The sequence below is a fragment of the Parviterribacter kavangonensis genome (assembly GCF_056863335.1).
In genome coordinates this window covers 1-111,635 of record NZ_JBXPJA010000002.1, presented here as the reverse complement: position 1 = coordinate 111,635, position 111,635 = coordinate 1, and the positions used below count along the sequence as shown (strand labels likewise).

The following is a 111,635-nucleotide window of genomic DNA, read 5'->3' as shown; positions in this document are numbered from 1 at the left end:
TGAGGATCCGGATCGGGGCGTCGGTCCGGTTGGCGAACGTGTGGAGCACGCCGGGCGGCACGAGCACGAACGTCCCCGCCTCGACCACGACCTCCTGATCGCCGAGCAGGAACGTCAGCCCGTCGTCGAGCACGTAGAACGCGTCGTCCTCCGTCTCGTGCACGTGCAGCTCCGGCCCCTCGCGGTGCGGCGCCATCGTGATGACCGACAGGTTGAACCGCGGCGTGTCCTCGCTCAGCGCGAGGAACTCGACGTTCCCGGTCCGCGTCCCGGTGCCGGGCGCGACCACGACCGCGCCGTGGAGATGAGCCATCGCGCGACCCTAGTCGCTCGCCCACTTCAGCGCTCTCGCTTCGAGCGCGGCCATGAAGTCGTGCTTGCCGGCGATGTAGGCGAGCCGGTCTCCCGGGTGCCATCGGGCCAGGTCGCGCTTCAGGGCCTCGTAGCGCTTCGCCTCGTCGGGGTGCGCGCGAAGGAAGTCGCGAACGGCGAGGTGGCGGCGCTCCTGCTCGCTCGCTCGCTCGCACACGTGGAGGTGGTGGGTTCGCGGGCGGTCGTGCGGCTTCGCGAAGAGGAGGTAGTCCGGCGAGTCCGGGTCTTGGACGAACAGGTAGCCGAGCTGCTCGAGCGGACCGGCGTACGGCTCGCGCGGATGGAGCTTCTCGACCGAGAGCTGCAGGTCGATGATCGGCTTCGCCGCGAGGCCCGGGACGGCGGTCGAGCCGACGTGGTCGACGCGTCGCGCGACGCCGCCGAGCGCCTTCGCGATGCGGGCGATCTCGGCCTGCGCCTGCTGGGACCACGACGGGTCGTGGTCGACGATCACGATCGCCGGGTCGGAGCGGTCGTCGAGCGAGGGGTGTCGCACTCAGCCCTCCGACACCACGAGCCGCGCGGCCATCGCCGGCCGGCGCGGCAGGAGCGCGGGCGTGGCGAGCAGGAGGACGCCGGCGGCGGCGATCGCCGCGCGGGGGCTCGTGACCGTCGCGAGGACGCCCCAGATCGCAGTCAGCGCCGCGACCGTCGCGTTGTTCGACACCGACCACGCGGTGAGCGTTCTTGCGACCCGGTCGTGCGGGAGCTGCTCGAGCCGATGGGTCGTGAAGATCGGGTTGAAGACGCCGACGCTCGTCACCAGGCCGAACTGGACCACGATCACGAGCACGAGACCGGGCGCGCCGGCGACGACGAACGCGAGCCCGATCGACCAGCACGCCCGCAGCGTTCCCGCCGTGCGGATGATCGCCTCGGCGCCGAACCTGCTCTCGATCTGCCGCGCGGCCCGCGCGCCGATCAGGCCGCCGACGCACGGGAGGCCGAACGCGAGCCCGTACTGCCACGGCTCGAAGTTCAGCTCGCCGAGCATGAGCACCGCCATGAGCGGCGCCGTGGCGAGGACGAGGGCGTTCACCGCGACGGTGTTGAAGAGCAGCGGCCGGAGCGTCGGGTGGGCGAAGATGAACCGCCAGCCGGCCAGGAGGTCGCCCGCGCGGCCCGGCGCGCCCGCCTTCGCGATCTGCGGCTCGTCGCTTCCGATCGCCCGGATCCCCAGCGCCGAGAGGACGAAGCTCGCCGCGTTCGCGATGACGGTCGTCACGGGCCCGAGCAGCCCGATGGCGAGGCCGCCGAGCGGCGGGCCTGCGATCGTCGCCGTCCACGTCGTCTGCTCGAACCGCGCGTTCGCGATGAGCAGGTCCTCGCGCCGTACGAGCGCCTTCACGCACGCGCCGCTCGCACTGCGGAACGCGATGTCCGCCGCGCCCACCACGACCGCGACGACGAGCAGCTGCACGAACGTCAGCCCGTCGAGCGCGTAGGCCACGGGAACGCTCACCAGCGCGCCGAAGCGCACGAGGTCCATGCCGACCATCACCCGCCGCTTGCGCCGCACCTCGACCCACGGCCCGAGCGGCACGGCCACCAGCGCGGCCACCGCCAGCCCGGCCGCGGCCAGCACCGACACCTGCGCGGGCGAGGCGTCCAGCACGAGCACTGCGATCAACGGGAACGCGTCGAACGCCAGCCACGTCCCGAAGGTGCTGACCGCGAAGGCGGCCCACAGCCACCCGAAGTCCCGTCCGAGCCCGCCTTCCGTCTTGACCGCGCCGTTCGACAAGGGGCGACATGCTGGCCGCCTGCTCGGTCGTCACCTGCCCGGCCGCCCCGACGCGGTCTTCGCGCCCGCGTCACGCGCGGCGTTCGCAGGCACCGCCTGACGCTCGGCGTCGGCCAGAGCAGTCGCCGCGGCTCCCGGGGACGGCGTGGTTGGGAGGGCGGGCGGGCCGTTGCCGGCGCGGTCTCTCGGAGACCTCCGGCGGTTGGAGAAGGCCCGGACGCCGTCCCGGACGGCCGACGACCGGCGCGGGGAGCGGCGCCGGTCGTCGGGTCCTGCGGGGTGGTCAGAACGACGTCTGCTCGGCCGTGTCGGAGCTCGAGCCGGTGTCGGGCGCCGGGGCGGCGGAGCCGCTGCCGGAGCCGCCGCTGCCGCCGTTCTCCTTCGGGCAGTCGCGCCCGCCGGGGCCGCCGCGGGCGCCGTCGCCGTCCCGGTCCTGCTCCTGCGATGGCGGGGTGCCGTAGCCCTGGATCTGCTGCGTCTGCGTCGACGTCGACGATCCGGAGCCGTCCGCGGCGAACGCGTTCGAGACGAGCGCGCCGCCGGGGATGGCCAGCGCCGCCGCCGCGAGGCCCGCGGCGATCGTGCGACCGCCGCGAGCCCCGTTCGGGCGATCCGGCGAGACCTGCTGATCCTGCTCGTCCATCTGGGTCCTCCAGGGGTGGTTGGTTGACGAGCTCCAGCGTGCGGATCGGCGTGTCATCTCGGCGTAACGCTCAGGCCAGGACGGCGCGCCGGCGCATCCCGGTGCCGAGGCCGGCGAGCAGCACGACGAGCCCCGCGCCCGCGAAGGCGACGGAGACCTCGCGCTGCTCCTTGCGCGTGCCGATGCGCGACCCGAGCTTCTCGTACACCGAGTCGAGCTCGTCCGCGTCGTCGACGGCGTACGCCGTCCCGCCGGAGATCCGCGCGATCTCGCTGAGCGTCTCCGGGTCGGGCGGCACCGAGATCGGCTCGCCGTTCGGCCCCTGCACGATCCCGTCGGCGGTCCCGAGGGCGACGGTGTAGATCGGCACGCCGAGCTTCTTCGCCCGCTGCGCCGCCTGCGCCGGATCGGACCCGGCGGTCGTCTTGCCGTCCGACAGCAGCAGGATCGCCGCCGGCGCGGTCGAGCCGTCGGACGCCTTGCGCGCCTCCAGCCGGTCGAGCGCCGCGTCGAGCGCATCGCCCGTCGCCGTCCCGCCGTCGGCCTGCAGCGCGGACACCGCCGCCGAGATCGAGTCGTGATCGGCGGTCGGCTCGAGCAGCGTCCGGATCGTGTCCGAGTAGCCGGCGAAGCCGACGAGCAGCTCGTCGGGCACCTCGTCGAGGAACTTCGAGGCCGCGTTCTGCGCGGCCGCCAGCCGCGATGGCGACACGTCGTTCGCCAGCATCGACCCCGACTCGTCGGTGACGAGCATGACCGAGGCCTTCTCGACCGGCACCGCGACCGTCCGCTCGGGCTTGGCGAACGCCAGCGCCAGCAGAGCCGCCGACGCGGCGAGCAGCAGCGGAGCGACCCGCCGCGACCACGAGGAGCCCGCCGAGCGAACGGCGCCCGCGACCGCGGAGACCCCCGGATGGCGCACGGCGAACCGGCGGCGACGACGGCGCTCGGCCGCCCACAGCACCCCGACGAGGGGGAGCGCGAGCAACAGCAGCAGCGCGCTCGGCTGGGCGAAGCTCATCGCAGCGTCCTCCCGAGCTCACGCAGCCAGTCGCCGTCGGTGTCGAGCGTGACGTGCACCGCGCCGGCGGACCGCAGCGACGCGGCGACCGCCGAACGGCGCTCGGCGTCGGCCCCCGCGATCGCCGCGCGCACGGCGGGGGAGCTCGTGTCGATCCACAGCTCCTCCCCCGTCTCGCAGTCGACGAACGGCACGTCGCCCACGTCCGGCAGATCCGCCTCGCGGCGATCCGTCACCTCGACGGCGAGCACGGTGTGCAGCGCGGCGGCGTGCTTGACGGCCGCCTCCCAGCCGCGCTCGCGGAAGTCGGAGACGACCACGAGGACGCCGGGCGTGCGCGCCACCCGCAGCACGCGGTCGAGCGCGCCCGCCACGGACGTCGAGGCGGCCCCGTCGCCGAGCACGCCCGCGCCGGCCAGCCGCCGCGCGGCCGCCAGCGCGCCCCGGCCCGACTGCGCGGGCAGCGTGCGGGGGTCCGACGGCCCGGCCATCGTGAACGCGAGCCGGCCGCCATGCCGGATCGCCACGTTCCCGACCGCCGCGACGACGCCCTCGGCGACGTCGCTCTTCAGCCGGTCACCAGTTCCGAACCCCATCGACGCCGACACGTCGAGCACGAGCCACGTCGTCACCGACCGCTCCGGCACGTGCAGCCGCACGTGCGGCACCGACGTTCGGGCGCTCGCTGCCGGATCGATCCAGCGCACGTCGTCGCCCGGCTCGTAGGGACGCAGCTGGGCGAGCTCCGTCCCGTGGCCGAGGCCGGGCGCGCGGTGCTCGCCGGGCAGCAGGCCGCCGGCCCGCCGCAACGCCGTCAGCCGCAGGCGCGCGAGCGTCTCCGGCACCAGGCGCCCCGGGCCCTGCCGGCCGGGCGCGGGAGCGAGCGTGCTCACGCGACCTCCGCCAGCAGCTGCTCGGTCCGCGGCTGCACGGCCTCGAACACCCGCGCGAGCAGGTCGTCGGCGCGGACGCCGTCGAGCAGCGCGTCGTAGGACAGCACGAGCCGGTGCCGCAGCACGTCGTAGGCGAGGTCGAGCACGTCCTGCTCCGTCGCATGGCCCCGCCCGCGCAGCAGCGCCAGGGCCTGCGCGGACCGCACGAGCGCGATCGACGCGCGCGGCGAGGCGCCGAACCGGATGAACGGCGCGACGTCGTCCAGCCCGTACTTCGCGGGGTCGCGCGTCGCGTCCACCAGGTGCACCGCGTACGTGGCGACGAGCCGGTCGACGTGGACGTCCTGCGCCGCCTCCCGGTAGCGCAGCAGGTCGTCCATGTGCAGCACCTCGCGGACGGCGCGGACACCGGCCGCGTGCGCCCGCACGACGGACACCTCGTCCTCGATCGCCGGGTAGTCGACGACGAGCTTGAACATGAACCGGTCGATCTGCGCCTCGGGCAGCGCGTACGTGCCCTCGGACTCGATCGGGTTCTGGGTGGCGAGCACGAGGAACGGCTCGGGAACGCGGTAGGTCTTCGCCCCGATCGTCACCTGGTGCTCCTGCATGACCTCGAGCAGCGCCGACTGCACCTTCGCGGGCGCGCGGTTGATCTCGTCGGCGAGCAGCAGGTTGGCGAACACCGGCCCGAGCTCCGTCTGGAACTCGCCCGAGTCCGGGCGCCAGATCCGCGTGCCGACGAGGTCGGCGGGCACGAGGTCGGGGGTGAACTGCACGCGGCTGAACGTCCCGCCGAGCGCGTCGGCGAGCGTGCGCACCGTCAGGGTCTTGGCGAGGCCCGGCACGCCCTCGAGCAGGATGTGGCCGCCCGCGAGCAGCGCGACGAGCACGCGCTCGAGCATCGCGTCCTGGCCAACGACGACGCGCTTGCACTCCCACAGCGCGGCATGCAGGCCGCGCCGGGCGTCGGCCGCGACGTCGGTCTCGGCTTCGACGGTCGGGTCGGGGTAGAGCGAGGTGGTGGTCGGCTGGCGAAGATGGCTCATGGCGGCGACGCTACGGCCGCCCCCGTCACCTTCAGGTAACCGTCAGGCCGACGCGCACGTCCAGGCCGCCGGCCGCCGGCGCGTCGAGCGTCAGCTCCCCGCCGTGCGCCTCGGTGACGGCGCGCACGATGGAGAGCCCGAGGCCCGTGCCCTTCGCGCGGCTGCGCCCGAGGCGCTCGAACGGCTCGGTCAGCCGGGCGAGCTCGTCCTCCCCGATGACGTCACCGTCGTTGCGCACGCGCAGCTCGACCTGGTCGCCGTCGCGTTCGAGCGCGACGTGCACGACGCCCGCCCGTCGCCCGTGGCGCACGGCGTTCTCCAGCAGGTTCATCACGAGCCGCTCGAGCAGCGCCGGGTCGCCGCGCACCTCGGCGGCGTCGAGCCGCTCGACCCGGAGATGCGTTGACGCCGCCGCGGCCTGCGCCGACAGCGCGTCGCGCGCGACCAGCACCGACTCGTGCAGCGGCACCTCGACGTCGCGCCGCAGCCCGTTCGTCGACGCGGCGAGCGCGAGCAGCCCGGCGAGCAGCCGGTCGGTCCGGTCGGTCGCGTCGACGACGCCGCGCGCCATCTCGCGCATGTCCTCGAGCGTCGCGTTCGGGTCCTCGAGCGCGACCTCCGCCTCGGCGCGGATCGCCGTCAGCGGCGTGCGCAGCTCGTGCGACGCATTCGCGACGAAGCGCCGCTGGCTCTCCACCGACGCCGCCACGCGGTCGAGCATCTCGTCGAACGCGGCCGCCAGGTCGCGCAGCTCGTCGGGCGGTCCGTCGAGGCGCACGCGCGCGTCGAGCCGCTCGTCGGTGATCCGCCGCGCCGTCGACGCGATGCTCCGCAGCGGCGCGAGCGCGTGCCCCGCGACGAGCCACCCGATCCCGAGCGAACCGAGTGCCGCGCCGCCGATCGCCAGGCCGTACTGCCCGGCCAGCGCCGCGAGCGCGTGGTCGGCGTACTCGTCGGGAACGGTGCGGTGCAGGTGCTCCGCGAGCACCCACCAGCTCACGCCCAGCACCACGGTCAGGGCCGCGGCGAGGAGGCCGACGTACGTGAGCGTCAACCGCAGCCGGATCGGCAGCGCGGGCATCAGATCCGGTAGCCGGCGCCCGGCACCGTCTCGATGACCGGCGGGTCGCCGAGCTTGCGCCGCAGCTTCATGACGGTCATGCGGACGATGTTCGTGAACGGGTCGATGTTCTCATCCCATACGCGGACGAGCAGGTCCTCGGCGCTGAGCACGGCGCCGTCGGCGCGCAGCAGCTCCTCCAGCACGCCGAGCTCCTTCGGGGAGAGCTGCAGGTCGCGGCCGGCGCGCGTGGCGGCGCGGCGGGCCGGGTCGAGCTCGAGGTCGCCGTGCCGGAGCACCGCGGGGCGCGCGGTGCCGGTGCGGCGCGCGAGCGCGTTGACGCGCGCGACCAGCTCCGCGAAGCGGAACGGCTTGGCGAGGTAGTCGTCGGCGCCGAGCGCGAGCCCGCTGACGAGGTCGTCGGTCGTGCGCGCGGCGGTGAGCATGAGGATCTTCAGCTCGGGCTGCTCGGCGTTCAGCGTGCGGCAGACGTCGTCGCCGTGGACGGCCGGGAGGTCGCGGTCGAGCAGCACGACGTCGTACGCGTGCACGCGCGCGCTGAACAGCGCGGCCTCGCCATCGGGCGCCACGTCGACCGCGGCGCCGTGGCGGCGCAGCCCCTTGGCGATCGCCGCGGCGACGCGCGGCTCGTCCTCGGCCAGCAGCAGCCGCATCTAGAGCTGCCGATCCCGCGTCCAGTGGCCGGGGCAGTCGTGGCGATCCACCACGCGGACGGTCTTGGTCTGCGGCTGCGTCGCCGCCTGCAACGTCGCGTCGACGTCGGCGACGCCGCCGAGGGACCAGCCGAACGCGCCGGCGCCGGCGATGACCGTCGCCAGCGCCAGTCCGCGTTGCACCGAAGCGGGAAGCCGCATGGCAACCAGGACACCGTGCCGCCCTCAACGTGGTGTAAGCGCTTCCTTCGGGGTTCCTGAGAGCGCTCAGACCGGGCGGCCGAACCACCGCGTCGACATCCCGGCGCCGAGCATGACCAGCAGGAACGCGCCGCCGGCGAACATCGCGGTGACCTCCTGCTTGCGCGGCTCGGTCGCGAGCTGCGATCCGAGGCGCTCGTAGATCTGCTTCAGCTCGCCCGCGTCCTGCACCGCGAACGCCTTGCCGCCGGTGATCGACGCGACCTGCTTCATCGTCCCGGGATCCGGCGGGACCTCGCGCGTGACGCCCTTCGTCTCGATCGTGCCGCTCGCGGTGCCCAGGGAGACGGTGTAGACCGGCACCTTCGCCGCCTTCGCCTCGCGCGCGACCTCGAGTACCTCGCGGCCGCGGACGCTCTTGCCGTCCGACAGCAGGACGATCGCCGCGGGCGCCTTGGCCGACTTGCCCGTGCGCGCGGACCGGATGAGCTTCAGCGCCTGCTCGAGCGCGTCGCCCGTCGCCGTCGTGCCCGCCGCCTTGACCGTCCGCAGCGCGTTCAGCACCGCCTCGTGGTCGCGCGTCGGGGACTGGAGCACCGTCGGCTCGTGGTTGAACGCGATCGCTCCCACGCGCAGGTCCTTCGGCACCGCCTCGACGAAGCTCTCGGCCGCCTTGCGCGCGGCCTCCAGCCGCGACGGCGCGACGTCGGTGGCGAGCATCGAGCCGGAGCGGTCGGTCGCGACGACGACGCTGGCCTGCTCGACCGGCACGTCGACCGTCGCCTGCGGCCGCGCCATCGCGACGAGCAGCGCGGTGATCGCGACGCCGTGCAGCGCGACCGGGGCATGCCGCCGCCAGCCCGCCCGCCGCGGGAGGACGTTGGCGAGCAGGGCGGAGGAGGCGAAGGAGGAGCGCCGGCGGGCGGCGCGGCGCTCGTGCAGGACGTAGAGCGCCACGCCGGCCGGCACCAGGAGCAGCAGCGCGAGCAGCCACGGTGTCTGGAAGGTCATGCCACGACGGTCGCACCCGCCGCGTCACCTTCCCGTCACCGCGCCCGGGAGTCCCCGGGCGCGCGGTCTCAGAGCGCTCCCGGGAACCCACGACGCCGCCCCCGGGTGCTGCGCCGATCTTGCTCTCAACGGCAACGTCCAACCCGAGAGGTCCTCCATGCCCAAGCTGTCCCGCAACCACTTCACCGTCGTCGCCGCGACCGCGGCCGCCGCGATCGCCGGCACCGCCGTCGCCGGCGCGGCCGACAAGCCGTCGACGTCCTCGTCGGGCACGACGGCGCAGCGTGCCGCCGGTGGTCCCGGCGCCGGCGAGAAGCCGCTGACCGGAACGACGAAGACCAAGGTCCAGGAGGCTGCACTCGCGAAGGTGAGCGGCACGGTGCTCCGTGTCGAGAGCGACAACGGCGGCGTCTACGAGGCCCACATCCGCGAGGCCGACGGCACCGAGGTCGAGGTCAAGGTCAACAAGTCCTTCGAAGTCACCGCGGTGAACGAGCAGGACGGCCGCGGCGGTCCGGGCGGTCGCGGCGGCCACGGTCCGATGGACCTGTCGGCCGTCGCGAAGAAGCTCGGCGTGACCGAGACCAAGCTGCAGTCCGCCGTCGACGCGGCCCGCGGCACGACCGATCCGAAGGACCGCGGCGATCGCGGCGATCTCGCCGCCGACCTCGCGAAGGCACTGGGCGCGTCGACCGCGAAGGTCCAGAGCATCCTCGACGCCAACCGCCCGCAGCCCGGCCGGGGCGGCCGCGGCGGTCACGGCCCCGGCGGCGGCCCGCTCAACGACACGGCGCTCATCAGCGCCCTGGCGAAGGGTCTCTCCCAGTCCGAGGCCGACGTGACGGCCGCCCTGACGAAGCTCCGGCAGCAGCACGAGGCCGACCACACCGCGCGCGAGACGGCGTTCTTCGGCGCCGTCGCGAAGGAGCTCGGCAAGAGCGCCGCCGACGTCAAGGCGGCGTTCGACGCCGCGCGCCCGACGCGCTAGATCCCCCGGGCCCACCCCGCCCGCCGCCGGTTTCGGAGATGAAGCCGGCGGCCCGCCCGGTTGAGCGGCCAAACTGCCGGTCATGCGGTTCACGGCGGAGGTATGGCGCCATCCGGGCGACGCGGGTTGGCACTTCGTGACCGTCCCGGCCGAGCTCGCGGACGAGCTGCGCGCGCGGACGGCCGGGGCGGTGCGGCCGTTCGGGATGGTCCGGGTCGTCGCGACGATCGGCGGGAGCCGCTGGAGCACGTCGCTCTTCTACGACCGCAAGCATGAGTCGTACCTGCTGCCGGTGAGGGCGGCGGTGCGGGCGCGCGAAGGCCTCGGCGATGGCGCCGAGGCCGAGGTGCAACTCGCGGCCGACGCCCTGTGAGGACCGTGAGGAACCCGGGCAGGACCACGCCATGGACGTCAGCAAGGTCCTCGCCGTTGGCCTCGCCGCCAACCGGATCGTCTACGGAGCCGGCAACCTCGTCCGGCCCGAGCAGGCGCGCTGGAGCTGGATCGGCCGCGCCGCGAAGAAGCCCGGCGCCCGGGTGATGATCAGGTCGCAGGGCGCGCGCGACCTCGCGCTCGGCGCCGGGGCGGTCCAGGCCGCCGCGCGCGGCGAGGCGGCCGAGCTGCGCGCGTGGATGCTCGCGCACGTCGTCGCCGACGCGACCGACTTCGCCGCGACGCTCGCCGCCCGCGACGACCTCCCCAAGCGCAGGGCACGGTTCGCCATCACGGTGGCCGCCGCGTCGACGGCGATCGGCGCCGCCGCGGCGGCGACTAGTCGCGCGCCACGCGCCGGAGGAACGGCACTAGGCGCTTGAGGAAGTCGTTGCGCGCCGGCGCCGCGGAGTTCGGGTCGTTGTGCGCGTAGGTGGTGTGGCGGTCGACGAGCACCAGCCGGCCCGGCGAGATGCCGGACTGGGCGGCGAGGGCGCGTGTGGCGTCGAGGACCCGCGTGCCGCCGAGCGACGCGCCGAAGGCGAGCATCCGGAGGTTCTTCGGCAGGTCGGCGCCATGGGTGGCGCGCACGCCCAGCACGTTCTGCGCGTCGTTGGCGTTGCCGTTCGCGACCGCTCCCGCGTCGTAGGTCAGGCGCTGCGGGTGGTACCAGGCGGTGCCGTCGAGGCCCTTCAGGCCCCACCCGGAGAACATCGTCGCGAAGCGCTGCAGCGGCGTGAGCTCACCTGCGTCCGTCCAGTCGCGCGGATCGCCGGACGCGCGCAGCTTGCCGAGGTGCGCCTGGGCGGCGGCCAGCGACGACGGCGACGTCGCCGTGTCCAGCGCGAACCCGTACTGGCCCGCGTTGGTGACGGGCACCGGCGGCACGAGGTTCGCGGGCAGCAGGCCCGACGTCTGCCCGAGCGACCGCGCATGCGGCGAGAGCTTCACTCCCAGCGAACCCGTCGAGTTGAACAGGCCGGTGAACGGTGCGGGGATGCCGCCGAAGGACAGCCACGGCGAACCGCCCTCGAGATCGGCCAACCGCTGGCGCGCGTCGTCGGCGGTGATCGGCTCGATGCGGCTCGCGCCGTCGATGAACACGAGCCCCGAGAGCCCCCGGGCGCCCGGCCGGCCGCCGAAGTCCCACGTCCCGTACGCGGTCGTGATCGTCCCGCCGAGCGAGTGCCCGCCAACGACGACCTTCCCGCCGAGCCGCTTCGCGCGCGCGACGACCCGGTGCAGGTCGCCGACCTCGACCGCCATCCCCCACTTCTTCGCGTACGCGACCTCGGCGTCCGGGATCAGCCGCACGTGCTTCGTGACGGACTTGTCGCCGATCCACCCGAGGTAGTAGTCGAACAGCTTCTGCGCGCCCGCCTTGCGCGCCTTCGCCTGGTTGAGCACCGAGTGGTCCTCGAGCAGGTTCTCGCGCCGCTCGACCGACCACACCTGCCAGGAGGGATCGCGCGCGACGACCGCCTTCGCAAGCGGCGCGAAGTACGCGGCGCTCGCCGACGTGCCGGGGTTCAGCACGAGCACGTTGCGCGCCCGCGCGGAGCCCACCTTCAGGATGCCGACGCGGTCGAGCTTCGCGGGCGTGCCCGCGGACGGAACGCCGGCGATCCGCTCGAAGCGGACGGCGGACGAGGCGGACGGGACGCAGGCGAGCAGCACCGCGACGGCGAGGATGGGAGCAGCGAGACGGGGGGACACGCGGCGGCACGGTAGCGGGAGGAAGACCCCCCGCGATGGCGCGAGGACCGGACGTAGGGTCAGCGGGAACCCAACAGGAGGGAGCGCCATGAGCGTGGTGGTTCGGCACCAGCCGATGGGCCTGACCCGCCAGCAGTACGACGAGGTGAGCCGCCGCATGGAGGGCGCCGGCGATTGGCCGCCCGCCGGCATGGACATGCACGTCATGTTCGGCAAGGAGGGCGAGCTGCGCGTGAGCGAGATCTGGGACTCCGAGGACCAGTTCCGCTCCTTCGCCGAGCGGCTCTACCCGGTGCTCGACGAGGTCGGCATCAAGCACGGCGACCCCGAGGTCTTCGAGGTCCACGAGCTCAACAAGCGGCCGGAGACGGCGACCGCGTAGGACCGCGCATGCATGGGGTCTGACCCCACCTATGCGCCCTCCCAATCACCGCGCGCACCCGGCTTGCCGGGCGCGCGCGGCAGTCCTACGGTCGGGTGGTGACGCTCTCCGCGAGCCCCGGCGCCTCGCCGCCCGGCATCGACACCGTCCGGGTGACGCAGTGGCTCGGCGAGACGCTCGGCCTCGTCCCGCCGCTCGAGTGGACCGTCGCCGGCCGCGGCCGGTCGAACCTCACCTACGTCGTCACCGACGCCGCCGGCCGCGACCTCGTCCTGCGCCGCCCGCCGCTGGGCGCGCTGTCGGAGTCCGCGCACGACGTCGCGCGCGAGCACCGGCTGCTCGAGGCGCTGCACGCGCTCGGCCAGCCCGTCCCGCGACCGCGAGCCCTCTGCACGGACACGGCGGTCACCGGCGCGCCGTTCCTCGTCATGGAGCGCATCGCCGGCACCGTGCCCGACTCGCCCGAGACGGCGGAGCGGGCCTTCACCGAGGAGGCCCGCACGAGAGCCGGCCTCGACTTCGCCCGGACCCTGGCGGGGCTGCACGCCGTCGACCCGGTCGTCGCCGGTCTGAGCGATCTCGGCCGCGGAGGGCATGACTTCGCCGCCCGCCAGGTCCGCCGCTGGACGCGGCAGTGGGGCGCGATGGGCGTGCGCGACGAACGCGTCGACGGCCTCGCCGTCCGCCTCGCGGGGGCGATCCCGCCGCAGGACGAGGTCACGATCGTCCACGGCGACTTCACGATCTGGAACGTGGTCCTCGCGCCCGACGGCTCCATCGCCGCGGTCCTCGACTGGGAGCTCGCGACGCTCGGCGATCCGATCGCGGACCTCGCGTGGATGCTCATGTGGTGGGCCGAGACCGAGGACGAGGTGATGCCCGGCGCCGAGCCCGTCTCGCTCGCCCGCGGCTTCCCGCCCCGCAGCCGTCTCGTCGACGCCTACGTCGAACGAACCGGCCGCAGCACCGAGCACCTCCCGTTCTGGAGCGTCCTCAGCCGCTGGAAGCTCGCGGTCATCGTCGAGGGCGTCCACCAGCGCTGGCGAGCGAACCCCGCGAACGGCGGCCGCGAGGCGCACACGCTCGATGGAGCCCGCGACCGCGTCGTCGACGCCGCGCTCGAGGCGGCGCAGCGCGCCGGCCTCTGAGCGTGCCGGCCTAGGACCGCTCCCCCTGCTTGTCGCGCGCGCGGCCGAGGACCTCGCGTGCCATGCGCAGGGCGGGCTCGTCGACCATCGAGCCCTCGAACGCGATCGCGCCGCGACCCTCCTCCGCCGCCTTCTCGGCCGCGGCGATGATGCGCTGCGCGCGGTCGATCTCCTCCTCGCTCGCGCCGAACACCTCGTTGGCGATCGCGACCTGCGCGGGGTGGAGACAGAGCTTGCCGTCGTAGCCGAGGTCCCGCCCCCGCTCGGCGTCGGCGCGGAACGCGTTGGGGTCCCGCACGTCGGGCGTGACGATGTCGATGGCCTTGACGCCGTGGAGCCGCGCGTACAGGGCGACTCGCGACCGGGCGTAGAGCACCTCGTCGCCGCCCGCGGTCCGGCGGCCGCCCATGTCCGCGATGTAGTCCTCCGCACCGAAGTACGCCACCGCCACGCCGCTGGCGAGGATCTCGTCCACCCGGACGACGCCGCGCACCGACTCGATCCCGGCGAAGATGTCCAGCCCGGCGAGCCCGGCCACCGACAGCCAGTGGCGGACGGTGTCGACCTCGTCCGCCGACTCGACCTTCGGGACGACGACGCCGGTCAGGTTCCCGCTCAGCCCCGCCGCGATGTCCTTGGCGACCCACGGCGAGCCGACCTGGTTGACGCGCACGAACACGCCGAGCGACCGATGCGATCGCGCGAGCTCGCCGGCGAGGGTGTACGCCGCCGTGCGGGCCTCGGCCTTGTGGCTCGGCGGCACCGCATCCTCGAGGTCGACGACGACGGCGTCGGGCCCCGACCGCGGCATCTTGGTCACGAGGTCGGGCCGCGTGGCCCCGGCGAAGAGGACGCTACGCATCACCCGGGCGCCGGTGCATGAGCGCGGCGCGCTCGCACACGGCGACGAGGTCGCCGTGCTGGTTGAACCCGCGGTGCTCGAAGCGCGCGATGCCCGCAGCGGGCCGCGACCGCGACGCGCGCGCCTCCAGCACGGTCGTCTCCGCCCGCAGCGTGTCGCCGTGGAACAGCGGCTTCGGGAAGTCGACGCGGCCGAAGCCGAGGTTCGCGACGGTCGTGCCGAGCGTCATCTCGTACACCGTCAGCCCGACGAGGACGCCGAGCGTGAAGAGGCTGTTCACGAGCCGCTCGCCGAACTCCGTGCGCGACGCGAAGTCCGCATCCAGGTGCAGAGGCTGCGGGTTCATCGTCAGCGCCGAGAAGAACGTGTTGTCGGCCTCGGTCAGCGTCCGCGTCACCGCATGCCGGACGACCATGCCCTCGTCGAGCTCCTCGAACCACTTGCCCGAGACGGCCCGCGCCTCGGTCATACCGGGAAGGCCCCGTGGTGGCGGCCCGCGGGCCGGCGCTCCCAGCCCTGGCAGTCGGCCAAGCGGCGCTCCAGCTCGCCGCGCAGTTCCTCGGGCTCGATGACCGCGTCGATGAGCAGCTCGCTCGCCAGCCGCACGGCGTCGAGCTCGGCGTCGATCGCGTCGCGGCGCTCACGGACGAACGCCTCGCGCTCCTCCGGGTCCTCGATGCGCTCGATGTGGTTGGCCCACACCGCGTTGACCGCCGCCTCGCCGGCCATCGCGCCGATCTGCGCCCCGTCCAGCGCGATCGTCGCGCGCGGCTCGAAGCCCGGGCACGACATGGCGTAGTAGCCGGCGGCGAAGGCCTTGCGGACCACGACGCAGAATCTTGGCACCTCTGCGCTCGCCATGGCGGCCACCATCTTCGCGCCGTGGCGGATGATGCCGCGACGCTCGACGGCGGAGCCGATCATGAAGCCGGGCACGTCGCAGAGGAAGAGCAGCGGCACGTTGAACGCGTCGCACAGCGAGATGAACCGCGCGGCCTTGTCGGCCGAGTCGACGTCGATGACGCCCGACTTGACACGCGGCTGGTTCGCGACGATGCCGACGCTGCGGCCGTCGAGGCGCGCGAAGCCGACGACGATCTCCGCCGCCCACCGCTCCTTGATCTCGCAGAAGCTGCCGCCGTCGACCACGCGCTCGACGACGCGCTTGATGTCGTACGCCGACCGCAGGCTCGGGGGCAGCACGTCCTCCCAGCCCCGCTCGGCGGGCGCGACCGCGACCACGTCGGCGGGGCGCTCGCGGTACGAGCGCGGCAGGTAGGAGAAGACGCGCTTGGCGCTCGCGATCGCCGTCGCGTCGTCGGGGCACAGCTCGTCGCCGCAGCCGGAGATCTCGGTGTGCATCCGCGCGCCGCCCATCTCCTCGAGCGTCACCTTCTCGCCGATCGCCTTCTCGGCGATCCGCGGCGACGCGAGGTACATCGACGCGTTGCCGTCGACCATCGCGACCCAGTCGCAGAACGCCGGCATGTACGCGCCGCCGGCGGCCGACGGCCCGAACAGGCAGCACAGCTGCGGCACCCGGCCCGACAGCCGCACCTGCAGGTGGAAGATGCGCGCGGCGCCGCGCGGGCCGGGGTGGAACCCGAGCTGGTCGGTGAGCCGCCCGCCCGCCGAGTCGACGAGGTAGAAGACCGGCAGCAGGTCGCGGTCGGCGCGCTCGAGGATGCGGATCTGCTTCTCGACCGTCCGCCGCCCCCACGAGCCGGCCTTCACCGTCGGGTCGTGCGCGATGACCGCGACCGGCCGGCCGCCCACCGTCGCCGACCCCGTGATGACCGCGTCGGCCGGCAGCCGCTCGTCGCACGCGGTGGCGAGCAACCCGTCCTCGACGAAGGAGCCGGCGTCGACGAGCAGCGCGATGCGCTCGCGCACCGGGAGCTTCGTCCCGAGACGGGAGCGGTCGCCGCCGGCGAGGGCGGCGGCGACCTCCTCGGACAGCGACGATCTCCCCGGGGCGATCGTCACGTGCCGTCCCCGTCCCCCACGTCCTCCGGGTCGATCTCCGGGAGCCGCCCCTGCAGCCGGAGGACCAGCAGCGCGAGCTGCGCGCGCAGCTGCGCCTGCGGGTCGTGCATGACCGGCAGCCCGGTCAGCTCCTCCACCCGCGACAGGCGGTAGCGGATCGTGTTCTCGTGCAGCCGGAACGCCTCGGCCGTCCGCCGCACGCTCGCCATGCCCTCGAAGAACACGCGCAGCGTCACGAGCAGGTCGGCCCGCGACGGGTCGCGGATCATCCGCCCGAAGGTGTCCTCGGCGAACTGCGCCACGAGCCGAGCGTCCGCCGTCGCGAGGAACAGCAGCGCGTGGCCGAGCTCGCCGGCGCCGACGATCGCCGGGCCGCCGGATGGCGAGAAGCGCCGCAGGCACTCGACGACCTGGCAGGCCTTCTCGAACGCCGTGCGGTAGCCCTCCGCGCCGGCACGGACGTGGGAGACGCCGGCGACGAGGTGCTCCGCGCCCGCCAACCCGGACAGGAGCTCCTCGAGCGCCGCCCGGCGACCTGCCACGAACGCCGCCTCGTCGGCGCCGTCCGGGAGGTCGGCCAGGACGACGATCGCCTCGCCGACGGGCACGACGAGGGCGGCGACGCTCTCCACCGCCGTCGCGGTGACGCGCGCGTCGGGACGGTCCTGCGCCGACGGGTCGCGCGGCGCGAGCACCGCGACGACGCGCGGGACGTCGAGCCGGACGCCGAGCGACGCCGCCCGCCGCTGCACGGCGGCGAGGTCCGACCCGCCGGCGAGCACGTCGGCGAAGAGCTCCGAGCTCGCCTGCGCGTCGACCTCGTGGGCGCGGCGCTCGGTGGCGACCTGGATCGCGAGCAGCGTCGCCGCGCGCCGCACGCTCACGACGTCGCCGGACGTGAACCGCCGCCCGTGCTCCATCACGACGAGCCGCCCCCACACGTCGTCGTCGACGACGACCGGCGCGACGACGTGGCGGTGCAGCACGCCGCCCGCGGGCAGCGGTCCGATGACGAACGCGCGGCTGCCGTCGTGCTCGGCGAGCGCGGCGCGCACCGCCGGGTGCCCGGCGACCCCGGGATCGAGCAGTCGCGGCACGACGTGATCGCGCAGGCCGGGCGGCGACGAGCACGCGACGCGGGCACCGTCGGCGTCGAAGACCGCGCACGGCTTGCCGAGCAGCTCGGCCAGCGTCCGCAGCAGCACCGGCAGCGGGTGGCCCTGGCGGACGAGGTCGCCGATGCGCTCGTCGACCGCGGCCGCGCGCCGCAGCGCGGTGAGCTGGCGCTGCGCTGCCTCGGCCTCGGCGCGCAGCTCGGCGCGCTCGCGCGCGTCGGCCACGGCGAGCGCGATGAGCTCGCCGAACGCCATCGCCACCTCGCCGTCTTCCTGCGTGAAGGCGTGCGGCCGGTCGACGTCGTCGAGCGCGATGACCCCGACGACCTCGTCGCCGAGCACCATCGGCACTGCCATGAGCGACCTGATCTTCCAGAACCGCACGGTCGACTTCACGGTGCGCGGGTCGTCGACCGCGCGCGTGACGATCACCGGGCGGCGCGTCTCGACCAGCTCCTGCGTCACGCCGTCCGCCGGCCCGCCGGCGTGCAGGCGGCGCAGGTTCCGGTCGAGCCGCAAGTCCCCGCAGCGCCCCACGCACCCGCGGAACAGCTGCGTCGCATCGTCGCGCAGGTAGATGCTCGACCGCTCGACGCCGACGAGCGCGGCGACCTCGCGGGCGGCGGCGTGCAGCAGCTCGTCGCGCTCGCCCGCGCGGACCAGCGGCGCGGCCGCCTTCGCGAACGACGCGACCGCGCGGACGAGGCCGGCGTTCTCCGGCGCCCGCGCGGGCGCGCGGCCCTCCAGCAGCGCGCTCACAGGCCCATCCGCTTCGCGATGATCTCGAGCTGCACCTCGTCGGTGCCGCCTCCGATGCGCAAGATGCGCGCGTCGCGGTAGTGCATCGCGATCGGCGTCTCCTCGATGAAGCCGTAGCCGCCGAAGATCTGCACCGCCTCGTCGACGACCCGGCCCGCGACCCGCGCCGCGTGCAGCTTCGCCATCGCGACGCTCGTCGCGGCCTCGGGATGGCCCGCGTCGAAGCGCGCCGCCGCTTGGTACGTCAGAAGCCGGGCGGCATCGAGCTCGGTCTGCATCCCCGCCAGCCGGTGACGCAGCACCTGGAACTCCCCGATCCGCTGCCCGAACGCGTGCCGGTCGCGGACGTGCGCCTTCGCGTCGTCGATCGCCTCCTGGCCGAGGCCGAGCGCCATCCCGGCGAGCACGACGCGCTCGACCTGGAAGGCCTCCATGATCTGGTGGAACCCGCGCCCCTCGCTGCCCAGCACGCGGTCGCCGGACACGGCGCAGTCGTCGAAGACGACCTCGCGCGTGTCGGACGCGTGCCAGCCCATCTTCTCCAGCGGTGCGCTGATGCTCATCCCCGGCCGGCCGCGCTCGACGAGGAACGTCGTGATGCCGCGGTGGCGCGAGTCCGGCTCGGTCTTCGCCGCGACGATGATCACGTCGGCCAGGCCGGCGTTCGTGATGAACATCTTCGTGCCGTTCAGGACCCAGCCGCCGTCGACGCGCCGCGCCGTCGCGGCGATGCCAGCCACGTCGGACCCGGCGCCCGGCTCGGTGACGGCGATCGCCGCCACCGCCTGCCCGGCGAGCACCGGGCGCAGCCAGCGCTCCTTCTGCTCGTCGGTGCCGAAGCGCGCGAGGTGCGGCGCGGCCATGTACGAGCTGACGAGCGGGGTGATCGCCAGCCCGCCGCTCGACCGCGCGAGCTCCTCGGACAGGATCGTCAGCGCCAGCACGCCGCCGCCCGTCCCGCCGAGCTCCTCGGGATGCCCGACGCCGAGCAGCCCCGCGTTCGCCATCGCCGGCCACAGCTCGGCGGGGAACGTGCCGGCCGCCTCCGCCTCGCGCACGCGCGGCTTCAGCTCGCGCTGCACGAACGACCGGCACACCGCCTGGAAGTCGCGGTGGTCGTCGTCGAGCTCGAAGCCCGGAGCCACGACCGCCTCAGACTGCAGCGGCACGTGCCGCCTCCCGCACGTCGTCGCGCCGCAGGCCGGCCCCGGCCCCCGCGATCGAGCTGCGCTCCTGCGCGAGCTTGTAGAGCTCGTCGGCGCGCGGGTCGTTCGCGTGGTACTTGACCCAGGCGTCGTCGAGGTAGCGCAGGCGCGGGTCCTCGATCGCCAGGCGTGCCTCGCGCGATGCGCGGTTGAGCTCCTCCAGGGTGAGCTTGCCCTGCGTCGTCTGCCAGCGGCCCGTCTTCTTCGGCAGCGACGACCAGCGCTTGTGCTCCCGGCCGCCGAGCGTCTCCGTGAACTCGTCGTCGGAGAGCACCGAGTACGGGATGCCCATCGACATCTGCGCCGGCTGGTCGGAGTGCAGGCCGAGCGTGTAGTCGTTGACCTGCTGGGACGGCAGCGTCAGCAGCGCGATGAGCTCGGTCAGCGAGTCGCGGCCGTACTCGTCGTTCATGAGCCCCTTGAAGCGCTGCGTCCGCTCGTCCAGCGTCCAGAACTCGTCCTGGTCGTAGATGCCGGCGATCTTCGCGATGTCGCGGACGTTCGCGTAGTACAGGAGCGCGCCGGCGTCGAGGAGCTGGTCGCGCGTGTAGCCCGCGAACACCTCCCACAGCTTCGTCGTCGCCTCGTGGAACTGGTCGCGCAGCTCCTCGAGCTTCGTCGCCAGCTCCTCGGCCGACCCCATCGCGACCGGGATGAACCCGTTCGAGAGGTGGTCCGACGTGTAGAGGCCGGCGCGGATGACGTTCTCGTGGTCGGCGACCGGCTTGGTGTCGTAGTTGCCCCAGTCGTCCATGAGGTAGACGTGGGTGTCGCCGAGCACCATCGGCACCGCGAGGTTCGGGAACTCGATGTCGTCGGCGACGCCGTCGAGCCACGGGTAGTCGCCCTCGCCGATCGACGCGTACTGGCGGACGACCATCTCGCCGTCGTTCGTCTTGTACGGGCCGTCGTGGTGGATCTGGATGCGGCACTCGCAGCTGGCGAGGAACGCGTAGCCCGAGATCGTCGCGTTGAACTGGCCGAGCGCCTTGTGCAGCCGGTCACCGCGCTTCATCGGGATGAGGTCGGCGTCGAACGCCTGGATCGTGCGCTCGCTGCGGATCGGCCCGCGCTGCCCGCCCGACGCCTTCGTCAGGTGGCCGTCCGCCCGGTGGTAGGCGAGCTGGAAGCGCTTGAAGAAGTCCATGACCGCGACGGTGTCGTCGACGCAGTCGGTGGCGCGGAGCATGCCCATGTCGATGAGCAGCTGGCGGCCGAGGAGGTAGAAGTTCGGCAGGCACCAGCCGAGCGACGCGTCCTGCAGCGTCGTGATCGTCTCGCGCGCCCGGTCGCCGATCTCCTCGGCCGGCATGACGGCGTCCACCTTGCGGACGAGGTCCGGGTAGCGGTAGAAGCACTCGAGGTAGCTCAGGACCATGTAGGCCGGGACCGGGAAGAGCTTCGAGCCCTGGGCGGTGCGCGAGCGGCAGAGCCACAGCGACATGTCGCTGCAGTGGCGGATGAGCTGGTTCGTCTCGAGCAGCTGCGCGTACGAGTGCCGGGTCGGCATCAGGGCATCCTCCAGATCTGGGCGCGCTCGTCGCCGGAGAGCGTCGCCGCGGCGGCCATCGCCTCGGGCGTGACCTCGCGGACGGCCTTCGTCGTCTCGATGCGGACGCGGTCGCCGTCGCGCAGGCCCTTGACCTCGGCGGCCATGAGGCACGGGACGCCGAACTCGCGGGAGAGGATCGCGAGGTGGCTGCGGATCGTGCCCTCGAGGCAGATCATCGCCTTGAAGTCCTGCATGATCGGCGCGGTCAGCGTCCCGCCGCTGTCGGCGATGACGGCGATCGTGTTCTCGGGGACGCCGTTCGTGAGCATCTCCATCACCGCCTCGAGCGTCTGGATCTCGCGGGCGACGCCCACGACGTCCTCGCTCGTCCGGTAGACGTTGTCGCCGCTGCCGACGGCCAGCGGCGCGTCGATCGTCTCGGGCCGGTCGCCGTCGTCGCGCTCGACCGTCTTGTACTTGTGCGGCTCCTCAGTCAGCGACGCCTGGGCGCTGAAGTCGAAGCGGTAGCCGGTGTCGAGCATCTGCTGCTCGATCGCCGCGAAGTCCTCGAAGGCCAGGTCGTACTGGGGATCCAGCACGAACTCCTCCCACGGCTTCCCCGATGCCTCGAAGCGTTCCGCGACCCGCGCCCTGATCGCCGCGTGGAACGCGCGGACGGTCGGCGTGGCCGCCTCGACCTCGTACTTGTCCTCCAAGCCCGCGAACGACATCCGCGCGCACCTCCTCACAGAGCAGACCCTCGGTGCGCGACGCTACGACGCGGGGCGATATCCGTCAAGCCGTTCGGTCGAAGATGCGGCCGAACACCCGATGGGCATTGGAGATGTGCCGAGGAAGAAGTTCGACCGGCCGGTCGAAAGTCAGGTCGCGACGCCGTGGATGAGCGCGTCGGCCATGTGCTCGCCGAGCTCGCGCGGCGACAGCGCGCCGCGTGGGTCGAACCACTTGTAGACCCAGTTCGCCGCGCCCAGGATCGTGCTGACGTAGATGCGCGGCGTCGTCTTCAGGCGCAGGTCGCCGGCCTCCACCCCGCGCCGGACGATCCCGATGATCGCGTCCTCGTACTCGCGCCGGACGGTGATGAGCCGCGCGTGCAGCCGCGGCGGCAGTTCCGCCTCCTCTTCGAAGAAGACGTTGAGCAGCGCCTTGTTGTCGCACGTGTAGACGACGCGGTCGACGATCACCTCGCGCAGCGCCTCGAGCGCCCCGATCTGCTGATCGGCGATGCGGCGCACGGCGATGACGTTCTCGCGCAGCACCTCCTCGTACAGCTCGGTGAGGACGTCCTCCTTGCTGCGGACGTAGTGGTACAGCGAGGCCTTGCCCATGCCCGCCTCCGCGGCGATGTCCTGCATCGACGCCGCGCGGTAGCCCTTCGCGGAGAACACGCGCAGCGCCGCTTCCTGGACCGCGCGGCGGCGGGCTTCCTGTCGCAGCGCGACCGACTCCTTCATCGGCGAGCGATCTTACGTCGCTGCGGCCACGGGCTCCGCCGGCGCCGGCGCGTGCCGCTTCGCGAACCCGAACAGCTCGGCCGCGACCTTGCGCATCTGGACCTCCTCGGCGCCCTCGGTGATCCGGTAGCGCCGGTGGTGGCGGTAGATGAACTCGTACGGCAGGTGGCGCGTGTAGCCGAGGCCGCCGTGCACCTGCATCGCGCGGTCGGCCGCCTCGCACGCCAGCCGGTTCGCGCGGAAGTTCGCCATGGACACGAGGTGGGTGACCTCGAGCTGGCTGTGGCGGTCGAGCTCCCACGCCGTGCGGCGCACGAGCCCGCGCACGAGCTCGGCGTCCGTGTGCAGCTCGGTCAGCGGCCACTGGATCGCCTGGTTGACGGCGAGCGGCTTGCCCCACGTGGTGCGCTCGCGCGCGTACGCGACCGCGCCGTCGATGCAGAACTGCGCCGCGCCGACGCTGGCGGCGGCCTGGCGGATGCGGCTCTCGTGGACGAAGCGCTGCGCGACCGCGAGCCCCTCGCCCACCTCGCCGAGCACCGCGCCGGCCGGCACGCGCACGTCGCGGATGCGCACCTCTGCGTGGTCGGTCGGCATGTTCAGCGTGAACCAGAAGAACTCGACGTCGAGGCCGGGCGTCGAGGTCGGCACGAGGAACGCGGTGATCCCCTGCGCCTCGCCGGGCGCGCCGGACGTGCGCGCGAAGACGAGGTCGTGCGTGGCGCTGTGCATCCAGCTGTTGAAGCGCTTGGCGCCGTTGATGACCCAGTCCGATCCGTCGCGCCGCGCGTGCGTCTCCATGTGCGTCGCGTCGGAGCCGTGGTTCGGCTCGGTGAGGCCGAACGCGATCCGCACGTCGCCGGTGATCTCGGCCTCCAGCAGCTCCGCCCGCTGCTCGGGCGTCGCGAAGACGTCGAGCAGCTCGGCGACCATGAGGTTGCCGACGACGGAGAACTCGCACTGCAGGTCGTTGTGGAGGCCGACGCCGCGGTGCGCGAGGTGCTCGCGGATGAGCGCGATCTCGAGGTTCGACGCGCCGGCGCCGCCGCACTCCTCGGGCAGCGCGAGCCGCCAGAACCCGGCGGCGTCCGCCCGGCGGCGCGCCTCCGCCAGCAGCTCCTCGTAGTCGGCCGCCGGGATCCCGCCGCGCTCCATGTCGGTGCGGGCGAACTCGCGCCGGTGGTCGAAGAAGCGGGCGTTGTCGCCCTCCTGCTCGAGCGGGACGATCTGCTCGTCGATGAAGCGGTCGATCGACGCGATGCGATCGGTGATCGACGCGGGGATCGAGAGGTCCACCGCTCAGCGCTCCGACGTCGCGGCCTGGCGCGACAGCTTCGGCACGACGTGCTCGCGGCCGAACTTGTCGTACCAGTCGATCGCATCGGCGTCGGTGACCGCGCCGCGGGCGATGCCCTTCGACGTGCCCTGCAGGACCTGCTTGAGCGGGATCTCGAGCTTCTTGCCCGTCAAGGTCCGCGGGACCGCGGGCGCCTCGACGACCTCGTCGGGCAGGTGGCGCGGCGAGAGGCCGCTGCGGATCGCCTGGCGGATGCGCTCGCGCACGTCGTCCATCGACGCGCCCTCCTCGAGCACCACGAAGAGCGGCATGTAGTAGCCGCCGTCGGGCAGCTCGATGCCGATCACGAGGCTGTCGGCGACGCCGGGCAGCGGGTCGACGATCGCGTAGATGTCGCCCGAGCCCATCCGCACGCCGGCCTTGTTCAGCGTCGCGTCGGAGCGGCCGCTGATGATCGCGCTGCCGCGCTCGGTGAACTCGACCCAGTCGCCGTGCGTCCACACGCCGGGGAAGCGGGCGAAGTACGCGTCGCGGAAGCGCGAGCCGTCCTCGTCGCCCCAGAAGAAGACGGGCATCGACGGCATCGGCTCGCGGATGACGAGCTCGCCCACCTCGCCGACGACGGGGCGGCCCTGCTCGTCGAACGCCTCGGCCCGGACGCCGAGGCACGCGTGCGACAGCTCGCCCCGGTAGACGGGCAGCCACGGCGAGCCGGAGATGATCGACCCGCAGATGTCGGTGCCGCCGGAGCTCGAGTCGAGCCGGACGTCGGGCTTCACGTGGTCGTAGACCCAGCCCCACGTGCTGAACGGCAGCGGCGACCCGGTGGAGATGACGCCGCGCAGGCTCGAGAGGTCGAGGTCTCGGCCGGGCTCGGCGCCGGCCTTCTCGCACGCCGTGAGGTACGCGGCGCCGCTGCCCATCACGTTCGCCCGGGTCGCGGCGACGACGCGCCAGCTGCCCATGACGTCGGGGAACCCGGGGCTGCCGTCGTAGAGCACCGGCACGGCACCGCCGAGCAGGCAGCCCATGAGCCAGTTCCACACCATCCAGCTCGTCGAGCAGAAGAAGTAGACGCGGTCGCCGGGGTGGACGCCCGACCCGAGCGCGACGGCCTTTAGGTGCTCGAGCACGATGCCGCCGTGGGACTGCACGATCCCCTTCGGCGTGCCGGTCGTGCCCGACGAGAAGAGGATCCACAGCGGCGCGTCGAACGGCAGCTGCTCGTACTCGGGGGCGCGCGGCTCGGCGACGGTCGAGGCCCACGGGATCGTGTCCTCGACCGGCTCGAGCTCCTCGAGCACCGGGACGAGGATCGTCGCCTCGATCGTCGGCAGCTGATCGCGCAGCGTGGCCAGCTCGTCGCGGCGGTCGTAGCGCTTGCCGCCGAAGCGGTAGCCGTTGGCCGCGATGAGCACCTTCGGGCCCGCCTGGGCGAAGCGCTCGAGCACGGTCTGCGTGCCGAAGTCCGGCGCCACCGACGTCCAGATCGCGCCGATCGCCGCGGTGGCGAGCAGGCCGACGAGCGCCTCGGGCACGTTCGGCAGGAACGCCGCGACGCGGTCGCCGCGCTGCACGCCGAGGTCGCGGAGCGCCTGCGCGAGCGCGCCGACCTGCCCCTCCAGCTCGTCGGCGCCGATCCCCACCGGGTCGCTGCCCTCGGCGACGAAGATCGCCGCCGGTTGATCGCGCGCCGCGCGGCGCAGCATCTCGTGCGCGTAGTTGAGCTCGGCGCCCTCGAACCAGCGCGCGCCCGGCATGACGCGCTCGGGCAGCACGACCTCGGCGTCCTTCGTGCCGACGTCGTAGTGGTCCCAGATGGCGCCCCAGAACTCCTCGAGCTCGTCGACCGACCACCGCCACAGCGACTCGTAGTCGTCGAAGCTGCGGCCGCGATGCTCGCGCAGCCAAGCGGTGAACGTGCCGAGCGGGGAGCGCTCTCGCTCCTCCGCCGTGGGCTGCCACAGGACGGCGCCCTGCTCCGCGCCTTCGCTCATCTGCCTCGTCCTCGTCGGGGGATGTGCCCGAACGTAGTTCGACCTCCGGAACCGGTCAAACGGCGCGGCTGTGAGGACCACAGACGGCGGGCTCCCGCTCCGGGCGCCCGACCCGCGATGATCGCGACTCGATGGAAGGCCTCGCCGAGCAGGCGCGCCGCGTCCTCGGCGCCACCGCGGTCACCGAGCCGGAGCCGCTGCCCGGCGGCGCGTCGCGCGGCCTGTGGGGGTTCGACGCCACGACGCCCGGCGGGACCGTGCCGCTCGTGCTGCTGAGAACGCACGGCACCGCGGCCCGCGAGCTGCGGGCGCTGCGGGCGGCGCACGCGGCCGGCGTCCCGGTGGCCGAGCCGCTCTGGAGCGACGGCGAGGGGCTCGTCCTGCGGCGCATGCCCGGCGAGGCGATCGCACGGCGGATCCTGCGCGACGACCGGTACGCGCGCGCACGCACGCGCCTGCTCGGCCAGCTTGCCGCTGCCGCCGCGGCGATCCACCGGCTCGACCCCGGCGACGTCGCGCCCGGCTGGGGCGCCGAGGCGGAGCTCGACGCCCTCGAGGCCGAGCTGCACCGCTACGACGAGCCGCACCCGGCGCTCGAGCTGGGGCTGCGCTGGCTGCGCACGCACCTCCCGGAGCCGGCCTCGGCGCCGTCGATCGTGCACGGCGACTTCCGGCTCGGCAACGTGCTCGTCGACGAGGACGGGCTCACGGCCGTGCTCGACTGGGAGCTCGTGCACACCGGCGACCCGGCCGAGGACCTCGGCTGGCTGTGCGTGCGGTCGTGGCGGTTCGGCGCCGACGACAAGCCCGCCGCCGGCCTGGGCAGCCGGCGCGAGCTGCTCGCCGCCTACGAGGCCGCGGGCGGCCAGCGCATCGGCCCCGAGCGGCTGCGGTTCTGGGAGACGCTCGGCAACCTGCGCTGGGGCGTGCTGTGCCTGCGCCAGGCCGACCGGCACCTGTCGGGCGACGTGCGCTCGCTCGAGCTGGCGGCGATCGGGCGACGCACGTGCGAGGCCGAGTGGGACCTGCTGGCGATGATCCCGTGACCCACGACCGCCCCGACGCCCACGAGCTGCTGCGCGAGGTCGAGCACCTCCTGCGCGAGCGCGTCATGCCGGCGCTGCCGGCCGAGGACCGCTTCCTCGTCCGCGTCGCGGCGAACGTCTGCGGCATCGTCGCCAGGGAGGTCGAGGCGTACGCGCCGGACCGGAGCGAGGAGCGAGAGCTGGCCGCCCGGATCCGGTCGGGCGCGTGCGACGACCGGCTGCTCGAGCTGGCGGCGGTGCTGCGCGAGGACGTCCGCGCGAAGGTCCGCGTCGCCCACCCGGGCTGGGACGCAGTTGCCGACGACGGCCGCGAGCCCGGTTGAAGCCCGCGGCCGCCGCCCCCCGCGGCTGGGTCGCTAGCGGATGGTCCAGCCGCCGTCGACGGCCAGCGTCTGGCCGGTGACGTACGAGCTGCCGCTGCCCGCGAGGAAGAGGACCGCCGTGTCGATCTCGTGCTCGAAGCCCATGCGACCGATCGGCGTGTTGGCTGCGATGTAGCCCATCGCGTCCTCGCTCGTCTGCGCGTGCGAGGTCATCTCGGTCGGGAAGTAGCCCGGCGCGATGGCGTTGACGCGGACGCCGCGCGGCGCCCACTGCGCGCCGAGCTCCCGCGTGAGGTTGATGATGCCGCCCTTGCTCGAGCAGTAGCCCGCGCACGTGAACGGCGTGCCGGCGACGAGGCCGAGGATCGACGCGATGTTCACGATCGAGCCGCCTCGGTGCTCGAACATGCTGCGCGCCGCGCGCTGGCAGAGGTGGAACGTCGCGACGAGGTTCGTCTCGACGGTGTCGCGGAAGTGCTGCAGGTCCTGCTCCTCCGACGGGGCGACGTCGAGCGCGCCCGCGTTGTTGACGAGCAGGTCGACCCCGCCGAACGCCTCGATCGCGCGGTCCATCAGCGCGTCGCGGTCGCGCTCGTCGCTGACGTCGCAGCGCACCGCGATGGCGCGCTCGCCGAGCTCGTTGCACAAGTCGTCGAGCAGGCTCTCGCGCCGGGCCGCGACGGCGACCTCGGCGCCCGCTGCATGCAGGACGCGGGCGATGCGCTTGCCGATGCCGGCGGAAGCGCCGGTGACGACCGCGCGCCGGCCGTCGAGCCGGAACCCGTTCAGCACGTCCTCTGCCGCCAGTGGCGACTCGCCGCACTGGACCAGCGTCGGCAGGGTGGTGTCGGACATCCCTTCTCTCTCCTCCGTAAGGGTGGTTCAGCTCAGCTGCCGGGCCCGTTCCCAGGGCAGCGTCGATCCGTCCTGCCAGCTGTCGGGCAGGATCCCCATGGCGCCGTTGAACCGCTGCCAGCCCATGAAGAAGGCGATCTGCATCCCGAGGTCGAGGATCTGCTCGTCGGTGAAGTGCTCGCGCAGCGCGTCGAACTCGTCCTGGTCGAAGCCGAGGTGGTCGTCGCCGCTGAGGCGGTCGGCGAAGCGCAGCGCCGCCTTCGTCGCCTCGTCGAAGTCCGCGCGCTCGTAGTCGAAGAGGTCCTGGAGGACCTTGTCGCGGCGCTCCTGATCCGCGCGATCGGAGTGCTTCGGCTCGACCGCGCTGCAGTGCAGGCACTCGGTGTTGAACGCGAGGCGCTGGCGGACGGTCTCGAAGAGCTCCGGGTCGATGCTCGAGCCGCCGCCGTACGTGTAGCCGATCCACGCCCAGACGGCGTCCATCAGGCCGGGGCGACGCGCGAGCGTCAGGAACATGTTGTCGTCCTCGTAGGCGTGGGCGTACCACCGCTCGAGGCGCTTGCGCTGCGCGTCGTCGAGGTCGTCGCGGTCGGCTTTCGGCAGGAAGCCGCGGGTGTTCACCAAGGAGGGCCTCCGGGTCGTCGTCGAGTGAACTGAGTTCACTCTACCGGCGCCCGTGGACCCGGTCAACCGGACCGGAGCGAGGTCTATGGTGAGACGCACATGGCCACCGTCAGGACCGCCGCCGACCCCGCTCCGTCGCGCAGCGAGATCAGCCGCGGCAAGCTGCTGCGGGCCGGCGCCGAGGAGCTGGCCGAGCGCCACGGCGCGCTCGAGGTCGACTCGGTCGCGAAGCGCGCCGGGATGTCCGTCGGGCTGATCTACCGCCAGTTCGGCAACCGCGCCGGGCTCATCGCGGCGGTGATGGACGACTTCTACGGGCGCTACCGGGCCGAGGTGCTCGGCATCAACCCGGCGCCCGGCGGGACGTGGGCCGAGCGCGAGCGCCGGCGCACCGCGATCGGCGTCGCGTGGCACTACAACGAGCCGCTGGCGCGCGTCGCGATGTGGGACCTGCACCTCGACGCCGAGGTGGCCGTCCACGAGGCGCGCCAGCTCGACGAGATGATCCATATGTGCGCGGGCCTCGTCGCGCTCGGTCAGAAGCGCGGCGAGCTGCCGACCGACCGCGACCCGGAGCTGTGCGGCGCGATGATCATCGGCGGGATGCGGCGCGTCCTCGCGAACGCGCTGGCCCGCTCGCGGCGCCCGAGCCAGAAGCGGCTTGCGCACGACCTCTGGCTCTTCATAGCGGGCGCCGCGGGGACCGACCCGAACGCCCCCTGACGCTCAGATCGCGGGGAGCGGGCAGGCGACGGTCTCGAGCTGCAGGACGGCGAGCATCCGGCCGAAGCCGATGTACTGGCCCGCCATCATCATGAGCTCGAGGATCTCGCCATCGTCGAAGTGCTCGCGCAGGCGGGCGATGTGCGTGTCGTCGATGTTGTGGTGGTCGATCGCGAGCATCTCGGCGAACGCCACCGCCGCCTTCTCGGCGGGCGAGAACGCGGTCGAGCCGGTGTAGCCGTCGATCGCGAGCGCCTCCTGCTCCTCGACCGTGTCGGCGGCGAGCCGCGCGGCCTTGCAGGTCTGGCAGCCGTTGAGCGTGGCGATGCGAAGACGGACGAGCTCCTTCAGGCGCGGCGACAGGCGCGCGACGGGCGCGGCCTGCTCCGTGTTCGTGTGCCACGGGTAGTAGAAGCCCGTCAGGTACTGCTCGAGCAGGTCGGGGTTCGCGGCGAAGACGCGTGCGACGTGCCGGGTCGACCAGTCGGCCTCGGCGGCCCCCTCGTGGAGGTCGGTCAGGAAGTCGGGCAGGGCCTCGGGCTCGGCGAGCGGCAGACGTGACACGGCAGTGCTCCTTCCATCGATGTGGCGTCGACGGACGCTAGGCACACGACGCGGTGCAACGAACCGGCGCGAAGCGCTTCCTCTGTGACTCCCACAGCGCCTCAGGCGCGCGTCCTCCGGGCGCAGGTCCGGTAGACGCGGGTCTGCACGAAGCGCTTGCCGCTCTTCGTCCGGCCGGAGACTCGGACGACGTACCGGCCCGCCCTCTTGCCGCGCAGGTCGACGCGCGCGGTCAGGCGGCCGCCGCGGCGCTTGGTCCTCACGCGCTTGCCGGCCACCTTCACGGTCGCCTTCTTCACGCGCTTGGGCAGGTGGATCGTGAACGCGCGCTTGGACCCGCACGCCTTCGCGCTCACCGGCAGCTGCAGCGCCCCGGGACACTCGGCGCCGCGCCCGACGACGCCCTGCAGCGGCAGGTCGCGCGAGTTGGCGCCGACGCCGATCCGGTAGCAGCCGGCTGCGACGCGCCAGCCGGACCCGGCCCAGTACGAGAACGCGCGGTCGTCGAGCGTGAACGTCACGCGCTTGCGCTGCCCCGGCGTCAGCTTGACCTTCTCGAAGCCCTTGAGCTGGAACGGCGGCTGGACGGTCTTGTCGTCGGGCTCGGGCATCCCCACGTACAGCTGCGGGACCGCCGATCCGGTCCGCGCGCCGGTGTTCTCGACGACAGCGCTGACGACGACCTTCGAGGCGTCCCTCGACGGCTCGAGCCGCAGGCCGGAGAAGCCGAACGTCGTGTACGCCAGGCCGAAGCCGAACGGGAACGCGACGTCCTTGCGCTTCTCGTCGAACCAGCGGTAGCCGATGAGGACGTCCTCCTTGTAGCGGACGGTCTCGCCGACGCCGGGGTACGCCTCGGGATCGCCGGCGACGGGCTCGTCCGCCTCCGCCACCGGGAACGTGCCGGGCAGGCGCCCGCCGGGCTCCGCCTCGCCGAGCAGCACCCGCGCGATCGCGGTGCCGCCGTTCTGGCCGGGGAACCACGCCTCGACGAGCGAGCGGACCCTGCCGCGCCACGGCGTGAGCGTCGGCCCGCCGCTCTGCAGCACGACCACGGTGTTCGGCTGGGCGGCCGCGACCGCCTCGATGAGCGCGTCGCGATCGACGCCGTCGGTCTGGCCGCAGTTGAGGCCCATGCACGGCTTGTCGGAGCCCTCGGTCATCTTGTCGCCGACGACGACGACGGCGACGTCGGCGCCCTTCGCCGCCTCGACGGCCGCGGCGGTGTCGCTGCCGTCGGCGAAGACGACCCTGTCCTTCCCGAGCGCCGCCTCGAACGCGTCCTTCGGCGTCGTGAGCTTGAACTCGTCGATCGCCGACGACCCTCCGCCGTCCTTGATCGCGTTGGCCTCCGGGCCGATGAGCGCGAGCTTGCCGATCTCGGCCTTGCTCAGCGGCAGCAGCTTCGGGTCGTCGTTCTTCAGCAGCACGATGCCGTTCGTCTCGATGTCGGCGGCCGCGGCGTCATGCGCCGCCTGGTCGATCGACTTGGTGTCGTCCTCGTACGCGTCGCGGTCGAAGAAGCCGAACGCGAAGAGCGTGCGCAGCTGGCGGCGGATGTGCTCGTCGAGCGTGTCCGTCGAGACCTGGTTGCTCGCGAGCGCGGCGTTCACCAGCGGCGGCTGGTAGGCGAGCGCGGGCCAGATGTCGAGGTCGAGGCCGTTGTTGAGCGAGTTGATCGTGCTCTTCGCCGCGCCGTAGTCGGTGAGCACGAAGCCCTTGAACTGCCAGTCGCCCTTGAGGACGTCCTCGAGCAGGTGGCTGTTCTCGCAGGCGTACTGGCCGTTGACGCGCGGATACGCGCACATGACCGACCCGGCGCCGCCCTCCTTGATCGTCGCCTCGAACTGCGGCAGGTAGATCTCGCGCAGCGCGCGCTCGCTGACGATCGCGTTGACCGCGAGGCGGTTGCCCTCCCCCGCGGTGCCGAGCGGGCCCGGCGGCTGCACCGGCGCCGGCGAGCCCTCCTGGTTGTTGACCGCGAAGTGCTTCGCGTTCGCGATGACGCCGACCGACTGCACGCCACGCGCCCAGCCGGCGGCGATCTTGCCGGCGAGGAACGGGTCCTCGCCGAAGTACTCGAACGTGCGCCCGTTGAGCGGCGTGCGCATCATGTTCATCGCCGGCGCGTAGACGACGTCGTTGCCCTTGCGCTTGACCTCGTCGCCGACGACCTCGGCGTGGCGGAACGCGAGCATCGGGTCGAACGACGCGGCGAGCGACATCGGCGACGGCATGCCGGTCGCCTTGCCCTGCCGCGTCCCGACCGGGCCGTCGCTGAAGTAGATCGGCGGCAGGCCGACGCGCTCGACGCCGTTGCTCGTCCCGGTGTGCGTGCCCTCGCGGCCGGCGACGCCGGTCAGCTCGTCGCCCGCCAGCAGCGAGACCTTCTCGTCCTGCGTCAGCGTCTTGAGCAGCAGCTCGGCGCGCGCGTCGGGCGACAGCGCGGTGTCGCACCATGGGCGGGCGGCGACGTCGCCACAGCGGCCGGCGGCATGCGCGCTCGTGCCGGGGACGAGCACGGCGAGGACGACGAGAAGCGCCGGAAGCAGGCGCGGGCGGGACGGCATGACGGGAACGGGACCCCCGGGTCGGTGGACGCACCCGGAGTCTGGAGATCGGCCGCCGCCGCCGTCGAAGTTCGCCCGCGCCCGACCCGCGCGCGGGTAGTGTCCGTCCATGGAGCACGTCCACTCGCAGCACGTCGCCGCGACGCCCGACCAGGTCTTCGCCGCCCTGCGCGATCCGAAGAGCCTCGCCCAGTTCGTGCCGCAGCTGACCAAGGTCGACGCGCACGGCGACAAGGTCGAGGTCGAGGCGCGGTACGGCGGCCACACCCAGCACGGCGAGGCGTCGTTCACCACCGACGAGGCCAACCGCAAGATCGAGTGGGGCACCGACAGCGGCTACAAGGGGTGGCTGCAGGTCGAGCCCGACGACGACGGCGGCGCGATGCTCACCCTCGGCCTGCACACCACGCACGTCGACCACGCCGACCACGACGTCGCGGGGACGCTCGACGCGATGCGGCGGCTCGTCGAGGCCGAGGTCTAGCCGAGCGCGAACGTCGCGACGACCTCGCCGTCCGCGACGACCCAGCGGCCGGCGCCGTCGGCGAGCACGTCGACCGTGCCCGCCCCGGTCGCGCTGCGGTGCTCGACCTCGGCGTCGAGCGGCGTCGCCGCGTCGTGGTCGGTGAGCTCCTCCTCGAGCACGGACCAGTACGCCGCGTTGTTGACGTGCCGGGCGGGATCTAGGTCCGACGCGCGGAACGTGAACGGCCGCCGCGCCGCGCCGTCCGGCGGCGCCGCGGGGTGGTGGAGCTTCGTCCGCGACCTGCGCCCGGCGGCCGACGGCGCGTAGAGGTCGAGGAAGCGCTCGTCCAGCGGCGCGGGCCGCTGCGTCGCCGGGTCGACCGCGATCCACTGCGCGACCGCCTCGACGTGCGCGCCGCGGGCGCCGCGCAGCGACGTGCGCCGCTCGGCGACCGCCCTGCCGAGCCCCGAGCACCACGTCGTCAGCTCGAGCGTCTCGCCGAAGAGAGGGAACCGCTCGGCGCGCAGGCGCAGGCGCCGCACGAACCAAGGCGCGGGCTGCGGCCACCCCGCGTCGACGAGGTCCCAGTACGCCGCGTCCTGCAGCCAGCGCGCGATCGCGTCGAGCCGCACCCGGCCGTTCGGCGCGGCCGCGTCGACGCCCGCCCGCACCGGCTCCGCGTAGGCGCGGCCGACGCCGGGCCACTCGGCGAGGTCGGTGAAGGGCACCGCCCGATCGTAGGGACGGGTGGTTCCTCCAACACCGCCCGGGCTCGGCGCGGAGACCGCGTGCGGCCCGGGAGAAGATCGCGCGATGTCCGAGCTCGCGCATCGCACCGTCCACGCCAACGGCATCCGGCTGCACTACGTGGAGGCCGGGCCCGAGGACGGCCCCTGCGTGATCCTGTGCCACGGCTTCCCGGAGAGCTGGTACTCCTGGCGCCACCAGCTCAAGGCGTTCTCGGAGGCGGGCTACCACGTGGTCGCGCCCGACTTGCGCGGGTTCGGCCGGTCCTCGAAGCCGCTGGACCGCACGAAGTACACGCAGCCGAAGCTCGTCGGCGACATGGTCGGCCTGCTCGCCTCGATGCCGCACGACACGGCGACGATCATCGGCCACGACTGGGGCTCGCCGGTCGCGTGGAACGCGGCGCTGCTGCGGCCCGACCTCTTCACGTCGGTGGCCAGCCTCAGCGTCCCGTACTACGGCGCGCGCACGACGTTCACCGGCGACCACACGATCCTGCCGAGCGTCTCGATGGACCGCGAGACCGGCGAGGCCTTCCACTACCAGCTCTACTTCAACCAGGTCGGCCGGGCCGAAGCCGACATCGAGGAGGACCTCCGCCGCTGGCTCACCGGCTTCTTCTTCTCGCTGTCCGGCGACGCGCCGCCCGAGGAGGTCACGCTCGGCGAGCTCGCCCGCAACGACCGGCTCGACGAGGCGTTCGCGTTCCCGAAGGGCGACTTCCCGTCGTGGATGACCCCGGAGGACCTCGACCACTACGTCGGCGAGTTCGAGCGCTCGGGCTTCGCGGCGGCGCTCAACTACTACCGCGCCGCGGACGCGACCTGGGAGGAGATGCGCGCCTTCGTCGGCGCGAAGATCACCGTCCCCGCGTGCTTCGTCGCCGGCGAGGGCGACGTCGTGATCGTCGCCAACCCCGAGATCTACGAGAACTTCCCGAACGAGGTGCCGGACCTGCGGACGAACCTCCTCCTGCCGGAGTGCGGGCATTGGACCCAGCAGGAGCGCCCGGACGAGGTCAACGAGGCGCTGCTCGCCTTCCTGCGGGACGTCGCCCCCGTGTAGCGCCGGATCGTGGGTTCCGACAACGCGTGCACGCGGCGGCCGCGACGCGCGCGGCGCGGAGTGGCAGCGTGAGCGCCCCGACCGAAGGAGGCAGCTGCATGTACAAGCTCTACGCGCTGTGGTCCGCGCCCAAGCCCGAGGACGAGCAGGCGTTCGAGGACCACTACCTCAACGTGCACGTCCCGCTCGCGTCGAAGGCGCCGAACCTCGAGCGCATCGTCCTGACGAAGACCGGCGGCGACTCGTTCGAGGGCACCGAGGCGCCTTTCTTCCGCATCGCGGAGATGGTCTTCCCGAGCCACGAGGCGCTGCACGAGGCCGAGCAGTCCGAGGAGTGGGCGGCCACCCGCGCGGACGCCGGCGGGATGATCGAGCGCTTCGGCGTGACGCTCGACGTCGCCATGGGCGACGAGGTCGTCGGCGAGATCCCCGCCCGGTCGTAGCCGGCCGATGGCGATCCTCGTCACGGGCGGGTCGAGCGGGCTCGGGCGGGCGATCGCCGAGCGCTTCGCGACGCCGGGCAACGACGTCTTCGTCAACTACCACGCCAACGACGACGCGGCGCAGGAGGCCGCCGCGGCGATCGAGGCGGGCGGCGCGAACGCGCATCTGCTGAAGGTCGACATCACCTCGGCCGACGGCACGCGGGAGCTGATCGAGCAGGTCCGGCAGCACACGGACCGCCTTGACCAGCTGGTGCACGCGGCGGCCAAGACGGTGCAGGGTCCGCTGCTCGAGGCCGACCCGAACGAGCTCGAGGACGCGATCCGGCTGAACGGCACCACGCTCGTGCACCTCGTGCGCGAGGCGCTGCCGCTCATGGGCGAGGGCAGCACGGTGTTCTTCCTGACGAGCCGCGGGGCCCGGCGGGTCATCCCCGGCTACGGCTCGCTCGGCTCGGCGAAGGCGCTGTCGGAGCACCTCGTCCGGTACCTCGCGGTCGAGGTCGCCAAGAAGGGCATCCGCGTCAACTCGGTGGGCCCCGGCGCGGTCGACACGACCGCGCTGCGCGCGATGTTCCCGAACGGCGTGTGGAAGGAGCGGCTCGAGGCGGCCGCCAAGGCGAACCCGACCGGCCGCGGCGTCGAGCTGTCGGACGCGGCCGACGTCGTCGAGGCGCTGTCAAAGCCCGCGTTCTCGATGGTCACCGGCCAGAACATCTCGGTCGACGGCGGGATCTCGCTGCTGTGAGCGTCGCGCCGGCCGCCGATCGCGTTTGCCTCGACCCCGTCCGGGAGACGAAGCCGGCGGCCGAGCGCGACGCCGCGTCGCTCGAGCAGCTCAAGGTGCAGCTCGCGCGCACGTACGAGCGGATCCCGTTCTACCGCCGCCACTGGGACGCCGCGGGCTTCCATCCCGATCAGGTCCGCACGTGGGACGACTTCACGCGCCGCTGCCCTGTGATCACGAAGAAGATGCTCGTCGCCGACCAGGAGGAGCATCCGCCCTACGGCAGCTACCTCGGCATCGACCCGCACGACGTCGCGCGGGTGCACTCGTCGAGCGGGACGTCGGGCATCCCCACCGTCTACGGAGTGGGGCGCGAGGACTGGGAGCGCGCGGCCGACGTGTTCGCGCTGACGCAGTGGGCGATGGGCGTGCGGCCCGACGACCTCGTCCAGTTCGCGTTCCCGTTCAGCCTCTTCTTCGGCGGCTGGGGCGTGCTCTACGGCGCGGAGAAGCTCGGCGCGAGCTGCTTCCCCATCGGCGCCAACGACACGAAGCGCCACGTCGAGCTGCTGTTCCGGCTCGGCAGCACGGTGCTCGAGGCAACGCCCTCGTACGTGCTGCACATGGCGGAGGTCGCGCGGTCGCTCGGCTACGACCCGGCGGCTTCGCCGCTGAAGCGCGTCGTCGTCGGCGGCGAGGCGGGCGGCTCGATCCCGTCGACGCGGCGCAAGCTCCTGGAGGCGTGGGGCCTCGAGACGGTGTGCGACTCGGGCTCGACGTCGGAGATGTTCCCGTTCTGCACGAACACCGAGTGCACCGAGATGACCGGCCCGCACCTGTGGAACGACGAGGTGTGGACGGAGGTCGTCAGCGGCGACGACCTCAACGCGCCGATCCCGGAGGGCGACCGCGGCGCGATCATCTACACGCACCTGCACCGCACCTCCCAGCCGATGATCCGCTTCGCGCCGGGCGACGCCGCGATCATGACCTCCGAGCCCTGCCCGTGCGGGCGCACGTACCCGCGGCTGGCCGAGGGGATCCTGGGACGGCTCGACGACATGCTCGTCGTCCGCGGCGTCAACGTGTACCCGTCCGCGATCGAGCACGCGCTGCGCGAGATCCCCGGGCTGGGCCTCGAGTTCCGCGTCTTCGTCGACCGCCGCGGCGAGATGGACGAGGTGCTCGTCAGCGCGGAGCTGCTCGACGACGCGGTGCCGGACGACGAGCGCGAGGCGATCCGGGCGCGCGCCGCGGAAGCGGTCAGGTACCACTGCCAGGTCCGCCTCGGCGTCGAGCTGGTCGCGCCGGAGACGTACGAGCGCGCGACGCTGAAGGCCAAGCGCGTGGTGGACCGGCGCCTGCCGGCCGCTGATGGCTGAGCCGCTCCCCGATCCGCGCCCCCGCGTCGTCGCGACCGGCGACGGCGAGCACGCGGTCGCCGGCGTGCGCTGCACCGCCTGCCGGTATCCGGTCGCGACGCAGCGGCCGCGTTGCCCCGTGTGCGGGGGCGCGGTGGAGCCGGCGACGTTCGGGCCGGGCGGGACGGTGTGGAGCGCGACGAGCGTGCGCGTGCCGGTCCCGGGCCGCGAGCCGCCCTACGGCCTGGCCTACGTCGACCTCGACGACGGCCCGCGCGTGCTCGTCCACACGGGCGGCGACGCGCCACTGCCGGTCGGCTCGCGGGTCCGCGTGGCGGCTCTCGACGACGGCGGCGACGTGGCGGTGCGGGCGGCATGAGCGGCGGCGCGGCGGTCTACGGCGTCGGCACCTCGCGGTTCGCCAAGCAGCGCGACCGCACGTCGGCCGAGCTCGTGTGGGACGCGGTGCTCGAGGCGTTCCGCGACGCGGAGGTCGAGCACGTCGACGCGGTCTACGTCGGCACGGTGTTCGGCGCGCCCGGCGTCGCGCAGCGGGTGCTGCACACGCTCGGCGTGACGGGCGTGCCGGTCGTGACCGTCGAGAACGCGTGCGCGAGCGGGACGACCGCGCTGCACGAGGCGCGCGCCGCCGTGCTCGCGGGGCGCTACGAGACCGTGCTCGCGCTCGGCGTCGAGCACATGACGAGCGCGTTCGGCGGCGCGATCCATCCCGAGGCGACCGACGCCGAGGGGCGATCCGGCATGGCGCTGCCGAGCCTGTACGCGATGTCCGCCGCGCGGTACCTGCATGACGGCCTCGTGACCGAGCGCCAGCTCGCGCTCGTGTCGGTGAAGAACCACCGGCACGCGCTGGCGAACGACCGCGCGCAGTACAGCGGCGAGCACACGGTCGACGAGGTGCTGGCGTCGCGGATGATCGCCGACCCGCTGACGCTGCTGCAGTGCTGCCCGATCTCCGACGCGGCCGCGGCGGCGGTCGTCGGCCGCGAGCGCGGCGGCGCCCGCGACGTCCCGATCCGCGGGTCGCAGCTGTCTTCGGGCGCGCTGTGGGACCACCGCAGCGACCACGTGTGGGGCTTCGACCTCGTGCGCGACGTCGCGCGCGCGGCGTACGAGGAGGCCGGCCTCGGGATCGAGGACGCCGACCTCGTCGAGGTGCACGACGCGTTCACGATCGGCGAGGTCGTCACGACCGAGGCGCTCGGGATGGCGGACGTCGGCGGCGGGGGCGAGCTCGTCGAGTCGGGCCGCACGGCGCTCGGCGGCGCGCAGCCGGTGAACCCGTCGGGCGGACTGCTGTCGCGCGGTCACCCGCTCGGCGCGACGGGCCTCGCGCAGGTCGCCGAGGCGGTGTGGCAGCTGCGCGGCTACGCCGGCGGCCGGCAGGTCGAGGGCGCGCGCGTCGCGGTCGTCGAGACGATGGGCGGCGGCGTCTCGGGGATCGACGGCAACGGCGCCGTCGTGGCGGTGCTCGGCGGATGATCGCGTCGGACCCCGACCTGCTGTCGCCCGAGACGCTCGCCGACCCGTACCCGGTGCTCGCGGAGCTGCGCGAGCACGCGCCGGTGCACTGGAGCGAGCGCTACCGCGCGTGGCTGCTGACGAGCTTCGAGGACTGCGACGCCGCGCACCGCGACCCGCGCTTCTCGTCCGATCGCGTCGCGCCGGTGCTCGCGCGGCTGGAGGCGAGCGGCGGGCCGGAGCCGCTCATCCGCACGCTGCGCGTGCTCGTCGGCTGGATGGTGTTCAAGGACGGCCCCGAGCACCGGCGGCTGCGCGGCCTCATCAACCGGGCCTTCACCCCGCGCGCAGTCGCGCGCCTGCGCGGGGCGGTCGAGCGGACGACCGACGAGCTGCTCGACGGCGTCCGCGGGACCGGGAAGGCGGACCTCGTCGCCGACCTCGCGTTCCCCCTGCCGGCGATCGTCATCGCCGAGCTGCTCGGCGTGCCGCCGTCGGACCGCGACCGCTTCAAGGCGTGGTCGGAGGACGTCGCGTCGCTCGTGTTCGGCGCCGTCGACGACGAGTCGCGCCACGAGCGCGCGCAGGCCGGAATGGCGGAGCTCGTCGACTACTTCGAGGGGCTCATCGACCACGCCGAGCGGACGGATGGCGACGATCTGCTCACGCACCTCGTGAGCGTGCGCACGCCGGATGGCGACGCGCTGACGCGCGACGAGCTGATCGCGATGTGCACGCTGCTGCTGTTCGGCGGGCACGAGACGACGACGAACCTGCTCTCGAGCGGCATCCTCGCGCTGCTGCGCCACCCCGATCAGGCCGCGCTGCTGGCCGCCGATCCGGACGCCGTCATCCGGCCGGCGGTCGAGGAGCTCATGCGCTTCGACGGGCCCGCGCGCATCAGCGCGCGCGTCATGGCGGCCGACGCCGAGCTGCGCGGCCAGCGGCTGCGCGCGGGCGATCGCGCGTACCTCGTGCTCGCCGCCGCCAACCGCGACCCCGCCAAGTTCGACGACCCCGACGAGCTCGTGCTGACGCGGTCGCCGAACCCGCACATCGGGTTCGGGATCGGGACGCACTACTGCCTCGGCGCGCCGCTCGCCCGTCTGGAAGGGGCGATCGTGTTCCCCCGGGTCCTGGACCAGCTGCGGGACCTGCGTCTCGTCGACGGCGAGGAGCTGCGGTGGAAGCCGACGCTGCTGTCGCGATCGCTCGCCGCGCTCCCGGTTGCGTTCGCATCTACCGCATAGACTGCGTCGGCCGCACGGATGGCGGCACGTCCCACACCGAGAGCCGGAGAGGTCCCGCTTCCATGTCCCTGCCCGTGCGTGCGCTCACGCTCCTCGCATCGCTCATCGCGCTGTGCGCGCTCGTCGCCGCGCCGGCCTCCGCGAGCCGCATCGGCAAGGAGCAGCGCCTCGACGCGCCGGCCTCGGCGTTCAAGCGCGCGGCCGTCGACATCCCGGTCCGCGACCCCGCGCCGCCGCCCGGCGCGCAGGTGCTGACCTACAAGTTCGGCCCGATGAAGATCCGGCCGGGGCAGAACCTCATCGACATCGACGTGCAGCAGGAGCGGCCGAACGTCGACGGCTGGATCGTCGGCTTCCGGCCCGGCCTGGTCGACGCGAAGACCGGCAAGAACCCGCCAGTCTCGGAGGTCCACCTGCACCACGCGGTGTGGCTCGTCGACTTCAAGCCGGTCTTCGCGGCGGGCGAGGAGAAGACGAACTTCAACGCCCCGGACGGCTACGGCTGGCGCTACACGACCAAGCAGACCTGGGTCATCAACCACATGATCCACGACCTCGTCGGCCAGTCGCACGACGTCGTGTTGACGTACACGCTGTGGTTCATCCCGGACACGGCGCCCGAGGCCGCGAACATCCACGAGATCGACACGCAGTGGATGGACGTGCAGGGCATCAAGCCGTACCCGGTGTTCAACGCGATCAAGGGCAGCGGCGGCGCCGACCGGCGGTTCACGTACCCCGACGAGGCGAAGAACCCGTACCCGGACCGCCCGAACCGGCCGCGCAACCAGTGGGTCGCCGACCGTGACGCGACGCTCGTCTCGACCGCTGGCCACCTGCACCCGGGCGGGCTGTGGACCGACCTGAACATCACGCGCGACGGCAAGACCGTGCGCGTGTTCCGGTCGCGCGCGAACTACTACGAGCCGAGCGGCGCGGTGTCGTGGGACGTCGCCATGAGCGCCACCAGTCCGAACTGGCGGGTGCGCATCAAGAAGGGCGACGTGCTCAGCACGAACGCGACGTACGACACGACGAAGGCGTCGTGGTACGAGGTCATGGGGATCATGGTCGTCGGCATCACGAAGGGCGACGAGGGCGGCGTCGACCCGTTCACCGGCCAGGTCGACCAGACCGACTACCTCACGCACGGCCGGCTGCCGGAGAACAAGGACCCGGCCGGCACGCGCAGGGTGAACGCCGCCTACGCGAACTCGATCCGCCTGCGTCCGGGGCCGTTCCTGTCGCGCGTGACGATCCGCAACTTCGTCTACTCCCAGGGCGACCTGACGATGCCCGGCAAGCGCGGCCTGCCGCCGCAGGTCGTGCAGGGCAGGAGCCTGACGTTCGTCAACGCCGACCAGCCGCTGACGATCCGGTTCCACACGGTCACCGCCTGCGCGGCGCCGTGCAACCGCGGCAGCGGCATCTCGTTCCCGCTGGCGAACGGGCGCGGCCTCTTCGACTCGGGCGAGCTCGGCTACGGCCCGACCGCGAACCTCGGCGGTTTCTACCCCGACGCCGACAACGGCATCCCGATGACCGCGGTCGTCGACAAGCCGGCGCCGGACGCGAAGTGCGGGCCGAAGAAGGGCCTCATGGGAGCGATCCGCGCCGGCTGCGTTGGTTCGGCGACCTGGAAGACCCCGAAGAACCTGAACCCCGGCACGTACACGTACTTCTGCCGGGTCCACCCCTTCATGCGCGGGTCGTTCAAGGTCGTGCCGCGCAAGAAGGTCAAGGCGTAGGCGACGGCTGCCCTGTAGCCGGGGAGAGACTTCCCCAACGCAACGCACCGGAACCTGAGAGCGTCGCCGATCACGCGATCCGGTCGTCTCCAGCCCCCAGATAGGAGACGGCAGGACGCATCGCTCGGTTCTCGTCCCCTGTCGAGACCGGGCCGCAGCGGTGGGACTCAGGCGGCGGCGCGTAACAGCGCCGCCGTCGCCGCGGCGGTCAGCACGACCACGAGGAACGGCGCGCGGCGCCAGACGAGGATCGCCGCGACGAGCAGCGCCGGCACGCGGGCGTCGAGCACGATCCGCTGGCCGGTGCCGACGGTCTGCGTGAGGATGAGCGCGGCGAGCAGCGGCACCGCGGCGAGGTCGAGCACCCGGCGCACGCCGGGGCCGAGCTCGCGCCCGCCGATCAGCAGCGGGCCGACCGCCTTGAGCCCGTACGAGATCGCGCACAGCGCCAGCAGCGGCGTCCAGCTCATGCGCGCACGCCCCGCGCGACGAGGACGCCCGGCACGATGCCGGCCAGCGCCGCGATCACCGGGACGCCCGCAGGAGCGAACGGCAGCAGCGCGACGGCGAGCGCTCCGCCGGCGATCGCCGCCACCGGCGCGCCGCGGCGCCGCAGCTGCGGGGCGAGGAGCGCCAGGAACGCCGCCGGGAACATCGCGTCGAGGCCGAGCGCCCGCGGATCGCCGAGGCCGCCGCCGAGCAGCGCGCCCGCGAGCGTGCCGGCGTTCCAGCCGATCCAGACGCTGACTCCGGTGGCGAGGAACGCGCCGCGCGCGGCGGCCGGGTGGTCCTCTGCCCGCGCCATCGCGGTGCTCTCGTCGATGACCAGGTGCGACGCGACCGCGCGGTCGCGCAGCCGGCCCGGCAGGATGGGGACGAGCGAGAGCCCGTACGCGGCGTTGCGCAGCGCGAGCATCACCGCCGGCCCCATCGCCGCGACCGCGCCGCCGCCGCCCGCCAGCACGCCAATGAACGCGAACTGCGACGCGCCGGTGAAGACGAGCATGGACATCACGCACGCCTGCGCGGGGCTGAGCCCCGCAGCGACCGCGAGGACGCCGAACGACACCCCGTAGACGCCGACCGCGATGCCGATCCCGGCGGCGCTGCTCAGCGTCCGGCTCGGGAGGGTGACGGCGGCGGTGGCCATGGCTGGCGAGCCTAGGCGGTCGACCGCGGCATGTTCGTGCAACGTGCTCGGCTGAACGCCGCCGAAGCGGCATGATGTGCCGGTGGAAGCCCTCGACCGCGCAATTCTCCGCCAGCTGCAGGAGCACGGGCGCCTCTCGAACGTCGAGCTGGCCGAGCGCGTGCGCCTCTCGCCTTCGTCCTGCCTGCGCCGCGTCCGCGCGCTCGAGCGGGCCGGCGTGATCCGCGGGTACCACGCCGACATCGACCCCGGCCGCGTCGGGCGCGGGTTCGAGGTGACGGTGCACGTCGAGCTCACGCTCAAGGACCGCGCGACCGTCGAGGCGTTCGAGGACACGGTCGCCGGTTTCGACGAGGTGCTCGAGTGCCGCCGGATGTTCGGCTTGCCCGACTACGTGATCCTCGTCGCCGTCGCCGACCAGGCCGCGTACGAGGCCTTCTACATGAACAAGCTCGCCGAGCTCCCCGGCCTCGCGCGCGTCAACTCCCAGTTCACGATGAAGGTGGTCAAGAGCGGCGGCACGCTCGTGTGACGCGCGGGTGACAACCGGTCCCCGGTGTGGGAGGGTCGCCGAATGCGCAAGATCTCCCTCCTGCTCGCGGCCATCGCCGTCCTCGCCGCGACCGCGGTCCCCGCCTCCGCGGCCAAGCCTCAGCTCGGCACGTCGTGGAGCGGCGGCAACGGCCGCGGCCTTCCGATGGGCTTCACGCTGAACAAGAAGGGCAAGGCAACCGCGGCGTACACCGGCTACACGTGCAAGGGCAAGAGCGGGATCGGCAGCGCCTCGTCGAGCAAGCCGTCCGGCACGCTGACCGCCGACAACAAGCTCACGATCGTCTTCAGGTCGAAGGGCCTGACCGTGACGATGAAGGTCAGCTTCCCGACGAGGAAGTCGGCGAAGGGCACGATCACCTTCAAGAGCTCGACCTGCAAGGCGCCGAAGCTCACCTTCACCGCGAAACCGGGCGTCGAGTCGTAACCGCGGCCAGGCCTTCTCGGTCGCCGCGCGCTCGGACGTCGCGATGAACGGTACGTTCGGCGCCCCCATGATCACCTTCGACGATGAGCTCCGGCGGTCGTTGCGTGCCAATCTCGAGCGGCACGAACGGCGTGAGCACGCGCTCGACGGCCGGCGCCACGCGGCCGTCGCGATCGCGCTCGTCGACAGCGATGCCGAGCGCCACGACGGCGATCCGATCGTCGCCGAGCAGATCGACATGTCCGTCGTCCCCGGCGACGTGCGCGACTCGCGGGGACGGCGGCTGGACGGGCGGATGCTCGGCGTCGCCGGCGGCGCCGCGTTCCTGCTCTGCCGCCGCGCCTCGCGGATGAGCCGCCACGCCGGCCAGTGGGCGCTGCCAGGCGGGCGCGTCGACCCCGGCGAGACCGCCCTCGATGCCGCGCTGCGCGAGCTCGACGAGGAGCTCGGCCTGCGCCTCGGCCCCGACAGCGTCGTCGGCTGGCTCGACGACTACCCGACGCGCTCCGGCTACGTCATCACGCCGGTCGTCGTCTGGGCCGGCGCCGACCCCGGCCTCCACCCCGCTCCCGACGAGGTCCTCGCCGTCTACCGGATCGGCCTCCACGCGCTCCGCGACGCCGAGGCGCGCTTCATCGACATCCCCGAGAGCGACCGCCCCGTCCTCCAGATCCCGCTCGGCAACGACCTCATCCACGCCCCGACCGGCGCGGTGCTCTACCAGCTTCGCCAGGTCGGCCTGCTGGGCAACGCCGGCGAGCGCGTCGACCACCTCGAGCAGCCGGTGTTCGCCTGGCGCTAGAGGCCGGCGAGCCCTAGACGTTCCACTCGATCCAGCCGACGCCGCTGCGGCCGTCCGACGCGCGCAGGCGCGCCCACGCGCGCGGGAACAGCGCGACGCGGCCGTCGTCGGCTTCGAGGCGAAGCGGGCCGTGGGCCACGGGCTCGAACGTCACGTCGACGTCGCCGAAGCGCTGCGTCGTCGGTCCGCCGAGGCCGTCGGGCCGCATCTGCTCCTCGGCCGGCGCGCCGCTCAGCTCGCTGACCTCGCCGTCGGGCGGCTGGACGTAGCCGGTGCCCATCCGCGGCGTGTTCGGGATGCGCAGGTCGACCCCGTGGACGTGGGTGCCGTCGTCGAGGTGCCCGGCGCTCCAGATCCAGTTCATCGACCACCAGTCGCGCACGCCCCACGAGTGGTCGCGTTGGCCGGCGGCACCGCGCAGCTGGAACGTCTCGTCGCCGACGCGCAGCGTCCCGCTCACCTCGCACGGGAGCTCGTACCGCGTCGCGAGGCGGTAGCGGAACGGCCGGCCGGCGGTGGTCCAGACGAGGTCGAGCTCGGCGTCGACGGGCTCGCCGGACTCGCCGCGCAGCAGCGCGGCCGGGTCGCCGAAGCGCTCGCCGCGACCGCGGACGGTGACGCGGTAGCGCTCGAGCGGCGCCTCGCAGACCTGCCTGCTCTCGAAGGCCTCGGTGCGGACGACCAGGTCATCGTCCGGCAGCGGCGCGGCGAAGTCGACGAGCGCGACCGTCGGGCGATCCGGGCCGCAGATCAGCGTGGTGCTCCACGACGTGCCGCGCGCGGGGTCGAGCCCGAGGCGGAAGTACGCGCCGATCCCCTGCTCGGGGTCGGCGACGTCGAAGTACCAGCTCTCGTTCCACAGCGGCTCGCCGCCCGGCTCGTGCGGCGCCTCGTCGGCGGGCTCCGGCGACAGCGCTTCCGGAGCGGACGGCTCGGGCAGCGTCGCGAGCGCGTCGAGGTCGAGCACCTGCTGGCAGTGGCGCGCGAAGACGGTCATGAACATGTCGTCGCCGCGCTCGGTCTGCTGCACGAGCATCGGCGAGACGATCGCCATCATCACCCCGAAGAAGCTTTGGCGGCGCACGCCGTCGAGCAGCTGCTCGCGCGTCATCGGCGCGTCCGGACCGAGCGCCTCGAGGTAGGCATCGAGCAGCTCGTCCGCGTGCGCCCGGCGGTCGTCGACCGTGAGCGCGCAGCCGAGGAAGTAGGCGACGTCCGTGGCGGCCGGGCCCCACCCCACCGTCTGCCAGTCGACGACGGTGAGCGGCCGGTCGGCGCCCTCGCGGCCGAACAGCAGGTTGTCGAGCCGGTAGTCGCCGTGCACGAGCCCCCGCGCGAACGACGGGTCGTCGAGCTGCGCGGCCGCCCAGCCGTCGAACGAGGCGACGAAGCGGTGCGCGACGGCGAGGTGCGCGTCCTCGAGCCGCGCGCGGTAGCGCCCGACGAACCCGGCGAGGAGCTGCTCGACGATGGTCTGGTCGAGCGGCGAGTCGCGGTTGAGCCACGCCGCCGCCTCGAGCCGGTCGTCGCACAGCACCGGGCCGTGCAGCCGCCCCAGCTCGGCCAGCGCCTGGCGCGCCTCCTCGACGGAGCAGCCGGCGACCTCGTCGCCCTGCACCGCCGGGCCGGCGTCGCCGAGGACGAGCGAGAACGCGCCCGTCGCCGGGTCGAACGCCCCGTGATGGCACGGGGCGAGCGGGCCGCCGATCTGCGGGGCCACCTCGAGGTAGAACCGCACCTCGCGCTCGTAGAGCCCGAGCGCCAGCCCGGTCTGCCGGCTCGTCTGGTCCTGCGCGGCGATCTTCAGCACGACGGTCGCCGGCCCGGCCGCGTCGTCGCCGGCGTACGTGATCGCGAGCCGGTGGTTCTCGCTCATCTGGCCGGTGCCGATCTGCTCGGTCCCGATCGATGCGATCCGGCCGCAACCGAGCACGTCCTGCAGCCAGTCCGGAGTGACGTCCTCGGGGCGCTCGATGGGGGTGCTCGTCACCGGCGCGAAGGTACGGGATCTCGGTCCTCGAGGACGTCCGGCCGCAGCAGCTCCACGACGCCGACGACGATGAACGCGACGAGCGCGAGCACGCCGACCGCGAGGAGCACGCCGTCGCCGAGGAACATCAGCGGCGCGCCGACGGCGAACAGCGCCACCGCGAGGGCCGCCCGCGGTCGCGAGCCGGCGACGCGGTGCTGCGGCGGTCGTTCCGCCGCCGCCGACCAAGTCTCATCGAACTCGCCCTTCAGGACGAGCCCGAAGAGCAGCACGAGCGACGGCACGAGCACGGCGAGGCCCACTGCGGTCGAGATCAGCAGCGCCACGAGCGTGGCGTCGCTCGCCGCGGCCTCGCGGACCGTGAGCCCCGGCAGGATGTCCGGCTGCTGGGCGATGCCCCAACCGGCGACGATGGCCGCGACCGCCAGTGCGGCCGAGGCGCGCGCGGGGCCGAAGTGCATCGTGCGGACCAGCGCCAGCGTCGCCGCTCCCCCGAGCGCGGACACGATCACGGCGACGAGGCCCGCGCCGCTCGTCAGGTCGTCGAAGAGCTCGCGCGCATCGGCCCGGACCACAAGCAGGCCGGCGATCGCGAGCGCGCCCGCCACCACGCCCATCAGCAGCGCCCGGCGCCGGAACTCCCGGGCCAGCTCCGCCTCGCCCGACCTGGTCGCGTCGCCGGCGAGGTAGACCGCGGCGAGGTACCCGGAGATCGCCACCGCCAGGGCCCCGACCATGATCGAGAGCGGGTTCAGCCAGCTCGTGACCAGGTCGCCCTCCGCGTTGCCGACCGGGACCCGTCCCGACGCGATCCCGCCGATCGCCGCGCCCAGCGCGAACGGGGTGAGGACCGACGACGCCCCGAAGACGAACCCGATGACGCCCTCCGACTCGCGGCCCGGGGGCGCCCCGCTGCGCAGCGCGTACGTCGTCCCGCGCAGGATGATGCCGATGGCCGCGACGAGCAGCGCGATCGCGAGCGTCGACGCGATCGAGCCGAAGGCGGTCGGATAGGCCGTCCACGTCACGACGAGGACGAAGATGAGCCACACGTGGTTGGCCTCCCACACGGGCGCCATCGCGTGGTAGGTGAAGTCGCGGACCGGCCTCCCCTTCGCCCCCGGCCCGGCCAGCAAGTACCAGAGCCCGGCCCCGAAGTCGGCGCCCGCGAACACGACGTACGCCGCGATCCCGGCGAGGATCAGGATGGCGGGGACGTCAGCGAGGTCCATGGGTCTCCAGGATCGGAGGCGGTTGCGCGGCGGCATCGAGCGGCCGGCTCTGCAGCCGCACGAGGATCCATGCGACGGCGCACGCGACCACGGCGTAGACGACGACCAGCGTCGCGTAGCCGACGGGGATCCCGCCCGCGCCGGTGACGGCGTCGGATGTGCGCATCACGCCGTAGACGACCCACGGCTGGCGGCCGACCTCGGTCGTCACCCAGCCGCAGACGAGCGCCACGACAGACAGCGGCCCGGCGGCCACGATCGCTCGGAGGAACCAGCGCGACTCGACGAACCGGCGCCGCCGGAACCACGTCACGAGATGGACCACGCCGAGCAGCGCGAGCAGCGTCCCGATGCCGACCATCGTCTGGAACGCGATGCGCACCACGTTGACCGGCGGGCGGTCGCGCGCCGCCACGGCGTCGAGGCCGCGGATCGTCGCGTTCGGGTCGTGCTTGGCCAGCAGCGACAGGCCCCTCGGGACCGGGATCCCGTACTTCACCTCGCCGTCCTCGTACCAGCCGAGGACGTGGAGGTCGGCGCCCTTCGTCGTCGCGCCGAGGCCCTCGATCGCCGCGAGCTTCGTCGGCTGATCCTCGGTGACGCGCCGGGCGATCCAGTCGCCGACCAGCAGCTGCACCGGCGCGGCGAGCGCGGCGATGGTCAGGGGGACCGCCAGCGCGATCCGCTCGTACCGCCCGCGCCTGCCCTTCAGCCAGCCCCACGCGTACGCCGACGCCACGAGGAAGCCGGCGACGATGAACCCGGCGATGTACATGTGCGTCAGCTCGGGCCACAGGTGGCCGTTGCCGAAGAGCGCCTTCCACGGATGGACGTCGGTGACCTCGCCGTCGACGAGCCGGAAGCCGCCCGGGTGGTTCATCCACGCGTTGACGGAGATGACGAAGAGCGAGCCGGTCAGCCCCGCCAGCACCACCGGCACCCCGCACAGCAGGTGCTTGCGCGGCGACAGGCGGTCCCAGCTGTAGACGTAGATCGCGATGAAGATCGCCTCGAGGAAGAACGAGAAGCCCTCCAGGCCGAAGGCGAGCCCGAAGACCGAGCCGAACGTCGCCATGAAGTTGGGCCACAGCAGGCCCATCTCGAACGACAGGATCGTCCCGGTCACGACGCCCACGGCGAAGAGCGCGATCATCACCTTCGACCAGCGCTTGGCCAGCACCCGGTAGACCTCGTCGCCGGTGCGCAGGTAGAGCGACTCCACGAGCAGGACCATGCTCGGGAACGCGATCCCGAAGCAGACGAGCGGGATGTGGACCGCGAACGAGAGCGCCTGCATCTGACGCGCCTCGGAGAGGTGCTCCTGCTCGATCGGCGCAAGCGCCGCCCAGAGCGTGCTCACACGGCGATGCTACGTGTCTTCGTAGCGCCTGTCGCGCCGGGATGTCGCTTCCTCGCGCTCCAGCGCGGCCTGATCGCGCCGGGCGGCCGATTGCCGGCGCTGCTCGCCTTGCCGAAGCCGGTGCTGCCGCTCGATCTCGCGCATCTCGGCCGTCCCCTCGCGCTCGTCGGCGTCACGCTCGCGGACGTCGGCGTCCTCCTCGCGCAGGTCCGCGTCCTGCTCGCGTTCGTCCGCGTGCTGATCGCGGGCGTCGGCCGCGCTCTCGCGGCGCGTCATCGTGCTCTCCCGCGCCTCGAGGTCCGACTCCCGCATCTCGGCCGCGATCTCGTGCGACTCGAGGTCGGCCGATCGCTCGTCGTGCTCGCTGCGTCCCGGCGCGAGCCTCGTGCCCGCCGCCCCCTCGCCCGGCCGCTCGGCTGCGATCAGGTCCGCCCACCTGCGCTCGATCACCGCGCCGGCACGCTCGTGCACTGCCGCATCGCGGTGCAGGCCGGCGCGGTCCGCGTTGCCGAGCTCCTGCCAGAACGCCGCCGCGTCGTCGTGCGTTACCGCTGCCCTGTCGTGACGGGCCGCTGCCTCCTCATGACGACTGACCGATCCGGCCATCCGTGAAGCATCTCGCATCTCGGCGCGCAGTTCGACTTGACGCGCGCTTGACCGCCGATCACGTCTTGGGAGAGGATCGACGCAGGCCATGCCATGACGTCTCGAAGGAGGGACTGCGCCATGGACGAACGCAAGCTGAAGGGCATCCCGCTGTTCGCCGACCTCGGTGGCAAGGATCTCCGCCGGCTGTCGTCGGTCACGGATGAGATCGACGTGCCGGCGGGCAAGGAGCTCCTGCACCAGGGCGCGTTCGCCTACGAGTTCATGGTCATCGAGGACGGCAGCGCCGAAGTCACGCGGGACGGCGAGCACGTCGCCGACCTCGGCCCCGGCGACTTCCTCGGCGAGATCGCGGCGCTCGAACGCGGCAAGCGCAACGCGACGGTCACCGCGACGTCGCCGATGTGCCTCGCGGTGATGACCGCGCGCGACCTCCGGGCGGTCGCCTCGGCGATCCCTGCCGTGGACGAGCGGCTCAAGGCCACGGCGGCCGAGCGCCACCCGCTTTCCGAGCCCGTGTAGCCCACGTCACACTCATACCCGGTTGGGGTATCTATCGTTCCGGTCATGACCTACACCGCAGCCGACATCCAGAGCGAGCTGCACCAGCTGTACCTGGAACGCGCGCTCGCCGATTCGCAAGGCCTCACGGACAACGTCCCCTACATGGCCGACCTCGAGACCGACATCGCCGCGCACCGCGCCGCGTACATCGGCGCCGCGGTCACCGAGATCGCGACCCTCCGCGCCGAGCTCTCCGGCCCGCTTCAGGGCTAGCCGCCCGCGGGGGCGACGGTCTCAGCGGTCGCTCGACGGGTCGACGAGGTACTTCGCGCCGGTGCTCCGCCGCGCGAAGACGCCGAGGTTGGCGGGGTCGAGCACCCCGGACAGGCCGATCGTCTCGGCGAACGACGACGCGAACGTCGTCTTCGCCTCGGCCACGACGCGCGCCCGCATCCGCCCGATGGCCTCGCCGCCCAGCCGGCCGAGCGCGACCATCAGCAGGAACCCGCCGAGGCCCCACGTCAATCCGAAGTCGCGGTTGATGACGGTCGGCGAGAAGTCCAGCGAGCCGTAGATGTAGACCTGCTTGTAGGTCGTCGTGCCGTAGGGCGTGTAGCTCTCGAGCGGCGGCTGCGCGCGCTCCATCGCGCTGAGGATGTCGCCGGCCAGCGTCCCGCCGCCGACCGCGTCGAAGCCGAGCGTGGCGCCGGTCGCGCGGATCGCCTCGGTCAGCTGCTCGGCGAAGTCGGGCTGCGAGGAGTCGACCACGTGCTCGGCGCCGATGCCCTTGAGCAGCTCGACCTGCTCGGGCTTGCGCACGACGTTCACGAGCGGCACGCCGTCGGCGGCGCAGATCTTCACGAGCATCTGGCCGAGGTTCGACGCCGCGGCGGTGTGCACGAGCGCGGTGTGGCCCTCGGCCCGCATCGTCTCGACCATCGCGAGCGCGGTCAGCGGGTTGACGAACAGCGCCGCGCCCTCGGCGGCGCTGACGTCGTCGGGCAGCTCGACCACCGCGCCGGCGTCGGCCACGCGGTAGTCGGCCCACATCGACCCGCCGAACAGCGCAACGCGCTTGCCAACGAGCTCCGGCACGCCGGCCACCACGGTCCCGGCGCCCTCGTTGCCGACCGGCAGCGGCTTGTCGAGCCGGTCGCGGAACCGCGGCAGCAGCTCGGCGGGCACGCTGCCGACGAGGTCGTCGCCCTCGCGCGTCAACCCGTCCGGCCGCACGGGCCCGAGCAGGACGCCGAGGTCCGACGGGTTGATCGGCGACGCCTCCACCGCGACGAGCACCTGCCCCTCCCCGAGCTCGGGCAGCGGGCGCTCCTCGAGCGACAGCCGCAGCTCGCCGTCTGACGTGATCGTCGACCGCAGGCTGCGGCCGCTGGTGGGAGCGTCGGGAGGCGTCATGCGCAGGAGCTTCCCTGATCAGGACGCGACGCGAAGAAAATCGCACCGGCATGCTGCGGCGGGAGTAGTGTCGGCCAGTGTCCTGGATAGCACGCTGGATCGCTGTCCTGAGCGTGCTGGCGCTACCGGTCAGCACCGCGTATGCGGGCGAGGGAACCCCGGACCCCGGGTACGGCGTGCGGGGCGTCTCCGTGCTTCCGACCGGCAACGGGAACCAGTCCAGCGGCTCCGCGGTCGTCGCGCAGGGTGACAAGGCCGTCGTCGCCGGCGAGGCGCTCGACGACACCGGCGGGGGCGCGAAGCTACGCGCCGTTATCACCCGCACGAACGCCGACGGCACGCGCGACGCCGGGTTCGGCACCGGCGGCCAGACGCTCGTGACCGCCGGCACCGGCAACTCGCAGTTCAACGCCGTCACGCTCGCCCCGGACGGGAAGATCGTCGCCGTCGGCAGCTCCTTCGACGCCGGCACCTTCAAGATCCTCGTCGCTCGCTTCTCCGCCAACGGCACGCCCGACGGCACCTTCGGCGGCACGGGCGTCGTGCTGCTCGCCCGCGGCAACGGGGGCCTCGCGGCGGCCAACGCGGTGATCGTCGAGGCCGACGGCTCGGTCATCGTCGCCGGTGAGGCGCTCGACGGCGGGATCACCAAGATGGTCCGCGCCAAGCTCTCCTCCGGCGGGATCGACCAGCCTGCCTGGGGCGGGCTCACCGCGATCGGCGCCGACGGCCTGGCTCGCGCCAACGCGATCGGCCGGCTCGGCGACGGCAGCTACGTGCTCGCCGGGGACGCACGGGACGGCGACACCGTGCCGTTCCTCGCCCGCGTGAGCTCGTCGACCGGAGCGCTGACCGGCGGCTGGGGGAACCAGGGCAACGGAACGAGCCTGATCGCCGTCGACACGATCGGCGGGGCCTTCGGGCTGACGGTCAAGGGTGGCCAGATCGCCATCACCGGCGCGCTCGCCGACGTGGCGACGGAGCTGCTGGTCGCGGCGTTCAGCGCGGCCACCGGCGCGCTCGACGGCTCCTTCGGCACCGGCGGCATCTTCCACGCGCAGATCGGCGACGGCGGCACCTCGATCGGGCACGCGATCACGACGGACGGTGCGGGGCGGTTCCTCGTCGCGGGCGAGGCATCGCACGAGGTCGACGGCGCCTCCCGCTTCGGGTTCATGACCGCCAGGCTGACGTCCGGCGGCGCGCTTGACACCAGCTACGGCGGGTCCGGGGCACAGCCCGGCGCGGCGTTGGCCGACGCCCCCGGCGGCGCCGCCGCCCACGGCAACGGACTCGCGCTCGCCGCGGACGGAAAGGCGCTGCTCGCCGGACGCGTCGGCGACGGGCCGGGGGAGTCGCTGGCGACCGCGCGCTTCTGCACCGAGGACGCGCAGCCGTGCTTCAGCAACACCGGCGACGTCGCGCTCCCGCCGCCGAGCGATCTGGCGATGTCCGAGCAGTGCGGCAGTGCAAACGTCACCGGGACGGTGCCGCTGGACGTGAGCGGCGGATATGCCGGTCGCGTCACGGTGACGGTGACGTCGTCCGCGCCCGCGCTGTTCAGCGTCAGCCCGGCCAGCCAGAGGGTCGAGGCGAAGAACGACGGTCCGCTGTCCGTGAGCTACACGGTCACCCATCACGGCAACAAGGCCGACAGCGCGACGCTGACGATCGGCGTCCAGCCCGAGGGCCGCACCGCGTTCACGCGCACGCTGACCGTCCGCAACACCGTGCTCAACGTCACCGCCATCAGCACGACGACGGCGACGACGCCGCGTGACCTCAAGCCGGGTTCACCGATCACGCTGACCGTCCCGGGGATCGACATCTGCGGGACGCCGGGCTACGCGGGCGCGGGGCCACCGATGGTGCGCGTCGGCAACGACCGCGCGGTCGTGCCCGGGACGCGCGGGGCTGACTCGGTCACCATCACGACGCCGCGCCTGGCCACCACCGGCACCGTCGAGCTCGCGACGCTCGACGCCACGGGCATCGTCTCGCGCGCGGGCGCACCGCAGCAGGTCATGGTCGACACCTACCGGAACACGATGGGCTTCGCGTTCCGCAACTTCGACGCCGAGGTCAGCTTCGACGACATGAGGCGCGCCTTCGGCGACGAGGACATCTTCCTCTGCATCCCGGTGCCGTTCGTCGGCTGCGTGCCGTCCGGCGTCCCGGATCCGTGGGCCGTGACGGTCTGGACGGTCCTGCAGTTCAACAACGGCGCGTGCTTCGGGTTCTCCTGGGAGAGCGAGTGGATGCGCAAGGGCCGGATCTCCCCGGCGGACTTCGCCGCGAACGCGACGAACCCGTTCACGATCGGCGGCCAGCCGCAGAAGGGCGACGTCGGGGACGTGCGCGCGCAGGGCATCACCGACGAGATCGAGGCTGCCTGGGCACGCCAGTTCTCAGAGGACTACATGGCCTTCTACCGCCGCCAGATGCTCTTCAACCTCGTCGCGCAGACGCCGTCGAGCCTGCGCTCCACCATCGAGGACATGCTGCGCAGCGGGGACCACCCGCTGCTCTCGATCCGCGACGGCGGGACGATCGACGGCCTGCATGTGGTGACCGCCTACGACGTCGAGACCGATCCCAACGAGGCGGGCGCGTACTTCATCTACGTGTACGACAGCAACGCGCCGTTCAACCCCACTGACGCGAACGCGAACGGCAACTTCAACTCCGACCGGCTCGCGGGGACGAACCACACGAACAACGGAGCGATCGACAGCCGGATCCACGTGCACGCGGACGGCAGCTGGCAGCTGCCCAGCTCGAGCTTCGGCGGCAAGCAGGTCGCCAACATCATCGCCGGCCAGTGGGACCTCCCGACCGAGGACGCGGAGATCATCAGCCCGGTGTCGGGCGTGGCGACTGTCGCGAGCCTGTTCATCGCATGGGCCGGCGAGGGCGTCGCGAACCTCCGGGCGGTCGCGGCTCAGAACGCCGCGGCCAAGACGCCGTCGACGGTCACGCAGATCACGGCGGGCAAGCGCAAGCTCTACAGCGCGCCGGGGGTCGTCAACACCGACCCGGCGACCAAGCTCGACATCGTGCCGTGGACGCTCGCGACCGGCGGACCGGCCCCCGTCGATGGCCAGTTCATCCCCGGCAACACGCCGTACCGGGTGGACATGCGCGGCGACCGCAACGCCGCGCAGACCCAGGTCGTCTTCGGGCGCAACACGGTCTCCAGGATCACCGCGCCGGTCGAGCGCGGCGAGACGAACACGGTCGCGGTGGCGCCCAAGCAGAACTCCGTCTCCGTCGACCCCTCGAAGGCTTCGGCGAAGGTCACGGTCGAGATGTCCGGCAAGACGGGCAACGGCGGATGGCGGACCGCGTCGCTGGCGACGACGACCAAGGGCAGGGACGGCCTGCGCTTCATCCGCGGCAGCCAGTCCTTCGTCATCGATCACCGCGGGCCCGCGGCGACGGTGAAGCTGACGCTCTCCTCCACGGACAAGGCCGCGCTCCCGCAGGAGGCGACCGCGACGCTCAAGGCGGGACGTAACCAGAAGCTGACGCTGAAGCCGGCCTCGTGGCGCAAGCTCGGCGGCGGGCGGCTCGTCGTCCGGACAGGCGGCAAGACGCGCCGCGTCAAGCTCCGCGCGTCCGCCGCGACGAAGCTCCGGATGGGCAGGCCGACCACGCGCGTGAAGGGCAAGAGGCGGACGGCGCGCGTCGCGATCACGGTCCCGAGGGACACGGCGAGCGGCGCGGCGAGGGTCACCTACGTCGTGCGCCGCGGCAAGCGCCGCATCGCGAACGGCACGGTCTCGGCCGGCAAGCCGGGACGACGGACGGTGACGATCAGGCTGTCGGCCAAGGCGCGGCGCAACGACACCCTGACGGTGATCGGCACGGCGCTGCGCAAGCGCGGCACGCGCTTCACCGTCGCCACGGCGACGAGGACCGCCCGCGTCCGATGAGGTGGGCGCTCGCCATCCTCGCGGCGGCCGTCCTGCTGCCGGCCACCACCGCGTCGGCGGCGGAGTTCGTCGAGGGCACCGCCGGGGTCCCCCAGCCGCTCGTCACGTTCCCCAAGCCCGCGCCCGCCCAAGCGACGATCACGTGGGGCGACGGCTCGCCCGCGGACACGACGACCGTCGACCAGGCGCCGGACGGGACGGGCTCGGTCTCCGGCGCGCACGCGTACGCCAAGCACGGCAGCTACACGGTCACGGTCGCGGATGCGGCGAACGCCGCGACGTCGAGGACGACGTTCGCCACGGTCACCGACGCCCCGATCACGGCCGAAGGGACGGTCAACCCGACCACCGCCGCCGCCGGCGGCGTCACCCTCGCGACGATCTCCGACGCCAACCCGAGTGGCGTTCCCGAGAGCCTGAGAGCGACAGTCGACTGGGGCGACGGCACCACGAGCGACGCGACGATCGTCAGCGCCGGGTCGGCGGGGCGCTACCTCGTCCAGGGCAGCCACGCCTACCCGGACGGCGGCAGCTACCCGGCGACCATCACGATCTCCAGCAACGACGGCGGCACGGCGCAGGCGACCACCGAGTCCCGCTTCGACGGCGTCGCCGAGCCGGTCGCGCCCGTGACGCAGGGAAGGATCCTCGACCTGGGCGTGGCCGCGTTGGGCGGGCGGCCCTCCATCGCCGTCGACGATGCGGGGACCGCGTACGTCGTGTGGACGACCAGCAGCCACGGCAGGGACGCGATCGCGTTCTGCCGGGTGCCGCGCGGAGGCAACGGGTGTGCCCTCAAGCGGACGCTGCACTACGCGCCGTTCGCGTCGACGACGACGATCCTGCTCGGGCCGTCGGGCAAGCTCTACATCGTCGCCGCCCACGCCCTCACGGGCCGCGGCGGGACGATCGTCCTCACCTCCTCCGACAACGGCCAGACCTGGTCGCCGGAGCGCTACGACGTGAACGTCGGCGTCTTCCAGTCCGCAGTGAGCAGCGCCGCGCTGTCCCGGGACGAGCGCGCGATGTACATCACCTACGGCCCGTGGTTCAACCTGTCCAACGCACCGCTGCAGGGGATCGCCCGCCTGGATCTGACCTCCGACGCCGTGCCGTGGATCGGTGACGAGTCCTTCCAGCGCCGCGTCGTCGTCGGCGCTGCGGTCCTGCCCGACGGGCGCGGGGTCGCGCTTGCCAACCGCCATCCGGACGTCACCGATGGACCGCTCGTCGCCCTGCGGGTCGTCGGCGATCCCGCCAACCAGACCACCGACCAGCCGTGGACGCCTGTCAACGCCGCCAGCGCGCGGAAGGTCGCCACCTCGCGGAGCGTCGCAAGCATCCTCGACTGCTCGCCGGTGAGGGTCGACCCGTTCGGCACGCGGCTCGGCGCCGTCCCGCTGCGCGGGCTGCAGGGCGGGACCGTGCGCGCGTTCGGGTTCCTCCATGCCGACAACAGCGACTGCGCCGACGCCGATCTCAGCTACGACGCCGCCGGCGGGCGTCACGTCACGTACGTCGCGAGCGCCGACGGCTGCCCCTACGGCGACGACGTGTCCCCCGGCCTGGACGACAACGGCAACAAGCGCTTCTGCATCGTCTACCGCGCGGCGAAGCCCGGCGGCGACTTCCGGCCCAAGACGATGCTCGCCCAGATCGACCCCGAGTCGAAGGTCGGGGGCGTCGCGCTCGGCTTCCCGCAGGCTCCGCGCGTCGGCGCCGGCCGCGACGGCCAGGGCTGGGTGGTCTGGCACAGCTTCGGCGACGCCCACATCCGGATGATCCCGACCCGCGACGACACCGAGCGCACGGTCACGACGAAGCACACGGTCAGCCTCAAGCCGTCGCCCAACGGCGAGTGCACGAACACGAACACGCTGAAGGTGTCGGCGACGGTCGGCGGTCCGGCGAGCGGCCGGCCGAAGATCGTGAGCGTCGCCTGGAAGACGACCCGTGGCGTCCTGCCGAGGAAGCAGACCGACAAGTCGGCGCCCTTCTCGATCACCGCGAAGACCGATCCGCGGATCATGGGGAACATCGGCTCGACCGGCGTCGTGATCTTCGGCTCGATCCTGCAGGCGAAGGTCCGCTACCGCGTCGGGTCGGGCGCGGTGAAGACGAAGCGGCTCCAGCTGCCGCTGACGTACTTCTGCTCGATCAAGTGGGACAGGGTCGAGGAGCTGTACGAGCCCAAGCGGAACGGCTGATCCCGCGACGTGACCGATCGCAAGGTGGTTCTCAAGATGGTGCTGTCCCTCGACGGCTTCGCGACGAGCCCCGATGGGACTCATGAGTGGATGTTCGAGTTCTTCGGCGAGGACTCGGCTGAGTGGAACCGTCGTGCGCTCGATGCGGCCGGCGTTCACGCGATGGGGCGCCGGAGCTACGAGATCATGGGGCCGCACTGGACGGCGTCGGAAGGGCCGATCGCGACCTCGATGAACGAGAAGCCCAAGGCTGTCTTCTCCCGGACCCTGGAGAAGGCGGAGTGAGGACCGGCCGAGATCTTCGGCGGGGATCTGAGCCAGGCGATCGCGGACCTGAAGGCTCGGGACGACGAAGGGACCGTCCTGGTCCACGGGGGCCCCACGTTCGCCACGTCGCTGACCCGCCTGAACCTCGTCGACGAGTACCAACTGACCACGGTTCCGATCGCGATCGGCGCGGGCCGTAGCCCGTTCGCCGACCTGGGAGAGCATCTGAGGCTGGACGTCGTCGAGGAGGCGCGCTTCCAGAGCGGGGCACTCGCCCGGATCCTCGTGCCCCGGCGACCGAGCTAGCCTTTCCGGGCGAGGTCGCGCGTCCGCCGGCCGGAAACTGCGCTCAGCGCGTCGCCGCCGTGCCCCCGGGACGGCGGTGCGCTTGCGCGACCTGGAGGTCAACCTTGGCTGGCAAGAACAAGACGACGTTCGCGAAGCTGAACCGCGAGGCGAAGGTGCGCGAGAAGCGCCAGGCGAGGAACCTCCGCAAGGAGCAGCGTCAACGCGACCGCGAAGCCGGCATCGAGATCGAGCACCAAGTCGAGGACCTGAGTCATCTCGACGTGGATGTCGTCGAGGGCGTCCTGCCCGACGTCACCGTCAAGCAGTAGCGCACCAGCGACCGGCAGCGCACGCTGCCGCTTCGTGCGAGAAGCGCTACGGCCAGCGCCGATTGACCACAGCGGAGGACGGGCGTAGGCTCGCCCGTGACGGCACCCGCAGGAGGTTGGGATGGCGATGGCGTCGGCTGACGAGGTCACCTTGCGCGAGGCCGGACCCGCTGACGCTGGGAGGTGCGCCGAGATCGTCTTCGAGGCCTTCGGCGCCATCGATGACCATCACCGCTTCCAACGCGACTTCCCGGCGGTTGAGGCGGCCGCCGGGCTGGTGGACATGTTCATCGCCCATCCGCAGATCTGGGGCGTCCTCGCGGAAGTCGACGGCGAGATCGTCGGCTCGAATTTCCTCGATGAGCGCAGCCCGATCCGCGGCGTCGGCCCGATCACGGTGGCTCCCGAAGGACAGGACTCCGGGGTCGGGCGCCAGCTCATGGAGGCCGTGCTCGAGCGCGGAAAGGGAGCCCCCGGCATCCGCCTCCTTCAAGACGCCTTCCACATGCGCTCACTCGCGCTCTACGAGGTCCTTGGCTTCGATGTGAAGGAACCCGTCGCCGTCGTCGCCGGCAGCCCGCGCGGCGGTGGCGCCTCGGACCATGAGATCCGTCCGCTCGAAGACGACGATCTCGGCGCCTGCGGAGAGCTCTGCCGCGCGGTGCACGGCTATGAGCGCACGAACGAGCTTCGCGACGCGAAGCAGGCGTTCGCGCCGTTCGTAGCTCTTCGGGACAGCCGCATCGTCGCCTATGCCTCCGCGGTCAGCTTCTGGCCGATGAACCACGGGGTCGCGGAGACCGCAGCTGACCTGGAGGCGCTGTTGGTCGGCGCAGCGGCGTCGATCGACGATCCACTCGCGTTCCTGGTCCCATTGCGCTCCGAGCTCTTCCGGTGGTCGCTCCAACAGGGGCTGAGGCTGATCAAGCCGATGAACGTCATGGCGCTCGGGGACTACCGAGAACCGCAGGGCGCCTGGTTCCCGTCAGTCGTTTACTGATCGCGCGATCGTGCCGGGGACTTCGGCTCCGCGTCCTGATTCAGCCTGAGGAAGTAGCCCTTTGAACAAGAAGCGGTAGCTGAGCTCGGTCGCGGCGACGGCGCCGCCCCCGCGCTCCGAGGGTCGGAGTACCCGATCTGGTGTTTATCGTACGCGGCGTCAGCGTCGCAGGTCCCCAGTCCTCCTAGCCGCGACATTCGCTGAGTTCGGAGCCGATTTGATCGAAGAAGAGGCCCGCAGGCGGCTCGCCAGCGCTCGAGTGGCGCGGCTGGCGACGTCAGATCCCGCGGGAGTCCCGCATCTGGTTCCGTTGGTGTTCGCAGTCGACGGAGACGTGATCTTCAGCGCGGTTGATCGGAAGCCCAAACGATCACAGAACCTGCGTCGTCTCAACAACGTGCGGCAGAACTCGCACGTCGCGCTGCTCGTTGACCACTACGAGGATGACTGGTCGCGTCTGTGGTGGGTGCGCGCGGACGGCCGGGCGCGCGTGCACGACGCGACGAGCGCGCCGGGGAGGCGAGGCATCGAGCTCTTGGTCGCTCGCTATGCGCAGTACCGTGCCGCCCCCCCAACGGGCCCGGTCCTCGAGGTCATCGTGACCCGATGGTCAGGCTGGGCTGCGACTTGAGGACCGAAGAGTCGCGCCGATCCGGCTCACGGCGGAGCCGCGGCGCACCCACACGGGCGCTCGAGCTGGTAGAACGGCGGGGCACGCGATGTACGTCTTGGTTCACGTCGACCGGTCGCAGGTCTCGCTCGAGGGTCCGGACAACTTCCGGGAGTTCAAGGTCGTGGTTGTCGGCTGTGCGCCGGATGATCCGCGCGTCGCCTCACTGCTGGCACCACTCGGGACGCCCGAGAGCCCGGGCCACGTGTTCTTGCGGCGCGATGCGATCACGGATCTCGCTGGGGCTCGCGCATCCACGGCAGAGTGGCGCGAGGGCTTCACGGCGATGCTCGAGTTCGCACGGGACCGTGGATGGATGGATGTGAGCGGGACCTCAGTTCGGGCGCACATCGAGAGCGCCTAGCCGTCACCGCCCACGTGCCGTCGCCGAGGCCTCGGCGTCGCCGGCCCTCGCGCTACTTCGCAGCGGTGACGGGGTGTCCCGCCGGTTCGCGCTGCACCGCATGCCGCGCCGCCGCGTATGCGAAGGCGATCGCAGGTCCCAGCGTGCTGCCACCGGAGAGGTACGCCTTGCCGGCGATCGACGCCACGCAGTTGCCGGCGCCGTACAGGCCGTCGATCACGCTCTCATCGTGCCGAAGAACGCGGCCGTGCGGGTCGATGCGCGGCCCGCCGTTGGTGTCGAGGATGTGACCGCACAGCATCACGCAGTAGTACGGCCCGGTCGAGGACAGAGGGTGCATCGTGGGGTTCCACTCGTTGCCCGGACGGGCCGGCCCCGTCCAGTCGCGCTCCGTCACGCGGCGGCCCCGGCCGAAGTCCTCGTCGCGGCCCACCCGCGCGAACCCGTTGAACCGCTCGATCGTCTCGGCGAGCCGATCAGCGAAGCCCGAGTCGAGACGCATCCCGTTCGTCAGCTCGTCGTACTGCGCGAGCCGATCTTCGATCGCGGCCGCCAGCTGCGGGAGCCCGGGCGCCTCGATGATCCACGGCTTGGGAGCGACGAAGGTGTCGAGGCAGAGCCACATCCGATGGTCAGTAGCGACGAACTCGTCGTAGACCATGAACAGCACGCGGTTCGGGAAGCTGCCGTCGGCGCCCGGCTCGAAGTGGACCCCGCCGCGCTCCTGGTACATCGCCTTCTCGTTGACGACTCGCTCGCCCCACCGGTCGACGATGATCATGCTGTCGCCGGTTGGGACGTTGATGCCGCCCTCCATGCACTCGCGCCCGCCCGCGGCCACCTTCTCGAGAACGTCCTGGTGGTACCACGCGTTCCCCATGTGCGCGAGATCGGCACCGGCGTCGCGCGCGAGGCGCACGAAGTCGCCGCGGGCGCTCGGCACGGCGCAGCTGCTGTAGAGCGGCGCGCGGAAGTGCTCCTCGAGCAGCTGCTCGTCGTGCGCGAAGCCGCCCGTCGCGAAGATGACCCCCCGCCGCGCCGCGAGCGGCACTGCGTCGCCCGAGGTGTTCTCTGCGACGACGCCGGACACGGCGCCGGCGCCGTCGACAACGAGCTCCCGCACGCGATGCTGCGTCAGCAACTCGATGCCGCGGTTCTCCGCTGCGGCCCACAGCTGCCGGATGAGCTCGTGCCCGGGTCCGCTCCCAGTCTTGGTCTTCGGCGCGACGTGCCGGTAGTACGCCGCGAGCGTGTCGTCGACGTCGGCGTGGTACGGCACCATCGCCGGGTACTGCTCCGTGAACGAGCGCAGCTCGCGCACGACGAGCGCGCCGCTGCGCTCGAGCTCCTCGAGCGCATCCGCAGCGTTGTCGTAGAAGGCGTTGAGCTGACCCCACTCCCAGGCGCCGAGCCCGTAGCGCTCGGCGTCCGGGTCGAAGACGTCGCCGTACCCCATCCGGCTGATGAACCGCAGGACCCCCTCGCGGTCGTCCGAGAGCCCGAGAGCTCGCATGACGTGGTTGTTCGGTACCCACAAGCCGCCGCCCGACTTCCACGTCGTCCCGCCGCCCTCCTCGGCAGCCTCGAGGATCACGACGGATCGCCCAGCGTCGTGCGCGAAGATCGCGGCGGCGAGGCCGGCGCAGCCCGCGCCGACGACGATGACGTCCCACTCGCACGCGGAAGCACGAGCGCTCCCGCGCGGCCGCGGCGCGGGCTCGCCCAGAAGGATGTCGTCGACCCACCAGGGAGCCGTCGCGGGATCATCGGCCACTGGCGATCAACTCCCGGCCAGACCGCGTGAGCCGGACGCCGCCGTCGTCCTCCCGGCTCAGAACCCCTGCGGCGACGGCGACATCGAAGTCTCGAACGAGACGGGCGCGAGCGGCGGGCGCGTCGCCGACGGTGGAGCCGCCGTCGCCGAGCCAGACGAGCAACTCGGCGAGGTGCCGGAAAGCGAGCGCGTCCTCGGCCGCCAGCGCCGGGTCGACGTCCCCGGCGAGCGCGCTCAGCCGCTCGCCCTGAACGTCGTCCGATCCGGAAGCGAGCGCCGCGGAGAAGTCAGCGGCGACGCGATCGCCGCGCGCGGTGACGCGTAGGCCGCCGTCCGTGCGCTCGATGAGCCCGGCGCGCTCGCCGGCAGCGAGATCCACCGAGCGCGTCTCGGTCAGGTCATCGCCGGCGCGCTCGTTGGAGATCCATCCGAGCGCGTCGTCGATGGCGCGCAGCCGCGTGAGCTCCGCCCGCTCCCGGAGCGCCGGCATCACGTCCTCCGAGAACTGCTCGAGGAAGCGGCGCTGGTCGCCGCCCGGCCCGTGCAGGACGAGCTCATCGAACCCGAGGTCCAGGTAGGTCGCGATGCGCTCGACGACGTCGTCAGGGTCGTCGGAGACGATGAACCGCGTATGGGCGCGGTCGGCGTTCGCATCGGCGGCGCGCTCCATCTCAAGGGCGTCTTCGATCCCCTCTTTCTGCTCGGGCGTCAAGGCCAGCGCAGCCCACCAGCGGCAGGCGTCGTAGGCGCGCGGGGCGTCGCGGTCGTAGGAGACCTTGATCTCGATCATCCGGCTGATGGCCGATGGGTCGCGGTGCACGGACCGCGCCCCCGCCTCGACCTCGCCGAGCAGGCCCGTGTAGAGCTCGGGGTCCTTTCCACTGGTGCAGATGAACCCCTCGCCGACCCGCCCGGCCAGCTTCGCCGCCAGCGGCCCCGAGGCCGCGACGTAGACCGGCACCGGCTGCTCAGGCCGGTCGTAGATCGTCGCCCGCGACACGCGGTAGTAGTCGCCGTCGAAGTCGACACGCTCCTGCGACCACAGCAGCTTGATCAACCTGATCGCCTCGGCGAGGCGGAGGCGGCGCTCCTTGCGCCCGGGGAACTCCACGCCCGTCGCGGGCGTCTCGTTCATCGCCTCGCCCGACCCGACGCCGAGGAAGACCCTCCCCGGACTGAGCGAGGCCAGCGTCGCGAACGACTGCGCGACCATCGATGGGTGGTAGCGGAGCGTCGGCGTGAGCACGCTGGTGCCGATCCGCGCCCGCTCGCTCGCCTGGCCGAGCGCCGCGAGCCACGGCATCGCGGCGGGTGCGTGGCCGCCGTGGTGACGCCACGGCTGGAAGTGATCAGAGACCGCGATGTCCTCCAGGCCGGACGCCTCCGCGGCGAGCGAGAACTCGAGCAGCTCGCGCGGGCCGAATTGCTCGGCAGACGCCTTGTAACCGATGCGGACCGACACGCAACCCTCCGTCAATTGGAGACGAATCGGAGACAGTGTGTCACTTCTCTGACGTATTGCGCAAGCGTTATTCGGATTGTAATGTCAGGGCGCACACGGATCCCATTTCACGGGGAGGACCGCATGACCGTCGACACCAGCCTCGAGTCGCGACGCATCCCGCCGACGCCGCCCGAGCTCTACGAGCCGCTGTTCGGAGAGGACGCGCCGGCTCATCTGCGTGCGTTCGCCTGGTCGCCGAAGCTGGCCATGGCCGTTGTCCAGTGGATGGAGGCGGTCTACACCTACAACAGCCTCGACCCGCGGCTCGTTGAGCTGATCAGGCTGCGTTCGTCGTTCCACAACCAGTGCCGGACGTGCATGGCGACCCGCAACCAGGACGTCGGCGTGACCGAAGAGGACGTCTGCTCGCTCGAGCGGCCGGAGGAGGCCGCAGACCTCACCGAGGCCGAGCGCGCAGCGCTCGCGTTCCTGGATCTCTTCGCGACGAACCATCACGCGATCACGGACGAGACGTACGCGCGCGTGCACGAGCACTTCACGCCCGCCCAGGTCATCGAGCTCGGTGTCCTCTGCGCGGGCACGAACGGAGTGGGCCGGCTGCTGTCGACGTTCGACATCGTCGAGAACCTCCCCGCGCGGTTCCAGGAGAACCGCGGCGAGCGGACGACCCCATGGGGCCAGGGCGACGTCATGGTGAACGACGCCAGAATGTCCGGCAAGGTCGTCCACGTCCCCGGTATCCATCGGGCGTGAGCGCCGGCGCCGGCAACGGCGCCCGGGTCCACGAGTCGATCTTCCGGACCTCCTTCAGTGAGGTCCGGAGGATCGCGCGTTCCCCGACCGCGATTGCGGCCTAACCATCTGCGAACCGATGCACATTGCGTCAACTTCTTGACTAAGGCGCCGGTTGCGGACGGTCCGTCTGCTAGATGTGTCATCCTCCTTTTCGACTGTGGGTCACGCAACTCCCCTACCAAGGAGATCACGACCCATGGACCGACAGCAGAACACGCATTCGACGCGCCCGCCGCTGCGAGAGCGCCAGCGCGAGCAGACTCGTCAGCTCCTCCTCGACGCAGCGCGCGAGGCGTTCGAGGAACGCGGCTACCACGTCACGATCGAGGAGATCGCCCGTCGCGCCGGCACCAGCCGTGGGACGTTCTACCTGTACTGGTCGAAGCGCAACGCGCTCGCCGCGCTGCTCGCCGAGCTGATCGACGATCAGGACGCCCCGCTCTTCGGCGGGATCAACGAGCAGACCCCGATCACGGTCGACAAGCTCGCGCGATGGATCGCCGCGACACTGGAGAAGTGGCAGCGACATCGGCTCCTCGCGCGCGCCTGGAGCGAGGGCGACCTCCAAGATCCCGAGATCAGCGCCATCACCGACGCGCACGCCGAGCGCAGGACGTCGCGGTTCGCGGAGATGATCTTGCGAGCGCGCGCGGCAGCCGGCCTGCCGCGCGATCTGGCGGACGCCCGTGCGCGAGCTTCGTTGATGCACCTGCAACTTCATGCGGTCGCGTCGCACGTGGCGGTCCGTGGAGCGGAGCTGGACCTGGATCGCACGGTCCGGGCCATGGCGGAGCAGTGGTACATGGCCATCCACGCCGATCACGGCGCTGGCGGCGCCCGCGAGCTGGCGGCTTAGAACGCGCTGGGCTCGGCGCCCGGGAGATCCATCAGATGGGCCACGGTCGAGTAGTGCATGTCCGTCGTGCACTCGCCGATCGCGCCCCCCACCGCATCTCGGAGGTACATCTCGATCCCGGCCTCCCGGAGGTAGCCGCGGCCGCCGTGCAGCATGACGCACTCCCTCGCGACGTCGATCGCCATCTCGCAGACGAACGTCTTGACCAAGTGGTCGAGGACGTTGTCGCGCCGGCCGGCGTCGACGAGCTGCGCCGCGTCGTAGAGCATGGAACGACCTGCCTCGATGTTCTGCTTCATACGCACGAGCTTGTGTTGGAGCGCCTGCATCTGCGCGAGCGGACGGCCTCCCGACGTGCGCTGGCGGAGGAACGCCTCGGTCTTCTCGAAGACGCCGTCCGCCAACCCGAGCGAGAACGCCGAGATGAAGTGCGTCGATGCGGCGGCCTCGCCCTCGACGCTGACCAGCTTGCGGTCCTTGACCACGAAGCTCATGTCGGTCGTGAGCTCATCCGGGACGCGGACGTCGTCGAGAACGATCCGCGCCCACGGGGCGCCGACGCCCATTTTCGGCAACGGCGTGCGTTCCACCCCGGGCTGATCCATGGCGATCCAGAAGATCCGCAGGTCGTCCTCGAAGATGCCGGCGACCCCGACGACGTCGGCGAAGATGGCCTGCGTCGCGTATGTGCGCTCGCCGCGGAGCACGTACTCGTCGCCATCGCGGACGGCGATCTCGGGGTGCTCGGCGTAGTTCGTGATCCCGACTGGATCCGTGAACGGCGCGGAAACGGTGATGGTGCCGGCCACCGCCCCCTCGAACCAGCGCTCGGTCGCCGCCGGGTTCATCAGCATGACCAGCGGGAAGAGCATCTGGTTCATGACGCTCAGCGCGACGGCGGGGCTCTCGCGCGAGATCTCCTCCACGACGATGACGCCGCCCATGGTGCCCATCTCGGCGCCGCCGAACGCCTTCGGGACCATCGCGCGCAGGAACCCCAGGTCGCCGGCGCGGCCGTTCATCTCGACGAGGAACGGCGCGTTCTCATGCGCCTCGAGCCGGCGGGGGCCGACGACGTCGCGCGCGAACTCCCGGACCTTCGCGCGCAGAGCCTCCTGCTCGCTCGTCAGCAACCTCGACATGCGGTCTCCTCTCGTGTCGTCGACTTCATCCGAAGAGCTCCGCGATGACTCCGAGCGTCGCGACGTCGGCGCGCTCGACCAGCACCACGTCGACGACCGACTCGCGCCACATCTCGAGGTCGTGACGCAGCCGCGCCACGCAGCCCACCAGGGCGACCTCGTCGATCAGCTCGGTGGGGACCGCCGCGGCGGCGCCGGCGTGATCTCCCGCCGCCCACCGCTCCTCGACCGCACGAACGGCGCGTCCGAAACCCATCCGCGCCGCGGCGTCGGCGTGGAAGTTCATCTTCGCCGCGCCCATCCCGCCGAAGTACCGCGCGTACCACGGCCGCAGCGCGTCCAGCGCGCGGGCGCGATCGTCGGTCACGATCACCGGCAGCGTGGCGGCGACCTCGAAGCGCTCCGGCGTCGACCGCGCGCCCGGCCGGGCGAAGCCCTCGGCGAGCGCGCGCCGATGGTGCTCGTCGTGACGCGGCGCGTAGAACAGGGCCAGCCAGCCGTCGCACAGCTCGGCGGCGAGAGCGACGTTCTTCGGCCCCTCCGCGGCGAGGTAGATCGGCAGCTCGGCGGCGAGTGGCGGCATGCCGATCTTGAGCGGCTTCCCGAGCCCGGTCCCGCCGGGGAAGGGCAGGCGATACCGCTCGCCGTCGAAGGAGACGGGCCGCTCCCGCGCCACCACCTCGCGGATCACCGCTACATACTCCCGCGTCCACTGCAGCGGTGACGTGAAGTCCCGGCCGTACCACCCCTCGACGACCTGCGGGCCCGAGATGCCCAGGCCGAGCACGAACCGTCCGCCGCTCAGATGCCCGAGGCTCATCGCGGCCATGGCTGTCGCGGTGGGTTGGCGCGCGCTCATCTGCACGATCCCGGTGCCGAGCCGCACGCGCTCCGTCGAGGCGCCCCACCACGCGAGCGGCGTCAGCGCGTCGGCGCCCCAGGCCTCGCCCAGCCAGACCGAGTCCAGGCCAAGGCGATCGGCCTCGGCGACCACCGCCGCCTGCGTTGCGGCCGACCGGCCGCCCCAGCCGCCGAGGTGGACGCCCAAGCGCATCGGCGTCTTGGCAGATCCCGCAGGCGGCCGTCAGCGCGCCTGCCACACGGGAGCGCGCTTCTCGACGTAGGCGCGGGGGCCTTCGCGGAAGTCCTCGGTGGCGAAGAGCGGCTTGAGCTCTGAGTTGCCGATCCGCCACGCGTCCGGCTCCTCGGCGACGAGCGCGCGCAACAGGATCCGACGCGAGGCCTGCACGGCGAGCGGAGCGTTGGCGCAGATGCGCAGCGCGAGCGCGCGAGCGCGCTCGACGGCTTCTCCGTCCTCGCACAGCTCGTTGAGAAGGCCGAGCTCGTACGCACGCTCGGCCCCGATCGGGTCGCCGGTGAGCGCCATCTCCATCGCGATGTTCTTGGGGATCGCTCGCGGAAGCCTGAAGAGCCCGCCGGCGGCGGCGATCAACGAGCGCTTGACCTCGGGCAGCCCGAAGCGCGCCGCGGTGGAGCCGACGATCAGGTCGCACGTGAGCGCGATCTCGCAGCCGCCGGCGAGCGCCGGACCGTTCACCGCCGCGATCATCGGCTTGGTTCGCTCGCGGGCGACGAAGCCCGCGAAGGAGCCGCGCTTCGTGGTCACCGACATGGGGTCGCCGGCGGCGACCGCCTTGAGGTCGGCGCCTGCGCAGAACGTCGTGCCCGCTCCTGTGATGATCCCGACCCAGGCGTCGTCCTCGCTCTCGAACCGGTCGACGGCGGCCTCGATGCCGCGCGCCATCTCGCCGTTGATCGCGTTGCGCGCCTCCGGCCGGTTCAAGGTGATGACGACGACGTGGTCGTCCTTCTCGTAGCCGATCATCGCCCGACGAACTTCCCGGGACGCCGCTCCTTGAACGCGGCGGTCGCCTCGAGGAGATCCTCCGTGGCCATGCTCATGCGCTCAAGCTGGAGCGAGAGCTCGAACACCTCGCCGGCCCGGTGCGCGAGGCCGCGGTTGAGCGCCTGCTTGGTCCCGCGCACGGCGAGCGGTGGCAGCGCCGCGATGCGAGCGGCGATCGCGCGGGCGGCGGGCAGCACGTCGTCCGGCTCGTCGACGAGGTCCGTGATCATGCCGAACGCGTAGGCGTCCTCCGCCGACAGCGGATCCCCGGTCAGCAGATGGCGCCGCGCACGGAGCGTCCCGACGTTCGCGGGCCACACGAAGCAGCCGCCGTCGCCGGCTACCAGGCCCATCCGCACGTGAGGATCGGCCAGCTTCACGTTCCTCGAGGCCACGGCCGCGTCCGCGGCGCCGATGAGGTTCGAGGCCAGGCCCATGGCGGCTCCCTGCACACCCATGACGATCGGCACCGGGAAGTCGACGAACTGGTTCATCAGCAGCCGGCCCTCCTCGACCATGTGCAGCTGGCGAGGGAAGTCCTGCTGGACCGCCCGCATGAACTCCGTGTCGCCACCCGCCGAGAACGCGCGGCCGGTTGATACGAAGACCAGCACTCTCAGATCGGTGCGCGCCGCGAGCAAGGTCAACGCCTCACGCAGATCATGGTGCAGGTCCTCGTCGATGCTGTTGAGAACGTCTGGACGGATGAGCGTCAACTCGCCGATCGCATCGTCGATCGTGATGCGCAGCGTCTGGGTTTCGAGGACCGCTTCCATAGGACGATCCTAACCGATCTTCAACAGCTTGTCACTAGTCGGATTGACTGTCAGTGAGTCACTACGGCAGAGTCGGCATCAGCCGTCGACGGCGCTCGACGGTTCGGGTGAGCGCCCGAGCTTGCGCACGTTCTCCCGCAGGCGCGGGAGGACGTAGTCCGCGAGGTACTGAATCCGCGGCTTCGTCAGCTCGAGCGGTTCGTCCGGCCCGCTGCTGGCCATGAAGTGCACGTCCTCGATGAGCGGGAAGCGCTCGATGAGGGCGGTGATCTCCTTGACGGTCGTGTCGCCGTCCCAGACGATGTACGCCCCGAAGTCGACTGCCTCCTGGAGGTTGTCGAAGTACCCCCGGTCGAAGTACTGCCGGTCGATCAGGTCATTGCAGTACTTGAGCGCGAACTCGCCGTGCTCCGCGATCTCCCTCTCAGGGTCCTCCGCGATCAACGACTGCTGACCGGCGCACACGGTGCCCTGCTTGCCCAAGCGCTCGAGCTCGTCGACGTAGACCTGGATGCTGTCGTTGTGGGCTGACAGGAAGCCGTCGCCGATGCGCGCGACCCGCTGGATCGCGACCTCGGCCTGACCGCCGATGCGGATCTTCGGCGCGCGCTCGGGCACCGGCGTGATCGAGACCTCGGGGACGGTGAAGCGCTTCCCCTCGTAGGAGAACCGTTCGCCTGTCAGCGCAAGGCGGGCGATGTTGACCGCGTCGACGAGGAGGCTCGGGCGGTTTTTCATGTTGACCCCGAAAGCCTCGAACTCGAGAGGGAAGTACCCCATCCCGATGCCCAAGTCGTAGCGCCCATTCGACAGCACCTGCACCATCGCCGCCTCCTCGGCGAGCCGGAGCGGGTGAAGCAGCGTGGCCAGCATCACGTTGCTGCTGATCCGGATGTGCTTCGTCCGCATGGCGATGGCGGCGGCCAGGAGTTGCGGTGACGGCGCGTGATCCCCCTCGAAATGATGCTCGGCCAGCCAGATGGAGTCGAAGCCGAGCTCCTCGGCCCACACCATGTGGTCGAGGATCGCGGCCCAGTGGGGCTCGTACTTCTGCAAGGCCGGGTCGGGGTTCGTTGCGCGATCGCCCTGCATGTACGGATAGATCAGGCCGAAGTTCGTCCCGCAGTGCTCCGTCATCGAGGCTTCCTCTCTGTGGTCATGGTTGAACGACCCTCACGCGGCCATCTGGATCCGGGAAGCCGTCGCGAGGCTGTCAAGTGACTCCAGGTCGACCATCGCCTGAGCGATCCGCGCGATGTTCGTGCGGCAGATCTCGTCGGTCTGCATGTCCGGCACGGAGTGGTCGTCGCCGTCCTCGGCGTCCGGCTTGGCGCCGAGCGGGAAGAGCCACCAGGCCAGCGCGTGGAACGGCTGCTGCCGGTACGTCAGCCACGCCGACTCGAAGTCGGGTGCCCGTACCCCGCGCTCACCGAGATGGCCGAGGTAGATGCGAACCAGGTCGCGCTCCCATGCACGGCGGTCCTCGGTCGTCAGCGCCGAGCTCAGCGCGTACACGACGTCGAGGGCCCAGCTGCCCTTGACCAGGCAGTGCCAGTCGAAGAGGCCCATCTGCCCATCGGGCGTGGCGAACCAGTTGCCGAGATGCGTGTCCGCGTGCGCGAGCGTGAGCGGCCCCTCCGCGTGCAGGTCGAACGAACGCAGCGTCCCCGGGAACAGCTCGTCGCGCCGCGCGAGCAGCTCGGCCGGCATCACGTCGGCGGCACGATCGATCCCTCGCCCGTACCCGCCCTCGAAGCCGACGGCCTCGAGCGCGGCGTAGAACTCCCGGCTCGTGCTGAAGCGCGCGAGCTCCCCGGCGAACGCCGCGCTGTTCCAGAAGGGCGCGTGAAGCGCGGCGAGCTCGCGCATCTGGCTCTCGGCCATGCCGCGGTCGACGTAGAGCTCGCCGGCGCCGCCAAACCGCGCCGCGCGTGTCCGGGCAACGTCCTCCAGAAGCAGCATCGAGCGGCACGAGAACCGGTTGAACGCCGCGTGGTAGGCGCGCGGCCCCAGCATGTCCAGCCCGGGCCTGAGGCGCCCGTAGAAGACGCACTCGTTGGCAGCGGCACCTTGGATGCCGGTTACCACGCGTGACTGGAACGTCTCCGCCGCCTTCGTGAAGACCGTCGGCGGGAGTCCCGCGTCGCGGCCGGCGTCGTCGTAGGTCACGCTGAGCAACGAGCGCGAGGTGGATCCGATCGTCTCGCCGCCGCGCCGGAACTCGACGACCTCCGCCCCCGGCGCGTCCTTGCAGAGCGCGGCCGTCAGCCACTCCCGCGTGAGGGCTGCCGACGACGGCGGCACCTGCATCAGCCGGGTCGGCCTGGGCTGCAGCGCCTCTTCCAGCTTGACGTTCGCTGCAATCGTAGCCAGCCGCACGCTCGCCCGCTTTCGCGCTACCCAGCTGCTCACGGCGCGTCGTGCTCTTGCTTGCCGCCCAGACGGGGTAACAGTCGCTGACATGTCGTTAGACGTCTGACGGGACAATTGAAACGTAGACACCTGACATCCGCGGCTGCCCGCGGAGGCGGTCGTAGTCGACGGTGGTGTCGAGGAGCCGCCCGACGTTGGAGCGTGCGCGCAAGGATCGTCGTCCTCCGGAAGCGCGCCGAACGCGTGCGTCATCGACACCGTGCCCCGCCGCAGTGTCGGGTCCTCTTCGACGAACGCATGCACGGACGCACGTGCCGAGCAGATCTCGACGAGCTGCCCGGCGCCGACGCGCAGCTGCAGCCAGTCGTCCGGATGCATGCGAACCGGGTTGTGCCGGGGCCGGTTCTCCGGATAGCCGAGACCGGGCGTGGTTGATCACGTGCGCGGTACGCCGGCAGAGAAGCTGGAACGGGTAGTCGCCATCGCCGGTGCGGTCGCGCACCAGCTCCTCGCCCAGCTCGGCGATCATGTCGGGACTCCCAACGTCCAGCCGGGCCTCCCAATCGGGATCCTTCGGCGCCACGGTCGCCGGGGGGTCGTCGTAGAGGGCGCCGCCGGCGTGGCTCCTGACGACGTCCAAGGGCACGCGCGACCCTCGGTGGACCAGATCGAGAAGCTCCTCGGACGTCGGCGTGCGCTGCATGTCGAGCGCGACCGGCTGCGCGATGGTCGCCGCGCTTCCCGCCGGCAGGACCTCGATCGTCAACCCCAGTTCTCGAGCCAGCAGGTACAGGAGCTCCCACTGCGGGATCACCTCCGACCCTGTGGGCGGCTCGACGATCGCCGCGGTGTACTGACCGTACGACCGGCGATATCCCCAACCGACGGCGAACTGCCCGATGAAGTCGCCCAGCGCAGACGTGGACGGCAACTCGAGCGGCAGCCTGCACGCGATGACGTAGTCGGCCAGCCGCGCGGTCGGTGACATCCATATGTCGGTGTGCACCAAGAGGTCCAGCGCCTTCAGCGCTTCGACCGTCCTCAGTTGGTCCGGCCAGGCGGTGGCCGGGCTCCCGCCGAGGCTGAGCAGCGCGCGGATGCGCGGGCCGTCGTCGGCGAGCATCTCCTCTGCCAACCCGGCGGTCGGCGCGCCGGCGAGCGAGAACGGGAGGTCGCGAGACCGCAGGCGTTCGCCTTCGACGACAGGTGGGAACGGCGGGATGGCCTGTGCCTTGGGTTCGGTCACGATCGAGGGGAGGAGCGTTGCCAAATGAGGCACGACATCGCCGGCGCGTGACCACTGTCCGCAGATCGTGTTCAGGGACAGGAGCAGGTACTCGAACAGCGTGCCCCGGCCGGCCATGCCAGGACCGGTGCCGGAGGTCGCATACGCGCGTCGTGCGCGGCCGAAGAGCCGAGCCGCCTCGACCAGCGCGTGCGCGGGGATCCCGGCACGAGCAGCGGCGTAGTCCGGCGTGAACGCGTCGACGGCGCGGCGCAACGCATCGACGCCGTCGACGTTCTCGTGCACGTAGCCGCGGTCCTCGAGCTGCTCGTCGAGGATCACCCGGATGATGGCGGCCATGATCGCGACGTCCTCGCCGGCCTTCGGCTGGAGGTGCAGGTGGGCCTTCCGCGCGAGTTCGGTGCGCCGCGGGTCGATCACGACCAGCTTGGTGCCCCACGCCGCGAAGTCGCGAAGGAGCTGCGCGGGCGAACCAAGCCGCCCCTGGTGGCTGACCGCGGGGTTCGTGCCGACGAGGAGCGCGACCTCAGGGCGCTGAAGGCTGCGATCGGGAGCCATCCACATGCCGTGGAGGGCCTTGGAGAGGATCTTGCCGGGCTGGTCGAGGCTGAACGCCGAGAACACCATCGGCGACCCGATCGCGCGCATGAACCCGTCGCCGACAGGCACGTGGGCGACGTACTCCTGCGCGAAGTACGTGCCGAAGTACATCGCGAGCGCGCGCGGCCCGAACTCGTCGCGGAGACTCGCGAGGCGGCCGGCGATCTCCCCGACGGCCTCGGCCAGCGGGATGCGCGTGAACGACCCGTCCTCCATGCGCTTGACCGAGTGAAGAAGCCGCGCGGGGTCCTCGTACGCCTTCCACTGGTTGACACCCTTCGTGCACCGATATCCCGCGTAGATGGGGTTGTCGGCGTCACCACTGATGCCCGTGAGTCGACCGTCGGTGGTGTGGACGTCGATGCTGCAGAAGTTCGAGCAGACGCGGCAGATCGACTTGTGCACCGCTGCGGCCTCCATCAGCTTGCGACCGCTTCGCCCGCGAGGATCGACAGAAGCTCGTCGGGCGCCTCCAGCGGCGGGAGATGCCCGACACCGGCGAGCTCGACGTAGCGTGCGTGAGCGATGAGCTCGGCGAGGCGGCGTCCGTTGGCCACGTCAAGCAGCCGGTCGTCCGTGCCGTGCACGATCGTCGTCGCCGCCGTGATGCTGCGCAACCGGTCCGCGTGGCCCCAGCCGTTCGCCGCGCGCAGCTGATTCAGCAGCCCGGCCCTGGGCGTCGGGCGCTCCGCCGTCTGGCGGGCAAGCTCGGCGACGGCCTCGGGGCTGCCTGCCGCGAACTCGGCGGCGACGGCCTTCGCCCAGAAGCGGGTGAAGAACGCCTCGAGCGTCTCGTTCCGCGCGGGCGGGCGGAGCATCCCGACGAACAGGCTCGAGTTCGACATGACGTACGCGGGAGCCGGCGGCCGGGTCGCCACGAGCACGAGGCTGTCCAGCCGGTCCGCGTGCCGCAGCGCGAACTCCTGGGCGATCATCCCGCCCATCGAGATCCCCAAGACGGTCGCGCGGTCGAGCTCGAGGTCGTCGAGCACCGCGGCCACGTCGTCGGCCAGATCGGCCATCGTGAACGGCGTCGGCGCGAACCGCGAGTAGCCGCTGCCGCGGTTGTCGATCCGGATCACGCGGAAGTTGCGCTCGAGCTCGCGGACCCACGCCCGCGGCCAGGCGATCCCCGAGGCGCTCCAGCCGTTGATGAGCACGAGCGCCGGCCCACGGCCACCGTCGCGCGCGAAGACGTCGGGCTTGCGGCGCCGCGTCATGCGCCCGCGGCCGCGGCCACGTCGTTCGCGACGCCGATCGCGTCGATCGAGCCGGCGCGCGCGTCGACCTCGTGCGCGAGCACGACGAGGTCGTGGACGTTCCCGTCGCGATCGCGGATGTGGTCCTTGAGGAGAGCCTCCGGCGCGAACCCGATCGATGTGAACATCGCGATGTCGCCCTCCTTGTCGGCGACCACCTCCACGACGATCTTCGCCAGCCCGAGGCGCAACGCCTCGGCGAGGCCGTGCCGCGCGAGGCGCCGACCGAGGCCCCGGCCGCGGTGCGCCTCCGCGACCACCAACCGCAACTCGCCGACGTGGGCGCTCCACAGCGCGCCCCGGCTGACGCTCAGAAGCCCGACGGGCTCATCGTCAGCCACGAGCATCCACCGCGGTGTCTGATCGTCGCGACACCACCGGTCGACGGTGTCGTCGTCGATCTCCTCCTTGAGGAAGGTCAGATCGCGCTCGGGCAACGCGCGCAGGAAGCGCGCGAGCACCTCGGTGTCCTCCGGCGTCAGGGGTCGAAGCTCGGTCAGTTGCTGCGTTCGTTCAGCCACTCGATGATCCTTGGGACGGTTATCCGGGAGGCCTCGCGTCCGGCGGCCAGGCCGATGTGGCCGGCCGGGATGCGAAGCTCGCTCACGTCCGTGCCGCCGGTGAGCGCAGTGAGGGGTTGCGAGGCGCGCGGCGGCACGACGTAGTCGTGCTCGGCCATGACGTTCAGCAGTGGACAGGTGATGTCCGCCAGGTCGACGACGCGGCCGCCGACATGCACGCGGCCGCTGAGCAGCTGGTTCTCGCGGAGGAGGATGTCGACGATCTGACGCGCCACCGCGCCGGGCAGCGCCACCTGGTCGCCAACCCACCCTGCCATCGCCTGGTAGCTGTCGACGAACTCGTCGTTCCAGAGGTGCTCCCAGAGCATGGCGTACTTGGAGATGTCCGCCGTGGGACGCAGCGTCGCGAATCCGCGCATCAGCACGGCGGCCGAGACGTTGCCCGTCTCGTCGATGAGGTCGTCGACCTCGAGCTGACGCCGCGCGAGCGCGGTCATGATGCCCTCCTGCGTGCGCATGTCGGCGGGGGTGGCCATGAGGACGAGGTTGCGGACCGGGATCTCGGGATGGCCGGCGAGGGCCAGCGTCGTGAGCACGCCGCCGAAGCAGTAGCCGAGGATGTCGACCTCGTCGCTCTCGGCTACCTCCATCGCACGCTCCAGCGCCCGCGGGAGGTAGTTGTCGACGTACAGCTCGAGGTCGTTGCCGGCATCGACGGCATCGGGCTCGCCCCAGTCGAGCAGGAACACGTCGTACCCCGCATCGAGCATCTGCTCGATGAAGCTCTGGCCGCGCTTCAGGTCGAGGATGTAGGCCTTGCTGATGATGCTCCAGACGATCACGAGCGGCGGCCGGCGCGTGCGGTTCTCGCTGACGCAGCGCAGGAGCTGCGCCTTCCCGCGCCGCCACACGACGGTCTTCGGCGTGACGCCCGTCGTCGAGTGGCCGCCGCCGCGGAGGACCTTGATGCCGTTGCGCGCCCGGAACAGCGAGCGCTGCGCCTCGCGGCGGATCGCGTCGATACGCGAGGTGTCGACCGCGGACGACATGTCACCGGTCGGTGCTGCGGCCCTTGCCCGCGTTCCTCTTCGCGCTCGCGCGGGGTGCCGGCGCCCGGACGCGGGAACGCTGCTCGTCCTCAAGGCGCTCGCCGATGTCGCGCAGGCGAGCCTCGATCGCGGCGAGCTGCGCGCGCATCTTGCGCACGTCGCTCGCGGTGGCCATGTTGTACTGGTGCAGCAGCCACGTGCTCTGCTTCTCGACGCGGCGCCGCAGGCGGACCTCGAGCCGCGTCAGCGTGGCGACCGTGTCGGCGAAGACGTTCGTGCGGACGACGGCATTGGCCGACGGCGTGATGCGCCCGTCGATGCCGTCCACGACCGGACGCCACCACGGGCGCCCCGGCTTGCTCTTCGTCTTCCCGTTCCTGGTGCCCGACGTCTCTGCGCTCATCGCTTCCGTAGCTCCCTCTTAAGAACTTTGCCGGTGCCCGTCCGGGGCAGGCTGTCGACGAACACGACGTCGCGCGGCGTCTTGAAGCGCGCCAGCCGGTCGTGCACGTGCTCCTTGAGCTCCTCGCCGTCAACGGCGGCGTGCGGCGCACGCACGACGAACGCCCTGAGGCGCTGGCCGAACTCGGCGTCGTCCACGCCGATGACGGCGGCCTCGGCGACCGCCGGATGGCTGCCCAAGACCTCCTCGACCTCGGCTGGGAACACGTTCTCCCCACCCGAGATGATCATGTCGTCCTCACGGCCGTCGATGAACAGCCGACCTGCTCCGTCGAAGTGCCCCAGGTCGCCGGTCACGACGAGGCCGTCGACGCTCTCCTTGCCGTCCCCGCCGGTGTAGCCCTCCATACGGAGCGCGCTGCCGACGACGACGCGACCGGTGACGCCGGGCGGCACATCGCGCCCCTCGGCATCCACGACGCGGACGATCGCTCCCGGCCCGGGCCGCCCCGCCGTACCCGGGGCCTTGCGCAGGTCCTTCGGGTAGCCGACCGTCGCGAAACCTGACTCGGTCGAGCCGTAGACGTTGTACAGAACGTCGCCGAACCGGTCCATGAACCGCCCGGCGAGGTCACCGGACAGCGCGGCGCCGCCGCAGAGCACGACGCGCAGCGACGACACGTCGTAGCACTCGGTGACCCGGCGCGGCAGCGCGAGGATGCGCTCGAGCATGATCGGAACGACGACGAGCACGCGTGCCCGGTTGGCCGCGATGTCGGCGAGCACCTGCTCGGCGTCGAAGCGCGGCCGGACGACGACCGTGGAGCTGAGCGCGAGCGACAGGCTTGAACCGAAGAGCCCGAAGCCGTGGAAGAGGGGTGCCGCCACCACCGCGGTGTCACCGGAGAGGAGCGGCACGCTCGCAACGACGCTCGCGCCGGCGGCTACGCCGCCCACGCCCGTCCGGCCCGCGCCCTTCGGCCGACCCGTGGTACCCGAGGTGAGGACGACAACACGGCCGGGCCGCGGCGGGGGCCGGAGCGGCCGGCGGTCGCCGGCCTCTGCCGCGGCGCGCAGTTCGTCCTCCGCCACGATGGCCGGAGCGTCGACGCCCTCCACGAGCGACTCGAGCGATGCGTCGTGGGCGAGCAGGTCGATCCCCTCGTCGTCGACGACACCTGCCACCTGGGGCGCCGAGAAGTGCGTGTTGAGGTAGACGAGGTTCGCCCCCAGCTTCTGCGCGGCATGCGCCGCGTCGAAGAAGAAGCGGCCGTCGCGACAGAGCACGCCGACCGTCGTGCCGGGCCCGATCCCGCGGTCGCGCCAGGCCCGAGCCACGCCGTTGCTGCGAGCGTCGAACTCCGCGAACGTGAGCGACCCCTCGTCGTCCACGAGCGCCGTTCGCCGGGGATGTCGTGCGGCGGCGGCCATGACCGCACCGACGGGGTGCGCGCGCCAGCGCAGCCACACGGGGAGCATTCGCGCTATCCCCGCGTATGCGCCGACCGTCGGCGGGTTCGCGAGCAGCATGCCCGCAGCCGCCTCGTACTGCGCGATCGCTCGGCGACGCCGAGCCTGCAACCCGAGCGTCAACGGCCGAGCCAGGGCAATGGCGGAACTCTCGCTCAGCGGGCTCACAGGATCCGCGTCTCACGATCGGCCCAGTACTGCTCCCGGAGCTTGGCCTTGTACAGCTTCCCGGTTGGCAGTCGTGGCAGCTCGTCGGTGAAGTCGATCGAGCGCGGCCGCTTGTACGCGGCGAGGTGCTCCCGCGCGTAGGCGATGAGCTCGGCCTCGAGCTCGTCGCTCCCCTCGCTCCCGGGCCCGAGCTGGACGACGGCCTTGACCTCCTCGCCCATCTCCGCGTTCGGGACGCCGATGACGGCGACGTCCTCGACGCTCGGGTGGGCGATCAGGCAGTCCTCGATCTCCTGCGGGTAGATGTTGACCCCGCCCGAGATGATCATGAACGAGGCCCGGTCGGTGAGGTACAGGAACCCGTCCTCGTCGAGGCGGCCGACGTCATCGAGCGTCATCCAGTTCGGATGTTCCGGATGACGCGACGACTTCGTCTTCTCCTTGTCGCCGTGGTAGTCGAACGTCGCCCTCGGCTGCTCGAAGTAGACGCGTCCGGCCTCTCCGGTCGGCAGCTCGTTGCCCTCGTCGTCGCAGATGTGCACCTTGACGCCGAGCGGGCGCCCTACGGTGCCCGGCCGTTCGAGCCAGTCCTTCGGCGAGACGTAGGTGATGCCGGGACCCTCAGTACCGCTGTAGTACTCATGCAGGACGGGGCCCCACCAGTCCATCATCGCCTGCTTCACGTGGCGCGGGCACGGTGCCGCGGAGTGGATGGCGACGCGGTGGCTGCTGAGGTCGAAGCCTTCGCGTTCTTCGTCGGTCAGCTTGAGGAAGCGAACGAACATCGTGGGCACCCACTGCGAATGCGTCACGCGGTGCTGCTCGATCGCGCGCAGAGCATCGGTCGGTTCGAACTTCCGCAGCATCACCACCGTCCCGCCGAGCGCGAGCGTCGCGGTCGAGAACCCCATCGGGGCACCGTGGTAGAGCGGCGCCGGTGAGAGGTAGACGCTGTCGTCGTCGAAGCGGAAGACCTTGGCGAGGAAGTCGACCAGCTGCGGCCCGTCCGCGATGGTCTTCCCCGACAGGGGCCGCAGGATGCCCTTCGGCCGGCCGGTCGTCCCCGAGCTGTAGAGCATGTAGTCGCCGATCGGGCCGTCCGGGTCGAACGGCGTCGTGTCGGCGGTCGTCAATGCCTCCTCGTACGAAGCGAAGCCCTCGGCCGTCCCGTCGACCATCAGCCATCGCGAGCATCCGTTCACCTCGGCCGGCAGCTGGCCGGCCATCTCGGCCAGCGCCGACGATGCCACCACGACGTCGGCGCCGCTGTCGTTGAGGACGTACGCCGCCTCGTCGACCGGCGCGTACCGGCTGACGGTCGTCACGTACAGGCCCGCCTGCAGCGCGCCCCAGACGATCTCGAAGAACCGGATGTGGTTCTCGAGCAGGATCGCGGCGTGATCACCGGGACCCAGGCCGTAGGACTTCAAGAGCCGGCCGAACCGCGTTGCGCGATCGGCCAGCTCCGCGTACGAGAGGGACTCGCCGCTGGCGAAGTCGACTATCGCCGTCTTGTCGGGCGACAGAGCCGCCCAGTGCGTGGGATACATCGCTCACTCCTGAGAGGCGAAGCCGAGACCTCTCGGAGTCTAGCGTTGATAAGACGACACGTCAACTAATGATCAGACCGTCAGGGACGAGGGCTGCTTGGCCAGTGAGTCCAGCGACTTGAGGTCGTTCATCGCGTGGCCGATCCGAGCGACGTTCTCCTCGGTCAGATCCTCCGGCTGCATGTCGGGTTGCATCTTGCTCGGCGTCAGAGTGATGAGCCAGAACGCCCATGCGTGGAACATCTGCTGCCGATAGGCCAGCCACGCGTCGTCGAACCCGGGCGCGTCGACACCCTTGTCGCGAAGGAGCTCGAGGTACTTGCGGAGGAGGTCTTCCTCCCACTCGCGGCGATCCTCGACCGTGAGCGCGCTGGACATCGCGTAGGCGAAGTCCAGCGCCCAGCTGCCACGCGTCATGCAGTGCCAGTCGAGGATGCCCATCCTGCGGTCGCCGGTCATGTACCAGTTGCCGATGTGCACGTCGGAGTGCAGCAGCGTCGGGACGCCGGTGAGGTTGATCTCCAGTGACCGCATGAGCCCCGGGAAGAACTCCGTGCGCCGGTCCAGGAGCTCTGACGGCAGGCGATGTGACGCCTTCTCCATGGCAACCAGGCATCGCTCCTCGAATGGCACGCCCGCGTTGACGTTCTGCTGCCACGTCAACGCCGGAACGAGCCACGGGAAGTCCTGCTCCCACCGGGGGTAGTTCCAGTACTTGGCGTGGTACGTCGACATGACGTCGAGCTGGCTCTCGGCGAGCTGGCGGTCGACGTACAGCGTCAATGGATTCCCGAACGTCGCGCCCTTGGACGTCGCGACGTCCTCCAAGAGGAGCAGGGACCGGAACTTGTCCGCTTCGATGCCGCCGTAGTACGACAGCGGGGCCTCCATGTCGAGGCCAGGACGCATGTCCCGGTAGTAGTAGATCTCGGCGGCGTCCGCGCGGGTGAAGCTGAGGAGCAGCCGCGCGCGCCACTCCTCCGACGCCTTCGAGTACAGGCGATTGGGCAGCCCGGCCTCACGCCCGGCCGCGTTGTACTCGACCTGCACGAGGTGCCGCGTCGACGAGCCCTGAGTCCTGTCACCGAGCTGCATGCTTTCCACGCGCGCGCCCGGGACGTCCTTGCAGAGCACGTCTGTGAGCCACTCCTCCGTTATCGCCGCCGTCGAGTGCGGGACCTGCGCCGCGCGCGTGACGCGGCGCCGTCGCGCCCGCTCGCCCGCCATGATGCGCGCGATGCTCGCGGTACGGCCGGCGATCATCTTCGTCTGAGCCCAGTCCATCTTGATCACTCCCCTCCCGCCGAGGCGACTGCGCCCTCACGCAGCCGTGGCAGAACCTCGTTCGCCAGAAACTCCACGCGCGGGCGCGTGGACTCGAGCGGCTCTCCGGGGCCGCTGCTCACCATGAAGTGGACGTCCTCGACGATCGGGTGGCGCTCGAGCAGCGCGCCGATCTGCTCGACCGCCGTCGGACCGTCCCACACGGTGTAGAGGCCGGACTCGACGGCCGCCTTCGCCGTTTCGAAGTGCGGCAGGTCGTAGAGGCCCCGGTCGAGCGTGTCGTTGACGTACCGCAGGATGTAGGGCTCGAGCTCCGCGATCGCGCGCTCGGCGTCCTCCGCGACGACCGACTGCTGACCGCAGCAGACGGTTCCGGTCCGTCCGAGGCGGTCGAGCTCGTCCACGTACGCGTCGACATGGTCGTTGAACGCTGCGAGGAAGCCGTCGCCGATCCGCGCCGCACGCTTGATCGCGACGTCGACGAGCCCGCCGATGAGGATGCGCGGCGGCGTCGTCGGGGCCGGCGTCACCGCGACAGCGGGAACTTGGAAGCGCTTGCCGTCGTAGCTGAAGGGCTCGCCCGTCCATGCCCGCCGCATGATCTCGACGCCGTCCTCCAGGAGGCTCGGCCGGTTGCGGATGTTCACTCCGAGGGCGTCGAACTCGATCTGGTGGTACCCCATCCCGATTCCGAGGTCGTAACGCCCGTTCGACAGGACCGAGACCATCGCCGCCTCCTCGGCGAGACGGATCGGGTGGTAGAGAGGCGCCAGCATGACGTTGCTGCTGATGCGTACGCGCTGGGTCCGCTGCGCCAGCGCCGACGCGAGGATCAGCGGCGACGGCGTGTGGGTGTCGAAGTGGTGCTCGGTCAGCCAGATCGAGTCGAACCCGATCTCCTCCGCCCACACCATGTGGTCCAGGATCTCGGCGTAGTGCACCTCGTTGGCCTTGCGAGCGGGATCGGTCGTCGTCGTGCGATCCCCGTCCATGTACGTGTAGATCAACCCGAACCGGGTCGGCGCTCTCTCGCTCATCCATCCGCTCCCATCTTTCCCCCGGCGGGCCGGCCCCGGCTGTTCGCCGGGGCCGGCCGGACCGATCTCAGCCGGTGACCTGCCAAGCCGTCTTGTAGACGTTCTTGAAGTCGGGCGGGTTCATGAGCTCCGGCGACTTGTTCTCCGGCGTCATGACCCGCATCGACGCCGTGGGCGGGTTGTCGCCGAGGTCGTCGCCGTTCGCCATGCGGGCGAAGGCGTCCACCGTGCGCCACTGGTGCGCGCGCTCACCGGCTGCCGCAGCGATCAGCTCCGTGCCGATCAGGTTGACGTCGCGCTCGCTGAACGGGAACGAACCGACGACCTTGACCTGGTCGGCGACTCCGGCCGACTTCAGCTTCGGGTAGACGCCGACGAACAGATCCAGCGTGGAGTACAGGAGGTACTCGACGTCGGGGTTCCGCTGGAGGAAGCTCACCGTCGTCGCGGCGTTCTCCGCCGGTGGCCGCGCGAAGCTCAGCTCGAGCCGCTTGATCGTCGACCCCTCTCCGTTCTTCTTGAGGTTCTCGTCGATCGCGTCCGCCGGGACCGTGAGCACCTCGAGCGACGGATCGAGGGCGATCGCCATCTTCGTCTTCTTGCCGGCGTCCGCGAGGGCGATGTCGCTCATCAGCGTCGACACGGACGTGAGCGTCGGCGCACACTGCGTGCAGAAGTCCGCGCCATAGCTCTCCACCGCGCCGGTGACGTTGACCTTGATCCCAGCCTTCTGCGCCTCAGCCACCAGCGGCTTGACGAGCGGCCCGAAGATCGCCGTCATCGACATGTAGTCGGGCTTGCTCCTGATGGCGGCACGCGCGGCGCGTGTGAAGTCCTCGGGGCCCTTCGTGATGTCGTAGTCGAAGCGCTTGTAGCTCCAGCCGAGCGCCTTCAGCGGCTCCTCCATCTCGCCCGGGTTGCAGGTCGGAACGGTGCAGTTGACGTGCGCGACCGTCTTCCCGGCCTCCGGCTTCTTCGACAGCGCGGGGACCTCAAACTTCTGGTCGCCCGAGTACTTCTCGACCTCTGCGCGGGCGGCAGCAATGCCGCCCGAGGCGTCCGTGGTCGCCTCTGCAGTGGTAGTGGGCGGGGTGGCGCCGCCGCCCTCGTCGTCGTCATCGTCACCACAAGCGACCACACCGAGGGCGGCGATCAGGCAGACGACGAGCACAGCGAACTTGTCCTTCATGAGGCTCCTCCGCTCACAGGATGGGTCGCCGACCGACGGTGATGCAGCTGTGCGACCCTGACGGCGTGAACCCTAACTTGCTGTCAGCGAATTGGCAAGCCATTATTCTTTAGCGATGCGTCAGACCCGCCGCCGAGTCACGTTCTCGCGCAACGTCACGCTCTCGCTGTCGAGGACGTGCGTATCGCATTGCAAGTACTGCGCGTTCCAGACGCACAAGCCGCACCTGCACGCGCCCGACGAGGTTCTCGCGCTCATCGACCGCGCGGCGCGGCGTGGGGTCAAGGAGCTGTTGGTGTTGACCGGCGACGAGCCCGGCCACCATCCCGGCGTCCGCGCCCGGCTCGCTTCGCTGGGCTTCTCCGATTTCGTCGCCTATGTCGTCTGGTGCTGCGAGCGCGCTCTGGAGCGCGGGCTGCTGCCGCACACGAACCTCGGAGCGCTGTCTCGCGAAGATCTGGCCCGTCTGCGCGAGGTCACGGCCTCGCAGGGCCTGATGCTCGAGTCAGTGCGCTCGGACCTCGTCGCACACCAGGGGTCGCCGACGAAGGACCCTGCTCTGCGGCTCGAGACGATTCGCGCCGCGGAGGAGCTGCGGATCCCGTTCACGAGCGGGATGCTCGTCGGCATCAGCGAGACCGAGGAGGACCGCGTCGCCACGCTGGAGGCGCTCGCCGGGTTCTCACACCTGCAGGAGGTCATCCTCCAGAACTTCGTTCCGCACCGTCGGTACTACGGCGAGGAGCCAGCCGACATCGCGAGCCGGGCCGCGGAGGAGTACTGGCGCACGGGGCTCAACGCGCCGCCGGACGTGGACGCACCCGGGTGGGCGTCGCCGGTCTCCCTCGATGACGTCGTTCGGCTCATCGGCACCGCTCGCGAGATCCTGGGGCCCGACGTCGGCATCCAGGTTCCGCCGAACTTGTCCGAGCATTGGCCCGAGCTCGTGAAGGCCGGTGCGACCGACCTGGGCGGCCTGAGCGCGAACGGCGACCACATCTCGCCGGAGCATCCGTTCCCGTCGCCGCACCAAGTGCGCAAGCGCCTAGCCCTTGACGGCATCGCGCTGACCGAGCGGCTGTGCGTCTACCCCCAGTACATCGACTCGGATTGGGTCGCCCAGGGTGTGCTGGATGTGATCAAGACGAAGTACTGGTCGTTCATCCCGCGGCGGGGTTCCGGGCGCACCGAGGCTCGCGCCATCCGCCGTGAGCTGGTCGGTCCGGCGATCGAAAAGGCGCTGCAAGACGAACGACTCACCGAGGATGAGCTGACCGCCATGTTCGCCGAGACCCGCCCCGAGGCGGTCGAGGACATGCGTCAGGCCGCAGACTCCTTGCGCGCAGACCTCGCGGGCGACGAGGTGACGTTCGTCGTCAACCGCAACATCAACATCTCCAACGTGTGCATCGTCGGATGCGCGTTCTGCGGCTTCGGGCAGGGCAAGCGCTCGCCCGACGCCTACGAGCACTCCGAAGAGGACTTCCGCGCGCGCGTGCGCGATGCCGTCGCCTACGGCGCGACGGAGCTGTGCATCCAATCGGGCATCCACCCCGACTGGACGATCGACGACTACCTGCACTGGCTCCGAGTCGCCGAAGACGAAGCCCCACACCTGCATCTCCACGCTTACAGCCCGATGGAGATCGACCACATCGCGCGGCTGAGCGGGCTGCCGCTCGACGAGGTGTTCGCGCGGCTGCGCGACGCCGGCCTCGGCTCGACGCCCGGCACGGCGGCCGAGGTGCTGCACGACGGCGTGCGCGAGCGCATCAGCCCCAACAAGCTCCCCGTCCAACGATGGATCGAGGTCATCGAAGCCTCCCACCGAGCCGGCCTGCGCTCCACCAGCACCGTCATGTTCGGCCACATCGAAGAGCCGTGGGAGCTCGCCGAGCACATGCGTGTCATCAGAGACCTGCAGGAGCGCACCGGCGGCATCACCGAGTTCGTCCCCCTGAGCTTCATCCCGTTCCACACCCTCCTCGGGCGCACCCACGGCGTCGAGGAGATCAGCCGCGATGAGAACCTCAAGCACACCGCGGTCTTCCGCCTTGCCCTCGGCCGTTCGATCAAGAACATCCAGGCCAGCTGGGTCAAGATGGGCCTCGACGCCGCGACCGAAGCGCTCAGGTGGGGTGTCAACGACCTCGGCGGCACCCTCATGGAAGAGTCCATCAGCCGCCTGGCCGGCAGCTACCACGGCGTCAAACTCGACCCACCGCAACTCATCGACGCCGCCCACCGCGCCGGCCGCCCCGCCGCCGAGCGCACGACGCTCTACGACATCCGCCGCCGGTTCCCCGTCGAGATCGCGGCATGAGCTTTCGGCTCGACCGCGAGATCGTGGCCGTCGCGCGGCAGCTCCCGAAGCGGGGGTGGAGCATCGGCACCACGGGGAACGTCAGCGCGCGGGACGGCGAGACCGTTCGCATCACGCCGACGCGTCGCGCGCCCGATCGCATGAGGCGCTCCGACCTCGTGCGGGTCCGCCTCGGATCGCTCGACCCCGGTTATGCGGCATCGCTCGAGTGGCGGCTTCACATGGCGATCTACCTCAAGCGGCCGGACGTCGGCGCCGTCGTCCATGCACACGCGCCGTGGGCGACCACGTGGAGCTGCGTCGCGTCCGTCCTTCCGGATCTCGAAGAGGCGGCCTACTACTCGATCGGCACCGTACGCACGGCCCCGCATGGACCTGCCGGCTCGGCCGAGCTGGCCCGCCGCGCCGTCGAGGCGCTGGGAGGCTCCAGCGCGGTGCTGCTCGAGCGCCATGGGCTGGTCGCCGTAGGGGAGACGCCGCGCGCGGCGCTTACCATCGCCGCGGCAGTCGAGTTCCAGGCGCGCGTCGCGTGCCTCGCTGCGCAAGCACGTCGCTGCGCCTGCGCGGACGAGCACAGGCTTCACGGCGCGATGGACGTCGAGCAGGCTCTCTAGGACGGCGGATCGACCACGACGCCACCGTCCGGCGTCGTCACGCCGAAGATCTGCGCGTACCACGACTGCGCGATCGCATCGATCCCCGCGCGCCGGTCGAGGTCGAGCCCGCGGATGACCATGTGATACGTGAAGTACTGGAGCTGGAGGTCCATCGCCGCCGCCCGGGCACGGGCCTCCTTGCGGCTGACTGGCAGGCCGCGCTGCTTGCGCGCCGATGAGATCGCGTTCGCCAGGCCGTCGACGCGCCGCCGGATCTGGTCGTCGCTGATCGCCTGCACTTCGGGATCGTTGATGTCGCCCTCGAGCCATGCCCGGCCGAGCAGCCGGTTCGTCTCCCACGTCTTCACGAACGCGCCGATCCACTTTCGCAGCCGGTCCACCGTCAGAACCTCCAGGCCGCTGATGTCGCTGTGCAGCAGGTCCGCGGCCTCGCCGTCGCCATCCGCGAGGAACGCCTCGGTCACCAGCTGCGCAAGAGCCTCGCCCTTGGAGAAGTACAGGTAGAACGTCCCGCGGCTCGTCCCGGCGCGATCCGCGATCTCCTCGATGGTGGCCGCGTATCCCGACTCCTCGAACGCCTCACGCGCACCATCCAGAAGCGCGCGGCGCGTCGACGCCTTCTGCCTTTCGCGCAGCGTCGGTCGACGCCGTGCTGTGCCAGCCTCGCCCGTCGCGTCTGCCGGGACCGAGACCTCGGTGTCTTCTGCCATGAGTCGCCCTCTCTGAGAAAGCCGTCCAGTAACTGGCTCGGCGTCAAAGATACGACTGTAATGCAGCGAACAGACTGAAAGCGAGTAGACGTCCCCTCAGACCTCCGCGAACGCGTCAAGCGCGTCGAGGTCGTCGATCGCGGTAGCGATGCGGTGGATCCACGTCATCGTCGTGGCCGCCGGCTGCATGTCGGGCATCGTCCCCTCGAGCGGCGTCAGCGTCGCCGTCCACCAGGCCAGGGCGCCGAGGAGCTGCTGCCGATAGGCGACGAGCGCGTCGTCGAAGGACACGGCCGGCGCGCCATGAGCGCGGAGCCGCTCGAGGTAGTACGCGAGAAGGTCGCGCTCCCACGCCCGGCGCTGCTCGACCGACATGGCCGTCGCCATCGCGTAGGACACGTCGCGGGACCAGTGGCCGACACAAACGCAACCCCAGTCGCTTAACCCCATCCGGCCGTCGGGCGCCCGGTACCAGTTCTTCAGATGCACGTCACTGTAGATCAGCGTGGCGGGGAGGTCCGCGTGGCGGGCCACGCTGGCGTTCGTCTTCCCAGATCTCCGACGCCCGGCGGAAGAGGCGAGCCGGAATGACCTCTTCGGCGGCAGCGAACCCGTCGTTCGTCGCCCGCTCCATCCCGAGGCCGCTTGCGCTCTGCCAGAACCGCGGCCACGTGATCATCCGCAGCTTGTCGCCCGTGAGCGCGGGTCGCCGCCGAACCTGGCGTGCATGCGCGCCAGGAGGTCGAGCCGGCTCTCGACGTCCTCCGCGCCCACCACAGTCGCCTCGTCGCAGAAGGTGACCTCGCCTGCGATGTCGTCGAGCACGATGATCATGGCGAACGACCCCGGGTCGTACGCGGCGTGGCGCGCGGTCGATGCCTCGATGTCGAGGAGCGGCCGCAGCTCGTTGTAGAACGTGACCTCGGCGTGTGCTGCGCCCGAGACCCCGAGGAGGAGGCGGTTCGGAAGGGACATCGCCGCTTTGCAGAAGACGGACCTCGGGAGGCCGGCGCGCGTCCCGGCTTCGTTGTACGTGAGCCTGATGCGGCGACGGTTGCTGCTGCCGTCGTCCGGATCGTCCAGCGCGACCGCCGTCACCTCGGCGCCGGGAACCTCGGCGCAGAGGATGTTCGACAGCCAGGCGGGCGTGATGGCCTCGTAGCTGGCCGGGACGTCGTCGCGCCGTTGTACCGGCCCGCGGTCCTCTTCGTTGTAGGCGGCGGTGATCCGCTCGATGACGTCTTGCATGTGGCTACCGCAGATCGGGTGGCGTCACCGGGTCGGCGCCGGCGCGTCCTCGTCCGCCCACGGGTTGTTGGTCTCGCTGAGGTTGCGGTCCGCGCGGGTGACGCGCAGCGGGCGCGTGTACGACGGGTCCGTTCGATCCTGGGAGAACGGGTGCACCAGCGGCGCGGTCTGCTCCATCGTCTCAGGCTCGCTCCACCACTCGACTATCGTGACGCGATCGACGATCCCCCAGGACCCATCGCGGCGTTCGAGGCGGTCGAGATAGCGGCCGCCGCCCATCGTGTGGCCCCAATCGGCCTTGTTCCCGCCGATGACGGTGACGTACGTCTCCACGTGCGCCTCGTCGCCGTCGACATCGATCGACATGTTGGTGAGCAGATGCTGATGCCCGCGCAACCCGGAGTCGTGGAAGGCGTTCGCCCACTCGACCATCTCGGGCGCCGAGCCGATGAAGACGGCGTGGTCGTCCCGCGCGCCCGCGTGGAAGGCCGATAGCGCCAGCTCGATGTCGTGGCGATCGTAGCCACGCGCGACGCGGGTGATGCATTCGGCGATCTCCTGCTTGTCGAGGAGCAGGGCGATGCGCTCTTCGTGGCGCATGGGCACCTCCGATGACCGGTTGGCGGAGCCGCCGACTTTAGACACGCTGCCAAGTATTGTCCAGTCCGTCACTCGAACAGGAGCTCAGCCATGAGCGAGCCACTCGATCAGTTCCTACACCTCGAGATCGTCCATCCCGACCCCGACGCGGCCGCTTCGTTCACCCGGGAGGTCTTCGGGGCGAAGATCGTCGAGACGAAGACCGCCGCCCAGATCGAGAGCCTCATGCCGGGGATGCGGCTCGTCCACACGCTCGCCGGGAACGTCGTGTTCCAGTTCATCCGTCCGGCGCCCGGGATGGAAAGCTGGAACGAGCAGCTCGAGCGCGAGGGCCCGAGCCTCCACAACGTCACGTTCACCACCGGTGACATCGATGCGCTGCGCGAGGCTCTCGAGCAGCGCGGCGCCGCGATCATCGCCGAGTTCCCCGAGGTCGACCTCCGGGCGACCGGCATGCCCGGCCGGCCCTTCACGACGCTGATCGTCGATGCGCGGGAGCAGATCGGCCTCCGGCTCGAGCTGCTGGACTCGGGCAGCGGGTGGCCGCCCGGCGGCGAGGCGCCGTGATGAGTGGGGCGGGCCGCCGGACGGCGCCCCGCCCCTTACCCATCAGGCGCTGGCGACCGACGTCGCCGACGCCGCGGCCGAGCCCTCCGCTTCGCGATCCCACGTATCGGGCGTGATGCCGGCGTCGCGCAGGACGTGCTTGGTCACCTTCTGCGTGGGCGTCATGGGCAGAGCGTCGATGAAGCGGACGTAGCGCGGGACCATGAACTTCGGCATCCGCGACGACAGGAACTCCACGAGCTCGGCGCCCTGGAGCGACTGGCCCTGCTTGCGTACGACGATGACCATGACCTCCTCCTCGCCGGTCTTGGCGGGAACGCCGATCGCGGCGACCATCTCGACGGCCGGGTGCTGGCCCACGAGGTTCTCGACCTCGAGTGACGAGATGTTCTCGCCGCGGCGGCGGATGGCGTCCTTGAAGCGGTCGACGAAGTAGTAGTTGCCCTCCTCGTCGCGGCGGAACCCGTCCCCGGTGTGGAACCACCCGTTGCGCCACGCGCGCGCCGTCGCCTCTGGCATCCCCCAGTAGCCGGCGTTGAGCGTCCACGGCTCGTCGGTCCGCACGATGAGCTCGCCGGTCGCTCCGACCGGAACCTCGTAGTCGTGCTCGTCGACGATCCGCACGTCGCAGCCCGGCCGCTGCTTGCCGGCGGAGGCGGGGTCCCTGATCTCCCAGCGCTCGCTTGCGATCGGCACCGAGGTCTCGGTCATGTTGAAGATCGTGCCAACACGAACGCCGAAACGCTTCTCGAAGTCGCGCAGGTCGGGGATCACGGGCACCATGCCGACGAGGCGCAGCGGAGTCGACGCGTCGTCGTCCGTCTCGGGCCTGACCATGAGCATGCGCGCCATCCCGCCCAGGAGCAGGCCGAACGTGCAGTTGTGCTCGGCGACGACGTCCCAGTAGTCCGTCGAGGAGAACCGCTCACGGATGACCGCCCTGCCGCCGCTCTGGAGCATCGCGAACAGCGGGATCTTCGCCGTCACGTGGTAGAACGGGAACGGCAAGAACAGCGTGTCGTCCGGGCCGAGCTCGGGGAGCGGCGTGCACCACCGCGCGGTCTCCTGGAGCTGCGCCCACGGGACCATGACCCCCTTCGACCGGCCGGTCGTGCCCGACGTGTAGATGATCGCCGCGATGTCATGGGGCGCGACGGTCGGCAAGTCGTCGGCGGGCGGTCCGGCCGCAAGTTCGCTGGCCTCGATCGTCCTCACGCTCAGCTCCGGCGCGTCGCCCTCCCCGTGAAGGACGATGAGCTCCAGTCCCGGGCACTCATCCAGCACCTCGGCGAGCTGCGCGACGTACGCCCGCTCGATGATGAGGATGCGTGAGCGCGAGTCGTTGATGATGTAGCTGAGCATGTCGCCGCGGTACTGCGTGTTGATCGGTACCTCGACCGCGCGCAGCGCAGCGATGCCCAGCCAGGCCGACACGGCCGAGACGGACGTCGGCAACATCAACAGAACATGGTCCTCCGCCTGAACGCCTTCGCGGCGCAGGCCCGCGGCCCACTGCCGCACCCGTTCGTCAAGCTGGCCGACCGTCGCCGCGGGGCCGTCGGGCTCCAGCAGGAACTCCGCGTCCGGATCGGTCTGCGCGCGGCTGCGCAGCAACTCGGTCATCGGGGTGTATCCGCTCACGTCCAGGCTCCTTGATGTCTCGAGTCTCGTTCGATGCTCAGGTGTGCGACAGCGCCGCGGCGGCGCTCAGCCACTCATCCGCGAGCAGACGGACGGCCTCCGCCGCCTGTCCGGGAACGGCCGCGCCGGCGGCATAGAGGTGGTTGGGCTGGATCACGAGCTCGTGGGCGCCGGCGTCCCGGTACGCGGGGATCGCATCCGTCGTCATGTCGGGCAGGCCGGCGACGATGATCTCGAACCCCTCGCTCGAACGGCCGTGCTCCTCCAGCAGGCGATGGAGCGTGGCGATGCGCTCGGCCGCCTCGTCCGGAGTGAGGTTGAAGAGGAAGATGCCGTTGCAGTAGTCCGCGGCGCGGCGCAGGGCTACGTCCGAATGGCCGCCGTAGATGATCGGGAAGTCGCGTCCGGCCAGCGGCTTCGGGAAGCTGAGCACGTTCTCGAACTCGACGAACTCGCCCTTGAAGGTGCTCTCGCGCGTCCCCCAGAGCTCGCGCAGCGCCGCGACGTACTCCTTGGTACGAGCCGAGCGGCGCTCCCACGGGATCCCGAGCGCCTCGTATTCCTCGCGCAACCAGCCGACGCCGACGCCGAACGCCAACCGGCCGCCGCTGAGGAAGTCCAGGCACCCGGCGAGCTTCGCGAGAAGAAGCGGGTGATATTCGGGCACGAGCGTGACCCCGGTGCCCAGGCGGATGCGTGATGTCCGCCCGGCCGCGAAGGACAGGGAGACGTACGGGTTGAGGTTCGCCACGTCCATGCCGACCGGCGGCCGCGTATCGCCCCGCGCGTACGGGTACTGCGAGCCGAAAGCGTCGAACAGGACGATGTGCTCCGGAAGCCAGAGCGTCGCGAAGCCGGCTTCGTCCGCGGCCGTGACGAACGGTCCGTACACCTCCGGACGCGCGAGGTCGCCCATGCCGAGGCCGGCGATCCCGATGTTCATGCGTGCCCCACCTTTCGTCTCCTCCACGTGCCGGGGCGCCGCACGCTAACGCCGTGTCGAAAAAGAGTCAAGGTGCCAGTGAAATGGTCGCGGGCCCCCGGTGGCCCGTGACCTCCATCGCGGGCGCCGAGCCCCATGCGTGGACCGTGCGGCGGAGCGCGGCAATCGCGAAGGTGCCGAGCGCGGCCGGGACCCAGAGCGCGATGGCCCGGTAACCCAGCACCGCGGGGAGAGCGACAGCCGCATCGACGCCGAAGGCGAGCAGGACGCCCGTGGTTCCGCCCGCCACGAGTCCGGGCAGCGGGACGGTGTTGCCGATCGCGCCCGTGAAGTAGGCAAGCATGAGCACGGGCACCGCCGGCGGGCTGTCGATCGCCGCGAACATCGCGGCGAGGAGCGCGAGGTCGAAGCCCCACCACGCGAGCGCGCCGAGCAGCCTGGCGTCGGCGCGCCGGACGATCGCGACCGCCGCCCACACCGCCTCACCGAAGACGGTCGCGCGGCGCCGGGCAAGCCACAGCGCGGCGGCCGCGGCAGTCAGCCCCAGTAGCGCGGACGGGGCGGCGAGGAGGGCGGGGCCGTGACTCGGCACCGCGCCCGTCAGAAGCAAGACTGCAGCGGTCGTGAGCGCTCCCACGAAGACGGCATAGAGCAGGACCAGGAACGTCAGCAGCGTCCGGACCGCCGCTCGCGCGGGCAGACCGGAGCGCGCCAAGGCCCAGAGGGTCAGCGCCACCCCGCCGAGCCCGCCGGTCGGCAGGAGGCGAGTCGCGGCCGCTCCCGCGAGCGAGACCTCGGCGCTCGCGCGCAGCCCGACGGCCGCGGTCGCACCGCCCGCAACGAGCCAGAACAGCGCGATGTACCCGGCGAACGAGAGCGCCTCGAAGGCGATGCCCGCGACGACCCAGTCCGGGTCTGCCGCGGCCACGCGCGAGAACGCATCGACGAACTTCTCCGCCGGGCCGCCCGTGAAGGCGAGGAGCGCTGCGACCGCCACGACGACAAGCGCGATCCCTGCGACCTTCCGGCGGTCGACCGACGGCGCGAGCCGCAGCGGCGCGTCCAGCACTCGCTCGGCGGACTCCTGCGGCTGCGCATGCGCCGCGAGTCGATCGCAGAACGCGGTCACATGTGCGACCGCGGCTGCGGCGAGCGTTCGCCGCAGCCGGAACCCCGGCTCCCCCCCCATCCGTCCTGCCTCCCTTCGCAACCGACCCACCACGACTCGCCAATCATACGCACCGTCGGTTCTCTGGCCAATCGTCATTTGACTGTCAGCACGCCAGCGACCTCGTTCACTGCCATCTTGCCAGTGTTTCGTCAGAGTGTTAGCGTGCTTCCCCGGTCCCCCTTTGGAGAGGTGGTTGTTGTGGCGAGTGCTGAGGCGAGCCAGCTGAACGAGCAGCTGCGCGCGTTCCGCGCGAGCGTGATCGGCGAGATGACGCTCGAGCAGCGCCGCGCCGGCGGCGACATGATGGGCACCTTCGCGGGCCAGGCCCCCGGTGTCTCGGTCCGCGAGGTCGACACCGGCGGCTGTCCGGCGCTGTGGCAGGAAGGTCCGGACGCGGACACCTCGCGCGTCATCCTCTACGTCCACGGCGGCGGTGGCGTCGTCGGCTCGGCGCGCACGCACGAGAAGCTGGTCGGCCACCTCGTCCTCGCCGCCGGCTGTGCCGCGCTCAACGTTGACTTCCGCCTGGCGCCCGAGAACCCGTTCCCCGCCGCGCTCGACGACGTGCTCGGGGCCTACCGCTGGCTGCAGAGCGAGGGCTACACCCCCGACAGGATCGCGTTCGCCGGCGACAGCCTCGGCGGCGGCCTCGTCGTCGGTGCGCTGGTGAAGCTGCGCGACGCCGGCGAGGCGCTGCCGGCCGCCGCGATGCCGCTCTCGCCGTGGGTCGACCTCGCCATGACCGCCGAGTCGATCGCCACCCGCGCCGACACCGACCTGCTCTCGGACGGGCGGACCTTCACCGAGCTGCGTGACCACTACATCGGCGAGACCGCCGCCGACGATCCCGTCGCCTCGCCGCTGTACGCCGACCTCAGCGGGCTGCCGCCCCTGTACATCCAGGCCAGCGACGACGAGGTTCTCGTCGACGACGCCAAGCGCCTCGCCGACCGCGCCCGCCAGGCCGGCGTCGACGTCAGCATGGACATCTACAGCGGCATCCCGCACGTCTTCCAGCTCTGGGCCGGCAACCTGCCCGAAGCCGACGAGGCGATCGCCAAGCTCGGCGCCTGGGTCCGCCCCCGCCTCGGCCTCGCCGCTCGGGCCACGGCATGAGCGCCGACGCCCTCAGCGCCGCGGAGGTCGCGGCAGTTCGCTCCCTGCTCGACCGGCAGGCGATCGTCGACTGCATCCACCGCTACACCCGCGGTCTCGACCGGCACGACGACGACCTGGTGCTCTCCGCGTACCACGAGGACGGCCTGGACGATCACGGCATCTTCGTCGGGTCGCCCCAGGAGTTCGTCGACTGGGCCAACGAGCTGCACGAGAGCCAGTGGCGGGCCCATCAGCACTTCATGACGAACCTGACCGTCGAGATCGACGGCGACACGGCGCACGCTGAGTCGTACTTCCTCGTCTGCTTCCGTCGCATCGCGAACGACGCCATCGACCTTGCCGGCGCGCGGTACCTCGACCGTCTCGAGCGGCGGGACGGCGAGTGGCGCGTTGCCCACCGACTGGTGCTCATCGAGTGGAACGCCGAGGCGACCGTGAACCCGGATCTCTTCCCCGAGGGGTTCGAGTTCCCGGGTCGGTGGGACCGCAGCGACGCCTCCTACGCACGCCCCTACCCGTCGCCTGCCGGACGGTAGGCGGAACGCCGAGGACGTGGCGCTGCCGATCCTCGGCCCGGTGACGACGACCGTCGCGGTCCTGCCGGTCAAGCGCTTCGCCCACGCGAAGTCGCGGCTCGGCTCGGTCCCGGACAAGACGGCGCTCGTCCGCGGCATGGTCGGCGACGTCCTCGATGCGCTCGCTCACGCCGCCCGGCTGGACCACGTCGTCGTGGTCACCGCCGATCCGGCGGCGCGCGACGCGGCGATCGCGAACCGCTTCGACGTCGTCGACGAGCCCGTCCCGCTCGGCCACTCCGGCGCCGCCGAGCTCGGCATCACCCGCGCCGAGGAGCTCGGCGCGGACCGCGTCCTGCTCGTCCCCGGCGACTGCCCGCTGCTCACCGCCGCGGACGTCGACGGCCTCGTCGACCGCCACCCCCGCCGCGGCGTCGTCGTCGTGCCCGACCGCCACGGGACCGGCACGAACGCGCTGCTGCTGCACCCGCCGCGCGCGATCCGGCCCGCCTTCGGGCCCGGCAGCCGCGAACGGCACGAGCGGCTCGCCGCCGGCGCCGGCGTCCCCTGCGCGATCGACGCCGTCGAGGCGCTGCTGCTCGACGTCGACACGCCGGAGGACCTCCAGCTCGTGTCGCTGGCGTGATCAGCGCCGCGGCGATCCCGGGCCTCCCGGAGATCCGCGAAGGCGACGACCTCGCCGCGCTCGTCCGCCCCGGCGCCTGAAGCGCGGCCGCGCGTGGACGTCCTACGCGGACTCCGCGAGCCGCGAGTGCGCCCGGCGCGGTCCGGCGACCACGACAGCGCCGTCGGGCGTCGTGGTTCCGAAGATGCTCACGTACCACGACTCGGCCACGGCGTCGACGCCCGCCTTGAAGTCGACGTCGAGGCCCCGAAGAACGACGTGGTAGGTGAAGAACTGCAGTTGCAGATCCATGCAGGCGGCGCGGGCGACCGCCTCGGTCCGCGTGATCGGAAGCCCGGCGGCGGTCCGCGCGCCGACGATGACGTCGGCGAGCTCGTCGACGGTTCGCTGGAGCCGAGCGTCGGTGGCGGCCTGGACCGCCGGATCTTGAACATCCCCCTCGACCCACGCTCGCCCGAGGAGTCGGTGCTTCTCCCATCGCCGGACGTACGCAGCGATCCAGCGGCGCATCTGGTCGAGGGTGAACGCCGGCAGGTGCGTGAAGTCCCGGAGCGCGGCCGTGTCGTCGTGATCCTCTCCCGCACCGCGGATGAACGCCTCCGCGAGCAGCTCGGCAAGCGCTTCGCTCTTCGAGAAGTACAGGTAGAACGTTCCCCTGCTCGTCCCGGCACGGGCGGCGATGTCCTCGATGGTCGCCGCGTAGCCGTGCTCTTCGAACGCCTCCTTGGCCCCCTGCAGCAATGCCCGGCGCGTCGACGCCTTCTGGCGCTCGCGCAGCGTCGGGCGTCTGCGGCCGGCAAGATCAGTGATCTCCTCCGGGCGACCGGCATGGTCAGCCATCGACGGCAACCCCAGCCGGTGCCTGCGCACCGGCGGACGACGACGGATCCGGACCGACGCGGATGATCTGCTTGCCGAAGCGACTCGACGGCCCGAGCATGTCCACCAGTCGCTCGGGCATCGCCTCCAGGCCCTCGGTCACGTCCTCGAAGGGCTTGATCCGGCCTTCGGCCAGCCAGCGCGTCAGCCGCGCCTCTGCCTCAGGCCACACGTCCATGTTGTCGTGGATCGCCCAGCCGATCATCTGCAGGCGCTTCACCACGAGGATGAACGGGAGGTTGCCCGGCCCGCGCCATTCCGCACGGTCGTAGTTGGCGACGTTACCGCAGCACGACACGCGGCCGTTCTCCCCCATGGCGTTCAGCACCGTCTCGAGGACGGGCCCGCCGACGTTGTCGAAGAAGACGTCGACGCCCTCGGGGCACGCGGCCAGGAGGTCGGCGAAGAAGCTGTCGCTGCGGTAGTCGACCGCCGCGTCGAAGCCGAGCTCGTCGACGAGGATCCGTCCCTTCACCTCGGAGCTCGTCAGCCCGACGACCCGCGCGCCGGCCAGCTTCGCCAGCTGCCCCGCCGCACTCCCCACCGATCCAGCCGCCGACGAGACGACCACGGTGTCGCCCGGCCGCGGCGGCGCCTTGTGCAGGAGCCCGACGTAGGCGCTGATGCCTCCGGTCACGCCGAGCACGCCCAAGTAGTGCTGCAGTGGCGCTCGGACGTCCAGGACGCGCGCCCAGTCCTGATGCACCGCCGCGTACTCCTGCGCACCGACCGAGCAGACGACGACCGCCCCCTCCGGCAGGTCCGTGCCGTTGGAGTCGATCACCTCGCAAAGCGTGAACGCGTCCATCACATCGCCGGGACCGAGCGTCTTGCGCAGGTCGCGCCACGGCTGGGCGCGGCGCGTGAACTCCGGCGACGGCGGCTCAGGCGGCGCCTCGTCCACAGCAGCGGCAGCGGGAACGAGGTAGAGCCGGTTGACCGGGTCGAGCGACAGCATCACCGTCCGGACGAGCGCCTCGCCCGGGCCGGGGACCGGCATCTCGCCGTCGATCACGTCGAAGTGGTCGGTTCGCAGGTCCCCCTCGGGAAGCTGCCGCACGACGAGCTGCCGGTTCGTCATCACGTTCGCGCGGCGGAGGGGTCGGCGGACGGGGCCGGGGTCCCGTTGGACTTGCCCTCCTTGATGGTGTACACGAGGTCGCCGCGGTCGCGCCGTCCCATGACGCCCTCCGGCGGCAGGATCTCGGCGATGTTCTCGAGCGGGAGGCGGTTGAGCCACTCGTACGCGAGCGTGCGGCGGACGAGCGCCCACTTGCCATCCCGGCGCTCGAGGCGATCCACGTAGCGCAGCGCGATGAGCAGGTTCGCCGGGCCCCACGGGTGGCCCTCGGGGGCTTCGTGGAAAGCCAGGCAGTACGTCTCGGCGTACGCCGTGTCCCCGTCGAGCTCGATGAGCGGCGCACCGTTGAAGTGCATCGTCCGGTTGAACGAGGGGAGGTTTTCGGGGCTCGAGATGAACTCGATGAACTCGTCCGGCGGCCCGGTGAAGAACCCGTGTTCGTCGACGCCGTCGGGGTGATAGGACGCCCGCACGAGCTCCAGGTCGAAGCGATCGGCACCGCGCGCGAAGCGCGCAAGCAGTTCCGCGATCTCCTGCTTGGCGATCAGCTCTTCAAGAGTCATGGGTCTCTACTTCCAGTCGACGCGCAGGCGCGTGAGGTCGATCGTCTTGATGTACCAGCGCCCGTCATCGAGCCGCTCGTAGGTCTCGTGGTAGTGGCCGCAGCCGTGCATGGAGCTGACCGGCGCGTCCTCCGGGAACCACGCGTAGTCCTCCATCGGCCAGACCGCCTCGGCAGTTGTCGGCGACGTCAGCCTGATCTCGGGGTTGAAGACGTGGTGCGCCGACGTCACCCCCGCGGTGACGGTCTCACCGAACCGCTGGATCGCCGCGCGCCCGACCAGCGGCCACTCGAAGGCGGCGGTAAGGCTCTCCAGCAGCTCGAGCGACACCGTGTCCGGGGGGATGACGTCCCCGGTCACCGGATGCCGCGCGATCGGGAACTCGCCTTCGTTCACTCGCGCGTCGGGCGTGAAGACCTGGGCCCAGCCCTCGAAGTCCTTCGTATCGACGCACCGGCAGTAGGCGGCCTTGACGCGACGGATCTCCTCGACGGCGGCGAGCATCTCGGCGGGCGGGATGTCGAGCGCGGGTGTCGCGGATGTGCCAGCCATGGGACGACCCTCCTGATGGTCGAACGAAGTTACATGGCGGAGCGTACCCTCATTCGACGAGGTGATCAACATCTTGCGCTGCGTTGATCTCTAACGATATGTCAGCGGCTCAAGGGCCTCCCGGCATGGGCAAACGATTTCGTCTTGCAGTTCGACTGACAGAGCGTTAGTGTTCCGACACTCGGTCGGCCGATACATGTCGGTCCGGCCCGCGGAGACCCGAAGTCGGAGGAGAGGGATGTCTCAGCAAGCGAAGGCAGGCCAACCGTGTCCCAGTTGAACGGGACGCGCCCGATCCTGGCGGTGGAGAGCCTCTCGAAGGTGTTCCAGGGCCAGCGGGCGCTCGACGATGTGTCGCTCGAGCTCAAGCGAGGCGAGGTCCACTGCCTGCTCGGTCAGAACGGCTCCGGCAAGTCGACCCTGATCAAGATCCTCGCCGGCTACCACGCGCCGGAGGCGGGGGCCCGGGCGACGGTCAACGGCGAGCCGCTCGCCCTCGGCGACCCGACGGCCGCGCATCACGCAGGCCTACGGTTCATCCACCAGGACCTCGCGCTCATCGATCACTTCCCGGTGGTGGACAACCTGGCCCTGGGCGAGGGGTACTCCGGCCGGTTCTGGCTGTCCGAGCGGCGCGAGAAGCGCCACGCGAACGAGATCTTCGCCCACTACGGCGTGGAGGTGGACAGCTCGCGGCCGCTGAACAGCCTCGGTCCGGCGCAGCGGACGATGACGGCGATCGTGCGTGCCCTGCACCACGGGGATGCCGCCTCGGGGATCCTGGTGCTCGATGAGCCGACCGCCTCGCTGTCGGAGGCCGACAAGAACCACCTCTTCAGGCTGCTGCGGGACGTCAAGGAGCGCGGGGGCACCGTGCTGTACGTGACCCACCGCCTCCAGGAGGTGTTCGAGATCGCCGACCGGGTCAGCGTTCTGCGCGACGGCAAGAAGGTGGCGACCAAGGACGTGAACGATCTCGACCACGACAGCCTCGTGACGCTGATCCTCGGCCGGTCGCTCGACGCGCTCTATCCGGAGCTCCCGACGCCGGGCAAGGATCCGGTGCTCGAGGTCCGCGGGCTGCGCGGCGGACGGCTCCGCGACCTCTCGCTGACGGTGCACGCAGGGGAGATCGTCGGGATCGCGGGGCTGGAAGGCTCCGGGACCGAGGACGTCCCCCACCTGATCTTCGGCGCGGAGAAGCGCGAGAGCGGGGCGATCAAGGTGCGCGGTGACGCGGTCGATCCTCGCTCGCCCACTGAGGCCGTCCGGTGCGACCTCGCCTTCGTGCCTGGCGACCGCAAACGTCTCGGTGGGGTCGCCGCGTGGACGCTTCGCGAGAACATCACGATCCCGAAGATCCGCGGCCGGGGCCCGCTGCGGTGGCTGAGCCGGCGCCAGGAGTCGAACGACGTCATGCCCTACCTCGACCGGTTCGAGGTCAAGCCCCGCGACCCCGAAGCGCGGATGTCGTCGCTGAGCGGCGGCAACCAGCAGAAGATCATGATCGCGAGATGGCTGCGTTGCGGCGCATCCGCGTTCCTCTTCGAGGAGCCGACCGCCGGCGTGGACGTGGGCGCGAAGCGTGCCATCTACGACGCCCTCACCGCGGTTGCCGCCGACGGCGCAGGGATCCTCCTCACGACCTCCGACTTCGAAGAGGCGTGCTCGATCTGCGACCGGGTGATCGTCCTGCGCGACGGTCGCATCGCAGCGACGCTCACCGGCGGAGACCTCACGGTCGACACGATCCTCGGCGAAGCGCTTCGCCCCACACCTACCTCACAAGCGACGGTGACCCATGCCTAGAGGCAGCCAGACTCCTCCCGCGCCCGCCTCGTCCTCGCCGGCTGTGGCCGCGGAGGCGACCCATGACCGCGCGCCGACGACGCCGCACAGCGTCGCTGCGCTGCTCGGCCGACTCCAACTCGGCCGGTTCTCCGGCCTGTTCATCTTCGCGGCGATCATCGCGACGTTCGCCGTCTGGATCCCCGACACCTTCCTGACGGATACGAACGCCAAGAACATCGCCCAGAGCCAGGCCATCACGGCCATCCTCGCCCTCGGCCTCGTGTTCCCGCTCGCCGCGGGTGTGTTCGACCTCTCCGCGGCGCAGAACCTCGGCTTCAGCGCGCTCGTCTGCGGAGCGCTCATGACTCAAGGCCCGGAGGTCTCTCCGGTGGTGGCCATCGTGCTCACGCTCCTCATCGGGGCGGGCATCGGCGCGTTCAACGGCCTCCTCGTCGCGATGGTCGGCCTCGACAGCTTCATCGCGACGCTCGGGACGACCTCGCTGCTCGTAGGCGGCGCAGCGATCATCGCCGACAACGAGTACATCGGGCCGTTCTCGTCGGGCTTCACCGATCTGACGTCCGGCTCGCCGCTGGGGATCCCGATCCTCGCGATCTACCTGCTGATCTTCGCGATCATCACGTGGTACGTGCTCGAGCACACGCCCCTCGGGCGGCGGATCTACGCGACCGGCGCGAACACGGACGCGGCGAGACTCGCGGGCATCCGCACGCGGCGTCTCGCGTTCTGGAGCCTTGTCGTCTCGGGCGCGACGGCGAGCTTCGCGGGCGTGCTGCTCGCGTCCAACCTCGACACGATCAACCAGACGATCGGCCCGCAGTACCTGCTGCCGGCGTTCGCCGCCGCGTTCCTGGGCACCACTCAGCTGAAGCCGGGGCGCTTCAACATCTGGGGGACGGTCCTGGCGATCTACCTCCTCGGCACGGGCGTCCAAGGCCTGTTGCTGGCCGGAGCGGAGCTCTGGGTGACCGACATCTTCAACGGTGTCGCCCTCATCGTCGCGATCTCGGCTGCCGTCGTGATCGAGCGGATCCGCGGCAAGCGCGAGAAGGCCGTGCCGACGGAGACCGCGACCGCCTAGGCCGAGGTGCGGCCGTCCGGTCCCGGACGGCCGCACCTCCCGGGCGGGTCTCGCGCGCGCGAGTGACAATCGCGGTGGCGTCGCGCCCGTCGGGACGCGCTCTACTGCGCGGCCTCGCGCCTCAGCTCTTCGGAATCCTGGCCCGGTGACCCGATCGTGCCGGGCGTCCTGCTGAAGCGGGGAGCCGGCGCTGGCTGCAGCGTCCCGTCGTGGTCGACGAGCGTCCCGCGGGCGGCCAGGTGAGGGTGCACGGCCGCCTCTTCCAGCTCGAGCACGGGCGCGAAGCAAGCGTCGCGTCCCTCGAAGGCGCGCTCCCACTCGGCTCGCGTCCGGCGGCGGAAGATCGTCGCCATGGCGTCACGAAGAGCTGGCCACCGATCGCTCTCCCACTGCGGCCACTCGGCCGGATCGAGCTCGAGCGTCTCGAGCAGAACCGCGTAGAACTGCGGCTCGAGCGCGCCGACGCTGATGTAGCCGCCGTCCGCGGTCTCGTATGTCCGGTACCAATGCGCCGACCCGTCGAGCCAGTTGGTGCCGCGGTCCGGCGACCATCGCCCCTCCGCACGCAGCTGGCAGAAGACGGCCATGAGCGTCGCCGCACCATCGACCATGGCGACGTCGATGACCTGCCCCCGGCCGGACCGCTCACGCTCGACGAGAGCGGCGGCGACGCCGAGGGCCAGCAGCATGCCGCCCCCGCCGTAGTCGCCGACCAGGTTCAACGGAACGACCGGCGGCGCGTCGGCGGGACCCATCGGATGCAGCGCACCGGCGAGAGCGATGTAGTTGATGTCGTGCCCCGCACGCTGAGCGAGCGGACCGTCCTGCCCCCAGCCGGTCATGCGGGCGTAGATGAGCCTCGGGTGAGCGGCCAAGCAGTCGTCGGGGCCGATGCCTATGCGCTCGGCGACGCCCGGACGCATCGGATCGATGACGACGTCGCTGCGGGCGATGAGCGAGCGAGCGGCATCGAGGTCGTCCGGATCCTTCAGGTCGAGTGCGATGGAGCGCTTCCCGCGCCCGAGCACTGCGTCACGCGCGGCCTGCTCGCCCGCCGGCGGCCGGTCGATGCGAACGACGTCAGCGCCCATGTCGGCCAGGAGCATCGTTCCGAACGGTCCCGGCCCGATGCCGCCGAGCTCCGTAACGCGTACCCCCCTCAGAGGGCCCCGGTTCTCCGTCATGCCGCCTCCTGTTCCGTTACTTAACTAGACACTACGGTATCTACTGACGTAGTGTTGCCCATTGACGCCCATTGCAGTACGTTGCATGCGTGTCCGCGCCCGTCGCCACAGCTCCGCCCCGCACCGAGGCCGTCCACATCTGCGGCATCGCCACTTCGGGGTGGCGCCCGGAGCACGACGCCGTGCTCGACGAGCTCGCGTTCGACTGCGTCGACCGCGCGCTACGCGATGCCGGGCTGCGCAAGCACGAGGTCCAGTTCACCGCGCTCGCATCGATGGACGTCTACGACGGGCGCAGCATCTCGAGCGGACTCACGACGCCCGCCGCAGGGGGCTATCTGGCCGACGCGTACCGCATTGAAGGCGACGCCGGCCAGGCCATCATCGCGGCCTCCCAGGCCATCCGCGCGGGCGCCGACGTCGCCGTCGCCGTCGCCGTGCACCATCCGGAGATCCGCCACACGTCGCCGGCCGGCCATCGCGCCTTCCTCGACCAGGCGTCGAACCTGGCGTTCGAGCCCCAGTTCAACCGTCCGGTCGGCATGTCGGCGACGGCGGCACTGGCGCTGCACGCAACCGCGTGGCTGGAGCGCAACGGGGGCGGCGTCGAGCGCTTGGCCTCCATCGCCGCGCGCGAGATCACCTGCGGCGCCAAGGGCGCAGCGGCGGGGCGTCGCGACCCGGTCGAGGCCGCGGACGTGCTGGCGTCACCGGCGGTGGCGTGGCCCCTGACTGAGCTGATGCTCCCGGCGCACACCAGCGGCGCCGCGGCGATCGTCCTCGCGTCCGCGCCTCGGGCGCGGCGCGCCCGTTCGCGAGCGCGGATCCTCGGCAGCGGGATGTCTTCCGGCGACTGGGCTTGGAGCGGCAGCTGGCTCAACGCGCCCGCCGACGCGACCGCGCATGCCGCCGACACCGCCCGCGCCCGCGCCGGGGTCTCACAGGTCGACGTCGTGGAGCTGACCGCGGCGAGCCCCGCGCTCGTCGAGCCGCTCGAGGGCGCGCTGGGGGTCGGCCTCGAGGCCGACGCCGCCGTCATCTCGCCGTCCGGCGGGGTACGTTCCAACCACCCCGGTCTGGCGAACGGTGCTCTTCGGCTGTCCGCCGCCATCGATTGGCTCGAGCGGCGCGAGGGAGGCGGGCGCGGGCTCGTCCATTCGACGGACCTCGTGACGGGTCCCGTCGGCGAGACGGCGACGGTGCTCGTGGTGGAGGTCGACTGATGCGGGCACGCCCTGCGATTTCGGGCGTCGGGCTGACCCCGGCGACCGCCATCCACCGCCAGGAGCACTCGAGCATCGAGCTGTGCCAGCAGGCGACGGCCGCCGCGTTGGAACACGCGGGCGTCGGCCCCGGGGAGCTCGACGGGGTCGTCGTCGGGAACATCGACGGCTTCGAGGGGACCGCGCTCGGCGCGAAGCACCTGACCAGGCTCCTCGGCATCGCCACCCGTCTGCCGTCGGTCGTGATCAACACGGGAGGGACCACGGGCGGCAACCTCGTGCACGCGGCCGCGCGGATGGTCGCCTCCGGCGATCACCGTGCCGTGTTGTGCCTGGGCCCGTCGACGTTCTTCGGCGCGCGCGACCTGCAGGCCGTCATCAACACGAACTCGCCGATGGTGGTCGAGCAGCCGCTCGGGATGGGGGCCGTCCACATGGGAGCGTTCTTCCCGGCTGCGTACCAGGAGCGCTACGGCGTCAGCGACGAGGACCTCGCGCACGTCGTCGTCCAGGCCCACGCCCACGCGGCCCGCAACCCGTTCGCGCACCTGCGCAAGGAGCTGTCGGTCGAGGACGTGCTGGCGTCGCGCATGATCTCGACGCCGATGGTCATGTCGATGATCTGCCCGGCGTCCGCGGCCGCGTGTGCAGTCGTGGTCACGGCGGAGAGCGTCGCCGACGGCCTCGCGACGCCGACCGTCGTCATCCGCGCGTTCGGCACGTCCAGCGACCCGTACCTGGGCGGCGGCAAGGGGTCGTTCTCCGAGTGGGAGGGCCTCGCGATCCTCGCGCGGCGTCTGTACGCGACCGCGGGCATCGCCGATCCGCGTGAAGAACTCGACGTGCTGGAGCTGTTCTCGCCCTACGCGCCCATGCTGCCGATGCAGCTCGAGGCGCTCGGGCTCGCCGAGCCCGGCAAGGGCGCGGCCCTGGTGCGCTCGGGCGCGACAGCGCTCGGCGGCGCGATGCCGACCAATCCCTCCGGCGGCCCGAAGTGCACGAACGCCGGCGTCGCCGGCGAGCTTGCCCCGTACGCCTACATCGCTCTGCAGCTGATGGGCGATGCACCCGAAGGCATCCAGGTCCCCGGCGCGACGCGCGGCCTCGCACACGGGACCGGCGGCACCTTCTTCCAGTTCGAGAACCTCGCGATCCTCGAGAGGACCACGCCACGATGAGCAACCCGGCTGCAGACGCCATCGTCACCCAGCACGTGCGCTGGGAGATCGACTACGACATCCACCTCGGCGGGACGTGGGCGAGGTTCATGGAGGGGCTGCGCGAGCAGCGTCTCCTCGCCAACAGGTGTCCGTACTGCAAGCGCACCTTCGTGCCTCCCCAGGCGTACTGCGAGGCCTGCTTCGAGCGCACCGACGAGTGGCTCGAGCTGGAACCCGTCGGCTCCCTCGAGACGTTCACCGTGGTTCAGCAGGGTTTCCGCGGAGGGCCCACGCCTCCGTACGCGGTCGGTGCGATCGCCATCGACGGCGCCAGCACGATGCTCATGCACTTCGTGGGCGGCATCGACCTGACCGATGCCGCGCGCGTCCGCGAGCAGCTGCCAGAGGGCAAACGCGTACGTGCGGTCTGGTCGCCCAAGCGGGAAGGCAGCATCCTCGACATCGCGCACTTCGCGCCGGACACCGAGGGCGGATGAGCGCGAACGGACAGGGGCCCGACGTGCGCTACCACGTCGAAGACCACATCGCGCACATCGTGCTCGACCGGCCGGAGCGGCACAACGCGCTGACGATCAGCTCGGTCGAGCTGCTGGCGCAGTACTCGCAGCAGGCGGAGGCCGACGACGATGTCCGCGTGGTCCTCCTCACGGGGGCGGGCGACCGGGCGTTCTGCGCCGGCGGCGACCTCGGGGAGTTCATCCCCCGCATGACCGCCGGCGAGCTCTCGGTCCTCGTGCCGGATCCCGCCAAGCGGTTCTTCTCCGACGTCTACAAGCCGGTGGTCGCCGCCGTGAACGGCCTGTGCGTGGGCGGCGGGCTCGAGCTCCTCCTGGGTACCGATCTGCGCGTAGCTTCCGAGAAGGCGACGTTCGCCTTCGGCGAGACGCGCTGGGGCGTCATCCCGGGCGCGGGGGCGCACGTCCGACTTCCACAGCAGCTCCCATGGGCCATCGCGATGCAGCTCCTGCTCACTGCCGAGCCGATCGATGCGCAGAGGGCCTACGACGTCGGCCTCGTCAACGAGGTCGTCGCGCATGACGCGGTGCTCGACCGCGCCGTGGAAGTGGCGAAGACGATCGCGCGCAACGCGCCCGTCGCGGTGCGCACCGCGAAGGAGATCGCCGTCCGCGCGCTCGCGCAGGAGCAGCCGTTCGCGCTCGAGTACGCGTTGAACGAACGCGTCCTCCGCACCGAGGACGCCGTCGAGGGCCCGCGGGCGTTCGTCGAGAAGCGCGAGCCGCAGTACCGCGGGCGCTGACCCCAACCACCAGGAGACCATCGCTCATGGCGTCCATCGACCACCCCCCCGTCACTCAGCGCGAGCAGTTCGTCGCCGACGTGTTCGAGACCGCAGCCGGCATCACGGCGAAGTACGACCGCGCGTGGTTCATGCAGCGCGCGCGAGAGAACGGACACGCGCGAGAGCTGTGGGAAGCGCTGGTCGAGAAGGACCTGCTCGCGGTCGGCGTCCCGGAGGGGCTCGGCGGGGCGGGCGGCGGCCTCACGGGGTGCACGGCGGTGATGGAGTCGATGGCCCGCGCCGGCGTGCCGCCACTGCTGTACTCGCTGACGACCTTCTCGCGCGAGGCGATCCTCAAGCACGGCTCGACGGAGCAGATCGAGCAGCACGTCATCCCCACGATGAACGGCACCCGGAAGATCTGCTTCGGCGTGACGGAGCCGGATGCGGGGACGAACTCCTTCGCGATGCGCACGACCGCGAAGCGGACCGACTCGGGCGCGTACGTCGTGAACGGCCAGAAGGTGTTCATCTCCGGCGCCGACGAAGCCGATCACATGCTGCTGGTCGCGCGCACCGCGCCGAAGGATGAGCGCGTCGGCAGGACCAAGGGCTTCGCGCTCTTCGTCGTGCCCATGGACTCCCCCGGCATCCAGCTGCGCCAGCTCGACATCCAGTGGCATGCGCCGGAGCGCCAGTACGAGGTCTTCATGGACGATCTCGTCGTCGACGAGTCCATGCGCATCGGCAACGAGGACGAGGGCTTCCGCTACCTCCTCGACTGCCTGAACCAGGAGCGCGTGGTCGTGGCCGCATGGGCCCTCGGCCTCGGCTACTTCGCGCTCGAGAAGGCGGTCGAGTACGCGAAGCAGCGGGCGCCCTTCGGTCAGCCGATCGGGTCCTACCAGGCCGTGCAGCACCCGCTCGCGCTCGCGCGCGCGAACATGGATGCCGCGCGGACCATCATGTACTCGGCGGCCGCCGAGTACGACGACGGCCACGACGCCGGCGCCAAGGCCAACATGGCGAAGCTCCTCGGCACCCGCGCCGCGCTTTCCGCGATCGAGGCCTCGATCCAGACCCACGGGGGCACGGGCTTCGTCCTCGAGAACGACGTCGTCACGCTCTGGCCGATGATCCGCGTCCTGCAGATCGCGCCGCTCAACAACGAGAGCATCCTCAACTACATCGGCGAGCGCGTCCTGGGCCTGCCTCGGAGCTACTGAGGTGGACGGCTTCGATCTCACCGGCCAGGTCGCCGTCATCTCGGGCGGGACCACTGGCATTGGGCTCGCCATGGCTCGCGGTCTGTTGTCCGCCGGGGCGTCGGTGGCGATCTGCGGCCGCCATCAGGGTCGCTGCGAAGCCGCCGTCCGGTCGCTCGACGCGGGCGATCGTGTCGCCGCGATCGCCTGCGATGTCGCGGTTGACGATCAGGTCGATCGCATGTTCACCGAGGTCGTCCAGCGATTCGGAAGGATCGACTCGTGCTTCGCCAACGCCGGCGTCGGCGGCCACGACGTCGCCTTCCTCGACCTCGACGAGGACGAGCTGTGGAACGTCATGCGCATCAACCTGGGCGGAGCGTTCCTCACGATGCGGGCCGCCGCGCGGCTCATGGCGGGGGACGAGGGCGGCTCCATCGTCGTGACGAGCAGCCCTGCCGTCATGTCCGGGCGTGCGCGCGGCGAGTCGTACGCGGCCAGCAAGGGCGCGTTGGAGGCGATGATGCGTGGCGTGGCCGTCGAGCTCGCGCGGCATCGCATCCGGGTCAACGCGGTCATCCCCGGCTGGTTCGAAACCGGGATGACCGAGGACGCTCTGCGGTCGGACACGTTCAAGACGAAGGTGCTCCCGCGCGTCCCGATGCGCCGATGGGGCGAACCTGACGACATCGCCGGCCTGGCGGTCTTCCTCGCCTCGCCGTACTCGCGCTACATGACGGGGCAGAGCATCGTCGTTGACGGCGGCTACTCGGTCTTCTGATGGCCGCCAACACGCTTTCGCTCGATGGGAAGGTCGCTGTCGTGACCGGTGCGAGCTCGGGGATGGGCGAGCGCTTCGCGCGCGTCCTGACCGATGCGGGGGCGACCGTCGTCGTCGTCGCCCGCCGCGCAGAGCGGCTCGAACGGCTGGCCTCTCAGCTCGAGGGTGCGACTGTCTGCGCCGCCGACCTGAGCCGACCGGAGGATGCGGATCGCGTCATCGACGTGGCCATCGAGCAGCACGGCCACGTCGACATCGTCGTCAACAACGCGGGCGGTGCGAACATCGCGCCGGCGACCGAGGAGCCCCTCGACGAGTTCGAGCGCGTCGTCCGACTCAATCTGACGTCGCCGTTCGTCATCGCTCGCGCGGCCGCTCGCCAGATGATCGCCCTCCAGACCGGCGGATCGATCATCAACGTCGCGTCGATCCTCGCCCTCGTCGGGATCGGCCGCATCCCGCAAGCAGGCTACGCCGCCTCGAAGGGGGGGTTGGTGAGCTTGACCCGAGAGCTTGGCGCGCAGTGGGCGCGCCAAGGCGTGCGCGTGAACGCGCTGGCGCCCGGCTGGTTCGGAACGGAGATGACGTCCGAGCTCTTCGCCGACGACCGCAGCGCCAAATGGCTTCAGCGACTCACGCCGATGGGGCGCCCCGGGCAGCTCGAGGAGCTCGACGGGGCCTTGCTCTTCCTCGCGGGCGACGCGAGCAGCTACGTGACCGGGCAGGTGCTGACCGTCGACGGCGGCTGGACGACTGTTTGACGGTTGACGCTGGGGGTCTCACGCTGCTAGCCTCGTGAACATGCCGTCAGTGAATGACGATGTGAGCTTGGATGCCGTTCCTCAAGCGGTCGGAGCCATCGCGGATGGCGGCATCGCGCTCGTCATCGACGATGATGACCGCGAGAACGAAGGCGATCTCATCATGGCCGCCGAGGCCGCGACGCCGGAGGCCATCGCCTTCTTCCTTCGGCACACTTCGGGGTTCGTGTGCGTCTCGCTGACCGAGCAGCGCGCTGACGAGCTCGATCTGCCACCGATGGTCGCGGACAACCGCGAGGCGCAGGGAACCGCTTTCACCGTCACGGTGGATCTGGCGGACGGCATCACCACCGGCATCTCCGCGACCGATCGCGCCGCCACCATCGCGCGCTTGGCCGATCCGGCGGCGCATGCCGGCGACTTCGTCCGCCCGGGGCACGTTCTCCCGCTGCGCGGCCGTCCGGGCGGGGTGCTCAAGCGGGCCGGGCACACGGAGGCGGCCGCCGACCTCGCCCGCCTCGCCGGCCTCGCGCCCGCGGGGGTCCTGTGCGAGGTCGTGTCGGAGGACCGCCTCACCATGGCGCAGGGCCCGGAGCTGCAGCGGCTCGCAGCCGACTTCGGACTTCCGATGATCTCCGTGGCCGATCTCGTGCGCCATCGTCTGCGCACCGAACGGCTCGTCGAGCACGTAGCCGAGGCCCGCGTCCCGACGCGCCACGGCGAGTTCACGTGCCACGCGTGGCGGTCGTCGATCGACGGGACGGAGCACCTGGCGTTCGTGCGCGGCGACGTCGCGGGCCCGGAGCCCACGCTCGTACGCGTGCACAGCGAATGCCTCACGGGCGACGTCTTCGGCTCTGCGCGCTGCGACTGCGGCACCCAGCTGGACGACGCGCTGCGGGCGATCGCCCGGGAAGAGCGCGGCGTCGTCGTCTACCTGCGCGGTCACGAGGGGCGCGGCATCGGCATCAGCCACAAGCTGATGGCGTACAACCTGCAGGACGCCGGTCGGGATACGGTGGACGCGAACCTCGACCTCGGCTTGCCCGTGGACACGCGGGAATACGGCATCGGCGCGCAGATCCTCCTCGAGCTCGGCGTAGCTCGGCTCCGGCTGATGACGAACAACCCGGCGAAGTTCCGCGGTCTCACGGGCTATGGCCTCGAGATCATGGGCCGCGTGGAGCTGCCGACGCGGCCGACGCGCGAGAACATCGCCTACCTCGAGACGAAGCGGGCGCGCCTCGGGCACCTGCTGCCGGAGCGGCTCGTGCCCGAGCCGGGTACGGAGCCGGCTCCGGGCCCCCACGCGCAGGTCGGACACGCACGCTGAAGGCAGGATCATGCCGCCGGTGACGCCAGACGAGTTCCGCGACGTCATCGGCCGGTTCGCGACCGGCGTGACCGTCGTGACCGCACGGGACGAAGCACCGTACGGCACGACCGCCAGCGCCGTGTCCTCGGTGTCCCTCGAGCCGCCGATGCTGCTGATCTGCATGAACAAGACGTCGGCCACCGGTCAGGCGATCTCACGCTCCGGTCGCTTCGCCGTCAACATCCTCGGCGAGGACCAGCCAGAGCTGGCCACCCGGTTCGCGTCGAAGGGCGGCGACAAGTTCCGGGACCTGGATGTCGAGCGCGGCATCGCCGACGTCCCGCTGCTGGCCGGCGCGCTGGCCACGCTGGACTGCCGGGTCCGCGAGGAGGCGCGCGGCGGCACCCACACGGTGTTCATCGCGGACGTCGAGCGTGCAGCGGGACGTGCCGGGTCGCCGCTCGCCTACTTCCGCGGCCAGTTCGGGCGCTTCAGCGTCGAGCAGGACGAATCGGCCTACAGCGAGGTCCGGCGGCGCATCGTCTCCGGTGATCTCCCCGTGGGCGAGGTCCTCCACCTCGACCGGGTCGCGGCCGAGCTCGACGTCCCACGCGGGGCGGTGTACCACGCGCTCTCGAAGCTGAACGGCGAAGGACTCGTCTCGCGCTCGCCCGAGGGCCGCTACATGGTGCCCCCCGTCACCCGCGATGTCGTGCTCGATGCGCTCCCCGCTCTGTTCAGCATCTGGCTGGGCGCGATGCACCTCACGATGGGCCGCGTGAGCGAAACGCAGCTCGCGGAGCTGCGCGAACGCGTCGATGCCCTGCGCCCGCCGGATGCAGCGGACCGGGCCTGGACCTCCGAGCAGTTCCAGCGCGCGCGCGAGGCGTTCTTCGACACCTTCTTCGCGGTGCCCGCGAGCACGGCACTGAAGGAGGCATGGGCGCGCGCGGATCTTCCCGCGTTCATCCTCCTGCGCTGGTCGGACGAAGCAGACCTGAACCGAGCGGCGTACGAGGCGCTGCACGGCTGCTACGTCGAGGTGCTCACCGCGTATGAGGCGGCCGATCCCACGGGCACCACGCGAGCCGTGCAGCGGTTCATGGACTACACCCGCGGGCTCATCGAGAGCACGTTCGAGCAGTAGCGTGGGGGGGCCCCCCCCCCCCACCCCCCCCCCCCCCCCCCCCCCCCCCCCCCCCCCCACCCCCCCCCCCCCCCCCCCCTCCCCCCCCCCCCCCC

Annotated in this window: 109 protein-coding genes and 3 pseudogenes (1 of these 112 running past the window's edge); 47 read left to right on the top strand and 65 right to left on the bottom strand. The window is 71.5% G+C overall.

The window, feature by feature from the left end; genetic code table 11:
- From AC1UE4_RS16290 to AC1UE4_RS16240, 11 genes are all read right to left on the bottom strand, one after another.
- Positions 1-313, bottom strand: the 5' portion of a protein-coding gene (locus AC1UE4_RS16290; RefSeq protein ID WP_482918359.1) for a cupin domain-containing protein. Its footprint begins 47 nt before the window's first position; only the first 313 of its 360 coding nucleotides appear in the window; it begins with the start codon at positions 311-313; its stop codon lies off the left edge, out of view.
- Between the two features lie 9 nt (positions 314-322).
- Entirely contained in the window at positions 323-868 is a 546-nt protein-coding gene (locus AC1UE4_RS16285; protein ID WP_482918358.1) for a GrpB family protein, read from the bottom strand.
- Positions 869-2,116 carry an MFS transporter gene (locus AC1UE4_RS16280; RefSeq protein WP_482918357.1) on the bottom strand — a complete coding sequence of 416 codons (1,248 nt, stop codon included), beginning with the start codon at positions 2,114-2,116 and terminating at the stop codon, positions 869-871.
- Between the two features lie 283 nt (positions 2,117-2,399).
- Positions 2,400-2,759: a hypothetical protein gene (locus tag AC1UE4_RS16275; protein WP_482918356.1), complete on the bottom strand. Its 360-nt coding sequence runs from the start codon at positions 2,757-2,759 to the stop codon at positions 2,400-2,402.
- 70 nt (positions 2,760-2,829) lie between these two features.
- Positions 2,830-3,780: a VWA domain-containing protein gene (locus AC1UE4_RS16270; protein WP_482918355.1), complete on the bottom strand. Its 951-nt coding sequence runs from the start codon at positions 3,778-3,780 to the stop codon at positions 2,830-2,832.
- Entirely contained in the window at positions 3,777-4,673 is an 897-nt protein-coding gene (locus AC1UE4_RS16265) for a DUF58 domain-containing protein (RefSeq protein WP_482918354.1), read from the bottom strand. Before AC1UE4_RS16265 ends, AC1UE4_RS16270 begins: the two co-directional genes overlap by 4 nt.
- Positions 4,670-5,722, bottom strand: coding sequence for an AAA family ATPase (locus tag AC1UE4_RS16260; protein WP_482918353.1), 1,053 nt, complete (start codon positions 5,720-5,722; stop codon positions 4,670-4,672). The genes AC1UE4_RS16265 and AC1UE4_RS16260 overlap by 4 nt, the downstream gene beginning before the upstream one ends.
- A gap of 31 nt (positions 5,723-5,753) precedes the next feature.
- Positions 5,754-6,803 (bottom strand): ATP-binding protein, encoded by a 1,050-nt coding sequence (locus AC1UE4_RS16255; RefSeq protein WP_482918352.1) that lies wholly within the window; start codon positions 6,801-6,803, stop codon positions 5,754-5,756.
- On the bottom strand, positions 6,803-7,456 hold the full coding sequence (locus AC1UE4_RS16250; RefSeq protein ID WP_482918351.1) for a response regulator transcription factor: 654 nt from the start codon (positions 7,454-7,456) through the stop codon (positions 6,803-6,805). The genes AC1UE4_RS16255 and AC1UE4_RS16250 overlap by 1 nt, the downstream gene beginning before the upstream one ends.
- Complete coding sequence (locus AC1UE4_RS16245) at positions 7,457-7,657, bottom strand: hypothetical protein (protein WP_482918350.1); 201 nt, start codon at positions 7,655-7,657, stop codon at positions 7,457-7,459.
- A 66-nt stretch (positions 7,658-7,723) separates the two neighbouring features.
- Positions 7,724-8,668, bottom strand: coding sequence for a VWA domain-containing protein (locus AC1UE4_RS16240; protein WP_482918349.1), 945 nt, complete (start codon positions 8,666-8,668; stop codon positions 7,724-7,726).
- Between the two features lie 157 nt (positions 8,669-8,825).
- On the opposite strand from AC1UE4_RS16240, the gene AC1UE4_RS16235 reads away from it, so the two are divergent.
- The 3 genes from AC1UE4_RS16235 (at position 8,826) to AC1UE4_RS16225 (ending at position 10,471) form a co-directional block, all read left to right on the top strand.
- Complete coding sequence (locus tag AC1UE4_RS16235) at positions 8,826-9,656, top strand: PepSY domain-containing protein (RefSeq protein ID WP_482918348.1); 831 nt, start codon at positions 8,826-8,828, stop codon at positions 9,654-9,656.
- Between the two features lie 82 nt (positions 9,657-9,738).
- A complete protein-coding gene (locus AC1UE4_RS16230; protein WP_482918347.1) occupies positions 9,739-10,029 on the top strand; it encodes a DUF1905 domain-containing protein in 291 nt (96 codons plus the stop codon).
- Positions 10,030-10,060: 31 nt separating this feature from the next.
- Positions 10,061-10,471 carry a hypothetical protein gene (locus tag AC1UE4_RS16225; RefSeq protein WP_482918346.1) on the top strand — a complete coding sequence of 137 codons (411 nt, stop codon included), beginning with the start codon at positions 10,061-10,063 and terminating at the stop codon, positions 10,469-10,471.
- Here the strand turns inward: AC1UE4_RS16225 and AC1UE4_RS16220 are convergent.
- Positions 10,428-11,804, bottom strand: coding sequence for a hypothetical protein (locus AC1UE4_RS16220; RefSeq protein ID WP_482918345.1), 1,377 nt, complete (start codon positions 11,802-11,804; stop codon positions 10,428-10,430). The two genes, AC1UE4_RS16225 and AC1UE4_RS16220, sit on opposite strands and share 44 nt — an antisense overlap.
- 88 nt (positions 11,805-11,892) lie before the next feature.
- On the opposite strand from AC1UE4_RS16220, the gene AC1UE4_RS16215 reads away from it, so the two are divergent.
- On the top strand, positions 11,893-12,186 hold the full coding sequence (locus tag AC1UE4_RS16215) for a hypothetical protein (protein ID WP_482918344.1): 294 nt from the start codon (positions 11,893-11,895) through the stop codon (positions 12,184-12,186).
- 98 nt (positions 12,187-12,284) lie between these two features.
- Positions 12,285-13,334, top strand: coding sequence for a phosphotransferase family protein (locus AC1UE4_RS16210; RefSeq protein ID WP_482918343.1), 1,050 nt, complete (start codon positions 12,285-12,287; stop codon positions 13,332-13,334).
- Positions 13,335-13,344: 10 nt separating this feature from the next.
- On the opposite strand, the gene AC1UE4_RS16205 is transcribed toward AC1UE4_RS16210, so the two are convergent.
- From AC1UE4_RS16205 to AC1UE4_RS16160, 10 genes are all read right to left on the bottom strand, one after another.
- Positions 13,345-14,196, bottom strand: a complete 852-nt coding sequence (locus tag AC1UE4_RS16205; protein ID WP_482918342.1) for an HpcH/HpaI aldolase/citrate lyase family protein — start codon at positions 14,194-14,196, stop codon at positions 13,345-13,347.
- The gene (locus AC1UE4_RS16200; protein WP_482918341.1) at positions 14,189-14,665 is read right to left on the bottom strand and encodes a MaoC family dehydratase; all 477 of its coding nucleotides are present in this window, start codon (positions 14,663-14,665) and stop codon (positions 14,189-14,191) included. Before AC1UE4_RS16200 ends, AC1UE4_RS16205 begins: the two co-directional genes overlap by 8 nt.
- Complete coding sequence (locus AC1UE4_RS16195) at positions 14,662-16,182, bottom strand: acyl-CoA carboxylase subunit beta (protein WP_482918340.1); 1,521 nt, start codon at positions 16,180-16,182, stop codon at positions 14,662-14,664. The genes AC1UE4_RS16200 and AC1UE4_RS16195 overlap by 4 nt, the downstream gene beginning before the upstream one ends.
- Complete coding sequence (locus AC1UE4_RS16190) at positions 16,179-18,056, bottom strand: GAF domain-containing protein (protein WP_482918339.1); 1,878 nt, start codon at positions 18,054-18,056, stop codon at positions 16,179-16,181. Before AC1UE4_RS16190 ends, AC1UE4_RS16195 begins: the two co-directional genes overlap by 4 nt.
- Complete coding sequence (locus AC1UE4_RS16185) at positions 18,053-19,225, bottom strand: acyl-CoA dehydrogenase family protein (RefSeq protein ID WP_482918338.1); 1,173 nt, start codon at positions 19,223-19,225, stop codon at positions 18,053-18,055. Before AC1UE4_RS16185 ends, AC1UE4_RS16190 begins: the two co-directional genes overlap by 4 nt.
- Positions 19,209-20,771, bottom strand: coding sequence for a hypothetical protein (locus AC1UE4_RS16180; protein WP_482918337.1), 1,563 nt, complete (start codon positions 20,769-20,771; stop codon positions 19,209-19,211). Before AC1UE4_RS16180 ends, AC1UE4_RS16185 begins: the two co-directional genes overlap by 17 nt.
- Positions 20,771-21,484 carry a PEP-utilizing enzyme gene (locus AC1UE4_RS16175; protein WP_482918336.1) on the bottom strand — a complete coding sequence of 238 codons (714 nt, stop codon included), beginning with the start codon at positions 21,482-21,484 and terminating at the stop codon, positions 20,771-20,773. Before AC1UE4_RS16175 ends, AC1UE4_RS16180 begins: the two co-directional genes overlap by 1 nt.
- A gap of 150 nt (positions 21,485-21,634) precedes the next feature.
- The gene (locus AC1UE4_RS16170; RefSeq protein WP_482918335.1) at positions 21,635-22,228 is read right to left on the bottom strand and encodes a TetR/AcrR family transcriptional regulator; all 594 of its coding nucleotides are present in this window, start codon (positions 22,226-22,228) and stop codon (positions 21,635-21,637) included.
- A 12-nt stretch (positions 22,229-22,240) separates the two neighbouring features.
- On the bottom strand, positions 22,241-23,524 hold the full coding sequence (locus tag AC1UE4_RS16165; RefSeq protein ID WP_482918334.1) for an acyl-CoA dehydrogenase family protein: 1,284 nt from the start codon (positions 23,522-23,524) through the stop codon (positions 22,241-22,243).
- A 3-nt stretch (positions 23,525-23,527) separates the two neighbouring features.
- Positions 23,528-25,522 carry an acetoacetate--CoA ligase gene (locus tag AC1UE4_RS16160; RefSeq protein ID WP_482918333.1) on the bottom strand — a complete coding sequence of 665 codons (1,995 nt, stop codon included), beginning with the start codon at positions 25,520-25,522 and terminating at the stop codon, positions 23,528-23,530.
- A 131-nt stretch (positions 25,523-25,653) separates the two neighbouring features.
- Between AC1UE4_RS16160 and AC1UE4_RS16155 the strand changes: the two genes are divergently transcribed.
- Both AC1UE4_RS16155 and AC1UE4_RS16150 read left to right on the top strand, forming a co-directional pair.
- Positions 25,654-26,568 carry a phosphotransferase family protein gene (locus tag AC1UE4_RS16155; protein WP_482918332.1) on the top strand — a complete coding sequence of 305 codons (915 nt, stop codon included), beginning with the start codon at positions 25,654-25,656 and terminating at the stop codon, positions 26,566-26,568.
- The gene (locus AC1UE4_RS16150) at positions 26,565-26,891 is read left to right on the top strand and encodes a DUF6285 domain-containing protein (RefSeq protein ID WP_482918331.1); all 327 of its coding nucleotides are present in this window, start codon (positions 26,565-26,567) and stop codon (positions 26,889-26,891) included. Before AC1UE4_RS16155 ends, AC1UE4_RS16150 begins: the two co-directional genes overlap by 4 nt.
- Before the next feature lie 33 nt (positions 26,892-26,924).
- Here the strand turns inward: AC1UE4_RS16150 and AC1UE4_RS16145 are convergent, their stop codons facing one another.
- Together AC1UE4_RS16145 and AC1UE4_RS16140 are read right to left on the bottom strand one after the other, a co-directional pair.
- The gene (locus AC1UE4_RS16145) at positions 26,925-27,746 is read right to left on the bottom strand and encodes an SDR family NAD(P)-dependent oxidoreductase (RefSeq protein WP_482918330.1); all 822 of its coding nucleotides are present in this window, start codon (positions 27,744-27,746) and stop codon (positions 26,925-26,927) included.
- 27 nt (positions 27,747-27,773) lie between these two features.
- Complete coding sequence (locus AC1UE4_RS16140; protein WP_482918329.1) at positions 27,774-28,367, bottom strand: carboxymuconolactone decarboxylase family protein; 594 nt, start codon at positions 28,365-28,367, stop codon at positions 27,774-27,776.
- Positions 28,368-28,469: 102 nt separating this feature from the next.
- Between AC1UE4_RS16140 and AC1UE4_RS16135 the strand changes: the two genes are divergently transcribed.
- On the top strand, positions 28,470-29,093 hold the full coding sequence (locus AC1UE4_RS16135; protein WP_482918328.1) for a TetR/AcrR family transcriptional regulator: 624 nt from the start codon (positions 28,470-28,472) through the stop codon (positions 29,091-29,093).
- 3 nt (positions 29,094-29,096) lie between these two features.
- Here the strand turns inward: AC1UE4_RS16135 and AC1UE4_RS16130 are convergent, their stop codons facing one another.
- Together AC1UE4_RS16130 and AC1UE4_RS16125 are read right to left on the bottom strand one after the other, a co-directional pair.
- The gene (locus tag AC1UE4_RS16130) at positions 29,097-29,657 is read right to left on the bottom strand and encodes a carboxymuconolactone decarboxylase family protein (RefSeq protein WP_482918327.1); all 561 of its coding nucleotides are present in this window, start codon (positions 29,655-29,657) and stop codon (positions 29,097-29,099) included.
- 101 nt (positions 29,658-29,758) lie between these two features.
- Positions 29,759-32,227 (bottom strand): beta-glucosidase family protein, encoded by a 2,469-nt coding sequence (locus AC1UE4_RS16125; protein ID WP_482918326.1) that lies wholly within the window; start codon positions 32,225-32,227, stop codon positions 29,759-29,761.
- A gap of 109 nt (positions 32,228-32,336) precedes the next feature.
- On the opposite strand from AC1UE4_RS16125, the gene AC1UE4_RS16120 reads away from it, so the two are divergent.
- A complete protein-coding gene (locus tag AC1UE4_RS16120) occupies positions 32,337-32,711 on the top strand; it encodes an SRPBCC family protein (protein WP_482918325.1) in 375 nt (124 codons plus the stop codon).
- Here AC1UE4_RS16120 and AC1UE4_RS16115 read toward each other — a convergent pair.
- On the bottom strand, positions 32,708-33,421 hold the full coding sequence (locus AC1UE4_RS16115; protein ID WP_482918324.1) for an acyl-[acyl-carrier-protein] thioesterase: 714 nt from the start codon (positions 33,419-33,421) through the stop codon (positions 32,708-32,710). The genes AC1UE4_RS16120 and AC1UE4_RS16115 overlap by 4 nt on opposite strands.
- A gap of 85 nt (positions 33,422-33,506) precedes the next feature.
- Here AC1UE4_RS16115 and AC1UE4_RS16110 point away from each other — a divergent pair, with 85 nt between their 5' ends.
- From AC1UE4_RS16110 to AC1UE4_RS16075, 8 genes are all read left to right on the top strand, one after another.
- Positions 33,507-34,505: an alpha/beta fold hydrolase gene (locus tag AC1UE4_RS16110; RefSeq protein ID WP_482918323.1), complete on the top strand. Its 999-nt coding sequence runs from the start codon at positions 33,507-33,509 to the stop codon at positions 34,503-34,505.
- 98 nt (positions 34,506-34,603) lie between these two features.
- Positions 34,604-34,948, top strand: coding sequence for an EthD family reductase (locus AC1UE4_RS16105; RefSeq protein ID WP_482918322.1), 345 nt, complete (start codon positions 34,604-34,606; stop codon positions 34,946-34,948).
- 7 nt (positions 34,949-34,955) lie between these two features.
- Positions 34,956-35,696: an SDR family oxidoreductase gene (locus AC1UE4_RS16100; RefSeq protein WP_482918321.1), complete on the top strand. Its 741-nt coding sequence runs from the start codon at positions 34,956-34,958 to the stop codon at positions 35,694-35,696.
- On the top strand, positions 35,693-37,057 hold the full coding sequence (locus AC1UE4_RS16095; protein WP_482918320.1) for a phenylacetate--CoA ligase family protein: 1,365 nt from the start codon (positions 35,693-35,695) through the stop codon (positions 37,055-37,057). Before AC1UE4_RS16100 ends, AC1UE4_RS16095 begins: the two co-directional genes overlap by 4 nt.
- On the top strand, positions 37,050-37,415 hold the full coding sequence (locus AC1UE4_RS16090; protein WP_482918319.1) for a Zn-ribbon domain-containing OB-fold protein: 366 nt from the start codon (positions 37,050-37,052) through the stop codon (positions 37,413-37,415). Before AC1UE4_RS16095 ends, AC1UE4_RS16090 begins: the two co-directional genes overlap by 8 nt.
- Positions 37,412-38,539 (top strand): thiolase family protein, encoded by a 1,128-nt coding sequence (locus tag AC1UE4_RS16085; protein ID WP_482918318.1) that lies wholly within the window; start codon positions 37,412-37,414, stop codon positions 38,537-38,539. Before AC1UE4_RS16090 ends, AC1UE4_RS16085 begins: the two co-directional genes overlap by 4 nt.
- A complete protein-coding gene (locus AC1UE4_RS16080; protein WP_482918317.1) occupies positions 38,536-39,768 on the top strand; it encodes a cytochrome P450 in 1,233 nt (410 codons plus the stop codon). The genes AC1UE4_RS16085 and AC1UE4_RS16080 overlap by 4 nt, the downstream gene beginning before the upstream one ends.
- A 62-nt stretch (positions 39,769-39,830) precedes the next feature.
- Positions 39,831-41,516, top strand: coding sequence for a cupredoxin domain-containing protein (locus tag AC1UE4_RS16075; protein WP_482918316.1), 1,686 nt, complete (start codon positions 39,831-39,833; stop codon positions 41,514-41,516).
- 167 nt (positions 41,517-41,683) lie between these two features.
- On the opposite strand, the gene AC1UE4_RS16070 is transcribed toward AC1UE4_RS16075, so the two are convergent.
- Positions 41,684-41,986: an AzlD domain-containing protein gene (locus tag AC1UE4_RS16070; protein WP_482918315.1), complete on the bottom strand. Its 303-nt coding sequence runs from the start codon at positions 41,984-41,986 to the stop codon at positions 41,684-41,686.
- Complete coding sequence (locus tag AC1UE4_RS16065; RefSeq protein WP_482918314.1) at positions 41,983-42,666, bottom strand: AzlC family ABC transporter permease; 684 nt, start codon at positions 42,664-42,666, stop codon at positions 41,983-41,985. The genes AC1UE4_RS16070 and AC1UE4_RS16065 overlap by 4 nt, the downstream gene beginning before the upstream one ends.
- 82 nt (positions 42,667-42,748) lie before the next feature.
- Here AC1UE4_RS16065 and AC1UE4_RS16060 point away from each other — a divergent pair, with 82 nt between their 5' ends.
- From AC1UE4_RS16060 to AC1UE4_RS16050, 3 genes are all read left to right on the top strand, one after another.
- On the top strand, positions 42,749-43,198 hold the full coding sequence (locus AC1UE4_RS16060) for an Lrp/AsnC family transcriptional regulator (protein ID WP_482918313.1): 450 nt from the start codon (positions 42,749-42,751) through the stop codon (positions 43,196-43,198).
- 42 nt (positions 43,199-43,240) lie between these two features.
- Complete coding sequence (locus AC1UE4_RS16055; protein WP_482918312.1) at positions 43,241-43,645, top strand: hypothetical protein; 405 nt, start codon at positions 43,241-43,243, stop codon at positions 43,643-43,645.
- 67 nt (positions 43,646-43,712) lie between these two features.
- On the top strand, positions 43,713-44,447 hold the full coding sequence (locus AC1UE4_RS16050; protein WP_482918311.1) for an NUDIX hydrolase: 735 nt from the start codon (positions 43,713-43,715) through the stop codon (positions 44,445-44,447).
- Positions 44,448-44,460: 13 nt separating this feature from the next.
- On the opposite strand, the gene AC1UE4_RS16045 is transcribed toward AC1UE4_RS16050, so the two are convergent.
- Genes AC1UE4_RS16045 through AC1UE4_RS16030 form a run of 4 tightly spaced genes read right to left on the bottom strand, consistent with a single transcriptional unit; the run spans position 44,461 to position 49,635 of the window.
- On the bottom strand, positions 44,461-46,437 hold the full coding sequence (locus tag AC1UE4_RS16045) for a DUF7064 domain-containing protein (RefSeq protein ID WP_482918310.1): 1,977 nt from the start codon (positions 46,435-46,437) through the stop codon (positions 44,461-44,463).
- Positions 46,434-47,669: a cytochrome d ubiquinol oxidase subunit II gene (locus AC1UE4_RS16040; RefSeq protein WP_482918309.1), complete on the bottom strand. Its 1,236-nt coding sequence runs from the start codon at positions 47,667-47,669 to the stop codon at positions 46,434-46,436. The genes AC1UE4_RS16045 and AC1UE4_RS16040 overlap by 4 nt, the downstream gene beginning before the upstream one ends.
- Positions 47,656-49,029 carry a cytochrome ubiquinol oxidase subunit I gene (locus AC1UE4_RS16035; RefSeq protein ID WP_482918308.1) on the bottom strand — a complete coding sequence of 458 codons (1,374 nt, stop codon included), beginning with the start codon at positions 49,027-49,029 and terminating at the stop codon, positions 47,656-47,658. Before AC1UE4_RS16035 ends, AC1UE4_RS16040 begins: the two co-directional genes overlap by 14 nt.
- Positions 49,030-49,038: 9 nt before the next feature.
- Positions 49,039-49,635 carry a hypothetical protein gene (locus AC1UE4_RS16030; protein ID WP_482918307.1) on the bottom strand — a complete coding sequence of 199 codons (597 nt, stop codon included), beginning with the start codon at positions 49,633-49,635 and terminating at the stop codon, positions 49,039-49,041.
- 120 nt (positions 49,636-49,755) lie between these two features.
- On the opposite strand from AC1UE4_RS16030, the gene AC1UE4_RS16025 reads away from it, so the two are divergent.
- Positions 49,756-50,157 carry a cyclic nucleotide-binding domain-containing protein gene (locus AC1UE4_RS16025; RefSeq protein WP_482918306.1) on the top strand — a complete coding sequence of 134 codons (402 nt, stop codon included), beginning with the start codon at positions 49,756-49,758 and terminating at the stop codon, positions 50,155-50,157.
- A gap of 45 nt (positions 50,158-50,202) precedes the next feature.
- Positions 50,203-50,412, top strand: coding sequence for a hypothetical protein (locus AC1UE4_RS16020; RefSeq protein ID WP_482918305.1), 210 nt, complete (start codon positions 50,203-50,205; stop codon positions 50,410-50,412).
- A gap of 21 nt (positions 50,413-50,433) precedes the next feature.
- Here AC1UE4_RS16020 and AC1UE4_RS16015 read toward each other — a convergent pair whose 3' ends face one another.
- Entirely contained in the window at positions 50,434-51,552 is a 1,119-nt protein-coding gene (locus AC1UE4_RS16015) for a zinc-binding dehydrogenase (protein ID WP_482918304.1), read from the bottom strand.
- 77 nt (positions 51,553-51,629) lie between these two features.
- Between AC1UE4_RS16015 and AC1UE4_RS16010 the strand changes: the two genes are divergently transcribed.
- The 6 genes and pseudogenes from AC1UE4_RS16010 (at position 51,630) to AC1UE4_RS15985 (ending at position 60,209) form a co-directional block, all read left to right on the top strand.
- Positions 51,630-55,487 carry a hypothetical protein gene (locus AC1UE4_RS16010; protein ID WP_482918303.1) on the top strand — a complete coding sequence of 1,286 codons (3,858 nt, stop codon included), beginning with the start codon at positions 51,630-51,632 and terminating at the stop codon, positions 55,485-55,487.
- Positions 55,484-57,694 (top strand): hypothetical protein, encoded by a 2,211-nt coding sequence (locus AC1UE4_RS16005; protein ID WP_482918302.1) that lies wholly within the window; start codon positions 55,484-55,486, stop codon positions 57,692-57,694. The genes AC1UE4_RS16010 and AC1UE4_RS16005 overlap by 4 nt, the downstream gene beginning before the upstream one ends.
- Before the next feature lie 9 nt (positions 57,695-57,703).
- A pseudogene (locus AC1UE4_RS16000) lies at positions 57,704-58,267 on the top strand (dihydrofolate reductase family protein).
- Between the two features lie 104 nt (positions 58,268-58,371).
- The gene (locus AC1UE4_RS15995; protein WP_482918301.1) at positions 58,372-58,578 is read left to right on the top strand and encodes a hypothetical protein; all 207 of its coding nucleotides are present in this window, start codon (positions 58,372-58,374) and stop codon (positions 58,576-58,578) included.
- Positions 58,579-58,705: 127 nt separating this feature from the next.
- A complete protein-coding gene (locus tag AC1UE4_RS15990; RefSeq protein ID WP_482918300.1) occupies positions 58,706-59,578 on the top strand; it encodes a GNAT family N-acetyltransferase in 873 nt (290 codons plus the stop codon).
- Positions 59,579-59,795: 217 nt separating this feature from the next.
- Positions 59,796-60,209 (top strand): TIGR03668 family PPOX class F420-dependent oxidoreductase, encoded by a 414-nt coding sequence (locus AC1UE4_RS15985; RefSeq protein WP_482918299.1) that lies wholly within the window; start codon positions 59,796-59,798, stop codon positions 60,207-60,209.
- Between the two features lie 455 nt (positions 60,210-60,664).
- Here AC1UE4_RS15985 and AC1UE4_RS15980 read toward each other — a convergent pair whose 3' ends face one another.
- Both AC1UE4_RS15980 and AC1UE4_RS15975 read right to left on the bottom strand, forming a co-directional pair.
- Positions 60,665-62,386: an FAD-dependent oxidoreductase gene (locus tag AC1UE4_RS15980; protein WP_482918298.1), complete on the bottom strand. Its 1,722-nt coding sequence runs from the start codon at positions 62,384-62,386 to the stop codon at positions 60,665-60,667.
- Positions 62,376-63,848, bottom strand: coding sequence for a TIGR03557 family F420-dependent LLM class oxidoreductase (locus AC1UE4_RS15975; protein ID WP_482918297.1), 1,473 nt, complete (start codon positions 63,846-63,848; stop codon positions 62,376-62,378). Before AC1UE4_RS15975 ends, AC1UE4_RS15980 begins: the two co-directional genes overlap by 11 nt.
- A gap of 123 nt (positions 63,849-63,971) precedes the next feature.
- Between AC1UE4_RS15975 and AC1UE4_RS15970 the strand changes: the two genes are divergently transcribed.
- Both AC1UE4_RS15970 and AC1UE4_RS15965 read left to right on the top strand, forming a co-directional pair.
- The gene (locus AC1UE4_RS15970; protein ID WP_482918296.1) at positions 63,972-64,604 is read left to right on the top strand and encodes a carboxymuconolactone decarboxylase family protein; all 633 of its coding nucleotides are present in this window, start codon (positions 63,972-63,974) and stop codon (positions 64,602-64,604) included.
- Between the two features lie 238 nt (positions 64,605-64,842).
- Positions 64,843-65,502, top strand: a complete 660-nt coding sequence (locus AC1UE4_RS15965) for a TetR/AcrR family transcriptional regulator (RefSeq protein ID WP_482918295.1) — start codon at positions 64,843-64,845, stop codon at positions 65,500-65,502.
- On the opposite strand, the gene AC1UE4_RS15960 is transcribed toward AC1UE4_RS15965, so the two are convergent.
- From AC1UE4_RS15960 to AC1UE4_RS15880, 17 genes and pseudogenes are all read right to left on the bottom strand, one after another.
- Positions 65,499-66,644 (bottom strand): acyl-CoA dehydrogenase family protein, encoded by a 1,146-nt coding sequence (locus AC1UE4_RS15960; protein WP_482918294.1) that lies wholly within the window; start codon positions 66,642-66,644, stop codon positions 65,499-65,501. The genes AC1UE4_RS15965 and AC1UE4_RS15960 overlap by 4 nt on opposite strands.
- 25 nt (positions 66,645-66,669) lie before the next feature.
- Complete coding sequence (locus AC1UE4_RS15955) at positions 66,670-67,698, bottom strand: LLM class F420-dependent oxidoreductase (protein WP_482918293.1); 1,029 nt, start codon at positions 67,696-67,698, stop codon at positions 66,670-66,672.
- Between the two features lie 30 nt (positions 67,699-67,728).
- Entirely contained in the window at positions 67,729-68,490 is a 762-nt protein-coding gene (locus AC1UE4_RS15950) for a crotonase/enoyl-CoA hydratase family protein (protein WP_482918292.1), read from the bottom strand.
- Positions 68,487-69,287: an enoyl-CoA hydratase/isomerase family protein gene (locus tag AC1UE4_RS15945; RefSeq protein WP_482918291.1), complete on the bottom strand. Its 801-nt coding sequence runs from the start codon at positions 69,285-69,287 to the stop codon at positions 68,487-68,489. Before AC1UE4_RS15945 ends, AC1UE4_RS15950 begins: the two co-directional genes overlap by 4 nt.
- A gap of 78 nt (positions 69,288-69,365) precedes the next feature.
- Positions 69,366-70,424, bottom strand: coding sequence for an LLM class flavin-dependent oxidoreductase (locus AC1UE4_RS15940; protein WP_482918290.1), 1,059 nt, complete (start codon positions 70,422-70,424; stop codon positions 69,366-69,368).
- A gap of 36 nt (positions 70,425-70,460) precedes the next feature.
- The gene (locus AC1UE4_RS15935) at positions 70,461-71,597 is read right to left on the bottom strand and encodes a phosphotransferase (RefSeq protein WP_482919038.1); all 1,137 of its coding nucleotides are present in this window, start codon (positions 71,595-71,597) and stop codon (positions 70,461-70,463) included.
- A 327-nt stretch (positions 71,598-71,924) separates the two neighbouring features.
- Positions 71,925-72,038: pseudogene (locus AC1UE4_RS15930) on the bottom strand (hypothetical protein); the annotation flags it as partial.
- Between the two features lie 589 nt (positions 72,039-72,627).
- A pseudogene (locus AC1UE4_RS15925) lies at positions 72,628-73,926 on the bottom strand (molybdopterin-containing oxidoreductase family protein); the annotation flags it as partial.
- Positions 73,926-74,726, bottom strand: coding sequence for an alpha/beta fold hydrolase (locus AC1UE4_RS15920; RefSeq protein ID WP_482918289.1), 801 nt, complete (start codon positions 74,724-74,726; stop codon positions 73,926-73,928). The pseudogene AC1UE4_RS15925 and the gene AC1UE4_RS15920, both read right to left, overlap by 1 nt.
- Positions 74,723-75,286: a GNAT family N-acetyltransferase gene (locus AC1UE4_RS15915; RefSeq protein WP_482918288.1), complete on the bottom strand. Its 564-nt coding sequence runs from the start codon at positions 75,284-75,286 to the stop codon at positions 74,723-74,725. The genes AC1UE4_RS15920 and AC1UE4_RS15915 overlap by 4 nt, the downstream gene beginning before the upstream one ends.
- Positions 75,262-76,335, bottom strand: coding sequence for an alpha/beta fold hydrolase (locus tag AC1UE4_RS15910; RefSeq protein ID WP_482918287.1), 1,074 nt, complete (start codon positions 76,333-76,335; stop codon positions 75,262-75,264). Before AC1UE4_RS15910 ends, AC1UE4_RS15915 begins: the two co-directional genes overlap by 25 nt.
- Position 76,336: 1 nt before the next feature.
- Positions 76,337-76,738 carry a hypothetical protein gene (locus tag AC1UE4_RS15905; protein WP_482918286.1) on the bottom strand — a complete coding sequence of 134 codons (402 nt, stop codon included), beginning with the start codon at positions 76,736-76,738 and terminating at the stop codon, positions 76,337-76,339.
- Entirely contained in the window at positions 76,735-78,216 is a 1,482-nt protein-coding gene (locus tag AC1UE4_RS15900; protein ID WP_482918285.1) for an AMP-binding protein, read from the bottom strand. The genes AC1UE4_RS15905 and AC1UE4_RS15900 overlap by 4 nt, the downstream gene beginning before the upstream one ends.
- A 155-nt stretch (positions 78,217-78,371) precedes the next feature.
- On the bottom strand, positions 78,372-79,925 hold the full coding sequence (locus AC1UE4_RS15895; protein ID WP_482918284.1) for an acyl-CoA synthetase: 1,554 nt from the start codon (positions 79,923-79,925) through the stop codon (positions 78,372-78,374).
- Positions 79,926-79,997: 72 nt separating this feature from the next.
- Positions 79,998-81,209, bottom strand: coding sequence for a phosphotransferase (locus AC1UE4_RS15890; RefSeq protein ID WP_482918283.1), 1,212 nt, complete (start codon positions 81,207-81,209; stop codon positions 79,998-80,000).
- A gap of 5 nt (positions 81,210-81,214) precedes the next feature.
- A complete protein-coding gene (locus tag AC1UE4_RS15885; protein ID WP_482918282.1) occupies positions 81,215-82,246 on the bottom strand; it encodes an LLM class flavin-dependent oxidoreductase in 1,032 nt (343 codons plus the stop codon).
- A gap of 67 nt (positions 82,247-82,313) precedes the next feature.
- The gene (locus AC1UE4_RS15880; RefSeq protein WP_482918281.1) at positions 82,314-83,435 is read right to left on the bottom strand and encodes a hypothetical protein; all 1,122 of its coding nucleotides are present in this window, start codon (positions 83,433-83,435) and stop codon (positions 82,314-82,316) included.
- Positions 83,436-83,550: 115 nt separating this feature from the next.
- Here AC1UE4_RS15880 and cofH point away from each other — a divergent pair, with 115 nt between their 5' ends.
- Together cofH and AC1UE4_RS15870 are read left to right on the top strand one after the other, a co-directional pair.
- The gene (gene cofH / locus AC1UE4_RS15875; protein WP_482918280.1) at positions 83,551-85,758 is read left to right on the top strand and encodes a 5-amino-6-(D-ribitylamino)uracil--L-tyrosine 4-hydroxyphenyl transferase CofH; all 2,208 of its coding nucleotides are present in this window, start codon (positions 83,551-83,553) and stop codon (positions 85,756-85,758) included.
- Positions 85,755-86,372 carry a class II aldolase/adducin family protein gene (locus tag AC1UE4_RS15870; RefSeq protein ID WP_482918279.1) on the top strand — a complete coding sequence of 206 codons (618 nt, stop codon included), beginning with the start codon at positions 85,755-85,757 and terminating at the stop codon, positions 86,370-86,372. Before cofH ends, AC1UE4_RS15870 begins: the two co-directional genes overlap by 4 nt.
- On the opposite strand, the gene AC1UE4_RS15865 is transcribed toward AC1UE4_RS15870, so the two are convergent.
- The 4 genes from AC1UE4_RS15865 to AC1UE4_RS15850 all read right to left on the bottom strand — a co-directional run bounded on the left by AC1UE4_RS15865 (position 86,369) and on the right by AC1UE4_RS15850 (position 88,933).
- Positions 86,369-87,085, bottom strand: coding sequence for a TetR/AcrR family transcriptional regulator (locus AC1UE4_RS15865; protein ID WP_482918278.1), 717 nt, complete (start codon positions 87,083-87,085; stop codon positions 86,369-86,371). The two genes, AC1UE4_RS15870 and AC1UE4_RS15865, sit on opposite strands and share 4 nt — an antisense overlap.
- Positions 87,086-87,181: 96 nt before the next feature.
- A complete protein-coding gene (locus AC1UE4_RS15860; RefSeq protein WP_482918277.1) occupies positions 87,182-87,619 on the bottom strand; it encodes a phosphotransferase in 438 nt (145 codons plus the stop codon).
- A 141-nt stretch (positions 87,620-87,760) separates the two neighbouring features.
- Positions 87,761-88,333 (bottom strand): hypothetical protein, encoded by a 573-nt coding sequence (locus AC1UE4_RS15855; protein WP_482918276.1) that lies wholly within the window; start codon positions 88,331-88,333, stop codon positions 87,761-87,763.
- Positions 88,334-88,357: 24 nt separating this feature from the next.
- On the bottom strand, positions 88,358-88,933 hold the full coding sequence (locus tag AC1UE4_RS15850) for a nuclear transport factor 2 family protein (protein ID WP_482918275.1): 576 nt from the start codon (positions 88,931-88,933) through the stop codon (positions 88,358-88,360).
- 90 nt (positions 88,934-89,023) lie between these two features.
- On the opposite strand from AC1UE4_RS15850, the gene AC1UE4_RS15845 reads away from it, so the two are divergent.
- Positions 89,024-89,500, top strand: coding sequence for a VOC family protein (locus tag AC1UE4_RS15845; protein ID WP_482918274.1), 477 nt, complete (start codon positions 89,024-89,026; stop codon positions 89,498-89,500).
- 42 nt (positions 89,501-89,542) lie between these two features.
- Here the strand turns inward: AC1UE4_RS15845 and AC1UE4_RS15840 are convergent, their stop codons facing one another.
- The 3 genes from AC1UE4_RS15840 to AC1UE4_RS15830 form a co-directional block, all read right to left on the bottom strand.
- Positions 89,543-91,141 carry an AMP-binding protein gene (locus tag AC1UE4_RS15840; RefSeq protein WP_482918273.1) on the bottom strand — a complete coding sequence of 533 codons (1,599 nt, stop codon included), beginning with the start codon at positions 91,139-91,141 and terminating at the stop codon, positions 89,543-89,545.
- 37 nt (positions 91,142-91,178) lie between these two features.
- Positions 91,179-92,084: a TIGR03619 family F420-dependent LLM class oxidoreductase gene (locus AC1UE4_RS15835; protein WP_482918272.1), complete on the bottom strand. Its 906-nt coding sequence runs from the start codon at positions 92,082-92,084 to the stop codon at positions 91,179-91,181.
- Positions 92,085-92,151: 67 nt separating this feature from the next.
- A complete protein-coding gene (locus tag AC1UE4_RS15830; protein ID WP_482918271.1) occupies positions 92,152-93,273 on the bottom strand; it encodes a lysylphosphatidylglycerol synthase domain-containing protein in 1,122 nt (373 codons plus the stop codon).
- Between the two features lie 180 nt (positions 93,274-93,453).
- On the opposite strand from AC1UE4_RS15830, the gene AC1UE4_RS15825 reads away from it, so the two are divergent.
- Genes AC1UE4_RS15825 through cofC form a run of 3 tightly spaced genes read left to right on the top strand, consistent with a single transcriptional unit; the run spans position 93,454 to position 95,535 of the window.
- The gene (locus AC1UE4_RS15825; protein WP_482918270.1) at positions 93,454-94,371 is read left to right on the top strand and encodes an alpha/beta hydrolase; all 918 of its coding nucleotides are present in this window, start codon (positions 93,454-93,456) and stop codon (positions 94,369-94,371) included.
- Positions 94,368-94,910: a nuclear transport factor 2 family protein gene (locus AC1UE4_RS15820; protein ID WP_482918269.1), complete on the top strand. Its 543-nt coding sequence runs from the start codon at positions 94,368-94,370 to the stop codon at positions 94,908-94,910. The genes AC1UE4_RS15825 and AC1UE4_RS15820 overlap by 4 nt, the downstream gene beginning before the upstream one ends.
- 16 nt (positions 94,911-94,926) lie before the next feature.
- The gene (gene cofC, locus AC1UE4_RS15815; RefSeq protein ID WP_482918268.1) at positions 94,927-95,535 is read left to right on the top strand and encodes a 2-phospho-L-lactate guanylyltransferase; all 609 of its coding nucleotides are present in this window, start codon (positions 94,927-94,929) and stop codon (positions 95,533-95,535) included.
- A 102-nt stretch (positions 95,536-95,637) separates the two neighbouring features.
- On the opposite strand, the gene AC1UE4_RS15810 is transcribed toward cofC, so the two are convergent.
- The 4 genes from AC1UE4_RS15810 to AC1UE4_RS15795 are packed head-to-tail and all read right to left on the bottom strand — an operon-like array spanning position 95,638 to position 98,610.
- Positions 95,638-96,375 carry a TetR/AcrR family transcriptional regulator gene (locus AC1UE4_RS15810; RefSeq protein ID WP_482918267.1) on the bottom strand — a complete coding sequence of 246 codons (738 nt, stop codon included), beginning with the start codon at positions 96,373-96,375 and terminating at the stop codon, positions 95,638-95,640.
- The gene (locus tag AC1UE4_RS15805) at positions 96,368-97,495 is read right to left on the bottom strand and encodes a zinc-binding dehydrogenase (protein ID WP_482918266.1); all 1,128 of its coding nucleotides are present in this window, start codon (positions 97,493-97,495) and stop codon (positions 96,368-96,370) included. The genes AC1UE4_RS15810 and AC1UE4_RS15805 overlap by 8 nt, the downstream gene beginning before the upstream one ends.
- Positions 97,495-98,058 carry a nuclear transport factor 2 family protein gene (locus tag AC1UE4_RS15800; protein WP_482918265.1) on the bottom strand — a complete coding sequence of 188 codons (564 nt, stop codon included), beginning with the start codon at positions 98,056-98,058 and terminating at the stop codon, positions 97,495-97,497. The genes AC1UE4_RS15805 and AC1UE4_RS15800 overlap by 1 nt, the downstream gene beginning before the upstream one ends.
- 6 nt (positions 98,059-98,064) lie before the next feature.
- A complete protein-coding gene (locus AC1UE4_RS15795) occupies positions 98,065-98,610 on the bottom strand; it encodes a nuclear transport factor 2 family protein (RefSeq protein WP_482918264.1) in 546 nt (181 codons plus the stop codon).
- 267 nt (positions 98,611-98,877) lie between these two features.
- Between AC1UE4_RS15795 and AC1UE4_RS15790 the strand changes: the two genes are divergently transcribed.
- Positions 98,878-100,419, top strand: coding sequence for a sugar ABC transporter ATP-binding protein (locus AC1UE4_RS15790; protein ID WP_482918263.1), 1,542 nt, complete (start codon positions 98,878-98,880; stop codon positions 100,417-100,419).
- A gap of 43 nt (positions 100,420-100,462) precedes the next feature.
- Complete coding sequence (locus tag AC1UE4_RS15785; protein ID WP_482918262.1) at positions 100,463-101,503, top strand: ABC transporter permease; 1,041 nt, start codon at positions 100,463-100,465, stop codon at positions 101,501-101,503.
- 101 nt (positions 101,504-101,604) lie between these two features.
- On the opposite strand, the gene AC1UE4_RS15780 is transcribed toward AC1UE4_RS15785, so the two are convergent.
- Positions 101,605-102,687 carry a CaiB/BaiF CoA transferase family protein gene (locus tag AC1UE4_RS15780; protein WP_482918261.1) on the bottom strand — a complete coding sequence of 361 codons (1,083 nt, stop codon included), beginning with the start codon at positions 102,685-102,687 and terminating at the stop codon, positions 101,605-101,607.
- Positions 102,688-102,776: 89 nt separating this feature from the next.
- Between AC1UE4_RS15780 and AC1UE4_RS15775 the strand changes: the two genes are divergently transcribed.
- The 9 genes from AC1UE4_RS15775 to AC1UE4_RS15735 are packed head-to-tail and all read left to right on the top strand — an operon-like array spanning position 102,777 to position 111,540.
- Positions 102,777-103,910: a beta-ketoacyl-[acyl-carrier-protein] synthase family protein gene (locus AC1UE4_RS15775; RefSeq protein ID WP_482918260.1), complete on the top strand. Its 1,134-nt coding sequence runs from the start codon at positions 102,777-102,779 to the stop codon at positions 103,908-103,910.
- Positions 103,910-105,088, top strand: a complete 1,179-nt coding sequence (locus AC1UE4_RS15770) for a thiolase family protein (RefSeq protein WP_482918259.1) — start codon at positions 103,910-103,912, stop codon at positions 105,086-105,088. The genes AC1UE4_RS15775 and AC1UE4_RS15770 overlap by 1 nt, the downstream gene beginning before the upstream one ends.
- Complete coding sequence (locus AC1UE4_RS15765) at positions 105,085-105,567, top strand: Zn-ribbon domain-containing OB-fold protein (protein ID WP_482918258.1); 483 nt, start codon at positions 105,085-105,087, stop codon at positions 105,565-105,567. The genes AC1UE4_RS15770 and AC1UE4_RS15765 overlap by 4 nt, the downstream gene beginning before the upstream one ends.
- Positions 105,564-106,349, top strand: coding sequence for an enoyl-CoA hydratase/isomerase family protein (locus AC1UE4_RS15760; RefSeq protein WP_482918257.1), 786 nt, complete (start codon positions 105,564-105,566; stop codon positions 106,347-106,349). Before AC1UE4_RS15765 ends, AC1UE4_RS15760 begins: the two co-directional genes overlap by 4 nt.
- Before the next feature lie 26 nt (positions 106,350-106,375).
- Positions 106,376-107,557, top strand: a complete 1,182-nt coding sequence (locus tag AC1UE4_RS15755) for an acyl-CoA dehydrogenase family protein (RefSeq protein ID WP_482918256.1) — start codon at positions 106,376-106,378, stop codon at positions 107,555-107,557.
- A 1-nt stretch (position 107,558) separates the two neighbouring features.
- Positions 107,559-108,317: an SDR family NAD(P)-dependent oxidoreductase gene (locus AC1UE4_RS15750; protein ID WP_482918255.1), complete on the top strand. Its 759-nt coding sequence runs from the start codon at positions 107,559-107,561 to the stop codon at positions 108,315-108,317.
- Positions 108,317-109,078: an SDR family NAD(P)-dependent oxidoreductase gene (locus AC1UE4_RS15745; RefSeq protein ID WP_482918254.1), complete on the top strand. Its 762-nt coding sequence runs from the start codon at positions 108,317-108,319 to the stop codon at positions 109,076-109,078. The genes AC1UE4_RS15750 and AC1UE4_RS15745 overlap by 1 nt, the downstream gene beginning before the upstream one ends.
- 40 nt (positions 109,079-109,118) lie before the next feature.
- Positions 109,119-110,411: a bifunctional 3,4-dihydroxy-2-butanone-4-phosphate synthase/GTP cyclohydrolase II gene (locus AC1UE4_RS15740; protein ID WP_482918253.1), complete on the top strand. Its 1,293-nt coding sequence runs from the start codon at positions 109,119-109,121 to the stop codon at positions 110,409-110,411.
- 19 nt (positions 110,412-110,430) lie between these two features.
- Positions 110,431-111,540, top strand: a complete 1,110-nt coding sequence (locus tag AC1UE4_RS15735; protein WP_482918252.1) for a flavin reductase — start codon at positions 110,431-110,433, stop codon at positions 111,538-111,540.
- Positions 111,541-111,635: the final 95 nt, after the last annotated feature.

Bases quoted from the DNA above. Each gene is read 5' to 3' on its own strand.
- AC1UE4_RS16275 (WP_482918356.1), bottom strand. From the start codon at position 2,759: ATGGACGAGCAGGATCAGCAGGTCTCGCCGGATCGCCCGAACGGGGCT.
- AC1UE4_RS16270 (WP_482918355.1), bottom strand. From the start codon at position 3,780: ATGAGCTTCGCCCAGCCGAGCGCGCTGCTGCTGTTGCTCGCGCTCCCC.
- AC1UE4_RS16260 (WP_482918353.1), bottom strand. From the start codon at position 5,722: ATGAGCCATCTTCGCCAGCCGACCACCACCTCGCTCTACCCCGACCCG.
- AC1UE4_RS16255 (WP_482918352.1), bottom strand. From the start codon at position 6,803: ATGCCCGCGCTGCCGATCCGGCTGCGGTTGACGCTCACGTACGTCGGC.
- AC1UE4_RS16250 (WP_482918351.1), bottom strand. From the start codon at position 7,456: ATGCGGCTGCTGCTGGCCGAGGACGAGCCGCGCGTCGCCGCGGCGATC.
- AC1UE4_RS16245 (WP_482918350.1), bottom strand. From the start codon at position 7,657: ATGCGGCTTCCCGCTTCGGTGCAACGCGGACTGGCGCTGGCGACGGTC.
- AC1UE4_RS16240 (WP_482918349.1), bottom strand. From the start codon at position 8,668: ATGACCTTCCAGACACCGTGGCTGCTCGCGCTGCTGCTCCTGGTGCCG.
- AC1UE4_RS16235 (WP_482918348.1), top strand. From the start codon at position 8,826: ATGCCCAAGCTGTCCCGCAACCACTTCACCGTCGTCGCCGCGACCGCG.
- AC1UE4_RS16230 (WP_482918347.1), top strand. From the start codon at position 9,739: ATGCGGTTCACGGCGGAGGTATGGCGCCATCCGGGCGACGCGGGTTGG.
- AC1UE4_RS16225 (WP_482918346.1), top strand. From the start codon at position 10,061: ATGGACGTCAGCAAGGTCCTCGCCGTTGGCCTCGCCGCCAACCGGATC.
- AC1UE4_RS16215 (WP_482918344.1), top strand. From the start codon at position 11,893: ATGAGCGTGGTGGTTCGGCACCAGCCGATGGGCCTGACCCGCCAGCAG.
- AC1UE4_RS16205 (WP_482918342.1), bottom strand. From the start codon at position 14,196: ATGCGTAGCGTCCTCTTCGCCGGGGCCACGCGGCCCGACCTCGTGACC.
- AC1UE4_RS16200 (WP_482918341.1), bottom strand. From the start codon at position 14,665: ATGACCGAGGCGCGGGCCGTCTCGGGCAAGTGGTTCGAGGAGCTCGAC.
- AC1UE4_RS16180 (WP_482918337.1), bottom strand. From the start codon at position 20,771: ATGCCGACCCGGCACTCGTACGCGCAGCTGCTCGAGACGAACCAGCTC.
- AC1UE4_RS16175 (WP_482918336.1), bottom strand. From the start codon at position 21,484: ATGTCGTTCGCGGGCTTGGAGGACAAGTACGAGGTCGAGGCGGCCACG.
- AC1UE4_RS16170 (WP_482918335.1), bottom strand. From the start codon at position 22,228: ATGAAGGAGTCGGTCGCGCTGCGACAGGAAGCCCGCCGCCGCGCGGTC.
- AC1UE4_RS16160 (WP_482918333.1), bottom strand. From the start codon at position 25,522: ATGAGCGAAGGCGCGGAGCAGGGCGCCGTCCTGTGGCAGCCCACGGCG.
- AC1UE4_RS16155 (WP_482918332.1), top strand. From the start codon at position 25,654: ATGGAAGGCCTCGCCGAGCAGGCGCGCCGCGTCCTCGGCGCCACCGCG.
- AC1UE4_RS16145 (WP_482918330.1), bottom strand. From the start codon at position 27,746: ATGTCCGACACCACCCTGCCGACGCTGGTCCAGTGCGGCGAGTCGCCA.
- AC1UE4_RS16135 (WP_482918328.1), top strand. From the start codon at position 28,470: ATGGCCACCGTCAGGACCGCCGCCGACCCCGCTCCGTCGCGCAGCGAG.
- AC1UE4_RS16125 (WP_482918326.1), bottom strand. From the start codon at position 32,227: ATGCCGTCCCGCCCGCGCCTGCTTCCGGCGCTTCTCGTCGTCCTCGCC.
- AC1UE4_RS16120 (WP_482918325.1), top strand. From the start codon at position 32,337: ATGGAGCACGTCCACTCGCAGCACGTCGCCGCGACGCCCGACCAGGTC.
- AC1UE4_RS16110 (WP_482918323.1), top strand. From the start codon at position 33,507: ATGTCCGAGCTCGCGCATCGCACCGTCCACGCCAACGGCATCCGGCTG.
- AC1UE4_RS16105 (WP_482918322.1), top strand. From the start codon at position 34,604: ATGTACAAGCTCTACGCGCTGTGGTCCGCGCCCAAGCCCGAGGACGAG.
- AC1UE4_RS16100 (WP_482918321.1), top strand. From the start codon at position 34,956: ATGGCGATCCTCGTCACGGGCGGGTCGAGCGGGCTCGGGCGGGCGATC.
- AC1UE4_RS16090 (WP_482918319.1), top strand. From the start codon at position 37,050: ATGGCTGAGCCGCTCCCCGATCCGCGCCCCCGCGTCGTCGCGACCGGC.
- AC1UE4_RS16085 (WP_482918318.1), top strand. From the start codon at position 37,412: ATGAGCGGCGGCGCGGCGGTCTACGGCGTCGGCACCTCGCGGTTCGCC.
- AC1UE4_RS16080 (WP_482918317.1), top strand. From the start codon at position 38,536: ATGATCGCGTCGGACCCCGACCTGCTGTCGCCCGAGACGCTCGCCGAC.
- AC1UE4_RS16075 (WP_482918316.1), top strand. From the start codon at position 39,831: ATGTCCCTGCCCGTGCGTGCGCTCACGCTCCTCGCATCGCTCATCGCG.
- AC1UE4_RS16070 (WP_482918315.1), bottom strand. From the start codon at position 41,986: ATGAGCTGGACGCCGCTGCTGGCGCTGTGCGCGATCTCGTACGGGCTC.
- AC1UE4_RS16065 (WP_482918314.1), bottom strand. From the start codon at position 42,666: ATGGCCACCGCCGCCGTCACCCTCCCGAGCCGGACGCTGAGCAGCGCC.
- AC1UE4_RS16055 (WP_482918312.1), top strand. From the start codon at position 43,241: ATGCGCAAGATCTCCCTCCTGCTCGCGGCCATCGCCGTCCTCGCCGCG.
- AC1UE4_RS16050 (WP_482918311.1), top strand. From the start codon at position 43,713: ATGATCACCTTCGACGATGAGCTCCGGCGGTCGTTGCGTGCCAATCTC.
- AC1UE4_RS16040 (WP_482918309.1), bottom strand. From the start codon at position 47,669: ATGGACCTCGCTGACGTCCCCGCCATCCTGATCCTCGCCGGGATCGCG.
- AC1UE4_RS16030 (WP_482918307.1), bottom strand. From the start codon at position 49,635: ATGGCCGGATCGGTCAGTCGTCATGAGGAGGCAGCGGCCCGTCACGAC.
- AC1UE4_RS16025 (WP_482918306.1), top strand. From the start codon at position 49,756: ATGGACGAACGCAAGCTGAAGGGCATCCCGCTGTTCGCCGACCTCGGT.
- AC1UE4_RS16020 (WP_482918305.1), top strand. From the start codon at position 50,203: ATGACCTACACCGCAGCCGACATCCAGAGCGAGCTGCACCAGCTGTAC.
- AC1UE4_RS16015 (WP_482918304.1), bottom strand. From the start codon at position 51,552: ATGACGCCTCCCGACGCTCCCACCAGCGGCCGCAGCCTGCGGTCGACG.
- AC1UE4_RS16005 (WP_482918302.1), top strand. From the start codon at position 55,484: ATGAGGTGGGCGCTCGCCATCCTCGCGGCGGCCGTCCTGCTGCCGGCC.
- AC1UE4_RS15990 (WP_482918300.1), top strand. From the start codon at position 58,706: ATGGCGTCGGCTGACGAGGTCACCTTGCGCGAGGCCGGACCCGCTGAC.
- AC1UE4_RS15970 (WP_482918296.1), top strand. From the start codon at position 63,972: ATGACCGTCGACACCAGCCTCGAGTCGCGACGCATCCCGCCGACGCCG.
- AC1UE4_RS15965 (WP_482918295.1), top strand. From the start codon at position 64,843: ATGGACCGACAGCAGAACACGCATTCGACGCGCCCGCCGCTGCGAGAG.
- AC1UE4_RS15960 (WP_482918294.1), bottom strand. From the start codon at position 66,644: ATGTCGAGGTTGCTGACGAGCGAGCAGGAGGCTCTGCGCGCGAAGGTC.
- AC1UE4_RS15955 (WP_482918293.1), bottom strand. From the start codon at position 67,698: ATGCGCTTGGGCGTCCACCTCGGCGGCTGGGGCGGCCGGTCGGCCGCA.
- AC1UE4_RS15950 (WP_482918292.1), bottom strand. From the start codon at position 68,490: ATGATCGGCTACGAGAAGGACGACCACGTCGTCGTCATCACCTTGAAC.
- AC1UE4_RS15945 (WP_482918291.1), bottom strand. From the start codon at position 69,287: ATGGAAGCGGTCCTCGAAACCCAGACGCTGCGCATCACGATCGACGAT.
- AC1UE4_RS15940 (WP_482918290.1), bottom strand. From the start codon at position 70,424: ATGACGGAGCACTGCGGGACGAACTTCGGCCTGATCTATCCGTACATG.
- AC1UE4_RS15935 (WP_482919038.1), bottom strand. From the start codon at position 71,597: ATGCAGGTGCCGCCGTCGTCGGCAGCCCTCACGCGGGAGTGGCTGACG.
- AC1UE4_RS15920 (WP_482918289.1), bottom strand. From the start codon at position 74,726: ATGACGCGGCGCCGCAAGCCCGACGTCTTCGCGCGCGACGGTGGCCGT.
- AC1UE4_RS15910 (WP_482918287.1), bottom strand. From the start codon at position 76,335: ATGTCGTCCGCGGTCGACACCTCGCGTATCGACGCGATCCGCCGCGAG.
- AC1UE4_RS15905 (WP_482918286.1), bottom strand. From the start codon at position 76,738: ATGAGCGCAGAGACGTCGGGCACCAGGAACGGGAAGACGAAGAGCAAG.
- AC1UE4_RS15900 (WP_482918285.1), bottom strand. From the start codon at position 78,216: ATGCTCCCCGTGTGGCTGCGCTGGCGCGCGCACCCCGTCGGTGCGGTC.
- AC1UE4_RS15895 (WP_482918284.1), bottom strand. From the start codon at position 79,925: ATGTATCCCACGCACTGGGCGGCTCTGTCGCCCGACAAGACGGCGATA.
- AC1UE4_RS15890 (WP_482918283.1), bottom strand. From the start codon at position 81,209: ATGGACTGGGCTCAGACGAAGATGATCGCCGGCCGTACCGCGAGCATC.
- AC1UE4_RS15885 (WP_482918282.1), bottom strand. From the start codon at position 82,246: ATGAGCGAGAGAGCGCCGACCCGGTTCGGGTTGATCTACACGTACATG.
- AC1UE4_RS15880 (WP_482918281.1), bottom strand. From the start codon at position 83,435: ATGAAGGACAAGTTCGCTGTGCTCGTCGTCTGCCTGATCGCCGCCCTC.
- cofH (WP_482918280.1), top strand. From the start codon at position 83,551: ATGCGTCAGACCCGCCGCCGAGTCACGTTCTCGCGCAACGTCACGCTC.
- AC1UE4_RS15870 (WP_482918279.1), top strand. From the start codon at position 85,755: ATGAGCTTTCGGCTCGACCGCGAGATCGTGGCCGTCGCGCGGCAGCTC.
- AC1UE4_RS15865 (WP_482918278.1), bottom strand. From the start codon at position 87,085: ATGGCAGAAGACACCGAGGTCTCGGTCCCGGCAGACGCGACGGGCGAG.
- AC1UE4_RS15855 (WP_482918276.1), bottom strand. From the start codon at position 88,333: ATGCAAGACGTCATCGAGCGGATCACCGCCGCCTACAACGAAGAGGAC.
- AC1UE4_RS15850 (WP_482918275.1), bottom strand. From the start codon at position 88,933: ATGCGCCACGAAGAGCGCATCGCCCTGCTCCTCGACAAGCAGGAGATC.
- AC1UE4_RS15845 (WP_482918274.1), top strand. From the start codon at position 89,024: ATGAGCGAGCCACTCGATCAGTTCCTACACCTCGAGATCGTCCATCCC.
- AC1UE4_RS15835 (WP_482918272.1), bottom strand. From the start codon at position 92,084: ATGAACATCGGGATCGCCGGCCTCGGCATGGGCGACCTCGCGCGTCCG.
- AC1UE4_RS15830 (WP_482918271.1), bottom strand. From the start codon at position 93,273: ATGGGGGGGGAGCCGGGGTTCCGGCTGCGGCGAACGCTCGCCGCAGCC.
- AC1UE4_RS15820 (WP_482918269.1), top strand. From the start codon at position 94,368: ATGAGCGCCGACGCCCTCAGCGCCGCGGAGGTCGCGGCAGTTCGCTCC.
- AC1UE4_RS15810 (WP_482918267.1), bottom strand. From the start codon at position 96,375: ATGGCTGACCATGCCGGTCGCCCGGAGGAGATCACTGATCTTGCCGGC.
- AC1UE4_RS15805 (WP_482918266.1), bottom strand. From the start codon at position 97,495: ATGACGAACCGGCAGCTCGTCGTGCGGCAGCTTCCCGAGGGGGACCTG.
- AC1UE4_RS15800 (WP_482918265.1), bottom strand. From the start codon at position 98,058: ATGACTCTTGAAGAGCTGATCGCCAAGCAGGAGATCGCGGAACTGCTT.
- AC1UE4_RS15795 (WP_482918264.1), bottom strand. From the start codon at position 98,610: ATGGCTGGCACATCCGCGACACCCGCGCTCGACATCCCGCCCGCCGAG.
- AC1UE4_RS15780 (WP_482918261.1), bottom strand. From the start codon at position 102,687: ATGACGGAGAACCGGGGCCCTCTGAGGGGGGTACGCGTTACGGAGCTC.
- AC1UE4_RS15770 (WP_482918259.1), top strand. From the start codon at position 103,910: ATGCGGGCACGCCCTGCGATTTCGGGCGTCGGGCTGACCCCGGCGACC.
- AC1UE4_RS15765 (WP_482918258.1), top strand. From the start codon at position 105,085: ATGAGCAACCCGGCTGCAGACGCCATCGTCACCCAGCACGTGCGCTGG.
- AC1UE4_RS15760 (WP_482918257.1), top strand. From the start codon at position 105,564: ATGAGCGCGAACGGACAGGGGCCCGACGTGCGCTACCACGTCGAAGAC.
- AC1UE4_RS15755 (WP_482918256.1), top strand. From the start codon at position 106,376: ATGGCGTCCATCGACCACCCCCCCGTCACTCAGCGCGAGCAGTTCGTC.
- AC1UE4_RS15745 (WP_482918254.1), top strand. From the start codon at position 108,317: ATGGCCGCCAACACGCTTTCGCTCGATGGGAAGGTCGCTGTCGTGACC.
- AC1UE4_RS15740 (WP_482918253.1), top strand. From the start codon at position 109,119: ATGCCGTCAGTGAATGACGATGTGAGCTTGGATGCCGTTCCTCAAGCG.